The organism is Nocardiopsis sp. FR4, from assembly GCF_009830945.1.
GTDB lineage: Bacteria > Actinomycetota > Actinomycetes > Streptosporangiales > Streptosporangiaceae > Nocardiopsis.
In genome coordinates, this window is the sequence record NZ_VWVV01000005.1 from 115,344 (window position 1) to 228,666 (window position 113,323).

The following is a 113,323-nucleotide window of genomic DNA, read 5'->3' on the forward strand; positions in this document are numbered from 1 at the left end:
CCAAGCCGCTGGGGGTAATTCTGGCAATGCTATTCGTGGAATCGCTGACGACTCGCCCCGCAGGTCGACGTACATGAATGCGGCTAGGCGAGCCTGGGGTTTGCTCTAGTGAGATGCGTTCGAATTTTCTGCGAGTACGCTGTAGTGTGAGGCTGTGACGTGAAAGTTGACTTCACTCCGGGGGCTCTATTTAAATTCCCTGCCGGAGAAGGGAAGCAGGCATTTTCGCTGATGCTGGCGAAGTTCCCTTACGTTTCTTTCTATCGTGGAGACGCTCAACTCGAAGATTCCGGGACCCCTTCCGGTCAACCCCTGTTCACCGTTGCCGTTGAGAAGGCTGCCTACAGTTCTGGTGGGTGGGGTGAGCCGATTCGCCAATTGCCGGTGGAAATAATTCCTGATATTCCAAAATTCTTCTGGCAGAGTCCGGTGAGGAAGTCGGAATGTAATATAGTAGAACCTGGAAAGCGAAGGATCTCGGCGGGTCCAAGTGAGTGCGTTGGACTTGAAGCCGAAGCTGTTTGGGGGGCTGGCCATATAAAGTCAAGGTTTATTGATGCGCATGCCGGCCGGGCAAATATTTTCTCTGAATCTCTAAAGGTGAAGTTGTAAAAGATGTTTTCTCTGTAGGGTAATATGAAACTCTGACGGTCTTGCTGGCGTCGGTCTCTATGCGGTGGAGTGGTCTTATTTCGGTTCCGTTGACCTGAGGAGGATCCCCTCGGACGTCTGTGCTGATCAGGTCATCAAGTGATGCTCCGTATTTTAGAACATCGCGCGATAGGGTTGCCTTCGCGGCGAACGCGGCTCCACAGGGGGTTGTCGAGCCGCTTTTCCGGGTCCTCTCAGACCACGGTGGCCGGTTGTCTCGGCTCGAACCCTAAGGTTGTCAGCCAGTTGATGCGGGTGAGGTGAGCAGACGTGGGAAGCACGGTCGCACCGGGCTCCGGTCTGGCGCGATCGTCGGTGGGGGCTACAGGGCGATTGTGCCGAGGTGGTGGGCGAACGCGCCCGCCAGGGCGGCGAGCGTGTAGCTGGTCAGGGTCCAGCCGAGGCGGTGGCGTGGTTTGCGGTGGCGGCGCGGGCGCCGGGGGAGAGGGTGCCGCGGGGTGTCGTCGGGTGCCGGGCGCGGACGCGGGACCGGCGGCGTCTCCGTTTCCCTCTGGCGGGAGGACTCGGTGATGCGTGCTGCGTGGATGTACATCCAGGGCGGAAGTTCGCCGTGCTCCAGGCGGTAGGCGACGCGCGGGTTGTCGCGCATCTGGGCGAGGAGAATTTGTTCGCGGGTTCGGCTGGTGCCGGTGGGTGTGCCGGGGCGGACGAAGCGCTGGCTCCGGGGCGCGTTGAGGACCTCACGGATGCGGGTGGTCGACTCGGTGCTCATCGGGCCGCCCCGGTGGGGGAGGGGTGGGTGAACTCGGCCCAGACGACCGTGCCCAGACCCGCGCAGAACGGGAAGTCGACCACGGGTCGGGTACCCCATGCGGTGGCGAGGTGGTGCAGGAGCAGCAGACCGCGGCCGTTCTCGGCCTCCTGCCATTCCCGGCCGGTGCGCTGGGCCGGGATGCCCGGGGTGGGGGCGTGGTCGTCGGTCAGGCCGTCGTCGATGACGGACAGACGCAGGGTCGTTGCGCTGCCCGGAACAGAGGAGGCGGAGAGTGCCCGGATGACCCGGCCGCCCTCCTGGCCGGAGCGGGTGTGCTCCACGGCGTTGGCCAGCATCTCGGTACCGCAGAGTTCGATGTTGGACAGCAGGTCCGGGCTGAGGTCGGGCAGCACGGAGAGGTCGGTGCGCAGGTCGGCTCGGAAGCGTGCGGTGTGGGCCAGGTCGCCGTCGTAGAGGCGGGGGTTCCAGCGCCGTCCCGGGTGGGTGGGGGTGGCGGTCTGCGGCACAATGGCCATGTCGGTGTCTCTTTTCTGGGTTTGTGGAGATGTGCTGGCCGTGCCCTGGGGGCGTTGTTAGCGCCCGCCGGGGCGTTTCCATGTCCGGCCAGAAGACATGCGGGGAAGTGCGCGAGTGTTTTCCACCATCGGGATTTTTGGGTTGAAGTGGTGGAAAACTGGCGTTCTGTAATCGCGGCCTGAGTGGTGGAGTGGGGCGGGTGTGTTGCCATGCGCCGATTTCGCGGCTTTTGTCTCTCAGATCTCACGCGGGTTCGGAGGACTTCTTGTGCGCGGAGCGGCTCGGTAGCGGCGGCCGGGATCCCGCCCGGTCCTGGATGACGGCCTCGATGAGGAGTTCGAGTCGGTCGCGCCGCACGAACTTCCAGGTTCCGTGCTGGTCCTGGTAGCTCCAGGACCAGTTGTCCTTGAGGCCGATGGCGACGTCGCCCAGGTAGGAGGGACCGACCAGGGCGCGCTCGACGTCGGGACCCTGGGTCCAGGGGAAGCGGCGCCACTCGACGGTGAAAGTCAGGCCGCGCTGGTTCTGGAAGGCGGCGATGGCCGCCGAGAACATGTCCGAGTTCTGCTTCGTTCGGTTCTGCATGTTTCCAGGCTCATGCGATCCGGCGTTGCTGCGCTAGTAACAGTGCTGTCTCGGGAAAGTTATGGTGCTGCGCGTAACAGGCTGAGTAATTTTGGAACATGAGTGAAGCACGGTTTCCGGAACAACTACTCAAAGCGCGCGAGTTGGCGGGCCTGACTCAGCGGCAGCTTGCTGCGCGTGCGGGTACGTCCTCAGCTTCTGTTTGCCGCTGGGAAGGGGGTATTTCGACACCAAAGCGGGATAATGTCCAACTTCTGGACGAAGCAACCTCTGCGCGTGGCCGCTTGTTGCGGGCGTGGTCGGATGACCGTGAGAGTCAAGGCATCCCCGCGTACATGCGCGACCTGGGGCGACTCGAAGAGATGGCTCGTACGATCGAGCTGGTTTCTCCTCACCTGATCCCGGGACTTCTGCAATCGCCTGGCTACGCGCGGCTCGTGTTCGAAGACGGTCTCATGGGAGATCCGCCGAAAGAGCTGGATCGCCTGGTTGCGCTACGTTGCCGTCGGTACGAGCAGCTTCGAAAAATGAACGATCCGCGCATCGTCGCAGTGTTCCCTGAAACCGCACTGGCGTTCGCTCCCGAAGCTGTGCGCAAAGAGCAGGTTCGTCACCTTCTAGGCATGATTGATGCAGGGAAGGTACGACTTAACCTGGTTCCTCAGGGCTCGCTTTTGTGGGGCACAGTCTCCATGTTGCTGGTGTTTCATATGGAAAACGGTGAGGCTGTAGTCTCCTCGGATCATGTGGACGGTAACGTGATCTACGAAGATTCTGCTGGTTACACCCGGTTGCAGGGTCTGGTGAAGCAGGCGCTTGGCGCCGCTCTGCCCGCTGGTCAGTCGCGAATGGTATTGGAGAAGCTCCAATGAGTAAACAGGAGTTCCACAAGTCGTCTTACTCCTCCTCGGGGTCGAACTGCGTCGAGGTGAGCGAGGGCGCGAACACCCTGGTCCGTGACTCACAGAACCCCGGCACGGGCACGCTGGCCTTCTCCGCCCAAGAGTGGGCCCACCTCGTCCGGTCGGTGTCCGTCCCCCGGTAACCCCCGCCCCCGCAAAGCACAAGACCCCTGTTCCACGCCGTGGAACAGGGGTCTCCTCCCATCCGGTCAGGCCCGGTAGACCGCCGTGGACCCCCGCACGACCAGCTCCGGGGTGAACAGCACCCGCTCGTGGACGTGCTGCGGGTCGTTCAGCTCCGAGTCGAGCAGGCGCATGGCCTCCCGCCCCAGCTCGTACTTGGGCTGGGCCACGGTGGTCAGTCCCGGGTGCACCAGGTCGGCGAAGTCCAGGTTGTCGTAGCCCACCACCGACACGTCCTCGGGCACGCGCAGCCCCCGCTGGCCCAGGCCCTTCATCAGGCCCAGCGCCAGCTGGTCGTTGGCGCAGAACACCGCCTGCGGCCGCTGCCGCGGCCCCCCGGCCAGGACCGCGTCCACGGCCCGCTCGCCCTGCTCGGGGTTGAGCAGCGGCTGCTCGACCACCCGCACCGCCCCCTCCGGGTCCAGCCCGGCCTCCTCGAAGGCGGCGCGCAGGCCCTCGTGGCGCCGCCGCACCTGCTCGATGGCGAACGGCCCGGTCAGGAACGTGACCCGCTCGTGCCCCAGGCCGATCAGGTGCCGCCCGGCCGCCCGGCCGCCCTCGTGGTTGTCCACGCTGACGCTGCACCCCACGTCCTCGGCCACGTCCCCCCGGTCCAGGGCCACCCAGGAGGTGCCCTGGCGGCTCAGCCACAGCAGGTCGGACAGGTCGTCGTCCACCGGCATCACCACCGCACCCGCCGCGCGCTGCTCGGCGAGCAGGCGCACGTTGCGCCGCTGGCGCTGGCGGGCCTCGGCGGAGTTGAGCAGCACGACGGCCAGCCCCGAGGCGGCGGCCTCGTCCTCCACGCCGCGCGCGACCTCGGTGAAGAAGGGGTTGGTCACGTCCAGCACCAGCAGCCCCACGGACTCGCTGCGCCCCGAGCGCAGGCTGCTACCGGAGGAGTTGCGCACGTAGTCCAGCTCGGCGATGGCCGCCTCCACCCGCAGCCGGGTGGCCTCGGCCACGCGCTCGGGGCGGTTGAGCACGTTGGACACGGTGCCGGGGGAGACCCCGGCGTGCCGGGCGACCTCGGTGATGCCCACGGCGCGGCGGGCGGATCGGGACCTGGTGGACAAGGGGTTTCTCCCGTGCGTGTACGGAGGGGGACGCGAGGCATCGTACTGACCCGGACGCCTCCCCGGCGGCGTGTACACGGCCCCCACGGTGTGGGGTCACATGCTCACACTCGGATTGAAACGTGTCAATGACTGGCTGTCGGCGGCGGCCTCCACGGGGCGCTCAGGGGTCCTCGCGGAGGGCGTTCGGAGCGGATGGCGACGTCGTTACCAGGGCGATACCTGGTCGTTTCCGAGTGAGCCTCTTGACGGGGTGGTGTGCTGCACTTAACATCCCCATCATATTAAAACGTTTTTTGCCGGTTGGGTAGCCCGCTACCGGACCGGCACCGAAGAAGGAGGGCGCACGTGGACCCAGCAGAGGTCCCCCCACCCCTCGCACTGGTCGACGTCACCAAGTCCTTCGGAAGCGTCAGGGCCCTGCGGGGGCTGTCCCTGGCGCTGAACTCCGGAGAGATCCACGCACTGGTCGGCGAGAACGGGGCGGGCAAGTCCACCCTGGTCAAGACCATAGCGGGGGTGCACAGGCCCGACGGCGGGCAGGTGCTCGTGGACGGACGTCCCACCGAGTTCGCCGCACCCGTGGACGCCCAGAACGCGGGCATCGCGGTCATCTACCAGGAACCCACGCTCTTCCCGGACCTGTCGGTGGCCGAGAACATCTTCGTGGGCCGCCAGCCCCGCACCCGGCTGCGCACCATCGACCGGGCGCGGATGCGCCGCGAGACCGAGGAGGTCTTCACCCGTCTGGGCGTCGACATGGACCCCGACCGCCCCGCGCGCGGGCTGTCCATCGCCGACCAGCAGCTGGTGGAGATCGCCAAGGCCCTCACCCGCCAGGCGCGGGTCCTGGTCATGGACGAGCCCACCGCCGCCCTGTCCGGTGTGGAGGCCGAGCGCCTGTTCACCGTCGCGCGCACCCTGCGCGACGGGGGCGCGGCGCTGCTGTTCATCTCGCACCGCTTCGACGAGGTCTTCTCGCTGTGCGACCGCATCACGGTCGTGCGCGACGGCGCCTTCGTCTCCTGCGACCCCACCGCGGACCTGGACGTGGACACCGTGGTGCGCCGCATGGTCGGCCGCGAGGTCACCAGCCTCTACCCCAAGGAGGACGCCGAGCACGGCGAGACCGTCCTGGAGGTCGAGGGCCTGACCCGCCACGGCGTGTTCGCCGACGTGTCCTTCAGCGTGCGCGCCGGGGAGATCGTCGCCCTGGCCGGACTCGTGGGCGCCGGGCGCAGCGAGGTCATCCGCGCCGTGTTCGGCGTGGACCGCTACGACGCCGGATCGGTGCGCCTGGCGGGGAAGCGCCTGGCCCCGGGCAAGCCGAAGGCCTCCATGGCCGCCGGGATCGCCCTGGTCCCCGAGGACCGCCGCCAGCAGGGCCTGGTCATGGAGTCCTCCATCGAGCGCAACGCCACCGCCACCCGCCGCTGGCCGCTCAGCCGCCTCGGCCTGCTGCGCCCCGGCGCCGAACGAGCCTTCGCCCGGGAGTGGGGCGAGCGGCTCAACCTCAAGTTCGGCGACCTGGCGGACTCGGTGTCCACGCTCTCGGGCGGCAACCAGCAGAAGGTCGTCCTGGCCAAGTGGCTGTCCACCGAACCCCGCGTGCTCTTCGTCGACGAGCCCACCCGCGGCATCGACGTGGGCACCAAGGCCGAGGTGCACCGCCTGCTCTCCACCCTGGCGGGCAGGGGGCTGGCCATCGTCATGGTCTCCAGCGAACTGCCCGAGGTCCTGGGGATGGCCGACCGGGTCCTGGTCATGCACGAGGGCCGTATCACCGCCGAACTCGACCGCGCCGAGGCCGACGAGGAGTCGGTCATGTACGCGGCCACCGGACAGCGACCGAGCGAGGCCGCATGACGAACACCACCGACACCTCCACCGCCGGGGCGCCGCCCCGGGCCGACGGGCGCACCGCCCGCCGCCGACCCCAGTTCCGCGAACTCGGCGTGCTCCTGGCCGTGGTCCTGCTCATCGCGGCCACCTGGCTGCACAACCCCGGCTTCCTGTCCAGCCAGGGCGTACGCGACCTGTTCCTGGGCGCAACCGTCCTGGCGGTCCTGGCCGTGGGACAGGCCATGGTGCTCATCACCAAGAACGTCGACCTGTCGGTCGGCTCGGTCATGGGCCTGTCCGCCTTCGGCACGGGCCTGCTCTTCGTGACCCTCCCCGGCCTGCCCGTACCCGTGGCGATGCTCGCCGGGATCGGCATCGGCCTGGTCTGCGGGCTGGCCAACGGCCTGCTGGTCACCAGCGTGCAGGTCCCCTCCCTGGTGGTCACCCTGGGCACCCTGTACGCCTACCGCGGCCTCAACCACTGGTGGGCCGGGGGCGGCCAGGTCAACGCGCACGACATGCCCGCCGCATTCCTGGCGCTGGGCCGGATCAGCGTCCTGGGCGTGCCGCTGCCCGCCGCGATCGCCATCGCCGTGGTCGCCGTGGTCGGCTTCTACCTGGCCCGCTACCGCTCGGGCCGTGAGCTGTACGCCATCGGCTCCAACGCCGACGCCGCCCGCCTGTCGGGCATCCCCGCCGCGCGCCGCGTCATGGTGGCCTTCACCGTCAACGGCGCCCTGGCCGGGCTGGCCGGGGTCCTGTTCGCCGCCCGCTACGGCACCGTCGACTCCACCGTGGGCACCGGCATGGAACTCCAGGTCGTGGCCGCGGCCGTGGTCGGCGGCGTGGCCATCGCGGGCGGCGTGGGTACCGTCTACGGGGCCGCGCTGGGCGCGGTCCTGCTCACCACCATCACCGCCGCCCTGCCCATCTGGCAGATCAACCAGTTCTGGCAGCAGGCCGTGGTGGGCGCGCTCATCCTGGCCGCCATCGGCCTGGACCGGCTGCTGGCGCTGCGCACCGCGCGCAAGCTTCGAGGAGGAGGTGCCCGTGGCGCCTGAACGCACCGTCACCGCGCCCGCCCCGGACCGGGCCCCCGAACGGGAACCGGCGGGGGAGCGGCGCACGGGGCCCGCCCGCCTGCGGTCCCTGCTCTCGGGCCGGGAGACCCCGGTCGTGGCCGCGCTCGTGGTCACCCTGCTGGGCGCGAGCCTGTTCGTGGACATGTTCGCCACCGCGCGCAACATCGACTTCATGCTGCTGAGCGTGGCCGCCATCGCCCTGATGGCCCTGCCGATGACGCTCATCGTCATCACCGGCGAGATCGACCTGTCGGTGGCCAGTACCCTGGCCCTGACCAGCGCCACCCTGGGCGTACTGTGGGAGTCCGGGGTGCCCATCGAGACCGCCCTGTGGATCTGCCTGGGGGTGGGCGCGCTCCTGGGCGCGTTCAACGGCGTCCTGGTCACCGTGTGCGGCCTGCCCTCCCTGGCGGTCACCATCGGCACCATGGCCCTGTACCGGGGCCTGGCCTACGTGCTCCTGGGCGACCGGGCCGTGGCCAGCTACCCCAGCTCCTGGGTCAGCGGTGCCCGGGAGAACTTCCTGGGCCTGCCGGGAGTGCCGTGGATCGCCGTGGCCGTCCTGGTCCTGGCCGTGCTCTTCGGGGTGGTGCTGCACGCCACCGCCGCGGGCCGGTCCCTGTTCGACATCGGCAACAACGACGAGGCCGCCCGCTTCGCCGGGGTGTCGGTGCGCTGGACCAAGTTCTGGCTGTTCACGCTCAGCGGCGTGGTCGCCGCCGGCGCCGGGGTCTTCTGGACCCTGCAGTACGGCACCTCGCGCGCCGACACCGCCTTCGGCCTGGAACTGCAGGTCGTGGCCGCCGTCCTGCTGGGCGGGGTGTCCATCTTCGGCGGCGTCGGGTCGGTCCTCGGCGTGCTGAGCGGAGTGCTGCTGCTCGGCGCCATCCGCAACGCGCTCCAGCTCTTCGGCATCGGCAGCGAGGTGCTCCAGGTCGTCACCGGCCTCATCCTCATCGCCTCCGTCGTCGCGCCCAACCTCGCGGCCCGCCTGCGCGCCAGGCGCGCGCCCGCCCCGAACCCGCCCCCGGCGCACGCGTCAACAACGTCCGCGTCCGCCTCCACCAAGGGAGAGACCTCATGACCCAGCCCCGTCCACGCCACCTGTTCCTGGCCGCCTCGGCCTTCGCCGTGCTGATGACCGCCGCCTGCGGCGGCACCACCATCGACGACGCCCAGGAGGAGAACACCACCGAGCGCACCGGGACCGCCGACCCCAACGCGGAGATCCCCGAGGGCCTGAAGATCGACTTCCTGCCCAAGCAGCTCAACAACCCCTTCTTCGACATCGTCAACGAGGGCGGCACCGAGGCGGTCGAGGAAGTCGGCGGCACCGCCACCGAGCGCGGCGGCACCGAGGCCACGGCCGACTCCCAGGTGGAGTACATCAACGCCGCCAGCCAGGCGGGCAGCGACGTCATCGTCATCGCCGCCAACGACCCCGACGCGGTGTGCCCGGCGCTCAACGAGGCCCGCGACAACGGCGCGGCCATCGTGGGCTACGACTCCAACGCCAACTGCACCGACGTGTTCGTCAACCAGTCCACGACCGAGCTCGTCGGCCGCACCCTGGTGGAGATGATCTCCGAGCAGCTCGGCGGAGAGGGCACCTTCGCGGTCCTGTCGGCCACCCCCAACGCCACCAACCAGAACGCCTGGATCGCGGCCATGGAGGAGGTGCTCCAGGAGGAGGAGTACGCCGACCTGGAGCTGGTCGACACCGTCTACGGCAACGACGACGACCTGGAGTCCTTCCAGGAGATGCAGGGCCTCATGCAGTCCTACCCCGACCTAGACGGCGTGGTCTCGCCGACCACCGTGGGCATCGCCGCCGCGGCCCGCTACGTCAGCGACTCCGAGTACAAGGGCGAGGTCGCCGTCACCGGCCTGGGAACCCCCAACCAGATGCGCGAGTTCGTCAAGGACGGCACCGTCGAGCAGTTCGCCCTGTGGAACCCGCTCGACCTGGGCTACCTGGCCGGGTACACCGGCGCCGCGCTGAAGGCCGGGCAGATCACCGGCGCCGAGGGCGAGACCTTCACCGCCGGGCGCCTGGGCGAGTTCACCTTCGAGACCGAGGGTGAGATCGTGCTCGGCCCGCCGCAGATCTTCGACGCCGACAACGTGGACGACTTCGACTTCTGAGCCGCCCCCTCCGGGACCGACCGCCCCGGAACACCCTCCCGGGGCCCGGGCGCCCTCCGCGCCCGGGCCCCGGCCCGCCCCACCGACAGGAAGGACACCCGTGCAGCGCGTCTGCTTCATCCTCAAGGTCAGGCAGGACCGCCTCGACGAGTACCGGCGGCGCCACGCCGAGGTGTGGCCCGAGATGCGCGAGGCCCTCAGCGCCACCGGCTGGCACAACTACTCGCTGTTCTGCGCCGAGGACGGCACGATCGTCGGCTACCTGGAGACCGAGGACTTCGAGGCCGCCCGCGCCGCGATGGCCGAGACCGAGGTCAACGCCCGCTGGCAGGCCGAGATGGCGCCGTTCTTCGAGGGCCTGCCCGGCCGCCCGGACGAGGGCATGGTCCCGCTGACCGAGATCTTCCACCTGGCCTGAACCCCCGACAGAGAGGCGAACCGTGCCCCCCACCCCCCGCTCACGGCTCCGCGACCGCGTCACCACCGCCTCCGGCGCCCTGGTGCTCGCCCTGACCGCCGCCCTCACCTCCCCGGCCGCCGCCTCGGCCGCCGACGCGCCCTCGGCCGTGCCGCTGGGCAGTCAGACCCTGGACGAGAACGCCCTGTACTTCGTCTCCTACGACGGCCTGGTCAACAACGGCTCCTACCAGCAGTCGGGCATCCTCAGCTCCGGCGGCCACCAGTACGCCGCCTGGTACACCGAGGACCGCCACGCCGTCCTGGCCCGCCGCGCCCTCGACGGCGACGGGGCCTGGACCACCGTGCGCCTGCCGCACCGGCTGAGCACCGACGACTCGCACAACTCCATCTCGCTGGGCGTCTCGGCTGAGGACGGCCGCCTGCACGTGGCCATGGACACCCACAACAACCCCGTGTACTACACCCGCTCCGCCCCCGGCCTGGTCACGGGCGCGGCGGACTGGAGCGCCGCCTCCTTCGAGCCGGTCCAGCGCACCCTGGAGGGCCTGGACGCGGGGTCGATGACCTACCCCCGGTTCATCCCCACCCCCCGGGGCGGACTCCAGTTCGCCTACCGCACCGGCGGTTCGGGCGACGGCACCCTGGAGCTCGCCGAGTACGGCGGCGGCGCGTGGCGGCACCTGGGCGCCTGGTCCTCCCCGGAGGGCTCCTACGCGGCCAACGGGGCGGTGAGCGACAGCCGCAACATGTACCTGCACGGGATCGGGTACGGCGCCGACGGCCGCCTGCACGCCTCCTTCACCTGGCGCGAGACCGCCGCGGGCGGCGACATCCTGTGCCACCCCGGCGGGCTGTCCAACCACGACACCGGCTACGTCTACAGCGACGACGCCGGGCGCACCTGGCGCACCGACGGCGGCCGGCTCGCCGCCGTCACCGGAACCCGCCTGCGGGTCTCGGTGGACACCCCCGGCCACGTGGTCGACCCGCTGCCGCCCGACTACGCCCTGATGAACCAGGAGTCGCAGGCCGTGGACGCCGCGGGTAACCCGCACGTGGTGATCAGCTACCGTCCGGGCCGCTTCGGGCACTGCTCGACCGACTTCGTCAACGACCGGCGCACCGAGGGGCGCGTCTTCCACCTGCACCGCGACGACGCGGGGCGGTGGCACAAGGTGGAGCTGCCCGAGCCGCTGCGCGCCTTCGGCCGGTCGAGGCTGGTGATGGCCGCCGACGACACCGCCTACGTGGTCATGCCCTTCGGCCGCATCCTGGCCGCCCGGGCCGGCACCGGGTGGAGCGAGTGGACCATGGTGTACGACGGCTCCGGTATCGACGCCTTCGGCGAGGTGCTGGTGGACGAGTCGCGCGTGGCCTCCGAGGGGGTTTTGTCGGTCCTCTACCAGGAGGCGGGGGCGCGGCCCTCCACGCCGATCCGGGTCGCCGACTTCCGGCTCGGCTGACCGGCCGTGCCACCCAGCCCTTCTCCGGGCGGGGCCGGGCGCGGGGAGGCGTGCGGCGGTCACCGCACGCCTCCCCGCGCCTCCTCGGTCGCCGCCCGTGAGAAGAACGGGTCACCGATCGCATAGAGCCACCGGCCGTCGGGCTGGCGGCGGGCCAGTTCGGTGGTCACGGTCGTCACGGGCCGCTCGTCGGAGCCGGGCTGGGACACTGTGGCGGTGTGCGACATCAGGGCCAGCCCCGCGGACTCCTCGATCCGTCGGCGCACGAGGCCGATCCGCGTCCCCGCCGCGGCGTGGGCGCGTAGCGCGTCCCGGATCGCAGTGCGACCCCTCACGACCGCGCCCGGACGAGGAGCGAAGACCGCGTCCGGCTCGTACAGTTCCACCAGCCGCTCCACGTCGCCGTCGGCGAGGAGGCGCTCGAAGAGCGGGCCCAGCTGCTCCGGCCGAGTGGCGACGTGCTCGGCGCGGCTCCAGTACGCCGGACGGTCGCCCCAGCCCGCGGACGCGACGAGGTCGAACCAGGTGGGCACCGAGCCGTGCGGCGCGTGCAGACTCACCAGGTGTCCGGGGAAGCTCAGGGGACCGGCCTTGTCGGGACGGCCATCCGCCTGCTCGGCGATGGCCGCGGCGAGCGTGTACCCGAGGTCCTCGCGGGGGAAGACGGCGTGGACCCGGTCCGCGAACCCGGCGGGCAGCGCGTCGCGGCCACGTCCCAGGATGTCGGCGGCCACACCGAGCTGGGTCAGCGCGGCCTCGGGTCCCTTTCGGTGCGCGATGCCCTCGGAGGTGTGCAGCGCGATGGCGTCCCACACCGTCTCGACGCGTTCCTCCTCCATCCCGTGGTCCCGTAGGAACCGCGCGGCCGCGTCGGCGCCGTCGACCTCGAAGCGCTGTCCGCCGTGGCCGGCCGGGACCACGCCGACGTCGTGCAGGAGGCTGGCGACGAAGACGAGTTCGTCGTCGTAGTCCTTCAGTGGCCTCAGACCTTCGCGCGCCGCCAGTTCGCGGCCGAACAGATAGCTGCGGACGCAGTGGCCGTACAGCCATCCGGGGAGGTGGCCCACGGCGAACTCCCGGGTGCGGACGGCGAGTTCGCTCGCCGGAAGGTCGAATCCGTGTTCGCGTTCTGGCTGGTGCACGGTGTTCCCTCCCTGTGGGAAGCCGGAGTCGTAGGACGAACCCGGGCTCGTGTGGTGCCCTCCCACGATCCGGCCCCGGACGGTTCGGGCACCAGTGGCCAGAACGCCAATCCTTGCTAAGATCTGGCCATGAGGACCGTGGCCGTACTGGCGTTGGACGGAGTCGTCGGTTTCGAGCTGGCCATCCCCGGCCAGGTGTTCGGCACCGCCAACACCGTCGCGGAGACACCGGTCTACGACGTGCGCGTGTGCGCCCCGCGCGGCGGGGTCGAGACCGATCCGGTCTTCGGCCGTACAGAGCTGCGCACCGGGTGGGGGCTCGACGCGCTCGCCTCCGCCGACGTCATCGTCGTGCCGGGCAACACACGCTTCCTCGAGGAGCCGCCCCCGGAGGTGACCGAGGCACTGCGGCGGGCCGTGACGGCTGGCGCGGTGGTGGCCTCAGTCTGCGTCGGCGCGTTCGTTGTCGCTGCTACCGGTGCGCTGGACGGCCTACGTGCGACCACGCACTGGCAGTACGCCGACGAACTCGCGAGCCGCCACCCCCGGGTCGAGGTCGACCCCTCGGTCCTGTACGTGGACAACGGTCGGATCCTGACCTCCGCCGGGGTGGCGTCCGGCCTGGACCTGTGCCTGCACCTCGTCCGCAGGGAGCTGGGCGCGGAGATCGCGGCGGGCACGGCCAGGCGAACCGTCATGCCCCTGGAGCGAAGCGGGGGCCAGGCACAGTTCATCGAGCACCCCGTCCCCGCGGCCCCCACGCCCTCCCTGCGGCACACGCTGGAGTGGATGGCCTCCAACCTCCAGCACCCCCTCACCCTGGAGGACATCGCCGACCGGGCCGCCCTGAGCGTGCGCAGCCTCAACCGGCACTTCCGCTCCCAGGTCGGCACCACTCCGATGCGGTGGCTCCTGCGGGCCCGCGTCAACCGGGCGCGGCAGCTCCTGGAGTCCACGGACCAGCCGATCGACCGTGTCGCCGCCGAGGCGGGGTTCGGCTCGACCGCCACCTTCCGCCACCACTTCACACGGCTGACGGGCGTACCTCCCGGCGCCTACCGCGACACGTTCGCCCGAGGCGGGCAGGAGTGAGGCAGGGGATGCGCGCGTGGCCCACATCACGCACACTGGACCCATGAACGCGGTTCACGCCCACGGCGCCGCGGAGTGGGAGCAGGCGATCAGCACGGGATTCGTCCCGCTCCGGCTCGGGCGCGTCGCCGACGGCTTCCACGGCTCCCTCACCCAGACCGGCCTGCTGCCCGGGGTCACCGTGACGACCGTACGCACGCGCGGGGACTCCGAGGTGTTGCGCACGCCGCGGCTGGCCGGATCCGCGCCGCGTGACGACCTCCTCTTCTCCCTGCACCTGAGCGGCACGGGCACCGTCCGCCAGAGGGGCCGCGAGACCCGGTTGGAACCGGGAACGGGCGCGGTCTACGACGCCGCGGTCCCCTACTCGCTGCACTTTCCCGCGTCGAGCCGGGAGATCGTGCTCCAGTTGCCGCGGCGGATGCTGTCCGAGCGCTTCGACCGCGTCGACGAGGCGTGCGGGCGCCCCCTGAGTACTCGGCAGCCGGCGACCCGCGTGCTGGCGGCGTTCCTGCGAGGGCTCGTCGCCGCCATGCCGAGGCTCGACGCCGAGAGCCGCGCCGACCTGGCCTGGAGTTCGGCCGAGCTGCTGGTGACCGCCCTGCGCGCCGCCGCGGGTGAGCCGCGGCCCGTGCCCGAGGGGCGCCGCGCCCTGCTGGAGGCGATGCGCGTCCACGTCCGGGAGCGGTGCGCCGACCCCCGACTCACCCCGGAGGTGCTCGCGCGACGGCACTCGGTCTCGGTCCGCCACGTCACGGCCCTGTTCGCTGAGGCCGGAACCTCGCCCGCCGCCTTCATCCGCGAACAGCGCCTGAACCGCGCGCACCGGGCCCTGACGGACCCGCGCCAGGCCCATCGCACCATCGCGGCGATCGCCGCCGGGGCCGGGTTCGCCGACCGCACGACCTTCACCCGCGCGTTCGTCCGCCGCTACGGTGCCACACCGGCCGAACTGCGGGCGAGATAGCGGGACGGTCCGTCCGGTGCCGGGAACGCCGCACGGCCGTGCCGCCGACGCCGCGGAAGCGCCCTCCCGGGCTCCTACGGTGGTGACCTCCCACCGCCACATCCGAGGAGGAGCCCGAGATGTCCCGTACCCACCGAGTGGCCGCGGTGCAGGCCGAACCCGTCTGGCTCGACGTCGACGCGACCGTGGACAAGACCATCGCCCTGATCGGGCAGGCCGCCGCACACGGGGTATCCCTGGTCGCCTTCCCCGAGACCTGGATTCCGGGGTACCCCCTGTTCCTGTGGCTGGGCTCCGTCGCCGGCCAGATGCCGTTCATCGCCCGCTACCACGCCAACTCGATGACCGTGGACGGCGTCCACCTCACCGCGATCCGAGAGGCGGCCCGCCGCCACGGCGTCAGCGTCTCCCTCGGCTACAGCGAGAAGGACCACGGCACGCTGTACATGGCGCAGAGCGTGATCGGTCCGGACGGGGACGTACTGCTCCACCGCCGCAAGCTCAAGCCGACGCACGTCGAACGCGCCCTGTTCGGAGAGGGCGACGGCAGCGACCTGAGGGTCGTGGACGGCCCTCAGGGCCGCATCGGCGCCCTGAACTGCTGGGAGCACCTGCAACCGCTCAGTAAGTACGCGATGTACGCACAATACGAGGAACTGCACATCGCCGCATGGCCCGCCCTCGGCCTCTACAAGGGCCTCTCCCATGCCCTGGGCCCCGAAGCGAACATGGCGGTCACGCAGACCTACGCGCTGGAGGGCGGGTGCTTCGTGGTGGCCTCGACACAGCTGCTCACCGAGAGGGCCGTCGAGGTCTTCGCCGCCAACGACGAGCAGCGCGCCCTGCTCACGCCCGGCAGCGGCTGCTCCCGTGTCTACGGCCCCGACGGATCGATGCTGAGCGCCCCGCTGGACGAGCACGCCGAAGGTCTGGCGCTCGCCGACATCGACCCCGCCCTGATCGACCTGGCCAAGAACGCCGCGGACCCGGCCGGGCACTACGCCCGTCCGGACGCGACCCGGCTGCTCTGGGACCACCGGCCCCGTACCGCGGTGCTCACGCCCGACAGCCCGCGCGAGCCGCTCTTCCCCGAACTCCAGGAGCCCGTGGAGGGCTGAGGGCCCCGCACGCCCGCGGATTCAGTCCTCGGGCAGGTCCACGCGGATCTCCCCGCCCAGGGTCGCGCCGCCCTCCAGGCGCAGGCCGTCGCCGCTCCAGAAGCGCCCCGGGTCGTAGTACCCGGGGCGCCTCCCGGCGGGCAGCAGACCCATGGCCTCGTAGGTCAGGGCGATGACCTCGGCGCAGTAGGCGCTCTCCAGGGCGGCGCCCTCGGGGCGCGCCCCCCGGCGGTCGCCGAGGGGCGGAAGCCGCAGCGGCAGGCGCCCGCGCGCCCAGCGGCCCGCCAGCTGCACGGTGGAGGGAAAGGGGGTGCCGTCCAGCCGGGCCACGGTGCGCAGCGCGGCGTCCTCCATCGCCTGGCCGGCCTCGGGGTCGAGCTGGCGCAGCCAGGCGCGCTGGCCGTACTTGCGCCCCCACACCAGGACGGCGTCGCGCAGGTCGTGCAGTTGCACGCCGCGCTGGTGGGTGCCGGTCCACACGTCGGGGAGGGAACGGCCGAGTTCGGCGTGCCACATCAGCGGCGGAAGGTCGTCGACCACGAGGGACATGCCGACGTGGTTGACGGGGCTGTTGGTGGTGATCTGGATGGCGCGGTCGGGGACGCTCTTGCCCCGGAAGATCCAGACGTCACCGGTCCGGGTCAGCTCCAGCGCCTGGCTCAGGGAGATGCTCGTGTCTGCCACACCGCTAGCCTAGGGACATGCGTTGGTGGAAAGCCCTTGGAGTGGCAGCTTTCGTGGGCGTCGCGGCGACCGGCGCGGCGGTCGCGCGCGCCGAGCGCCAGCGCCGCGCCTACACGCCCGAGCAGGTCCGGGACCGGTTGCGCGAGCGCGTGGCCCTGGCCGAGGCGGTGCGGACCGAGCCGGAACTGGAGCTCGGGGAGATCCCCCGGGTGCCCGCGTGGCGGCGGCGCCTGCGCGACGCGGCCCTGGGGGTGCGCAACACCGCCGTGGCGGCCGCGGGCTGGGCGCGCGGCCGCCTCGGCTGACCTCGCCCGCACCCGCCCGCCGCCCGCGAGGCCTCCGCCGCGCCCCCGGCCTCCGGCCCCGCCGGCGACGCGGGCCGGAACGGAAAGGGCGTGCGCGTGGAGCGGGAGCGGGTCTGCGCGTGCCCGGTCGGGGTGACGGGGGACCTCATCGGGGGACGCAGAAGGCGCTGACCCGGCAGCTGCGCCGGTCGGAGGCCGACGGCCTGGTCACGCGCCGCAGCTACCCCGAGGCCCCGGCCCGGGCGGAGTACCGGCTCAGCGAGGCCGGGCGGAGCCCGCACGAGCTGCTCGACCGGTTCTGCGCCTGGGGCGACCGGTACGCCCGGGACAGGGGATACGCCATCGTCAAGCCGGGTGCGGAGGGTGGGGAACCTTGGTTACCCACTAGTACTACCGACTGGTAAGTTTGCCGTGTCGTGACGGCCCTCCCGGCCGCGCCGGACACGGACAGCGAGGAAGTCAGCAGTGCACGAGGGTGTCCTCATCCGCCCCCGACCCGTTCCAGGCGCCCGCTTCCGCCTCTTCCTGCTGCACCACGCGGGCGGCTCCTCGCTGGGCTACCGGCCCTGGGTGCGCCACTTCCCGCCCGACTGGGAGGTGTGCCTGCTGGAGGCCCCCGGACGCGGTCGAACGCGGGGGGAGGAGCCGCTGCGCGAAGCGGGCGCGCTGGCCCGCCGCCTGCGCGGGGAGATCGCGGCCGAACTCGACCGCCCCTTCGGCCTCCTCGGGCACAGCATGGGCGCCCTGGCGGCCTGGGAGCTGACCCGCCTGCTGTTCGCCGAGGGCCCCGCCCGGCCCGCCTGGCTCGGAGCCTCGGCCTGGAGCCCCGGTCCCGGGCCCGAGTGGGAACGGCCCCGCCACCGGCTGCCCGCCGACCTGCTGCGGGAGTCGATCGCCCGCATGGGCGGACCCGGCGCCCGCTCCCTGACCGATCCCGACCAGTGGCGGGAGGTGGAGCCCCTGGTCCGCGCCGACCTCGAACTCGTCGACACCTGGCGCCCCGACCCGCGGTCCGCGCCGCTGGACGTGCCCCTGTCGGTGTTCGGAGGCCGCGACGACGCGGGCGTGCCGCCGGAGCGCCTGGCCGCCTGGGACGCGTACGTGAGCGCGCCCGCGACCCGGCACGTCCTGCCCGGCGGTCACTTCTACTTCGTCGGCCGGATCGACGAGGTCGCCGACCGCGTCAGCAAGGACGTCCACGCGGTCCTGGGCGGGGACCTCTGACCCCGGCGCCCGGACCGGGAGCGGCTTCCGGTCCGGGCGCCCGCGGGGTCCCTGCGGGGCGGCTCCGGGGGCGGGCCGCCGCCCCGCCCCTCAGGACCCGAGCGCGATCACGTGCCGGGGCCGTCCGCGTCCAGCTCCAGGCACCCGCCGGTGCGCGCGTGAGCCCCGCCGCCCCGGGCGAGCACCCCCATGCCCGCCACGTCCAGGTCGGACCAGGCCGCGGACACCCTCTCGTGCGCGCCGTCGGTCAGGTGCACCAGCACCGCTCGGCCGGGCAGGGCGCGCAGGAACGTCATGTGGTGCGGCCCAGCGTCCAGCCAGCGCAGGCCGCCGGTCTGCAGTTCGGGCAGCTCCGCACGCAGGCCCAGCAGCCGGGTGTGGGCCTCCAGCGTCCGCCGGTCCCACGCCTCGGGCCGGTGCCAGGGCATCGGCCCGCGGGCGTTCTCCCCGTCGGTGCCCTCCATGCCCAGCTCGTCCCCGGCGAACACGAACGGCACCCCGGGCAGCGTCACCTGGGCCGCCACCCCGACCTCGTGGAGGCCGGCGCCGCCCACCACCGTGCGGAACCGGGCGGAGTCGTGCGTGCTCAGCGCGTTGCCGCTGTGCGTGAGCACCCGCCAGGGCAGCCCGGCGTTGGCCGCGCGCACGGCCCGCACCGCCTGCTCGGCCCCGGTCCGGGGCAGCGGCGAGTCCGTGCGCAGGTAGCGCACCCCCGCGGGGGCGGTGTTGAGCCAGGCCCACACCGGCCGGGTGAACCCCGCGTAGTTCATCACACCGTGCCAGCCGTCGCGGTGGGTGTCGGGGCCGGCGTCGTGGAAGTGCTCGGCCAGCAGCCAGGACCCGTCGCCGCCGCGCTCGGCGTCCACCTCGCGCATCCGCCGGCGATCTCCTCCGACACCTCCCGGTTGAGGTCCTGCGCGCCCCGGCGCCCGGTCATGTTCGCCACGTCGATGCGCCAGCCGTCCAGCGCGTCCGGGCCCCGCAGCCAGTTCACCAGGACCGAGTCGTCGGCGCCGTAGACCCGCCGCCGCAGCTCGGCCGAGGAGTAGTCCAGCTTGGGCAGCTCGGGTACGCCCATCCAGCCCACGTAGGAGTCGGGGTGCCCGGTGAAGAAGTAGAACCCGGCCTCGGCGGACTCCGGGTCGCGCTGGGCCGCCAGGAACCACTCGTGCGCGTGCCCGGTGTGGTTGGTGGTCAGGTCGCCCATCACGCGCATGCCGCGCTCGTGGGCGGCCCGCACCAGCGCGCGCAGGGCGCGGTCGCCGCCCAGCAGCGGGTCCACCCGGGAGAAGGTGGAGGCGTCGTAGCGGTGGGTGGAGCGCGCCGGGAAGACGGGCGTCAGGTAGATCACTCCCACCCCGAGGGCGGCCAGGTGGTCCAGGCGGCGGCGCACCCCGTCCAGGGTGCCGCCGAAGTACTCGCGGGTGGCCTCCGCGCCGAAGGGGGCGGGCTCGTCGTCCCAGGAGCGCGGCACCGCCCAGTCGGGGTGCTCGGCCGGGGGCCGACGGAGTCGTCGTCGCGCGCGAAGCGGTCCGGGAAGACCTGGTACACGCTCGTGCCCGGAACCCACTCCGGCGGCTGCGGTCCGTTGACCAGCCGGAAGTCGGCGGCGTCGGTCACCTCGTGGTCGTGGGCCCCCTCCTGGTTGAGCCAGGTGTACCGGGTGCCGCGCACGACGGCGAAGCGGTAGTTGGTCACCACCGGGCGCAGCGGCACGGCGGCTTCGAACCAGACCGCGTCCGCGCCGGTGCGCACCGGCTCCGCGGGCACCATGACGGCCTCGCCGTCCTCCACCACGCGGGCGTACACCGCGTCGGCGCCGCCGGGCACGCGTACGCGCAGGCGGGCCGTCCCGTCGCCGGTGTCGACGTGGCCGGGCGAACCGTCGTGGTGGGGGTCGCGGACGAACTTCGCGGGGGTGCCTCCTCGGACCGGCGGGAACACACGCGACCGGGCCCCGCCGCGTGCGGCGGGGCCCGGTCCGGGTTGGCCAGTATCGCAACGGGAGTCGGGCGCCGCGAGTCCTTTTCAACCCGGCTGGCCCCCGGCCGGAGGAGGACGGCCGGGGAGGAGGGGGAGCGGCCGCGGGACGCGGCCGGGGCGGGAACCGGTGTGCGGTGGGGACTCTCGGGCCGCTCCTTTGGCGATCGGACTTGGGAGCGCTCCCAAGTATGGCGCACAGCATAGTCGCGCGTGCACGCGGTGTAAAGGGGTGGTGGCGCACGGGGTTCGGTCCAGTTCGCCGGCGCGGAACGGGAGCGCGGGAAAACCGCCCCGGACGGCTCCGGTCCGTCGTCCCACCCCCCTGTCGCGCTCCGGTGTCCCGGGTTACCGTGGGGTGATGAGTCTTGAGTTGTCGACCGACCGACTCCTCATCCGGGGATGGCAGCTGGACGACGCCGAGGAGGCCCTGCGGATCTACGGGGCCGACGAGGTCGCCCACTGGCTGACGCCCGAGTGGCGCCCGGTGAACGACACCGACGCCATGCGTTCGGTGCTGCACGCCTGGATCGAGGCACAGCCCAACCTGGTCCCTCCGGCGGGCCGGTGGGCCATCGTCCGCAAGGAGGACGAACAGTTGGTGGGAGGGCTCTCGCTCAAGCTGCTCCCGCCCTACGAGGAGGACTTCGAGCTGACCTGGGCGCTGCGTCCGGACGTGTGGGGCCAGGGCTACGCGACCGAGGCGAGCCGGGCCATCATGGCCTGGGCGTTCAGGCAGGGGATCGAGGAGGTCTTCGCCGTCGCCCGCCCCGGCAACGAGCGGGCGATCGCCGTGGCGCGCAGGCTGGGTATGGAATGGGTCGGCGAGACCGAGAAGTACTACGACGAGCGCCTGCAGGTCTTCCGTATGCGTCCGAGCTGAACGGGGAGCGCGCGGCCCGCCGGAGTCGCTCCGGCGGGCCGCGCGTGCGTCCGGGCCGCCGCGCTCCGGCCCGGACGTCCGCGCGTGCGCCCGCTCAGCCGGCCGCGAACAGCGGCGGGTTGAGCCGGGCGAAGCCCTCCTGGCGGTGGTAGGGGAAGTGCGGGTAGGGCGCCTCCCGGAAGCTCACCGCGTCCAGCCGCCGCACCTGCTCGGCCGTCAGCTCCCAGCCCGCGGCGCCCAGGTTCTCGCGCAGCTGGGCCTCGTCGCGCGCGCCGACCACCACCGTGGCCACGGTGGGCCGCCGCAGCAGCCAGTTGATCGCCACCTGGGGAACCGTGCGGCCGGTCTCGGCGGCGATCTCGTCCAGCACGTCGACCACGTCGAAGAGCAGCGCCTCGTCCACGGGGGGACCCATCGCCGCCGTGCGGTGCAGCCTGCTGCGCTCGGGCAGCGGTCGCCCGCGCCGGATCCGGCCGGTCAGGCGCCCCCAGGCCAGCGGGCTCCACACCATCGCGCCCACGCCCTGGTCCAGGCCCAGGGGCATCAGATCCCACTCGTAGTCGCGGCCCGCGAGCGAGTAGTACACCTGGTGGGAGACGTGCCGGGGCAGGCCCAGGCGGTCGGCGGCGGCCAGGGACTTCATCAGCTGCCAGCCGGAGAAGTTGGAGGCGCCCACGTACCGGACCTTGCCCGCCCGGACGAGGTCGTCCAGCGCGGAGAGCGTCTCCTCGACCGGGGTGGTGGCGTCGAAGGCGTGCAGCTGGAGCAGGTCGACGTGGTCGGTGCCCAGGCGGCGCAGCGCGTCCTCGGCGGCGCGCAGCAGCCGGGACCGGGAGGTACCGGCCTCGTCGGGGCCCTCGCCGGTGGGCAGGCCGACCTTGGTGGCGAGCAGGACCCGGCCGCGCCGCCCCCGGACCGCCCGGCCCAGCACCTCCTCGGCGGCGCCGTCGGAGTACACGTCGGCGCTGTCGAAGAGGTGGGCCCCGGCGTCGAGGCACATGTCGACCATGCGCCGAGCCTGCTCGGCGGTGGCGGTGCCCCACGCGCCGAAGAGCGGTCCGCGTCCGCCGAAGGTCCCGGTGCCCAGGCTCAGCTCGGGCACGCGCAGTCCGCTGGCGCCCAGGGGTCGGTACAGCATGGCGGCCTCTTCCATTAAAGGGTCTGGAGTTCCGTTAGTATCCGGAAGAACGGTACCACCGTGAGAGCGTTAACGGAACAGGAGTTCCTTTTATGGGCACGAAAGCGGAGCCGGGCAGCGTCCGGCCCGGGGGGCGCACCGCGCGCGTGCGCGCCGCGGTCCTGGCGGCGGCGGCCGACGCGCTGGTAGAGCACGGCGTGCACGGCCTGGACCTGGCCGACGTCGCCCGCCGGGCCGAGGTCGGCAAGACCACGGTCTACCGGCGGTGGGGGAGCGTTCCGGCGCTGGTCGCGGACCTGTTGGAGGACATGGCCGAGCAGTCGCTGCCCCGGGTGGAGACCGGCGCGCTGCTGGGGGACCTGACCGCCAACGCCCGCCTGGTGCGCCGGACCCTGGCCGACCCGCGCCAGGGAGCGCTGTTCCGGGCCGTGATCGCCGCGGCCGCCTGCGACGAGCGCACCGCGCGCGCCCTGCACCGCTTCTACGCCGTGCGGATCGCCGAGTGGGCGCCGTGCGTGGAACAGGCGGTCGAACGCGGAGAGGTCCCCGAGGGCACCGACGCCGCCGAGGTGGTCCGGGCCGTCTCCGCGCCGCTGTACTACCGGATGCTGGTCAGCGGCGATCCCCTGGACGAGGCCGCCGCCGACCGCTGCGCCCGGGCGGCCGTGGCCGCCGCCCGCGCCGGGGCCTACGCGCCCGCCGGCCCCGGGCGGGGCTGAGGGCGCCCGCGGCGCCCGGCCGGGCCGGACACGCGGCGGAGCGGATCAGGTGCCGAGGTACTGGCTGATGCGCTCGGTCTCCTCCGGGCTCAGGCGCACCGCGGCGGCGGCCGTGTTCTCCTCCAGGTGCGCCACCCGGGACGTGCCGGGGATCGGCAGCATCACGGGGGAGCGGTGCAGCAGCCAGGCCAGGGCCAGCTGCACCGGGGTGACCTCGTGCTCGGCGGCCATCGCGGTCAGCGGCGAGTCCGGGCCCGCCAGCTCCCCGCGTCCCACCGGCGCCCACGGCAGGAACGCGATCCCGTCCTTCTCGCACTGCTCCAGGACGTCCTCGGACCGGCGGAAGGAGGGGGCGTACTGGTTCTGCACCGAGGCCACCGGGGTGATGGCCCGCGCGGCCGAGAGCTGGTCCACCGTCACCTCGCTCAGCCCGATGTGCCGGATCTTGCCCTCCTCGCGCAGCTCCGCCAGGGCGCCGAGCTGGTCGGCCAGCGGCACCTCGGGGTCGATGCGGTGCAGCTGGAGCAGGTCGATCCGCTCCAGGCCCAGGTTGCGCAGGCTCAGCTCCACCTGCTGCTTGAGGTAGGCGGGATGGCCCAGCGCGTGCCACTGGGAGGGACCGGTGCGCGCGAAGCCCGCCTTGGTGCCGATCACCAGGTCGTCGGGGTAGGGGTAGAGCGCCTCGCGGATCAGCTGCTCGCTGATCTGCGGCCCGTAGGAGTCGGCGGTGTCGATGAAGGTGATGCCCAGCTCGACCGCGCGCCGCAGCACCGCCAGCGCCTCGTCGCGGTCGCGGGGCGGGCCCCACACCCCCTCGCCGACGATGCGCATCGCCCCGAAGCCCAGGCGGTGGACCGGCAGGTCGCCGCCGAGGGTGAGGGTTCCCGACAGTCGGGCGATCTGTGGTGTGGCGTGTACGTCGGTCACGGTGTCCCTTCCGGCGGCGTCGGGCCGCGTGCTCGGAACCGGGGCGGGACCGCCGCGCGCGTCCGCGCTCCCGGCGGTGTCGCGGGCAGGATCTCAGGCGGCGCGGGCAGTCGCAAGGCGCCACGGGGACCCGGGGCGGCCGGTCAGCCCGGTTCGTCCCCCACCCGCGCCAGATCGTCCCTGACCAGGCCGAGGGGCCGGGCCAGCGTCACCCTGCGCTGGCCGCACGCGCAGCGCTGGTAGGCCACCACGCCCTCGCTGGTGGTGTGGTCCGACTCCGTGGCCCAGTGGTGTTCGTGCCGTGTACGCATGCGGCCAGTCTGGTGTAATGGCATTATGCATCTCAACCCTTACGGGCAGGGTCCGCTGGAACTGGCCGTGGACCTGCTCAACCGGCCCCCGGACGGACCGGCGGACCTGGAGCGCCGCTGCGTGCGGGCGGGGCTGGTGCTGGACAACCCCGTCACCGGGGACGACGCCGCGCGCGTGGCGGAGTTCCTGGCGCGCTGGACCGGGGTGGTGGAGGCCCGGGGTCCGGACGAGCGCGCCGGGCGGCTCAACCCGCTGCTGGAGGAGTTCTCCTCGGGGCCGCGCCTGACCGACCACGCGGGCACGGGGTGGCACCTGCACTACCGCCCCGACCACCTGCCCGCGCACCGGCAGATCGCCGCGCTGGTCGCGGTCGCCACCGCGCTGCACCTGACCGGCCGGGGGATGGACCGCCTGGGCCGCTGCGCCGCGCGCGGCTGCGCGCGGGTCTACGCCGATTTCTCGCGGGGCGGCCGCCAGCGGTACTGCTCGCCCGCCTGCGGCAACCGCGACGCGGTCCGGCGCCACCGGGCCCGGGCCGCGCGCGGCTGAGCGCCCCGGGGGCTACTGGCCGCTGTCGCGGCGGGCCACCGCGGCCAGGTCGGTCTCGATCCGCGCGGTGGTCTCCAGCAGCGCGGGCAGCAGGTCGCGGCGCACGTCCTCGATGGAGGCCCGGTTGGCGTGCGCGGAGACGTTGGCCGCCGCGATCACCCGGCCCGACCCGTCGCGGACGGGCGCGGCCAGCGAGCGCAGCCCCTCCTCCAGCTCCTGGTCGACGATGGCGTACCCCTGCTCGCGCACCCGCATCAGCTCGGCGCGCAGCTCGTCGGGGTCGGTGATGGTGAACCGGGTCAGCGGCCTGAGCTCCACCCGCTCCAGGTAGGCGTCCAGGAAGCGGTCGTCCTGCCCGGCCAGGAGCACGCGGCCCATCGAGGTGGCCGAGGCGGGGAAGCGCGTGCCCACGCTGATGGCCACCGCCATGATCCGGGAGGTGGCCACGCGCGCCACGTAGAGCACGTCGTCGCCCTCCAGCACCGAGACCGAGGCGGACTCGTGCACGCGGGCGGACAGGTCCTCCAGGTGGGGCTGGGCCACGTCCGGCAGCCCGGCCGAGGCCACGTAGGCGTAGCCCAGTTCCAGCACGCGCGGGGTGAGGGAGAAGAGCCTGCCGTCGGTGCGCACGTATCCCAGGTCGACCAGGGTGAGCAGGAACCTGCGGGCGGCGGCGCGGGTCAGGTCGGTCTCGCGGGCGACCTCGCTGAGCGTCATGGAGCGCCGCTCGGCCGAGAAGGCGCGGATGACCGTCAGACCGCGCTCCAGGGACTGCACGAAGTGGGCGCCGCGGGCCGTGTCGTCTTCGGTGGGCATGGGGCCTTCCTGGGTCGGGTGCGGGGGGCGGAGCCAGAACCCCCCGAAATGTTCTCATGACGCACACGTGTGGTCACGTCGTCGACCCTTGACCGGATCCGGGATCGGCGCTACGGTCGTACCCAAGATGTTCGCTGTGTGAACATTCATTCGCTATCCGAACGGGAGTGCCTCCATGATCGTGCCCCTGGACGAGGCGGTGCGCGAGCTCGTCCACGACGGCGACACCGTCGCCCTGGAGGGGTTCACCCATCTCATCCCCGTGGCGGCGGGGCACGAGATCATCCGCCAGGGCCTGCGCGACCTCACCCTGGTCCGGATGACCCCCGACATCGTCTACGACCAGCTCATTGGCGCCGGATGCGCCCGCAAGCTCGTCTTCTCCTGGGGCGGCAACCCCGGGGTGGGCTCGCTGCACCGCTTCCGCGACGCCGTCACCGCCTCCTGGCCCGTGCCCCTGGAGATCGAGGAGCACAGCCACGCCGGGATGGCCAACCGCTACGTGGCGGGCGCCTCCGGCCTGCCCTTCGCCATCCTGCGCGGCTACAGCGGTACCGACCTGGTGGAGAACAACCCCCACATCAAGACCGTGACCTGCCCCTTCAGCGGGCAGGAGCTGGCCGCCGTGCCCGCGCTCAACCCCGACGTGACGATCGTGCACGCCCAGCGCGCGGACCGCGACGGCAACGTGCAGCTGTGGGGCATCACCGGCATCCAGAAGGAGGCCGTGCTGGCCGCCGAGCGCGCCCTGGTCACCGTGGAGGAGGTCGTGGACGCCCTCGACCCCGTCCCCGGCCAGGTCGTCCTGCCCGGCCGCGTGGTCGACCGGGTCAGCGTCGTCCCCGGCGGGGCCGCGCCCTCCTACGCGCACGGCTACTACGAGCGCGACAACGACGCCTACCGCGCCTGGGACGCGGTCGGCCGCGACCGCGAGGCCTTCACCGCCTGGCTGGCCGAGCTGACCGGCGCCGGCGCCCCCGGCGCCCCCGAGCCCGCAGGGAGGGGTCTGTGACCACCGCGACCTGGACCTCCGACGAGATCATGACCGTCACCGCGGCGCGCTCGCTGCGCGACCGGATGTCGTGCTTCGTCGGCATCGGCCTGCCCAGCACCGCAGCCAACGTGGCCCGCCGCACCCACGCGCCGGGGCTGTGGATGATCTACGAGTCCGGCACCCTGGGCACCGTCCCGGACCACCTGCCGCTCTCCATCGGCGACGGGATCCTCGCCGAGACCGCCGACACCGTGGTCTCGGTCCCCGAGGTCTTCAACTACTGGCTGCAGGCGGGGCGGATCGACGTCGGCTTCCTCGGCGCCGCCCAGATCGACCGGTACGCCAACATCAACACCACCGTCATCGGCGACTACGCCCACCCGAAGGTGCGCCTGCCCGGGGCGGGCGGCGCCCCCGAGATCGCCGCCTCCTGCCGTGAGGTCATCGTGATCATGCGGCACAGCCGCCGCGCCTTCGTGGACCGGGTCGACTTCGTCACCTCGGTCGGCCACGGCTCGGGCCCCGGCGACCGCGAGCGCCTGGGCCTGCGCGGCGCCGGTCCGGTGCGGGTGATCACCGACCTGGGCGTGCTCGAACCCGATCCCGTCACCCGGGAGCTGGTCCTGACCGGCGTGCACCCGGGGGTGGAGGCGGAGGCGGTCCGCGAGGCCACCGGATGGGACCTGGCGGTGGCCGGGGAGCTGGCCGTGACCCCCGAGCCCACCGAGGAGGAGCTGTCGGTGGTGCGCTCCCTGACCGGGGCCTCGTGAGGGGTCGGCGCGAACGCCGCCCTACAGTTACCTAACAGTGTTAGGTTCCAGTCCGCCCGCGGCCGGGCCTCCCCGGCCGCACCACCCTCCAGGAGGCCCACGGTGACCGACGTCTACGTCCTCGACGCCGTCCGCACCCCCTTCGGCAAGTACGGCGGCGGCCTGTCCGGGGTACGCCCCGACGACCTCGCCGCCCACGTCGTCCGCTCCCTCGTCGAACGCGCGCCCGGGCTCGACCCCGCCGCCGTCGACGAGGTCGCCCTCGGCAACGCCAACGGCGCGGGCGAGGAGAACCGCAACGTCGCCCGCATGGCGGCCCTGCTGGCCGGGCTGCCCACCTCCGTGCCCGGGGTCACCGTCAACCGCCTGTGCGGCTCCGGCATGGAGGCCGCCATCCAGGCCAGCCGCGCCATCCAGGTCGGCGACGCCTCCCTGGCCGTGGCCGGGGGAGTGGAGTCCATGAGCCGCGCCCCCTGGGTCCTGCCCAAACCGGCCAAGGGCTTCCCCGCCACCGACGCCACCCTGCACTCCACCACCCTGGGCTGGCGCATGGTCAACCCGCGCATGCCCGGGCGCTGGACCCTCTCCCTGGGCGAGGCCACCGAGGGACTCGCCGAGCAGCACGGCGTCAGCCGCGCCGACCAGGACGCCTTCGCCCTGGCCAGCCACGCCAGGGCCGCCGAGGCCTGGGCCAGGGGCGTCTTCGACGACGAGATCGTCCAGGTGCCCGAGGCCCGCCTGGACCGCGACGAGTCCATCCGCGAGACCTCCGCCGACAAGCTCGCCGGGCTCAAGCCCGCCTTCCGCCCCGAGGGCACCATCACCGCGGGCAACGCCTCGCCGCTCAACGACGGCGCCGCCGCCCTGCTGCTGGGCGACCGCGCCGCCGCCGAGGCCGCCGGCCTGGAGCCCATGGCCCGGATCGCCGGGCGCGGCGCCGCCGGGGTCGACCCCGACGTGTTCGGCGTCGGACCGGTCCGCGCCGCCGAGATCGCCCTCGAACGCGCCGGGATCGGCTGGGGCGACCTGTCGGTGGTCGAGCTCAACGAGGCCTTCGCCGCCCAGTCCCTGGCCTGCGTTCGCAGCTGGAAGGATCTGGACCCCGAAATCGTCAACCCCAACGGGGGCGCCATCGCCATCGGACACCCCCTGGGCGCCTCCGGCGCCCGGATCCTCGGCTCCCTCGCCCACGAACTGCGCCGCCGCGGCGGGGGATGGGGGCTGGCCGCGCTGTGCATCGGCGTGGGCCAGGGCCTGGCCGTCGTCCTGCACGCCTAGGCGCGCACGCGCCCGTCCCGGGGCCCGGTCCCCGGGACGGGCGGCACCACCACAACCGGCCTGACTCCGCTCGGGCCAGCGGCACCGGTCCGCACGAACGAAGGAACACGTCATGCCCACCCCTCCCGACACGGAGCGCGCACCGTCCGGTCTGTACGTGCCCGGCTACGTCCGCGACCACGACACCCACCCGCCGCTGGACTACCCCGGCTACAAGAGCACGGCGCTGCGCCACCCCAAGCGCCCGCTGACCCTGCTCCCGCACATGCTCACCGAGATCACCGCGCCCGTGCTCGGCGAGGACCGCCTGGGCGAGCACGACCACGACCTGACCCGCCAGCACGACGAGGAGCCCCAGGGCCAGCGCGTCATCGTGCACGGGCAGGTCCGCGACAGCGACGGCAGCCCCGTGCCGCACACCCTGGTGGAGATCTGGCAGGCCAACGCCGCCGGGCGCTACCGCCACGCGGGCGACAGCTGGCCCGCCCCGCTCGACCCCAACTTCACCGGGGTCGGCCGGGCGCTCACCGACGACCGGGGGCACTACCGCTTCGTCACCATCCGCCCGGGCGCCTACCCCTGGCGCAACCACCAGAACGCCTGGCGGCCCGCACACATCCACTTCTCGCTGTTCGGGCGGGCCTTCACCCAGCGCCTCGTCACCCAGATGTACTTCCCCGACGACCCGCTGTTCTTCCAGGACCCGATGTGGAACTCGGTGCCCGACCCCAAGGCCCGCGAGCGTATGCTCGCCGCCTACGACCACGACACCACCTCGCCCGAGTGGGCGCTGGCCTACCGGTGGGACATCGTGTTGCGCGGACGGGAGCAGACCCCGTTCGAGTCCGAGCAGGAGATCCTGGAGGAGGACGAGTGAGCACCCACGCCACCACCCCGTCCCAGACGGTCGGCCCCTACCTGCACATCGGCCTGCCCTGGCCCGACGGCCCCTACGCCGTGGCCGAGGGCACCCCGGGCGCGGTGTGGATCCGCGGCACCGTCTACGACGGCGCCGGGCAGCTCGTCCCCGACGCCCTGATCGAGACCTGGCAGGCCGACCCCGAGGGCCGCTTCGACCACCCCGACGACCCGCGCGGGGCCAAGCGCCATCCGGGCTTCCGCGCCTTCGGCCGCTGCCCCACGGCCCCCGACGGCACCTACGGCATCCTCACCCTCAAGCCCGGCGCCGTTCCCGGGCCGCACGGCGACCAGGCCCCGCACATCGACGTGTCGGTGTTCGCGCGCGGCATGCTGCACCGCGTCGTCACCCGCCTGTACTTTCCCGAGGAGGAGGCCGCCAACGCCGCCGACCCGGTACTGAACAGCGTCGGCGACCCCGAGGCCCGCGCCACTTTGGTGGCGGACCGCGCCGCGGACGGCTACCGCTTCGACATCCGGCTCCGGGGCGAGGGCGAGACGGTCTTCTTCGACATCTAGCACCGAAAGGACTCCGCCGACCCGGCGTGATCTCGTACTTGCAGCGCGTCTCGCCGTCCAACCCCGCCGCGAGTACAAGATCACCGGGAGCGGGGCCCCTCCCGTCACACCGCTCACCTTTCCGGCCGACCGATCGGCAGTCCCCGGCCCGGGGCCAGCCCCGGACCGCCGAGCCCTGGAGGCGCGCACCATGACCGGCCTGTTCGACGGCGTCTTCGACCACGGACCCGCCGCCGCTCTCACCGACGACACCGCCTGGCTCCAGGCCCTGCTCGACGTGGAGGCCGCCCTGGCGCACGCCCTAGCCGACAGCGGGCTCCTGGCCCCGGAGCGGGCCGACGCCGTCGCCGCGGCCTGCACCGCCGCGCGCTACGACCCCGGCGAACTGGGCCGGGCCGCCGCGGGCGGCGGCAACCCCGTCATCCCCCTGGTCAGGGAGCTCACCGCCCGGGTGCGCGAGGCCGACCCCGAGGCGGCCCGCCACGTGCACCGGGGCGCCACCAGCCAGGACGTCATGGACACCGCCGCCATGCTTCTGGCCCGCCGCGCGGGCGGGACCGTCCTGTCGGACCTGCGCGCCCTGGCCGACCACCTGCGGGCCCTGGCCCGGGCCTACCGCGACACGCCCATGCCCGGCCGCACCCTGCTGCAGCAGGCCCTGCCCACCACCTTCGGCGCGGTCGCCGCCGGATGGGCCAACGGGCTCTCCGAGGCCGCCGACCAGCTCGAACACGTGCTGTACCACCGTCTGGCCGTCCAGTTCGGCGGCGCCGTGGGCACCCTGGCCTCCCTGGGGCGGGACGGCCCCGCCGTCGCCGCCGCCCTGGCCGCCCGCCTGGACCTGACCGAACCCGTCCTGCCCTGGCACACCGACCGCGGCCGGATCGCCGAGCTGGCCGCCGCCCTGGGCCGGGTCTGCGGCGCGGTCGGCACCGCCGCCCAGGACATCGTGCTGCTGGCCCAGACCGAGGTGGGCGAACTCGTGGAGGAGGGCGGCCCGGGCGTGGGCGGCTCCTCCACCATGCCGCACAAGCGCAACCCCGTGGCCGCCGTCAGCGCCCTGGCGTGCGCCCGCCAGGCCCCCGGGCTCGTGGCCACCCTGCTCGCCGCCCAGATCCAGGAGCACCAGCGCGCCGCCGGCGGCTGGCACGCCGAATGGCTGCCCCTGACCGACCTGCTGCGCCGCACCGGCGCCGCCGTGGCCTGGCTGCGCACCAGCGCGGCCCGCCTGCGCGCGGACACCGCGCGGATGCGCTCCAACCTGGACGCCACCGGCGGCCTGGCCCTGTCCGAGCGCGTCACCACCGACCTGGCCCCCGAACTGGGCCGCACGGAGGCGCACCGGCTGGTCACCGACGCCTGCCGGGAGGCCGTCGACTCCGGCCGCGACCTGGTCGACGTCCTCGCCGTGAACCTGGAAGGGGTCCGCTCCCGCGGGCGGATCGCCGCCCTGCTCGACCCGGCGGACTACCTGGGTTCGGCCGGGGCGTTCACCGACCGGGTCACCGGGGCCGCGGCGGGTAGGACGGGGCCCGTGGCACACACCGACAGCGAAGAAGGAGCACCGACACCAGATGAGCGTTGACCTCCACCACACCGAGAGCGGCCCCGCCGACGCGCCGCCCCTGCTGCTGGGCGGCTCCTTGGGCACCACCACGCACATGTGGGACCCGCAGGTCGAGGCGCTCTCGGCCGTCTTCCGGGTGATCCGCTTCGACCACCGCGGGCACGGGGACTCCCCTGTCCCGGAGGGCCCCTACACCATGGCCGACCTGGGCGGCGACGTCCTGGCGCTGATGGACCGCCTGGGCATCGAGCGCGCCCACTACGCGGGGCTGTCCATCGGCGGCATGGTCGGCCAGTGGCTGGCGGTGCACCACCCCGGGCGGATCGACCGCCTGGCCCTGCTGGCCACCTCACCCCACATGGGTCCGGCGAGCAACTGGCGGGACCGTGCCGCCCTGGTGCGCGCCGAGGGCACGGGGGCCGTGGCCGACTCGGTGGTGGAGCGCTGGTTCACCCCGGCCTTCGCCAAGGACGAGCCCGCCCAGGTCGCCCTGCTGCGCGAGCAGATCGCGGCCACCGCGCCCGAGGGGTACGCGGGTTGCTGCGGGGCCATCGAGACCTTCGACCTGCGCGGGGAGCTGCACCGGATCACGGCGCCCACGCTGGTGGTCGCCGGGGCCGACGACCCGGCCACCCCGCCCGGGGGCAACGCCGAGCTCATCGCCGAACAGGTGCCCGACGCGCGCCTGGTGGTGCTGGAGGAGGCCGCGCACCTGCTGTCCTGGCAGCAGAGCGCCAAGGTCAACACGCTGCTCACCGAGCACTTCGCCGCCGCCGACCGCTACGGGTCGGGAATGAGGGTGCGCCGCGCCGTGCTGGGCGACGCGCACGTGGACCGGGCCGAGGCGCGCAAGACCGGCTTCACCGAACCCTTCCAGGACCTCATCACCCGCTACGCCTGGGGGGAGGTCTGGACCCGCCCGGGCCTGGACCGGCGCACCCGCAGCTGCATGGTGCTCACCGCGCTGGTCGCGCACGGCCACTGGGCCGAACTCGCCATGCACGTGCGCGCGGCGCTGCGCAACGGCCTCACCCCCGACGAGATCGGCGAGGTGTTCCTGCAGGCCGCGGTCTACTGCGGGGTGCCCGCCGCCAACAAGGCCTTCGGGATCGCCCAGGAGGTCTTCGCCGAACGGGACTGAGTGCGCGGGCCCGGACCCGACCCCCTCCGGAACCCGCTCGCCTGTGCGTGCACCGGACACGGGGTGCGTCCGGTGCGCCCCGGGGTCAGGGCTTGAAGGCCACGCCCGCCATCTCCCACAGCTTGACGTTCGGGTCGGCGGGGCGCACCGCCGGGTCCCGGTCGGGGTGGCGCCAGGTCGCGCAGTCCACCAGGCGCGGGCCCTCGTCGCGCCCGTCGTTCCACGGGCTGACCAGGTCCAGGCCCTCGAAGATCACGGCGGCCTCCTCGGGGCTGCGCACCCGGCCCCACGGGGTGCCGTAGGACAGGACCCTGTCCGTGACCCACTCGCGGGTGGCCGGGTCGTCGGAGACCATGTGCGAGTAGATCAGGCACGAGCCCGAGGGAAGGCTGTCGATGATCGGCCGCACCAGGCCGAAGGGGTCGTCGGAGTCGGGCAGGCAGTGCAGGAGCGCGACCAGCATCAGCGCCGTGGGCATGTCGCGGTCGATCAGGCGCCGGGTCTCGGGCGCGGAGAAGATCTCCTCGGTGTCGCGCAGGTCGGCGAGCAGGAAGGCGGTCTCACCGCTGTTGGTGATCAGCGCCCGCCCGTGCGCGAGCACGATGGGGTCGTTGTCCACGTAGACCACCCGGGCGCGGGGGTTGGCCCGCTGCGCCGCGTGGTGGGTGTTGTTGGCGGTGGGCAGGCCGGCGCCCAGGTCCAGGAACTGCTCCAGCCCCTGGGCCGCGGCGTACTCCGCGGCGCGGGCCAGGTAGGCGCGGTTGTCGTTGGCCAGCGGGAGGATCTCGGGCACCCTCTCGAGGAGGACGTCGCACGCCTTGCGGTCGACCTCGAAGTTGTCTTTTCCGCCCAGCAGGTAGTCGTACATGCGCGCGGCACTGGGGACTTCCATGTTGATGTTGGGTGGGAAGTGATCGGCCATAGAGAGGGCACCCATCCGAAAGTGGCGAGGACGTTCTTTGGCCGAATGGTAACCGTGTTTGCGCGGGCTTAGCGGAGTTTTCTCCAACAAAGTCCGCTGTACGTATTCGGACTGCGTATCCTCACGTTCCGGTCCTTGATCCCTCCTGTCCGAAACCGGGCAGGTCGTCGGCCACGATCCCGGGCGCGGCGGCCCTGACGCGCTCACCCGCGCCCGGGGGCGGAACCGGCGCCGGGGGCAACGGCGGCGCCGACCAGAACCCGGCGGCCGAGTCGGCGCCGGTTTGCTCCGCTATTGCCTGTTCCTTTTTCCCGAATGTCGCCTCTTCGCCCGAACATCCTTTTACGGCGGTCGCGGAAAGAGCCCTGACCTGCGCGGTGAGCGCGCGCCGGTCCCGGCCCAGCCACCGGGTCAGCGTGAACGGGTCCCGGTCGGCCAGGGCGCCCAGTTCCGCCACCGCCGCCCCCAGGTGCGCGCACCGGCCCTCCCACCGGTCGCAGGAGCAGGTCGCCACCAGCGCCTCCCAGCCGCGCGGGACCAGGTCCCACCCCAGCAGGGCGAACACCCGGGCCGCCGCCACCGGCAGCTCACCGTCCAGCACGCGGGCGCGGAAGACCGGCTGGGAGGCCAGGGCCGCGCACAGGCGCTCCCACTCGGCCTCGGCGGGCACCGTGCGGATGAGGCTCACCTCGTGCGCGCCCGGACCGCGCACCCGCCCGGCGACCTCGCCCGGGCGCACCGTCAGCCGCTCCACCCGGGCCGACCCGGCGGGCGCCCCCAGGGACTCGGCGACCAGCGCCGACCACGTGCTCATCCGGCCACCGCCTCGGGGGACAGCCGCACGACCTCGCGCAGGTCCTCCACCGACAGCCCGGCCAGCCACGCCTCCCCGGTGGCCACGGCGCTGTCGGCCAGCGCGCTCTTGCGCTCGATCATCTCGTCCACCCGCTCCTCCACCGTGCCCACGCACACCAGCTTGCGCACCTGCACGTCGCGCCGCTGGCCGATCCGGAACGCCCGGTCCGTGGCCTGGTCCTCCACCGCCGGGTTCCACCAGCGGTCCACGTGCACCACGTGGTTGGCCGCGGTCAGGTTCAGCCCCGTTCCGGCGGCCTTGAGCGAGAGCAGGAACACCGCCGGGCCGTCCAGGGTCTGGAAGAGCTCGGTCATCCGCTCCCGCTCCGCCCGGGGGGTGCCCCCGTGCAGCCACAGCACCGGCACCCCCAGCCGCGAGCGCAGGTAGGGCTCCAGGCGCTCCCCGAACCGCGCGTACTGGGTGAAGCACAGGGCCTTGTCGCCCTCGGCCGCGGCCTCGCCCAGGATCGACTCCAGGCGCTCCAGCTTGCCCGAGCGCCCCGGCAGGGCCGAGCCGTCCCCCAGGAACTGTGCGGGGTGGTTGCAGATCTGCTTGAGCCGCGACATCGTCGCCAGCACCAGCCCCCTGCGCTCCTTCTCGGTGGCCTCGGCCATCCGCTCGCCCATGTCGTCCACCACCGCCTTGTACAGCGAGGCCTGCTCGGGGGTGAGCGTGCACCAGGTGCGCATCTCGGTCTTCTCCGGCAGGTCGGCGATGATCGACCGGTCGGTCTTCAGGCGCCGCAGCACGAACGGGCCCGTCATCCGGCGCACGAGGCCGGTGTCGGGGCCCTCCTCGCCCTCGACCGCCGCCTCGAAGGCCGCCGCCGTGCCCAGCAGGCCCGGGTTGGCGAACTCCATGACCGACCACAGCTCGCCCAGGTTGTTCTCCACCGGGGTGCCGGTGAGCGCGATCCGGGTGGCCGCGGGCAGCGCCCGCACCGCCCGCGCCTGTCGGGTCCCGGCGTTCTTGAGCGCCTGCGCCTCGTCGCACACCACCCGGTGCCAGGGCATGCCCGCCAGCTCCTCGCCGTCGCGGGAGACCACCCCGTAGGTGGTGACCACCAGGTCGCACGCCCCCACCAGGCGGGCGAGCGCGTTGCCGGTGGGGCGGTCGGGGCCGTGCTGGATGTGCACCCGCAGGGAGGGCGCGAACCGCTCGGCCTCGCGCCGCCAGTTGCCCACCAGGGACACCGGGCACACCAGCAGGGTCGGACCCGGCGCCGCGCCGTGGGCGCGCTCGTCGGTGAGCAGGGCCAGCAGCTGCACGGTCTTGCCCAGCCCCATGTCGTCGGCCAGCACCGCGCCCAGGCCCAGTTCGCCCAGGAAGCGCAGCCAGGAGGCACCCCGGTCCTGGTAGGGGCGCAGCGTGCCGCCGAACCCCGGCGGGGTGCCCATCGGGCGCGGCTCGGCCCGGGTGCCCCCGTCCAGCAGCGCGCCGAGCGGACCCGAGGCGACCGCGTCGGCCACCGGCAGGGGGGCGGAGCCCGGCGCCCCCAGGGCCGTGCGCAGCGCCTCGTCGGTGCGCATCCGCCGACCGCCGCGCCGCCTGACCAGGTCCAGGGCGGCGCCCAGACGCTCGGGGTCCACCTCCATCCACCGGCCGCGCACCCGCACCAGGGAGCGCTTGAGGCGGGCCAGTTCGGCGAGCTCGTCCAGTTCCTCCTCGGTGAGCGGTGTGCCGGGGCCCTCCCCGCCGCCGCGCAGCAGGGCCTCGAAGGAGACGTCGACCAGCTCCGAGGGGCCCACGCCGCCGCCCCGCCGCCGACGGGGCGGCTCCTCCACCCGCACCCGCAATCCCAGGCCGGAGCGCAGTTCGGGCAGGACCACGGCGAACCCGGCCGCGCTCAGCCGGGGCGCCGCGCCGGTGACGAACTCCTGGGCCTCCTCGGTACGCAACAGCAGCCGGGTCGGGGCCAGGTCCCCCAGCGCGCGGCGCAGCGGCGGGTGGTGGCGCGCGGCCCGGCGCAGGTCGGCCAGGGCGGTGGTGCCCACGTCGGCGGGCAGCCACGCGGCGCCCTCGCCCCGCCACACCTGCTCCAGGGGCAGGCGCAGGCCGGGGTCGGCCACCGAGCGCACCCAGAACTCGACCGCCCACGGGCCCTCGCGGTCGGGCTCGCGCAGCAGGAACAGCAGCGCCGCCCGTCCCGCGCCGCGCACCCGCGAACGCCACTCGCGCAGCGGGCCGCGCAGCCGGGCGGCGGTGTCGGCGTCCACGCGCGTGTCGCCTCCGGTCAGCGCCGCGGCGAGCCTGCGGCCGGGGCGCGGATCGGTCCGGCCGGCCCCGGCCGACCGGTCCTCGGCCAGGCGGCGGGCCACGGCGTCGGTGAGCAGTTCCAGGGGTGCGAGCACGCAGGCGCGGGCCACGGCGTCCGGCGCCCGCCCGGGCAGGTGGGCGCGGGCCGAGGGCGGCAGGGCGGCGGTGAGCGCGGCCAGGTGCTCCTCGGCCCAGTCCAGGGGAGCGGGCCGCCAGCGGGCCCGGAGCGGATCGCCCACCAGGTCGGGCAGCACGCACCCGGAGCGCACCAGCAGTTCGGCGAAGTCGCGGACCGCGCGCAGGTGGGCCAGGGAGGGGCCGGCGTCCGTCCGGTCGGCCCGGTTGAGGAACTCCTCGGCGCGGGCGGCCCCCAGCCGCAGCACGGGCACGCGCCAGGGGTGGACGGCGGCGGGGCCCGCCTCGGGGGCGCCTGTGGAGGCGGAGGGGGCGTCGACGCTTCCGGGCAGGGTGAGGTCCAGGTGCGCGGCCCGCACCTCCGCGTCGGGCCCGGCGTCCGCCGTGCCCGCCAGCGCGCGCAGGCCCCGGGCGTCCACCGCGAAGGGATGCGCCCGGGGCCGCCCGTCGCCGGAACCGGTCTCCCCGCCCGCGGCGGGGACGCCCTCGGCCCACACCGCCAGCGCGTCGCCGTCCCACACGCCGTGCACGATGCGCACCGCACCTCCCGTGTCCTCGCCCGTCGTGGTCGCGGGCCCCAGTATGGCCGGGACCGCCGACAGGCGGGGACGGGGACCTCAGAGGTTGCGCGGCACCTCGTTGCCGACGGCCAGGATGCCCTCGCGCATGCGGGTGCGCCACAGCAGCAGCCCGCCGAGCAGGAAGAAGGCCAGCAGGGACAGGATCGCCACCCGGTAGCCGCCGGTGACGGAGACCGCCACGGTCACCGCCAGCGACCCCAGGAAGGTCGACCCCTTGTCCGAGATCTGGAACAGGCTGAAGTACTCCGCCTCCCGGCCCTTGGGGATGAGCTGGGAGTACAGCGACCGCGCCAGGGACTGGGTGCCGCCCAGCACCAGGCCGATGCCCACGCCCATGGCGATGAACAGGGGCACGTTCCCCGCGGGCAGGAAGTAGGCCGCCGCCACCAGGCCGCCCCACACCACGAGCGTGGCCATCACGGTGTTCTTCGTCCCCAGCACCAGGGCCACCCGGCCGGTGAGGAAGGCGCCGCCGAAGGCCACGAACTGGATGATGAGGATGGTGGTGATCAGGGTGCCCTGTTCCAGCCCCAGGTCCTGGGTGGCGAAGGGCGCCGCGTAGCGGATGGTGGCCTGCACGCCGTCGTTGAAGAAGATGAAGGCCAGCAGGAACAGGATCGTGTTGGGGTAGCGGCGCATGTCCCTGAGCGTGTGCCCGAACTGGCGCAGCGACCGGCCCACCCGCGGCCGACCGCGCCCGCGCGCGGCCAGGGCCCCGTAGCGGTTGCGCAGCGGCCGGATCGCCAGGACGGTGAAGCCCGCCCACCACACGCCCACGGAGGCGAACGCGATCCGCGCGGCGTCGCCGGCGCCGATGCCCAGCGCGTCGGCGCTGAGCACCAGGCCCAGGTGCAGGGCCAGCAGCAGGGCGCCGCCCAGGTAGCCCACGCCCCAGCCGGTGACCGAGACCCGGTCGCGCTCGTCCGCCGTGGCGATCTCGGGCAGGAACGCGTTGTAGACCACGATGGACAGCCCGTACAGCACGTTGGCCAGCACGAACAGCACCGACGCCGCCAGGTAGCCGTCGGTGGCCAGGTACAGCCCCGCGGTGCACAGCGATCCGCTCAGGGCCAGCCAGAACAGCCACCGCTTCTTGTGCCGGGAGTGGTCGACCATCGCGCCCACCAGCGGCAGCAGCAGGATCTGCAGCAGGATCGCCAGGGTGGTCAGCGCCGGGTAGAGCGCGTTGGGGTGCAGGCTGAGGAAGCCCAGTCCTAGCGGGGTGAGCGACAGCGAGGGGTCCAGGCAGGCGGCGGAGTCCGCGGCCCCGGCCGAGGCGCACGCCAGGTTGCTCAGGTAGGGGCCGATGAGCACGGTCACCACCGAGGTGATGAACACGGAGTTGGCCCAGTCGTAGACGTACCACCCGCGCTGCTCGCGTCTGCGCTGGCGGGGGTCGGTGGAGGGGGTGCCCGCCTCCGGGGGTGCGACCATGGGGGAGTTATCCGTTCTGCGAGAGGCTGTCGTGGACGGTGTCTCGGGCGCCGGGGGAGGGGCCCGACCACTGGCCGCGCCGGACCAGGAGGTCGCGGAGCGCGACGGTGTTGTCGGTGACGATGCCGTCCACGCCCGCGTCGAGCAGGCGTTCCATCACCCGGGGCTCGTTGATGGTCCACACGTGCACCTGCAGCCCCATGCGGTGCGCGGTGCGGATCAGGTCCCGGCTGAGCAGGGGGAACCCGCCGTGCAGCATCGGGATCTGCGCGCACACCGGGACCCGGCCGGCCAGGGCGCGCAGCAGCGGGGACAGGGAGGCCGCCCGCAGCCTCACCACGTCCAGCGGCCCGCAGGAGGTGGCCACGGGGCGGCCCAGGAGAGCCCGGGCCCGGTCCAGGCGGCGCTGGTCGAAGGAGCCCACGCACACCCGGTCCCAGGCGTTGGTGCGGCGCAGCACCTCCCGCAGCGGCGCCACGGCCGCGTCGGCCTTCAGGTCGATGTTGAACCGCGCCTCGGGCCAGGACCCGAGCAGGTCCTCCAGCACCGGCACGGGCTCGCTCCCGCCCACGCGGGCCCGGGAGACCTCCCGGTAGGGCAGCTCGCCGATGGACCCGGAGCGGTCGGTGGCGCGGTCCAGGGTGGGGTCGTGGAAGGCCATCAGGACGCCGTCGGCGGTGGCGTGCACGTCCGTCTCCAGGTACGTGTAGCCGAGGTCGACGGCGTGCTGGAAGGCGGCGGCGGTGTTCTCCAGCTCGGTGCGGGGCGCCCCCCGTTCGCCGGTGAGCCAGCCGCCGCGGTGGGCCAGCGCCACGGGCGCGGGGGAGGAGAGGTAGGCGGAAGTCACCCTCGCAGTATGCCCCGTGTGGGTCGTGGAGCGCCCGCCGTCCCCTTGGTGGGAGAACGGCCGAAAAACCTGGAACGCCAGCTGGGCCGGCGGAGGATCGCGGCCTCTGTGCAGGGGTGAAGACGGACGTCGCCCCCCGGAAGGGTTCTGTTCATGTCCCACCCTCCTGCCCGTCAGCTCTGCCCCGGCCCCCGGTGCGCCCGCACCGCCGCCGTCCCCCACCGTCCGGTACGCACCCCCGCGCGCACCCCGCCGCCGCACCGCCCCCCGGACCGCCGGTGCGGTCCCGCCGCGCTGGCGGGCCACCGCACCCCCGGCGGGGTGCGCATGATGGCCCAGCGCGTGGCGGAGGTCCTGGTGGGCCGCCGCGCCCCCGAGGTGCTGCGCGACCACGTCACCGTCGCGGTCCGCGAGGAGCTGCGCCGCCTGCGCGGCACGTTCCCCTGCGAGCGCGCGCCCCGGCTGCCCCGGGTCTTCCACCAGCCCCTCGCCCCGGACGGGGTGGAGGCCAGCGCCCTGATCCCCTGTGAGCGGCGCTCGCGCGCCTTCGCCTTCCGGGCGCGCCACCGGGCGGGCCGCTGGGTCTGCACCAGCCTGGAGACCGACGGCCTGGTCCGCGGCCACCGCGCGATCCCGGTCGACCCGACCCGGGCCGCCCAGGTCCTCGGCGTCCGGGACGGCGCTCCCCGCCTCCGGTGAACCGCTCGGCTCCCCTCCGGTGCCCCCGCGTCACCGGAGGGGAGCACGGCCGGGGGAGAGGGGAGCGGCCCCCGTCCCCCGACCGCCTGGTTTTCGGCCGAGGAGGCTGGATAGGGTCCCTCTGGGGCGTCCGGACCGGAACGCCCCCGTTCGAACGGCGGCACCCGCAGCGGCCCCGCCGTGCCTGGCACGCGGTGGTCCCCGACACCGGTTCCACCGCCGAGGGAAAAGGAGGGGGCGGTCGCGGCGCTCCCCGCGCCGGGACGGCCATCCGTCTATGAAACCTGCTGACATCGTCCACCTGCACAGCCTCAGCGCGCCGACCCTGGCCCCCGACGGAGGTCGCGCGGTCTTCACCCTGACCCGGCCGGACCTGGAGGAGGACGCCTACCGCTCCTGCCTGTGGTCCGTCCCCACGGACGGTTCGGCACCTCCCGCCCAGCTCACCCGTGGCACCCGGGACACCAGCCCTGCCTTCTCCCCCGACGGGCGGTGGATCGCCTTCCTGCGCCCCGACGAGGACAAGCGCCCGCAGATCCACGTCCTGCCCGCGCGGGGCGGCGAACCCTGGAAGATCACCTCCCACCCGCTGGGCGCGGGCGCCCCGCGCTGGAGCCCCGACTCCACCCGGATCGCCTACACCGCGCGCCTGCCCGAGCCGGGCCGGTACGTGGACGTGGAGCCGGGCAAGGAGCCGCCCCGCCGCGTCACGCGGCTCAAGTACCGGCTCGACGACTTCGGCTTCACCAACGACCGGCTCGCGCACGTGTTCGTCTCCGCCCCGGTGGACCCCTCGGGCGAGGTGGGCGAGCCGATCCGGGTGACCGGCGGCGACTTCGAGCACGCCGCCGTGGCCTGGCGGCCCGACGGCTCGGAGCTGCTCTTCGCCTCCGCCCGGCACGCCACCCGCGACACCGACCTGGTGTGCGACCTGTGGGCGTGCGCGCCGGAGGAGGGCGCCGAGCCGCGCCGGGTCACCGACGGGACCCTGGAGGCCCAGAGCGGCGAGGTGTCCGGGGACGGGGCCACCGTCTACTTCCTGGCCGACGAGCTCGGCCCGGACCTGAACGACTTCGTGGGACGGACCACGGGTGCGTGGTCGGTCCCCGCGGACGCCCCGGCGGAGCCGGTGCGCCTGACGCCCGGGCACGGCCCCCGCATGGTCGGGCGGTTGCGGGTCACCGACACCGGGCTGCTGGGCCTGGCCGAGAGGCGGGGCGCGGTGGAACTGGTCCGCGTGCCCCTCGACGGCGGTGAGCCCGGGGCGGTCCTCGGCGGCAAGGTGCAGGTGCAGGACTTCGACGTCCGGGGCGGGACCACCGTCGCCGTGGTCGCCGACGGCCGCAGCAGCGGTGAGCTGGTCCTGGTCACCGACGGCGGCGCGCGGCCCCTGACCGCCTTCGCCGGTGCGCTGGACCCCCTCCCGATGACGGAGCTGACGGCGCACACCGAGGACGGCTACCCCGTGCACGGCTGGGTGACCGTTCCCCGGGGGGAGGGCCCGCACCCGGTGGTGCTGATGATCCACGGCGGCCCCTTCGCCCAGTACGGCCACCAGCTCCTCGACGAGACCCAGGTCTACGCGGCCGCCGGATACGCCGTGGTCATGTGCAACCCGCGCGGCTCCTCCGGCTACGGGCACGAGCACGGGCGCGCCGTCATCGGCTCGGTGGGCCGGACCACCGCCACCGACGTCCTGGCCTTCCTGGACGAGGCGCTGCGGGACGAGCGGCTCGACCCCTCCAGGGTGGGGGTCATGGGCGGCTCGCACGGCGGGTTCATGACCACCTGGATCAGCGCCCACCACGGCGAGCGCTTCCGGGCGGCGATCAGCGAGCGCGCGGTCAACGCGATCGACAGTTTCCACGGCTCCTCCGACATCGGCTCCCTCTTCCCGGGGCCGCTGTACGGGCCGCCGTCGAGCTGGGCCGCGGAGAGCCCGCTCACCTACGCCGACCGGATCGCCCTCCCCCTGCTGATCATCCACTCCGAGCAGGACTGGCGCTGCCCGCTGGAGCAGGCGCAGCGCCTGTTCACGTCGCTGAGGCTGCGCGGCCACGAGGCGGAGATGCTGCTCTTCCCCGGTGAGGGGCACGAGCTGACCCGCTCGGGGCTGCCCAGCCACCGGGTCGCGCGGTTCGAGGCGGTGCTGGAGTGGTGGCAGCGCCACCTGTGATCACGGGGACGGGGGAGACCCCCGCCCCTTTCGCAATTCGGAGTGATGCGCGTCACTTTTCTGGTGGGCTTTGCCTGGTTTTGGGAGAGGCCGAACGGGGGAAAATATTCGCCGCTTCGGCGCCATGGCCAGGTTTTCCGCTCCGGGGCCGGGGGCCGCGGGCCGGAGGGTTGCCCAAGTCAAGGTAACGAAAGGGTCGCGAACGGTCCCGGTGGTCGTTTAGTGTTCCCTCAGGCCGGAACGCCCCCGTTAGTCACCACAAGGGTGACGGCGTCCGGTTCCCGTCGCACTCTGCTCGTCCGCCGTCCTTTTCCCAGGAGCGGAGGCCGCCGCAACCGGCACATCCCCCGCGGTCCACGTACGGGCCGCCCGCCGATCCCCCTCCGCATCCCCGCGCGCCTTCCACCGGCGTGCCCTCGGGGTGCCCGCGTGCCGGTAGACGGGTGTGGGAGAAAGGCAGTCGGTTCCTTGACTCGCAACTCCGTACCCGGTTCTCGCCGCGTCGCGGCGGTCGGCTGCGCCACCCTGGGCGCGGTCGTCCTGTCCTCGGGCGCCGCCCTGGCCGAGCCCGGCCGGGAGGAGGCCCGGGAGCGCTACGAGCAGCTCCAGGAGGAGCTCTCGGAGCTCAACGAGGCCTACAACCAGGCCAAGGAGGACCACTCGGCCGCCGAGACCGAGCTGGAGGACATCGAGGAGCGGCTCGGTACGGCCCAGGAGGAACTGGACGCCATGTCCGGCAAGGTCGCCGGAATCGCCCAGACCGCCTACACCGGGTCCACCCACAGCCTCCTCACCGTCCTGTTCCGGGGCGACCCGGACTCCTCGTTGCAGAACATCGCCGACCTGGACTTCCTGTCCGAGGGCCAGGAGGCGGTCCTCGCCGACTACGTCACCGAGGTCGAGCGCGCCGAGGAACTGCGCGACCAGGCCGCCGCCGCCGAGGAGGAGGCCTCCGAGGCGCTGGCCGGGGCCGAACGGGCCCAGGAGGAGGGCGAGACCGCCCTGGAGGAGCAGGCCGGGGTGCTGGAGAGCCTGGGCGGTCAGGACCCGACCGCCGCGCGGGCGGCCTCGGACGACGGCGGGGCCGTCGCCGCCTCCGGCGACGTGCAGGCGGTGCTGGACTTCGCCCGCGCCCAGATCGGCAAGCCCTACGTCTGGGGCGGCACCGGGCCGGACAGCTACGACTGCTCGGGTCTGACCCAGGCGGCCTGGGCCCGGGCGGGGGTCAGCCTGCCCCGCACCACCTACGACCAGGTCAACGCCGGTACGCGGATCCCGCGCGACCAGGTGCAGCCCGGTGACCTGCTGTTCTTCTACAGCGAGTCCTCGCCCAGCCACGTGGGGATCTACTCCGGCAACGGCAACATGATCCACGGCTCCAACCCCTCCAAGCCCCTGGAGGAGGTCTCCCTGGCGGCCTACTGGGACGGCGTCTTCACCGTCGCGGTACGCGTGGGCTAGCGGCCGGGGCCCGTCGCGGAGGCCGCCTCCGGCGGGGAACCGTGACCCGGGGGAGCCGCGCGTTCGCGCGCGAACCGCGTATCCTTCGCCGAATGGGACGTCTTCTGCTCAAGGTCGCCGCGGGGCTCGCGGTGGTCGTCGCCTTCTTCTGGATCCTGTCCGCGCTGGTCGGGCTGCTGGTCTGGGCGCTCATGATCGCCCTGGTCGTCGGGATCGTCGTCCTCGGCGCCCGGATGCTCAGGGACGGCTCCAGCGGTCGGTGACCCGGCGGGCCCACCGCCCCGGGACGCGTCGCACCCCTGTGCGGCGCGTCCCGTCCTGTACCGGCAAGGCGGCCCGGGGCCGTTCCTCGCCCTCCTCCCCGCCTGGGGGCAGGAGAGCCCCACCGGTCCGGTGCCGCCGTGGCGGTGGCCCCCGCGGGCCCGGTTTCCCGTTTCCGCACGCCCCCGGGCGGGTCCGGCACGTGTGCGCCGTTCGCAGGGGCGCCACGATGGCAGAACCCCGGACAGGCGTACGGCGAATCCGGAGAACCGGTCCCGGGTTCCTTCCCGGCCCGAAGAACGGGGCATCCTCCGGGAGAAAAGGTGACACATGCGCGAAGCTCTCCGCGCCGCAGGCAAACGGGGGTATGGTGACTATGTGTCACCGAATAAGCACGTAGGGTCTCATGTTGACGGGGTGTCTCACCGTGGCCGGGTGGAGCGCGTCCTCACCCGCGTCTTCCGCAACGACTGGAGTGCGCTGACACCGCCCGACATCGGCCGCTGGGCCCCCGACCTGCGGGTGAGCGTCATCATCCCGGCGCGGGGCGGGCAACGGCGCCTGGACCTGGCCCTGGCCTCCCTGGCGGCGCAGACCTACCCCGAGCACCTCCTGGAGGTCGTGGTCGTGGACGACCACTCCTCCCCGCCCCTGCGCCCGCCCGCCGTGCGCCCCGCGCACTGCCGTGTGATCCGCGCACCCGACGGCGGCTGGGGCGCCGGGTACGCCCGCGCCTTCGGCGCCCACTCCAGCACCGGCGACATCCTGCTGTGGATGGACGCCGACATGGTCGTGTGCCCGGAGTTCGTCGAGGCCCAGGCCCGCTGGCACCACGTGCACGCCGAGGCGGTCACCCTCGGCCGGATCCGCTTCGCCGACACCGGCCCCGACAACCCCGTCGAGGTCCTGGCGCTGGCCCGCAACGGCACCCTCGACCAGACCCTGGACACCGGCCGCCACCACGCCTGGGTCGAGCGCCTGCTCACCGAGAGCGACCGGCTGCGCAACGCCGACCACCTGGGCTTCCACGCCTACGTCGGCGCCGCCGCGGCGGTGCGCCGCAGCCTGTACGAGGCCGCCGGGGGCGTCGACCCCGACCTGGACCTGGGGCAGGACACCGAGTTCGGCTACCGGCTCTGGCAGGCGGGCGCCGTCATGGTCCCCGAACCGGCCGCCACCGGCTGGCACGTGGGCCGCGCGGGCACCGCGCGCACCCGCCTGCCCTCCGAGCGCTTCCGCACCGAGGTCCTCGCCGAGTACATGCCCCACCCCCACCTGTACCGCGAACGGGTGCCCGCCCACCGCCGCCGCACCCCGCTGGTACACGCCGTCGTCGACGTCTCCGGCGCCCCCTACGACCTCGTCCGCGGCTGCGTGGACCGGCTGCTGGACAGCGCCGAGACCGACCTGGCGCTCACCCTGGTCGCCGACTGGGAGGGCGCCGGAACGGGCCGGGAGGGCGTCGGCGGGCCCCACCTGGACCTGCGCCTGATCCAGGCCAACTACCTGCGCGAACCCCGCATCTCCTTCGCCTCCTCCGCTCCCCGCACCGGCTTCCCCTCCCCCTTCCTGCTCCATGTCCCCGTCTCCTGGGGGCTGGGCCAGGTCGCCCTGTCCCGGCTGCTGGCCAGTGCCGAGCGCGCCCGCGCCGGGCTCATCGAACTCTTCCCCGCCGCCTCGCCCACCCGCGACGCGGGCGTGCGGCTGTGGCGCACCCGCGCCCTGGCCCGGGCCCTGCGGGTGCGCGACCCGCAGGAGGACCTGGGGGACGTGGTCGCCGCGCTGCACGGCCGCTACCGCATCCACGCCGGGGAGGAGACGCTGACCGACCTGTCGCTGTACCGGTCGGTGCCGCCGCCCCCGCGCCCCGAGTCCGACCCCGTCGAGGTGGCCGCCTCGGCCCCGCGCGCGGAGGCGGCCGAGGAGCCCGGAGCGGACGACGGCTCCGGCGGCTGGCTGCGCTCGGGGTGGGAGCGGGCCCGGCGGCGCCTGCGCCGGCCGCGCGGGTAGGCGCGGCCCCCGCGCGTGAGCGGGCCGGGAACACGGGAACGGGCACACCGCGTCGGCGGCGTGCCCGCGGTGTGCGGCCGGATCAGCTGACGGCGTCGATCGACTCCAGCAGCTGCGCGCGCAGGTCGTCGTTGACCGGCGCCGACCCGGTCTCCTCCGAGACCATCGCCTGGCCCTCGGGGCTGACCACGTACCGCAGGAAGGCCTTGACGTTGTCGGCGTCGCGGTCGTTCGGGTAGTCCAGGCACACCACCTCGTAGCTGACCAGGACCAGCGGGTAGCTGCCCGGCTCGGTGGTGCCGTAGTCCAGGGCCAGGGCCAGGTCGTACTCGCTGGCGCTGTCCTCGCGCTGCGGGGAGTCGGCGACCACCTGGGCCGCCGCCTCGGGCGAGATCTCCACGAACTCGCCGCCGACACCGAGGTCCACCACGGACATCCCGTGCATGTGCGACATCTCCACGTAGCCGATCGCGCCCTCGGCCCGTTTGACCGTGTCGGCGATACCGCTGTTGCCCTGCGCCGACTCGCGCGGGGTGATCGGCCAGGTCCCGTCCGCCTCGTGCGGCCAGGCCTGCGGCGCGGCCTGCTCCAGGTACCGGGTGAAGTTCTCGGTGGTGCCGGAGTCGTCGGAGCGGTTGACCGGGGTGATCGGCAGGTCCGGCAGGTCCGCGTCCGGGTTGTCCTCGGCGATCTCCGGGTCGTCCCAGTGGGTGATCTCCTGGTTGAAGATCTTCGCGATCGTCTCCGGGCGCAGGTTCAGCGAGTCCACGCCCTCCAGGTTGAACACCACGGCGATCGGTACCACGTAGGCGGGCAGGTTGACGGCGTCCGACCCCCCGCAGCGCTCCCGGGCGTCGGCGTTCTCCTCCGCGTCCAGGGCCGCGTCGGTCCCGGCGAAGACCACCGCCCCGTCGATGAACTGGCTGCGCCCGCCGCCCGAACCGATCGAGTTGTAGTAGACGCGCGCGTCCTCGCACAGCGACTGGTACCCCGCGATCCAGGTCGTCATCGCGTTCTCCTGGGCGCTGGAACCGGCCCCCGACAGGCTGCCGGAGAAGCACTCCAGGCCCTCGGGCGCCTCCGGCGCCGCGCCGTCGCGGACGGCGTCGTCGCTGCCGCAGGCGGCGGTGGCCAGGAGCAGACCGGTCAGCGCGGCCGAGGCCGCCCCCCGGTAGGCGCCGCCGGGACGCGTCGGGCCGGTCTTGGTGCGCGTGTTGGACGGGAGCACGACTGCTTCTATCCCCTTCGTCGGTGTGGGTGGCCTGACAATCACCGCCGCGCGCCCCGTCGGGGGCGCGTCTTCGCTGGTGATGGCGCACCGCCGAAGAATTTAACCATCGGTGGACCACCACCCCCAAGGCGGCCCCGTGCGGGACGCCGCTCGTGCGGACGGGCGTGCATGACACGCCGCGGGCGCGGGCACGGGTAACCGCGTGACGACCGCAAAGCCCGTGAACGCCGCTCCCACGTCAACCTACCGCCTGCAACTGCGCCCGGGGTTCACCCTGGACGACGCCGCGGGCCAGCTCGACTACCTGCGCCGACTCGGTGTCGGCGCGCTCTACCTGTCCCCGGTGCTCGCCGCCGCCCCCGGCTCCCAGCACGGCTACGACGTGGTCGACCCCACACGGGTCTCACCCGAACTGGGCGGGGACGCCGCGCGCGCCGCCCTGGCCGTCAAGGCGCACGAGCTGGGCCTGGGCGTGGTCGCCGACATCGTGCCCAACCACATGTCCGTGGTGCGGGCGGACGCCAACCCCTGGTGGTGGGACGTGCTCGCACGCGGGCGCGACTCGGCCCACGCCTCCTCCTTCGACATCGACTTCGACGCCGGACCCCTCCTGATCCCCGTGCTGGGCGACGACGGCGACGGCGGCGCGGCGGCCCTCGCCGAACTCACCATCGACGACGGCTGCCTGGTCTACCACGACAAGCGCTACCCGCTGGCCGAGGGGACGTTCGCCCCCGGCGACACGGTCGAGCGGGTCCACGAGCGCCAGCACTACCGGCTGGTGTCCTGGCGTCGCGGCGACGCCGAACTCACCTACCGCCGGTTCTTCGACGTCAGCGAGCTGGCCGCCGTGCGGGCCGAGGACCCCGGCGTCTTCGAGGCCACCCACGCCGAGATCCTGCGCTGGGCCGCGCTGGGCCAGCTCGACGGGCTGCGCGTGGACCACGTCGACGGGCTCACCGACCCCGGCGGCTACCTGCGCGCGCTCACCGACCGCTTCCGCGGCTGGGTGGTGGTGGAGAAGATCCTGGCCCCCGGGGAGGACCTGCCCCAGTCCTGGCCGGTCGCCGGGACCACCGGCTACGACGCGCTGCGCGAGCTGTGCGGGGTGTTCGTCAACCCCTCCGGCGAGGCCGACCTGACCACCCTGGCCCTGGACCACGGGGTGGAGGTGGACGTGACCGCCGCCGACCTGCGCGCCCGCCGCCACGCCGCCGCCGTCCTGCTGCGCGCCGAGGTGCGGCGGATCGCCGCCCTGCTGCCGCCCCGGCCGCCCCGCGACCGGGGCGAGCCCGACCCCGAGGCGCTGGGCCGGCGCGAGGAGGCCGTCGCCGAACTGCTGTGCGCCTTCGACGTCTACCGCTCCTACCTGCCCGAGGGGGAGCGGCACTGGGCCCGCGCCGTGGAGACCGCCGCCCGGCGCCGCCCCGCGCTGGCCCCGGACCTGGAGGCCATCGACCGGCGGGTGCGCCGGGACCCCCGGGGCGAGGCCGCCCGGCGCATCCAGCAGACCAGCGGCATGGTCGTGGCCATGGGCACCGAGAACACCGCGTTCTACCGCCTCACCCGGTTCACCGCCCTCAACGAGGTGGGCGGCGACCCCGCCGACTTCGCGGTCACCCCCGAGGAGTTCCACACCGCCGCCGCCCGCCGCGAGGCCGCCCGGCCGCACACCATGACCGCCCTGTCCACCCACGACACCAAGCGCTCCGAGGACGTGCGCGCCCGCCTCGCCGCCCTGGCCGAGGTGGCGGAGGGCTTCACCGAGGCCGTGCGCCGCTGGACCGAGCGCTGCGCCCTGCCCGAGCCCGCGCTCAACCTGCTGGGCTGGCAGACCCTGGTCGGCGCCTGGCCGATCGGGGAGGAGCGCCTGGCCGACTACCTGCTCAAGGCCGCCCGCGAGGCCCGCCTGGGCACCTCCTGGACCGACCCCGACCCCGACTTCGAGGACCGCGTCCGCGCCTGGCCGGGCCGGGTGCTGGGCGACGCCTCCCTGCGCGGCGAGGTCACCTCCGTCGTGGAGTCGGTGCGCGAGGCCGGATGGAGCAACTCCCTGGGACAGAAGGCCCTCCAGCTGCTCGGCCCGGGGGTCCCCGACCTCTACCAGGGCACCGAACTGTGGGACCTGTCCCTGGTCGACCCCGACAACCGCAGGCCCGTGGACTTCGCGGCCCGCGCCGACCTGCTGGCCCGCCTCGAACAGGGCTGGCGTCCGCCGGTGGACGCCACCGGGGCGGCCAAACTGCACCTGGTCCGCACCTGCCTGCACGCGCGCCGGGAACTGCGCCCGCGCGGGTACCTGCCGCTCGCCGCCTCAGGTCCGGCCCACCGCCACGCCCTGGCCTTCGCGCGCACCTCACCGGAGGCGAGCACCCCCGACCTGGTGGTGGTCGCCACCCGGCTGCCGCTGACCCTGGCCGACGCCGGGGGGTGGGACGACACCGTGCTGGCGCTGCCCTCGGGGCCCGGGGTGTGGACCGAACGCCTCACCGGGCGCGTCCTGTCCCCGCACGGCGCGGCGGTCCCGCCGCCCCTGGCCGAGCTGCTCGACACCTACCCCGTGGCCGTCCTGACAAGGCGTTGAGCGCGGACCGGCCGGTGCGGGCACAGGATAGGCTGGCGCGGTCATGGCGAGCGCGAACACCCCACACCACACCGGCCCCCGGCTGCGCATGCCCGCGGCCGCGGCGGCGGCCCTGGCCTGCCCGACCTGCGGGGCGGGGCTCTCCCCGGGGGAGCGGGGCCTGGCCTGCGCCGCCGGGCACAGCTTCAACGTGGCCCGCGAGGGGTACGCGAGCCTGCTCACCGGGGCCACCCCGCCCGGGACCGGTGACAGCAGGGAGATGGTGGCCGACCGCCTGCGGTTCCAGGAGGCCGGACACCACGACCCCGTCTCCGCCGCGCTCGCCGCCGCCCTGGCCCGCGAGCTCACCGCGGCCGAGCCGCTGGTCGTCGACGTCGGCGGCGGGACCGGCCACCACCTGGCCCGGGTGCTGGCGGCCCTGCCGCGCGCCGTCGGGCTCACCGTCGACGCCTCCAAGTTCGCCGCGCGCCGGGCCGCCCGGGTCCACGAGCGCGCCGGGGCGGTGACCGCCGACGCCTGGCGCGGGCTGCCGCTGCGCGACGGTTGCGCCGACGCCCTGCTCAACGTCTTCGCCCCGCGCAACGCCGCCGAGTTCCACCGGGTGCTCGGGGCGGGGGGCGTGCTCGTGGTGGCCGTCCCCGACCGCGACCACCTCGCCGAACTGCGCGGACCGCTGGGCCTGCTGGAGGTGGACCCGCGCAAGGACGAACGCCTGGCCGACTCCCTGCACGGGCACTTCGCCCCCACCGGGACCGAGGAGGTGCGTTTTCCCATGGAACTCGACCACGACGACGCCGCCACCGTCGTGGGCATGGGCCCCAGCGCCCGCCACATCCCCCCGCACGAGCTGCGCGCGCGCATCGCCGACCTGCCCGCGCCGGTGCCCGTGACCGGTGCGGTGCGCCTGCACACCTACCGCCCGCGCACCTGAACCGCGAGGCCGTGCCGCCCGGTGCCCGCCCTCTCCGTCCGCGCGTGACGCGGCGGCCGTACCGCTGGGCCCGCCCCCCACGGGGCGGGACCGGGCATAGGCGAACATCGCGGACGGCCACGGGTGACGCGCGGCGGAGCCGGGTAAGCCACCCTCCGTGAGCGAACCGGCAGACCCTTCCACCATCTCCGACGCCCCCGCCGCCCCGGCCGTGCCGGGCGTCGGCGTCCACGGCGACTTCGCCGTCTGGGCCCCCGAACGCGAGCGGGTGCGCCTGCGCCTGTACGGCCGGTCCGGGGAGCGGGACCTGCCCCTGCGCCGCGACCGCGGCGGCTGGTGGCGCACCCGCGTCGGGAACGCCGGACCCGGAACCGAGTACGCCTACCTCCTGGACGGGGACCCCCGGCCCCTGCCCGACCCGCGCTCGCTCCACCAGCCCCGCGGGGTGCACGGCCCCAGCCGCGTGTACGACCACGCGGCCTTCCCCTGGACCGACGCCTCCTGGACCGGCCGGCCCCTCGCTGGAGGAGTCGTCTACGAACTCCACGTGGGCACCTTCACCCCCGAGGGCACCCTTCCCGCCGCCGCCGACCGCCTCGACCACCTGGTCGACCTCGGCGTCACCCACGTCGAACTCATGCCGCTCAACGCCTTCGACGGCACCCACGGCTGGGGCTACGACGGCGTCCTGTGGGCGGCCGTGCACGAACCCTACGGCGGCCCCGACGCCCTCAAAGCCCTGGTCGACGCCTGCCACGCCCGCGGCCTGGCCGTCCTGCTCGACGTGGTCTACAACCACCTGGGCCCCTCCGGCGCCTACCTGCCCCGCTTCGGCCCCTACTTCCGCGGCGAGAACGCCTGGGGCCCCTCCCTCAACCTCGACGGGCCCCACTCCGACCCCGTCCGCCGCATGGTCCTGGACAACGCCCTGGACTGGCTGCGCCACTACCACCTGGACGGCCTGCGCCTGGACGCCGTGCACGCCCTGCGCGACGACCGCGCCACCCCGCTGCTGGCCGAGCTCACCGAGGAGGTCGACGCCCTGGCCGCCGCCCTGGGCCGCCCGCTCTCCCTCGTCGCCGAGTCCGACCGCAACGACCCCCGCACCGTGCTGCCCCGCGAGGCGGGCGGCCTGGGCATGACCGCCCAGTGGTCCGACGACCTGCACCACGCCCTGCACGTGGCCCTGACCGGAGAGACCCACGGCTACTACGCCGACTTCGCCGACCCCGGGGCGCTGCCCGCCACGCTCACCCGCGCCTTCTGGCACGCGGGCACCTACTCCAGCTTCCGGGGCCGCACCCACGGCGCGCCCGTGGACACCGCGCGCGTGCCCGGCAGCCGCTTCCTGGCCTACCTGAGCACCCACGACCAGATCGGCAACCGGGCCCGCGGCGACCGCATGGGCGACCACGTCCCGCCCGGCCTGCTCGCCTGCGGCGCCGCCCTGGTGCTGTGCTCGCCCTACACCCCGATGGTCTTCATGGGCGAGGAGTGGGCCGCCACCACACCCTGGCCGTTCTTCGCCTCCTTCCCCGACCCCGAGCTGGCCGAGGGCGTGCGCCGGGGCCGCCGCCGCGAGTTCGCCGCCCTGGGCTGGGCCGAGGAGCAGATCCCCGACCCCATGGACCCGGCCACCCGCGACGGCGCGGTCCTGGACTGGTCCCAGACCGGCAGCGAACCCCACAAACAGGTTCTGGACACCTACCGGGCGCTCATCGCGCTGCGCCGACGCGAACCGGAGCTGTCCGACCCGCGCCTGGACCGCTTCGCCGTCCGCGCCAGCGGCGGCGGACGGCAGCTGGTCCTGGTCCGCGGCGGCCTGCGGGTGGTGTGCAACCTGGACGCGGAGGAGGCCGAGGTGGAACTGGACGCCGAACCGCGCGAACTCCTGCTCTCCTCCGACGGTCCCGGGTTCACCGGCGGCGCCGTCACCCTGCCGGGCTTCTCCTTCGCGGTCCTGCGCCTCTGATCCGTCCCCGCCCGGCCCTACCCTGGTGCGGGCCCGGAACCGCGACGGAAGAGAGCAGCGATGAGCAACCCCGCCTGGACCCTGGACCAGACCTTCGAGGCCCCCAACGGAACCGTGCGCTGGGCCCGCCTCGGCGAGGGCGACCCGCTCGTGCTCCTGCACGGCACGCCCTTCTCCTCCTACGTCTGGCGGCACGTGGCCCGCGCCCTGAGCACCCGGTACACCGTCCACGTGTGGGACATGCCCGGGTACGGGGCCTCGGCCAAGTTCGAGGGCCAGGACGTGTCCCTGGCCGCGCAGCAGAGCGCGTTCACCGCCCTGCTGGACCACTGGGAACTCTCCCGCCCCGCGGTGGTGGCGCACGACTTCGGCGGCGCGGTCGCGCTGCGCGCCGCCGTCCTGGACAAGGTGGCCTACGCGCGCCTGGCCCTGGTCGACGCGGTCAGCGTGCGCCCCTGGGGCAGCGACTTCTTCCGCCTGGTCAACGCCAACGCCGACGTGTTCGCCGCGCTGCCCCCGCACCTGCACGAGGCCCTGGTGGGCGCCTACGTCTCCTCGGCCGCCCACACCCCGCTGCGCGCCGACACCCTGGCGGCGCTCGTCGAGCCCTGGCTCGGCACGGAGGGGCAGCCCGCGTTCTACCGGCAGATCGCCCAGGCCGACGAGCGGCACACCGCCGAGGTCGAGGACGGGTACGCCGACCTCGACCTGCCGGTGCTGGTGCTGTGGGGCGAGCAGGACACCTGGCTGCCCCTGGACCGGGGCCGCACGCTCGCCGCGGCCGTCCCCGGGGCGCGCCTGCGCACCCTGCCCGGGGCCGGGCACCTGGTCCAGGAGGACGTGCCGGCCGAACTCACCGCCGCCCTGGTCGACTTCCTCGGCTGACCTTCCGTGCCGGGGCCGGCCCGTTCAGCCGACCGGACCGGAGGAGGACACGTCCCCGCCACGGAGCACGATCCGCAGTACCTCGGTGCCCTCGGGGACCTCGCACCACAGGGGGAAGGTGTGCGAGCCCGCCTCCATCTCGTCGGGGAGGTCCTCCCCCCGGGCGGGCGTCTGCGCGCCCTCCGCCTGACACAGAGCCGCCACGTTGGCCATGCCGAAGACCCGTCCCAGCTCGGGCACCTCCACCTCCAGGGTGAAGTCCACCCGGCCCGGTGCGGTGGCGGTGACCCCGTCGACGGTGTAGACGACGTCGGCCTCCCCGTCGAACTCGTGCTCGTAGGCGCCCACCGGGTGCGGGACGCGATGGGAGCCGCCGAAGGGCACGTCCTCCGGGGAGGCGGCCCCGGGGGACGGGGAATCCGGCGCGGTCTCCTCGCCGGGGGACGGGGGCGGTCCGGTGTCGGCCCCCTCCGTCCCGCACGCCGGGGCGGCGAGGAGAAGGGGCGGGCACAGGGGGAGGAGGGCGCGCATGGGGCCACCATAGCCCCGCGCCGCGCACCCTCAGCCCCGTGCCCTCAGTCCTCCAGCGCCTCGAACACCTCCAGCCACCGCTGCGGGCTCACGTACCCCACCGGGGTGCGCGGCGGGACCCCGGCCCGGGCCAGGGCCCCATCCACGCGGCGTGCGGGGTGGGCGTGGCGCAGCGACGCGCCCACCGATCCGCCCGCACCGCCGAACCCCAGTTCCACCAGGCGCCGGTACGCGCCCATCCGGGACCGGGCCACCAGGGGGACCGGTCGCCTCCGCAGCACCAGCAGCCCCGAGTCCACCCGGGGCACCGGACGGAACCGCCGCCGGTCGATCCGCCCGGCCAGCGACCACGACCACTCGGGCCAGGTCAGCACCGTCAACCGGCTCCACCGCCCGAAGCCGCCGGTGCGCTTGCGCGCGTACTCCAGCTGGGTCATGAGTGTGGCCGAGGCCAGCGCGGGGGCGTCCAGGCACCACCGCACGATGTCGGCGGTGCGCGCGTAGGGGATGTCGCCCACCACGTGGAACTCCTCGCGCGGCGGGCGCACGCGCGTCAGGTCCGCCCGCACCACCCGCACCCCGAGTGCGGGGTCGCGGTAGCGCTCGCCCAGACGCGCGGCCAGGCGGGGGTCGATCTCGTAGGCGAGCACCCGGCGGGCGGTCGGGGCCAGGAAGCGGGTGAGGGCGCCCTCACCCGGACCCACCTCCACCACCAGGTCGTCGGGGCCCACCCCGGACGTCCGCACCACCCGGCGGGCCCAGGCGGGATCGGTCAGGAAGTTCTGCGAGAAGCGGCGCCGGTTGTCCCCGGCGCCCGTACGGGAGGAGGACGCGGTACGTGCCACAGCGATGTCCGTTCCAGCCGCCACGGGGCGGCGGACAGGGACGGGCGGCACGAACGGGCGCGCCACGGGGGCACGCGAAAGAAGGGTCCGGGCAGCCCGTCCGAAGGAGAGCAGGGACGCGGCTGGGCCTGGACCGGCGGTTTTCCATGACGGGGGCACACCCGTCGGCACCGGGGGTGCGGGGTGTGCGGGCGGGGCTGTGCGGCGGGGCCGCGCGGGCCGTTCCGTCCACGGGCCGTCGCACGCGCGCGGAGGGCGCGGGGGCGTACGGCCCGCCCGACTACCGGTCCAGGCGCGCGGACCGGGGACGGACGACGAGGTCGTGGGCACGCACCGACCAGGCGAACGCCCGGCCGGTGACACCGCGGAAGCAGCACATGGAACCCAACCTAGGGGCGCCCCCCGCACCGGGCAACGGGTTTTCCGGCCGCCTCCCCGCACCCGAAGCGCGCCCGCACCGAAAACGGTTGGCGACCGTGCCGCCGATCACGGCATACTCCCCGCCATGCCTGACTTCGCCGACTTCGACACCCGCCACTACCGCACGGTCGACGTGGCCACCGGCTACGACGACTGGTCGAGCACCTACGAGGACTCCGTCCTGGACGCCATGGACCTGGCCCTCCTCGACGGCCTCACCAGCCCCGACTGGTCCGCCTTCCACCGCGCCGCCGACCTGGGCTGCGGTACCGGCCGCACCGGCGCCTGGCTGCGCGGCCGCGGCATCGGGCACATCGACGGCGTCGACCTCAGCGCCGGGATGCTCGCCCTGGCCGACAAGCGCGGTGTCCACGACAGCCTGACCCGGGCGGACGTACGCCGGACCGGGCTGCCCGCGGGCTCCTACGACCTGGCCGTCGCCTCGCTCATCGACGAGCACCTGCCCGACCTGGCGCCCTTCTACGCGGAGGCGCGCCGCCTGGTCCGCGGCGGCGGCACCTGCGTGCTGGTCGCCTACCACCCGCAGTTCTCCATGGTCTCGGGGATGCCCACCCACTACACCGACGCCTCCGGGGAGAGCGTCGCCATCACCACCCACGTGCACCTGATCAGCGACCACGTGCGCGCCGCCACCGGAGCCGGGTGGGCCCTGGCCGAGATGGCCGAGGCCACCGTGGACGACACCTGGGTGGCGGCCAAGCCGAAGTGGGAGAGGTTCCGCGGCCACCCCATCTCGGCCGCCTTCGTCTGGACCGCGCGCGGCTGAGCGGGCCGTGCCCGGAGGAACGCGGCGGGCCGGTGGGCCTCTCCGGACACGGGGCCGCCGCCTCGGCGGTACCCGGCCGGCAGGCCCTGCCGGGCCCTCCCGCCCTCGGGCAGGAGGGGAAGCCCGCGCGCTAGGGTGCCAGGAGCGCCGCCAGCCACACCCGCCGGTGGCGCGCCACGTACTCCGCGGCGGGCCCCCAGTGGTCGGCGTGGCCCTGCGCGTGCAGCCGAGCCCACGGCTGGCGTCCGGTGCGCGCCCCCTCCACCAGCAGGTCGTACATCCCGCGCACCCGTCGCAGGACGGCGTCGGGCAGTTCGCGCCGCTGCGCCCGGTCGCACCCGTAGCCGTCGGCCAGGGCCCGCAGCCTCGGCGCGTCCCGCTCGGGGTCGCCGCCCGCGTGCAGCGGCACGAACCCGTGCGCCGCGTACCCCAGGTCGCCCATGCGGGTGCCCGGCCCCGCGCCGTCCCAGTCGATGAACGTCCACGTGTCGCCGTCGCGCACCAGGTTCCACGGCGCGAGGTCGTTGTGGCAGACCAGCTCCTCGCGCTCGTGCGGGACGGCCACCTCCCACACCGGTTCGCGGTCCGGGCGGTAGGCGGCGGTCAGGTCGTGCAGGCGGCGCACGGCCGCGCCCAGCCGGTGCAGCTCGCGGGGGGTCAGCGGGTCCATGCGGTCGGCCACCGTGCCGGGCGCGTACCCGAGCACCTGGCGGCCCCGCCCGTCCCGGCCGAAGGCGTCGGGCGCGTACGCGTAACCGTGGTCGCGCAGGTACCGGAGCAGAGCGGCCACCGAGCCGGAGGAGGGCCGCCAGGGCTTGCGCACGGTCCGGCCCGCGCGCACCACCTGGTCGGCGACGTTGCCGCCCTCCAGCACCTCTTCGTCGGGTGGGGTCATGGTGACCCATCCTCCACGGCGCCGGACGGGGGAGTCCACCGTTTTTCGCGCGGGCCCCGTTCCCGGCGCGCCTGTCCCCGTTCGACCGCCGCCAGGCGGGCGTCGCCCATCCGGACCAGTCCCGCGAGCAGGGCCAGGCACAGCAGCCCCGCGCCCGCGAACACCGCCCGCAGGCCGAGGAGCTCGGCGACGAGTCCGCCCGCGGCCGCGCCCAGCGGCATGGTGCCCCAGGCCAGCAGGCGGTACCCGCTGTTGACCCGGCCCAGCAGCGCGTCGGGGGTGATGCTCTGGCGCAGCGACACGGTGACGACGTTCCACACCGCCATGCCGAACCCGCCCGTGAAGAAGCCCGCCGCCACCAGGGCGGGTTCGGCGGTCACCGCCGGAAGGCCGACGATCATCGCGAAGCAGGGCACGCTGGCCCGCAGTGCCCAGGCCCGGCCCAGCAGCGCCACCACGCGCCCGGCCACCAGTGCGCCGCTCACACTGCCCGCGGCCACGGCGGTCAGCAGCAGGCCGTAGGCGGGCTCGGACAGGCCCATCGGCGAGCCGGGGCCCACGGCGAAGAGCACGAGGACGGTGAAGGCCGCGTTGGTGCAGAAGTTGCACACCCCCACCATGACCGCGAACGAGCGCAGGACGGGGTGGCGCCACAGGAAGCGCATCCCCTCGGCGATGTCGGCGCGCAGGGTGGCGGGCGCCCGTTCCGGTGTGCGGAACCGGCCGCGCACGAGCAGCAGCGCGCCCATCGCGACCAGCCACAGGGCCGCCGGTGCGGCGAACGACACCGCCGCCCCCAGGGCCACCAGCAGACCGCCCAGGGGAGGGCCGAGGAACTGCTGGGCGGTCAGTTCGGCGGCGTGCAGCCGCCCGTTGGCCCGGGCGAGCCGGTCGCGCCCGACCACCCGGGGCAGGATCGACTGGGCGGAGGTGTCGTAGAGCGTCTCGGCCACCCCGATGCCCAGCGCCACCGCGTACAGCAGCCAGATCGACCCCGCGTCCAGCGCCAGGGCCAGGCCCAGGGCGGCGAGCAGGAGCCCGCGGACGGTGTTGGCGCCGAGCATCACCCGGCGGCGGTCGAGCCGGTCGGCGAGGGCCCCCGCAGGGAGGGAGAAGAACAGCCAGGGCAGGGTCAGGGACAGCGTCACGCCCGCGATGAGCAGCGGGGAGTCGGTCAGGCGCAGCGCGGCCAGCGGCAGCGCCAGCTTGAGGACGCCGTCGGCGAGGTTGGACAGGGCCGAGGAGGTCCACAGGTTCCAGAAGGGGGCGCCCAGGGCACGGGGCGGAGTCGGGGGCGGACCGGGGCGCAGGGGGGTGTCGTCGGTCATGGGTCGAGAATGACAGATCGATTGAGGATTCTCAATCGATCGCGGAAAATCGATCGTTGTTACGCTGGCCAGTATGGGTGAACCGGAAGGCAGCGGGGCCGCCCCCCGCCCGCGCGTACGACGTCCGGCCACGGTCCGGGAGGCCAAGGCCCTGGCGCACCCCCTGCGGGTGCGCATCCTGCGGCTCTGCCTGACCCGGGAACTGACCAACAAGGAGCTCGCCGACCGCCTGGAGACCACCCCGGGCACGGTCCTGTACCACGTCCGCCAGTTGGTGGAGGCGGGGCTGCTGGTCCCCGCGCCGGTGCGCACCGGCGCCAGCGGCGCCCTGGAGAAGCCCTACCGCGCCACCGGGGAGAGCTGGTGGCTGGACAACTCCGACGCCGCGGCCGGCCCCGAGGCGGCCGCGGCACCCGTGGAGGCCTTCCTGCAGGAGCTGGGCGAGGCCGGACTGGAGTCGGTGCGCGCCTACACCCGCTTCGCCCTGCACCTGTCCGACGAGGACGTCGCCGAGCTGGACCGCCGCATCCTCGCGGTCCTGGACGAGTACGTGGTCACCGAGGATCAGCGCGCGGACCGGCCGCACTACTCCGGCGTGTTCCTGCTGCATCGGCTCGCCGAGTAGGACCCGCCTACCGGGAGCGGCCCTCGGAGTGGTGCAGGTGGAAGGCCGGGCGCTCGGACCGGATGCGCGGCAGCGACGCGAAGTTGTGCCGGGGCGGCGGACAGCTGGTCGCCCACTCCAGGGAGGCGCCGTACCCCCACGGGTCGTCGCCCTCCACCCGGTCCGCGTACTGGGCGGAGTGCCACACGTTGTAGAGGAAGATCAGGGTCGAGGCGCCCAGGACGAACGACCCGACGCTGGACAGGGCGTTCATCCAGGTGAACCCGTCGGTGGGCAGGTAGTCGGCGTAGCGTCGCGGCATCCCCTGCGCCCCCAGGTGGTGCTGGATGCCGAAGGTCAGGTGGAAGCTGAAGAACAGGGTCCAGAAGTGCCACTTGCCGAGCGTCTCGTTGAGGAAGCGCCCGGTGAACTTGGGCCACCAGAAGTAGAAGCCCGCGAACATCGCGAAGACCACGGTGCCGAACAGCACGTAGTGGAAGTGCCCCACCACGAAGTAGGTGTCGGTGACGTGGAAGTCCAGGGGCGGTGACGCCAGCAGCACCCCGGTGAGCCCGCCGAAGAGGAAGGTCACCAGGAAGCCGACGGCGAACAGCATCGGACTGGGGAAGACGAGCTGGCCCCGCCACATCGTCCCGATCCAGTTGAAGAACTTGATCCCGGTGGGCACCGCGATGAGGAAGCTCATGAAGGAGAAGAACGGCAGCAGCACCGCGCCGGTGGCGAACATGTGGTGGGCCCACACCATCATGGACAGGCCGGTGATGGCGATGGTCGCCGCCACCATGCCCTTGTAGCCGAACAGCGGCTTGCGGGAGAAGACCGGGATCACCTCGGTGACGATGCCGAAGAACGGCAGCGCCACGATGTAGACCTCGGGATGGCCGAAGAACCAGAACAGGTGCTGCCACAGGATCGCGCCGCCGTGCTCCGCGTCGAACACGTGGGTGCCCACCATCCGGTCGGCGCCCAGCGCGACCAGCGCACCGGTGAGCACGGGGAAGGCCAGCAGCACCAGCACCGAGGTGAGCAGGATGTTCCACGTGAAGATCGGCATCCGGAACATGCTCATCCCCGGAGCGCGCATGACGGTGATCGTGGTGATGAAGTTGACCGAGCCCAGGATCGTGCCCAACCCGGACACGATCAGTCCCATCAGCCACAGGTCGCCGCCCAGCCCCGGCGATCGCACCTCGTTCGACAGCGGGACGTAGGCGAACCAGCCGAAGCTCGCAGCGCCGTTGTGGGTGAGGAAACCGGCCATCACCGTGAGGCCGCCGAACAGGAAGAGCCAGTAGCCGAGCATGTTCATGCGGGGGAAGGCCACGTCCGGCGCACCGATCTGCAGCGGCACGACCACGTTGCCGAAGCCCACGAACAGGGGCGTGGCGAACAGCAGCATCATCACCGTGCCGTGCATGGTGAACAGCTGGTTGTAGGTCTCGTTCGACATGGCCTGCATCCCGGGCCAGAACAGCTCGGCGCGCATGAGCATCGCCATGACCCCGGCGGCCAGGAAGAAGCCGAAGGCGGTGATGATGTAGAGGTAGCCCACCACCTTGTGGTCGGTCGAGGACAGCCAGGAGGTGAGGACCCGCCCCTTCGGTCTGGGCGCGCCTGGCGTCGCGGGGACCTCGGGTGCGTCCTGTTCCCGTGGCCGGGTCATGGGGGGCCTCCGTTCGTCCGTGGCGGGCGCTGGTGTTCCCGGGCGTACGGACGGCCTCTGCGAGGGGGCGCCGCCGATACGTCCTCGACCGGACACCCTAGGTCACGGAACGTCTCTGGGGGAGCGCCCGCACCCGTGTCGCGGACACGGCGCGCGTCCGTCCGCGCCGCGGGACGCGGACGGAGCGTCGGCACCCGGGCCCCGCCCGGCCGGCGGGCACCGGGTTCGCGGGTCAAAAACGCAGCCAGGTGCCGGCGAGTCCCTGCTGGCCCACACCCGGCACCGACCAGTCGCACACGCCCTCCGAGAACACCTCGGCGGCCCGCTCGGCCTGCTCCTCGGTGAAGTCGGCCGGGTGCGCGTCGGCGTCGAAGGGGGTCAGGCGGCACTTGACGACGTCCGAGGCCAGCGGGGCCCCGGCCACGATCCGCGGCGAGGTGTGCACGGGGTAGGCGTCCGAGCACCGGTCGCCCCCGGTCAGCGGCCGCTGCTCGGTGACCACCCGCTGCGGGGCCGGGGAGCCCACCCAGCACGAGTCGGCCAGCCACTCCGGGCGCGCGGCGCGGACGTGGTCGATGGCGGCCCGTCCGGGATCGGCCCGCCGGGCCCGGCTGACGTCGGTGGCCCAGGCGTCGAGTTCGGCCAGGGCCCGTCCGGCCACCGGGGCGGCGGCGGAGAACCCGCCCCGGCCCCGCGCCTCCACGAGCATGACGTGGTTGTCGGCGGTGCCGTTGGCCGACCGCAGCCGCTCGCGCACCGAGAAGGAGTGGTACCGCATGTGGAGGTCGCCGCCCTCGGCGTCGTCCTCGTAGGCGCGGTAGTCCACCACCGGGATGTCGGCCAGGCCGCCGCCCCCGCTGAGCAGACGACCGCTGCGGTAGGCGGCCACGGTGGCCCGCAGGTCGGCCACCGTGCGCCGCTCCGTCACCCGGCCGTCCGCGTCCAGGCCGCCGATGTGCTCGTTCAGGTGCAGGAACTGGTCCGCGTCGATCCGCCCCTCCAGCAGGGCGCCCAGCCCGTACTGGACGCCGACGTTGTCCAGGGGGCGCCGGGGCAGCCCGGTGGCGGGGTCGGTGCCGTACACGTTGCGGGTGTGCGCGTAGATCTCGCAGCGGGCACCCCCGGGGTTGTCCTCGGGGTGGTAGCGCTCCTCCTCCGGCAGCCGGGACGGGCACGTGCCGGTCGGATCGACCCGGGCCGCCTGGTCGGCCAGGCGGTCGATGCTCTCCCGGAGCAGGAACCCCGACACCGCCCGCTGCTCCTCGCGGCTGAGCGCCCCGGGGTGCGCCCGGGTGTACTCGCGCAGCAGCAGGGCGTCGGTCACCGCGGGCACCACGGAGAAGGCCACGTCGGGGAAGGCCTGGGAGACCAGGACGCCGTCGAGCAGTCCGGGCTGGTTGTCGGCGATCTGGTGGGCCTGGTAGGCGCCGCCGGAGGAACCCCACCCCAGGGCCAGGTCGGGGGCGCCGTGGGTGAGGGAGAAGCGCTGCTTGACCGCGGCCGTGGTCTCGGCGGCCAGCAGGTCGTTGCAGTTGTTGCCGAACACGTTGAGGGAGGCCGAGGCCACGGCGTACCCCCGGGAGAGCATCCCGTGGTCCAGCACCCCGGCGGTCCTGCTGCCCTGGGTGTACCAGCCCCCGGGACAGCCGCCGCCGAACTTGTACACCAGGCGGCGGTTCCACCCCTCGGGCGGGCTCCACGGGTCGGGTTCGGGGAGGCCGGGGGTGTACAGCACGGCCGTCTCGTAGACCGACCGGTTCACCGTGCCGGTCTCCACCCGCACGGTGTAGGGCACCCGCGCGCCGGTGGAGGTGGTGGTCGTGGCGGCGTCCCGCGGAACCCGTCCGGGGTCGGGCACCGGTTCCCAGTCGCCCCCCTCGGTGCGGTACATGTGCCGTACGACCGTCTCGGCGGAGCAGTCCTCGTCCAGCGGCGGCCCCAGTGTCCCCCCGCCGTGCAGGGGGAAGCGGTCGGTGCCGCAGACGAAGGGCTCCTCGTGCGGACCGGAGAACACCGGTCCGGTCGGCGGGTGGCTGGTCACCGGGACCCGCACGGGCTCGGGCGCTGGAGCGTCGGCGGTCCGGCTCCTCCCCCCGCCGCCGCCCGGAGGTTCCCCGACGGAGGCGACCAGGTCGCTCCTGCCCTCGGGCAGGCCTGTGACCAGGCCCTCCAGGGCCGAGCCGCCCTCGTCCAGCCGCACGGGGCGCAGGGAACCGGTGACGTCCCTCCCGCCCGCCTCCAATCGGACGCGGTCGACGGGCAGGGACGCGGGCGGGGTCACCCGGACCAGGACGGTGCCGCCCATGACGGTGTCGGGCCGCGAGGACAGGACCTCCAGGGCGAGCGGGTCCCGGGCGTCCCGGGGGGCCTCGGGACCGGCGGCGGGCGGCAGGGCGGCGGCGACGGCGGGCAGGACGCCCAGCCCGGTCAGGGGAGCCCCCGAGAGGGTGCAGAGCACGGCGGTGACGGCGGCGCCGCCGTTGATCAGTACGCGGTTCCAGGATGGTGCGGTCACGGGCGTCCGGGGCGGGGAGACGGCGCGGGAGCGGGTGGGGCGGTCGTGGCTGTCGCTGGTCCGGGGCTGGCACACGGGACGATCGTGCCCGCGGGCGGTACGCGGGGGGCGTGTACACACCGGGGATGAGACGGCCTTTGCGTTCCCATGACGGGGTCGCTACCCCGCGAAGGCGCGAACCGAACATTCGGTGACAGAAGGTGTGGCGCGTGGGGCGGGCGGTCCGGTCCACGGTCCGGTTCGGACCGGACCGCCCGGCGGTCAGTTCCTGCTGATCCGGCGTCCGCTCAGCCTGCCCGGGGTGATCCGCAGGACCTGGTCGCGCGCGCCCTCGGCCCAGGGCTGGGGCAGGCGGCCCTGCGGGATGCGGGCCAGTTCGTCGTGGTCGTGGATCCACTCGCACCGGCCGCTGGCCAGCACGCTCCAGCCCTCGCGGCGCTCGTGGTCGAAGCTGTCCACCTGGAAGGAGGCGTAGCCGCGCGAGTGGCGCATGATGTCCCCGGCCAGGGTGGAGCGGAACACGATGTTCCCGTCGACCACCGAGTAGTTCACCGGCAGCACCGTCGGAGCCGCGTCGCCGGTGATGGTGAAGGCCACCCGGCCGATGTCGAGGGCGGCCAGCAGGTTGAGGCAGGTCTGGCGTTCCAGGACGGTGAGCCTGGCGTTGGGGTCGCCCTCGATGATGTCGGCCCCCTCCATGAGCTCCTGCTCCTCGGCGAGGCTCCTGGTGCCCGCGTACTCGTCGGCCGCCTCGCGCTGCTCGGGCGGTGCCGTCGGTTCCGTGACCGACACCGGCTGCCGTCCCGCCGGGTCGGTGCCCTCTGTTCCAGCCATGACAAGCCCCCAGAGAAGAATGCCCCCGTGTCCGTGGCCCACCGCCCCCTCCGGCGGCGGGTCCGAGGACGCGGCCCGGCCGCCGCTGCCGCGGGACGGCGGAGGTCTTCGTACCTCGCCTACCCGGCGGGAGGCCGCACCCAAACAGAGCGGCTGGTCACGCGTGCCGGAGAGTCGGTCCCGCGGCGCTCACCAGAGGAAGGGGCTTCCCCGGAAGCCCCGGCGGACCCGGCACCCCTCTCCGAGGAGTTCCGCACCGGTGACCCTCCTACCACTGGGGACCCCCACCGTGAGATCGCGTGCTCCGGCGAGGGGGCGCAGGTCGAAGGGGCCGGAGCCGAAGAGGCCGAGTTCCTCCAGATGCGGCAGCTCCCGGATCCACGAGGGTACGGAGGCGTCCCTGTCGGACCGGCTGAAAACCAGGCCGAGAGACCTCAGCCGGGGAATCCTGCTGATCCACCGGGCATTCGCCGAGGCGACGCGTAGGTCGAGGCGCAGCAGCGAGAGTCTCTCGAAGCCGCGCAGGATCGCCAGGTCCATGGTCGAGTGCTCGTCCAGGACGAGGTAGGTGAGGCGCGTGAGCGTCTCCCGGTGCCCCTCCAAGCCCGCCAGGCTCCGGAGGCCGTGACAGAAGACGATCCAGAGCCTTCGGAGGCTGTCGGGGACCTCGGCCAGGCTGGACAGGTCGGCCATCCGCACACTCCGGTACGTGAGGGCCTCCAAGGGGGGTGGGCACACCTCTTCCAACGGGAGCGGGGGAAGGGTTCCGGTGAACTCCAGGTCCGACAACCGGGCGAAGTCCCTGAGCAGGTGCAGGTCCCGGGTCTGGTCGGGGTGGCTCAAGGACACCTTCTGCACGTGAGTATCACCCAGGGGTGCGACCGACTCGGTGAAGGCGTTGCCGTAGATCTCGAATTCGGTGAGGTGAGGCAGTTCCCCGACCGGTCCCAGGTCGATTCCATGCCACGCGTGGTAGTCGCGGTTCCTCAACTGGAGTCGGGTGGTGTGGGGGAGCTTGGTGGCATCCTGAATCTCGTCGCCGTCTCGGCCCTCCAAACACACACGCGGATTGTCGGGCATGTACCGCAGGTGGAGGTCGACCCTGTCAGCCGGGACCGGCAGGTAGTGGTCGACGTACCGCTCCGCGGCCACCGGGAGGAACACCCGGGCGAGGTCCTCGCCCTGGTCCTTCCACCAAGCTCGCTGCGCAGCGGCGAAGACTCTGCGGGTGGGGAAGGCGAGCGCCCTCTCGATGGTCGGCACCGCCTGCGGCCCTCCCACCGCGGCGGCGACCTCGACGACCCTCTCCGCCTCCCGGGCGTTGGTCGGCGGGTGCTCGGCCAGCAGCGGCAGCGCGAACTCCCCCACCAGGGAGAGCGCGTGCACGTGCGCCTTGGTGCGCGGCGGCAGGATCTCCCGCACCCGCGTCCGGATCTCCTCGCGCAGCGCCCCGGACAGCTGCGGCGAGGTCTCCAGGCAGGCGAAGGCCACCAGCAGCAACCGGTCCCGGTGCCTCCTGACCTGACCGGACCGCTCCAGCAGCCCCCGGATCAGCTCCTCTCGCTGGGCCGGGGTGGCGTGGCCCGCGGCCATCACCACCACCTCGTGCCACTGGTCGTCGTGGGCGTTGGCCACGAGGAACGGGAAGCTGTCCTCCTCCACCAGGGCCTTGGCCGCCAGGTACTCCTCGAAGGTGCGGTGCAGGAAGCTCACCCGGTCCACCGCCGGGGTGTGCAGCAGCCCGCTGCGCACCACCAGGTGGGTGTAGACCTCCTCCTCCGGCTCCTCCACCCGGTGCATGGACGCCAGGATCCGGCCGACCCGGCGCCGGGCGGTGCCCGCCGGGGCGTCCGACTTGCCGTTGACCACCAGCCACCGGGCCAGCTCCTGCAACAGCAGCACCAGTTCCTTCCGGGACAGGTCCACGCCCCCGACGATCCCCCGCTGCTGGTCGCGGTCCTTGAGCAGCATGGCCAGCGCCGCCTCGTAGACCTCCATCCGGTCCCGGGGCAGGGCCGTGTGCTGGTCCCGGTACAGGGCGCACAGCAGCGCGCACAGCAGGGGCGTGGCGGCGATGGCGCGCAGGTGGCGCTGGGCCGTGACCTTGCGGGTGAGCTCCTCCTCGTACCGGGACAGCAGCTCGCGCTCGGCCTCGTCGGCGGTCTCGCTGCGCACCGCGCCGTGCCAGTGGCGGATGAAGGCGCGCACGTCCTCGTCCCGCAGCGGCTGGAGTTCGGCGGTGGCGAAACCGTCCGCGTCCAGCCACGTCTCACTCGCGGCCCCCGGCCGGGTGGTGACCACGTACCGGCAGTCGGGGAAGTCCGAGAGCAGGTCGCGCAGCCAGCGCCTGGCCGCCTCGCGCTGTCCCTGCGGGAGTTCGTCCACCCCGTCCACCAGCACCACCGCGCGCCCCTCGGCCAGCACCCGCGCCACCCACCCCCGGGGCGCCTGGTCGGCGAGGTGGCGGCCGGTGTGGCGGACGAACTCCTCCGGTTCGGGCAGCGCGCGGTCGACGTACTGGCGCAGCGGGACCAGGAAGGGGACCAGTCCGTTCCACGAGGCCATCTCCTCGGGGAAGTCGCCCCGGCTGGCGCGCACGCCGACCCAGCGCATCAGGGTGGTCTTGCCGCTCCCGGCCGGACCGCGCAGGAACGTGCGCGGGTGGGCGGCCAGTACCCGCTCCACCCGCTGCTCGCCGTTTTCGTACAGGAAGCCGGAGCGGAACCGCTCCTCCTGCTCGTCCTGGGACACCCGCAGGCTCAGGTAGGCCAGGGTGAGCGGGTAGCGCCGCGTGTGGGCGTCGGTGCCGAACAGCTCCAGCACGTCCCAGCGCTCGGCGGCCTTGCGCCGGTAGGCCGTGGCGAAGGCCGCCTCCGGATCCTCCGCCCCGCCCGCCACGGGCTCGGGGAGGCGGTCCAGGACCTCCTCCAGGTGCTCCAGCACCAGCGACTCGCGGCGCAGCAGTTCGGTGAGCGTCCCCGCCTGGAAGCGCGGCAGGGTGGTCAGGGTGGCGAGCACGTAGGCGCAGGCCTCGGGCAGCACCCGGTCGTAGAGGGAGGTGCCCTGGTCGCTCAGGTACCGGGTGGCGTGCGGGTGCTTGCGCCGCACGTACCGCTCCAGGTACAGCGGGTCCAGGTCCTGCTCGAAGAGGACCCGGTCGGTCAGTCCGGCCCGTTCGAAGGAGTCGGCCACCGCCAGTACGGCGGCCTCGCGCTCGTTGTCCGGCATGCCCCGGAACTCGTGGTCGAGGTAGCCGAGCACCCGCTCGGCGATGCTCTCCTCGATCTCGGCGAAGCGGCGCTCCAACCGTCGCTGGTCGCGCCTGCCGGTGACCTTCTCCTGGACGATGTCCACCACGGTGGTGGCGGCGTCCTCAGCCAACGGGTTCTGCAACCAGATGCCGCACGCGGCCTTGACCACGGCCACACCGAGCTTGAGGGCGACGTCGTACACGGGGCTCCTGGAGGGGTAGGGGGCGCCCTCCGAGCCTAGCGTCCGACGGTGTTCCCGGGACGGCTTCCGAGCGCGGGAAGCGCTGCCCCGTAGGGGTTCGTGCCACGAAACGGGTCATGGGCGTGCTATGTTCATGAAAATCATTTTCGCACCCTGGCGTCGCGCGTCACAGGAGGCCACACGTGTCTGCGGGTTGGCTCCGGTACCGGGCCCTCGCGGTCCCGGCCGGAACGAAGCGCCGGGCGGATCCCTGATGCCCCGGATGTCCCAGTACGACGACGACATCCTCGGGCTCCTCGGCCAGAGCACGCGTTTCCGCGGCTGCCAGGAGATCCACGTCCGCCTGGCCGAACGGCGCCCCCGGGGCCGCAGGCCACCGAGCCTGTCCACCGTCTACCGCACGCTGTACCGGCTGGCCCAGGACGGCGTCCTCGACACCCTCCAGTCACCCGGGGGAGAGCGCCTGTACCGGCTGTGCGGAACCTCCTCACGCCACCACCACCTGCTCTGCCGGGCCTGCGGACGGGTGGAGGACATCGCGCGGGTCGAGGAGCTGTCCGAGGTCGCCGAGCGCATCGGCCAGGACACGGGCTTCGGCGAGCTGGACTACTCCTTCGAGCTGTCGGGCCTCTGCCCCGGCTGCTCCTGACACCTCCCCGGCTCCCGCCCCGGCCGAGCGGCCGCGCCACCCGGCCGGGAGTCCGCTCCGTTCAGGCGTGGGCGTGCTCGTGGCTGTGCGCGTCCTGTCCGCGTACTCCGGGAACGGGTCGGGCAGGGCCTCCCCGTCGGCGGCCGCCTCCGCGCCGGTCAGCAGGCAGGCGCGCAGCGCCGCCTCCAGCTCCCCGCGCTCCAGGGCGGTGCCGATGAACACCAGCCCCTGGCGCGGCTCCATGGGCTCGTCGCCCGCCAGGTCCTCGGGGGAGTAGCCCACCGACGGCCCGTCGGCGGGATCCCACACCCCCGACGGCCCGAAGCGCGCCACCGGGCCCGCCTGGGACCACAGCCCCGTGATCCGGGGCCGGGTCGCCAGCCAGAAGAAGCCCTTGACCCGCAGCACGGTGCCGAAGCGCCCCGACTCCAGGCCTACGGTGACCAGGTCCCACAGGCGTCCGGGGGGAAGGGTCGGTCCGCCCGGAACACCAGGCTGGAGATCCCGTACTCCTCGGTCTCGGGCACGTGGTCACCGTTGAGCTCGGCCGCCCACCCCGGCGCCTGTCCGGCCCGCTCCATGTCGAACAGGCCCGCGCCGACCAGTTCGCGGGGGTCCACCCGGCCGTGCTCGATCCGCAGCACCCGCGCCAGCGGGTTGAGTCTGCGCACGGCGGCCTCGACCCGGTCGGCCTCCTCCTCCGTCACCAGGTCCACCTTGTTGACGAGCAGGACGTCGGCGAACTCCACCTGGTCGACGAGCAGGTCGCTGACGGTGCGCTCGTCGTCCTCGTAGGCGTCGAGGCCCCGCTGGACCAGGTCGTCCCCGCTGTTCAGCTCGGTCAGGAACGCGGCGGCGCCGACCACGGACACCATCGTGTCCAGGTGCGCCCCCTCCAGGAGCGGGCGGCCGTCCTCGCCGGGTACGGCGGAGGTGGCGGCCACCGGCATGGGCTCGGAGATGCCGCTGGACTCGATGAGCAGGTAGTCGAACCGCCCCTGGGCGGCCAGCCGGGCGACCCCCTCCAGCAGGTCGTCGCGCAGGGTGCAGCAGATGCAGCCGTTGGTCATCTCCACCAGGCGCTCGTCGGTCCGCGACAGGTGCCCCTCGCCCCGGACCAGGTCGGCGTCGATGTTGACCTCGCTCATGTCGTTCACGATGACCGCCCCCCGGACGCCGTCCAGGTTGCCCAGTACGTGGTTGAGCAGGGTGGTCTTGCCCGCGCCGAGGAAGCCCGACAGGACGGTCACCGGAAGCGTGCCGCTCATGCCCGCCCCTCCCGGACGACCCGGTACAGGCCCGCCTCGGCGGGGCCGCAGGCGAGGACGCCGAACCCGTGGGGCGCGGTCTCCGCGCGCAGGCCCTCCTCCGAGACCGTCCACCAGTCGTAGTCGACCTCGTCGCGGCTGAGGAGGCGGATCCCCCTCGTGGACCTCGTAGGTCATGCTCCAGGTGACGCTCCGGGGTCCGGCGGGCTCGGCCTCCGCCCAGCCGACGTAGGCGCGCTCGCCCACGCGGACCTCGCTCATCCGGGAGCGCTCCACGCGCGCTGGCTCCACCGGCGGGGCCAGGTTGACCAGGGCGGAGCCGCCCGGGACCAGGCGCCGGGCCAGGTCGGACCAGGGGCGGTCGCGTTCGGCGGGGCTGAAGTGGCCGATGAGGTTGGCCATCAGAACACCGCCCAGGCGTTCGGGGAGGCGGGCGGAGAGCAGGTCGTCGCCGTCCACCGTGACCCGCTCGCGCAGGTCCCCGTCGGCGGCCACGCGGGAGAGCGGGACCGTTCGCAGCAGGGGGGAGGGCTCGACGGCCAGGATCCGGGCCCCGGGCAGGGCGCGGGCCATCAGCAGGGTGCCCGAGCCGCCGCCCGCCCCCGCGTCCAGGAGGGGCCCTGGTCCGCGGGCATCCGGCGTACCGCCTCGGTGCCGGCCTCCCCGAAGTGCTCCCACCACCCGGCGATCATGATGTCGACGAACTGCCCGGAGCGGGCGTAGGGGTCGTCGTGGTCGGCCACCGCGGTCCTCCTCTCCTCGGACTCCAGGGCTCGGATAACATGGAAAAGATAATCGTTTTCGAATTCTAGCGGGTCTCACGTCCCGGAGCGAACGCGGGCGCGGGGCCGCCCCGCCGCTCACCACCGCTCTGCCGGGGACCCCGGGGAAGCGGACGGGGCCGTGAGCCGGGCGCGCACGACCACGTTGTCCGTGTAGTGCCCGGTGGCGGCGTCGAAGGCGCCGCCGCAGGTGATGAGTCGTAGCTCGGGCCGGCTGGTGGCCCCGTAGACCTCCTGGGTGGGGAAGTCGTCCTTGGCGTGCTGTTCGACCGCGTAGACGGTGAACCTGGCCACGGAGCCGTCGGCGCGCTCGACCGAGACCGCGTCCCCGTCGCGCAGTTCGCCCAGACGGTGGAAGACGGCGGGTCCGTCCGGGGAGTCCAGGTGCCCGGCCAGGACGGCGGGCCCCACCTGCCCGGGAGCCGCGCCCAGGGTGTACCACCCGACCGCCTCCCACTCCCGGGGGGCTTCGAGGCGGCGGTCGGGGGTCAGGCCGAGGCCGACGAGGTGCGCGGTGCGCAGACCGATCGCCGGGATGTTCAGGGCGGTCGGCGCCGAGCGCGGGAGCGGGGGAGTCCGTTCGGAGCCGGCGGGGGCGTCCGGAGGCGGCGTCCGGGGTGTGCTGACCGTGTCGGAGGGCGGGGGAGGGCCGTACCGTTCCGGCGTCCCCAGCGCCAGGAGCACGATGCCGATGACGGTGCACACGGCCGAGGCCGCCGCGGCGGTGGTGCTGCCGCGGCGGCGGGTCCGGGGGTCTCGGCCCGCTGGCTGGGGCCGGGAGTGCCGGCCCACTAGCTGTCGTGGCGGAGCTTCCGGGTGAGGACGAGCCCGCCCGCCGCGAGCGCGACGAGGGCGCCTCCGGCGCCGAGGAGCCAGCCGTTCGCGTCCCCGTCGGCCGTGCCGCCGCCACCGGTGTCGACACCGCCGACCGGCGCCTGGCCGTCCCCGTCCTCCGCGGTGCTTCCGTCACCGTTGTCCTCGTCCGGTGAGGGGTCGGGGTCCTCGTCGTCGGTGGGCTCGAAGTCCACCCACGCCTCGCAGCCGATGCCGTCGCCGTCAGCGTCGAAGCGGTGCGGGTCGCCCGGGCTGACCTCGAAGTCGCGTTCGGAGATCTCGCCGCAGTCCACGTCCGGCGGCGGGGACGGGACCGGGTCCTCGGCCAGGGCCGGGCCGGCCGCGCCCAGGGCGAGTGCGGTGCCGCAGGCCAGGGCCGCGGCGGTGGTGGTCGCGGTGCGGGTCAGGTTCATGTGCCCTCCCAGGTAGGTGATGGGGCCCCGCGCGGTCGTGCGCACGGGCGCGTTCGACCGCGGACTTCTGAAATGGGGCATTCACCAATAAATGGTGCGAATCGTCACATTCCCGGCTTTATGTGCGGCGAAACGCCACCGGTGAGAGCCGCCAGAGAGGTGATTGGAGGGGTGATGGGACCATTATTCGGCAGGGGGTACGGCTGCGGGGATTTCGTGCTTTACCCAGTGCCGGATTCCGGGGCGGAGGGTCGGAAAAGGCCCGGTCCGTCCGGTCCCAAGAGCGGTGGCGTGGGCGATCGGGACCGCGCCGGTCCGGTCGGCGCGTCCGCGGGGCCCGGAACGCCTCCCGGGAGGCGTTGTCCCGCGGGATCCCGGTCCGGATTCGACCGCGTGACCGAGTCTTTGTCCGACAGGGTGCCTTTCGGGGTGGATTCGTTGCCCCGCCGCCGTGTCGCGGGGTACTCCGTTTCTCGTTCGGTGCCGAGAGAATGACACGCGTGCGCCGCAAGGAAAGAAACATTGTTTCCGTGGTACGGAAATGCGGGGGCGGTGTTTCCGTCCTCCGCGCACGGCCTTCCCGGGTGTCCGTCGAACGGCCTTCCCCAGGCCAGCCGTGCGGCGGGTCCAGCCGGGAACTGGAGGCAGCGGACCCGTCCGGTGCCCCGGCACCGGACGGCCCGCGCGTCCACGGAGCCGGTCCGGTGGCCGGGGAGGTCCGCCAGCCCGCCGCCCGGCATGGAGGCGTTCCCGGGAGCCGGGTCCCTCCCCCGCACCGGTGGCTCTTCCGGCCGGTCACCCGCACCGGCGTCCGGTCCGGGGAGTCGTCGCGCGTCTCCCGGCTGACCAGCAGCGCCCCCAGGGTGATCGCACCGACCAGCACCAGGTAGCCGCCGACCCAGGCCAGGCCGAAGGTCCCGGCCAGCCAGGTCGCGATGTAGGGGGCGAAGGAGGCGCCCAGCAGGCCCGCGACCGGGGTGAACAGGCCGAAGAACACCACACCCACCAGCAGGGACACCAGGAACTGTGAGCGCTAGTAGCCCAGGCCGGTTTCGGCGTCCGTGCCGAAGCCCGGGGAGAACACCGGCATCAGGTAGAGCAGCACGTAGGTGGCGAGCATGATCAGCGTGCCCAGGAGCACGGCGGGCCGGTCGGTGCGGAACACCTCCACCATGGGCGCCTTGGCCCGCTCTCCCGAGGCGGCGACCTCGGCGGGGGTCTCGTGCGGGGTCAGGCGCCCCCACGGGCCCGCCGCGATCAGCAGGGTGGAGGGGAGGAACGGTACCCGCCAGCCCCGGGCCAGGAAGGTCGCGTCGCCCATGGTCCGGCTCAGGACCGGGAACACGCCGTTGGCCAGGAAGAGGCCGATCGGCGCGCCCAGCTGTGGGAAGGGGCCGCAGAAGCCGTGCCTTCCCCGGGGACTCCCGCGGTCGACCGGCACCTCCGTCCCACGAAGTGGGACACGTCACAGGCGGGCGTGTCACGCCCGGGGCCCGCCCCCTCGTCTGTGCCGTGAAGGTCCGCACCCCCTCGGGAGGAGCCCACCCATGGCACACGACATCGTCGTCCTCGGCGCCGGATACGCGGGACTCGCCGCCGCCCGGCGCGCCGCCCACCGCGTCCGCCGCGACCGGCTCGACGCCCGGGTCACCCTCGTCAACGCCGCACCCGACTTCGTAGAACGCGTCCGCCTGCACCAGGTCGCCGCCGGACAGAACGTGGGCGTGTACCCGCTGGCCGACTCCCTCGGCGAGGGCGTGCGCCTCCTCCTGGGCTGGGTGGAGGAACTGGACACCGGCGCCCGGACCGTCTCCCTCCGCGCGGACGGGGTGCCGCGCGTGGTCTCCTACGACACGCTCGTCCTGGCCACCGGCAGCGGGGCCGCCGACGGCGGGGTGCCGGGGGCGGATGAGCACGCCGCCTCCGTGGACGGGCTCGACCGGGCCCGCGCGCTCGCCCGGCGCCTGGCCGAGGAGCGCCCCGCCCGGGTGGCCGTGGTCGGCGGCGGGTTCACCGGCCTGGAGGTGGCCGCCGAACTCGCCGAGAGCCACCCCGGCACACGGGTCGAACTGCTCACCCGGGGCCGGGTGGCCGCCGCGGCCGACCCCCGGGGGCGGGCGCACGTGCGCCGCGCACTGCACCGCCTCGGTGTGGCGCTGCGCGAGGAGACCGCCGTGGCCGCGGTGGCGGCCGACGGGCTGACCCTGGAGGACGGCGCCCACGTACCCGCCGACCTGGTGGTGTGGAACGCCGGTTTCGCGCCCTCACCCCTGGCGGCCGCCTCCGGGCTCGCCGTGGACGGGAACGGACGGGCCCTGGTCGACGCCACCCAGCGCTCGGTCTCCCACCCCGACGTCTACGTGGTCGGCGACGCCGCCCACGCACGCGGGGCGGGCGGAGGGGAGCTGCGGATGTCGTGCGCGATGGGCATGCCCATGGGCTGGGCCGCCGCCGACGCGATCGCCGCCCGCCTGGCCGGGCGCGCACCCGAAACCGCCCCGTTCGGCTACCTGTTCCAGTGCGTCAGCCTGGGCCGCCGGGACGGCCTCATCCAGTTCGTCCGCGCCGACGACAGCCCTCGCCGCCTCGTCCTGACCGGGCGCGCGGCCGCTCTGTACAAGCAACGGATCGTGGCCTCCGCCTACGGGGGGCTGCGCGGTGGCGGCCACGGCCAAGCCGATCTGTACCTGTCCCTGGTGCGCGGTGCGGCCCGGCGCTTCGACCGCCGGCGGGAGGGGGTCCCCGCCGGAGTCTGAACCCCTCCGGAGGTGCGGCCCCTCAGCCCGGCGGCAGGTCCGCCGGGCGCACCACGCGCGTGCAGTTGTTCCGGGAGCGCTTGACCAGTTCACCGTTGGGGCGGTCGCTGCGCTCCACCCACGCGCGGGCGGCCTCCTCGTCCAACCCGCCCGCGCGCTGCCGCTCGCGCAGGCGGCGCTCGCGCACCTCGTCGTCGGCCTCCACGTACCACAGCTGCGTGAACAGCCCGCGCAGCCGGGCCCAGGGCTCCTCGTCACCGGCCAGGTAGTTGCCCTCGGTGACCACCAGGCGGGTGCGCGGGGTGACCACGTGCCGCGCGGCGACGGGTTCGTGCAGGCGGCGGTCGTAGTCGGGGACGTAGACGGGGTGGTCGGTCTCGGTCAGCAGGCGGCGCACCAGGGCCACGTACCCGTGGGCGTCGAAGGTGTCCGGGGCGCCCTTGCGGTCGCGCCGCCCCAGCCGGTCGAGCTGGGCGTTGGACAGGTGGAAGCCGTCCATGGGCAGGTATCCGGCGGTGTCCGGGCCCAGGGCGCGGTCGACCCCGGCCACCAGGTGGCGGGCCAGCGTGGACTTCCCCGCGCCGGGGGCTCCGGCCAGGCCGAGCACGGCGCGGCGGGTTCCGCCGGCCGCGGCCTCCCGGGCCAGCGCGACGGCGTCGGCGACAAGGTCGGGCATGGGGACGAGCCTACGTGCCGGGGGCCGCCGGTTCCACCGGGGAGGGGCCGGAGGAGGGGCCGCGGCCGGAGGGGAACCGCCCCCGGCCACGGCACCGGGGTGCCTCAGGGGGCCTGGCCCACGTGGGCCAGCGCCTGCCGGATCAGCACGTCCTGTCCTCCCGTCATCTCCTCGCGCATCTGCGGGCTCACCGCCTCCTCGGGGGTGAACCACACCAGGTCCAGCGCGTCCTGGCGCGGCTGGCAGTCCCCCGAGACCGGGACGATGTAGGCCATCGCCACGGCGTGCTGGCGCGAGTCGTGGAACGGGGTGACGCCCGGGGTGGGGAAGTACTCGGCGACCATGAAGGGCTGCGGTGCGGTGGGCACCCGCGGCAGGGCCACCGGGCCCAGGTCCTTCTCCAGGTGGCGCAGCAGGGCGTCGCGCACCCTCTCGTGGTAGAGCACCCGGCCCGAGACCACCGAGCGGTGGAAGCTGCCGTCGGGGGTGGCCCGCATGAGCAGGCCGACGTGGGTCACCTGGCCCACGTCGTCCACCCGCACGGGTACCGCCTGGACGTAGAGGACGGGCATACGGCCGCGGATGCTCTCCAGTTCCTCGGCGGAGAACCAGCCGGGCTGGGTGTCGGCGGTTTCGGTCATGGGGTGCGCGGCGGAGGGTGTCCCGGCCGTGGGGCGGGACGGGGCCGCCGCTCCCTCCCTTCTCTGGACGTCCTGGAGCTCGGACCGCCGGCCCGCGGAGGGCGGGCGCGCGGTGTCGCCTGTACCGCTTCTACCGCACCCGGGTCCGCCGGGCACGGTGAGGGGCGGCTTCGGGAGTGTCCGAGAGACGAGCACGGGGCCCGGTGCCGGCCGAGCGGTGCTCCGCCGCCCCTGAGGGCGGCGCGGTCCCGCCGTTCCGGTCGCATCGGGAAAACTCGTCGGTTTTTTTCACGAAAAGCCTCCCACGGCCTCTCTGTAGAGGCTACGATCTCGTACGCGGTTGCGTAGTGGAAAGATTACGACCGGTGAGAGGTGGCCCGAGTGGCGCAGGATGCCCGGTTCTCTGCTCAGGAGCGTTTCCCCTGTACGGGGGTGACGGTCGTACCCGTCCACGGAGAGGTCGACCTCGCCACCGCGGACCGGATGCGCGACCACCTCCTCCGCGCGGCGCACGCCTCGCGCTGCGACTGCCTGGTGGTGGACATGTCCGGTCTCGACTTCTTCGACGCCAGCGGGGTCCGCGCCCTGATCGAGGTCTACCGGGAGCTGACCCGCCAGGGCCGGCACGTGGTCCTGGCCGAGCCCTCGTCCATCGCCGCGCGCGTACTCGAAGCACTGGCCATGGGGCGGGTGTTCGAGGTCTACCCGCTGCTGGAGATGGCGCTCACCCACACCAGCGGCCTGCGGGTCAACGGCGAGCCCCTGCGCAACACGGTTCCCGAGCGGCCCTGACCGCCGCCGGTACCCGCTCCCGGGCGGGCACCGGCGGATCCGTCGAACCGGGGGCACAGGCCCGGTGTTCCCGGGCCCCGGGAGCCCGCCGCGGTCACGGCCCCGACGGCGGCTCACCGCCGCCCCGTCCCCCGTCCCCCCCGGACTCCGGCCCCCTCCTCCGCGTCGCTCCCCGGACGGACCAGGAAGGGCTCCAGCAGCCCCGGCACGGCCCGGTCCGCCCACTCCAGGCCCTGCTCCAGCCCCACGTCCGAGGCCGCGTACATCCCCTGGCCCGCGGCCGTCGTGGCCGCCACGTCCGCCAGGCCGAGCCTGCGCTGGAACGGGGAGCGGGTGATCCGCCAGCCGATCACCGCCGACCGCTCCAGGGTCACGGTGTCGCGCACGGCCATCCCCTTGCGCACCACCAGGTAGCTCGGGTGCAGTCCGTGGCCCAGACCCCGGTAGGAGCCCACCGCGTACCAGAACGCCGCGGCCGTGATTCCCACCGCGAGCGTCGCCCACCCCCAGCTCGGGGTGGCCTCCACCGCGGTCGAGGCCAGCGGCACGGGGATGATCTCCCGTTCCACCCGGTGCACGACCTCCCACCAGGCGGCGGTGGCCAGGGTGTGCAGCCAGGCCAGTGCCCCGGCCAGCACGGCGCCCAGCACGGAGACCACCACGGCGCGGGTGAAGCGGCGGCGCAGCGCCGCCCGGGGGTGCGCCGCCAGGGCCGCGTCCAGGGGGGAGTCCGGGGCCCGCATCAGGTCCGCGGCCAGTCTGCGGGCCCGCTCCCGCGGCATGGCGGGGGACAGGCGGCTCTTGGCCGTGGTCTTCTTGGCGTCCCCGGCGGCCAGCCCGGTGGCCACCGCGCGCACGTCCGCCCCGCCCACCGAGCGCAGCACGAACGGCTCGTGCAGGGTGACGCCGTTGAGGCGGCGCCCCTCGACCGACAGCGACACGCTGGTCAGCAGCCCCCGGCGCAGCCGCACGGTTCCGTCCGCCTCCCTGGTGAGCCGGTAGTTCCACCAGGTCTCCACCGCCACGGCGGTCAGCACGACCACACCTGAGATCAGCAGGCCCAACAGACCCAAGGGCACCACGAGCAGCAGGCGTGCCATGAGGAAGGCGGACACCTCTTCCGCGGTGGGCAGGGCGATCTGGTCGGAGATCCAGTCCCAGCCCACGCCGCCGGTCTGGGCGTTCATGCCCACCAGCGCGGCGATGGCGCCCAGGCCCACGCCCAGCGTGGCGGTGGTCGCGGGGGCGTAGGCGAACCAGCGGGGGTCGAGGGAGGCCAGCTCCGTCTCCCCGGGCTCCCGCGCCTCCTCCCCGTCCGCCGAGGAGGCCCCGGCGGTGCGGGCGGCGCCCCGGTAGAGCAGGTCGCGGCGCAGCCACTCGCCCTGTTCGGCGGTGACGTAGAGCAGCTGGAGCTGGTAGGAACCGGCGCCCACCTTCTCCCCGGTGCCGACGGTGACCGAGCACAGGCCGAAGACCCGCACGTAGACCGGTGCCGCCACGTCCACGCTGCGCACGCGCTCGCGGGGGATGGAGCGGTAGGCCTTGGCGATGATGCCCGACCTCATCTCCATCCGCTCGGCGGTGACCCGGTAGCGGACCGCGCGCAGGCGCAACAGGTCGAGGTAGGTCGTGAGGGCGAGGAAGGCCAGTGAGCCCGGGACCGGGGCCAGGGCCCACAGGGGCTGGCCCGCCACGACCAGCACCACGGTGCCCACGATGGCGCTGGGGACCACGAAGACCGCCACCACGACGGCGCTGGCCCACACACTGAGCGGGTGCAGCCGCTGCCAGTCGGCGGCGCCTCCCTCCCCGGGGGCGGCGGGGGCTTCCGCGGCGGGGGAGGCGCCGGTCCGGTCCCGGAGGCCGGGGGAGGCCTCAGCCGGTGCTCCGTCGGTACGGGGGTGCTCGTCCGGCGAGGTCATGTCGCGTCTCCCGGGGTCGCCTGGGTGGTGTCGGTGAGCTGGTCGGCCACCCGCGTGGCCAGTGCGCGGTCGAGCCCGGCGATCTCGATCGGGCCGGCCGCGGAGGCGGTGGTGACGGTGACGCTGGACAGCCCGAACGCCCGCTGCAGCGGTCCGCGCGCGGTGTCCACGGTCTGGATGCGCGACATCGGCGCCACGCGCCACTCCTGCCACAGCCACCCGCTGGAGGTGTAGACGGCGGTGTCGGTCACCTCCCAGCGGTGCACCCGGTAGCGCCACTGCGGCATGACCACCGTGACGAACAGCCCGACACCGCCGATGACGGCGGCGGCGAGCAGGAACCAGGTCCGCGGCGGCTCCCAGAAGACCGCGGGCACCAGGGGGGCGGCGGTGAGCAGGACGGCCACGGTCAGGGACCGGGTGGTCCACCACCACACGGCACGTCTGTCCACGCGGTGCCGGGGCGGGCGCAGGCGGGGGGTGTCGGCGCTCATCGCGTCCACGCCTCCTTCTCGGTCGGGCCCTTCACGGGCGGTCGGCTTAAAAAAGTGATATCACAATGCTATGCTCCAGTCATCACCACGAAGAGGACGGAACCCCAGATGACCGAGACCGGCCACATCCCCACCCCCGCGCCCCAGTACCGCGAACACCGTGCCGCCAGCGTCAACGGGATGCTCATGGCCGTGGTGAGCATCCTGCTGTTCCTCGTCGGTGCCGGGCTGGCCCTGTCGCCCCTGATCGGATGGCCCGTGTTCGGGATCCCGGTCGGGGTGGTCCTGGCCGCCGTCGGCCTCCTGCTCTTCATCGGCCTGGAGATGGTGGCGCCCAACGAGGCCAAGGTCGTCCAGCTGTTCGGCCGCTACGTCGGCAGCGTGCGCGACGACGGCCTGCGCTGGGTCAACCCCCTCACCGTGCGCAGGGGCGTCTCCACCCGCATCCGCAACCACGAGACCTCCGTCATGAAGGTCAACGACGCCTCCGGCAGCCCCATCGAGATCGCCGCCGTCATCGTCTGGCAGGTCGAGGACACCGCCCGCGCCTCCTTCGAGGTGGACGACTTCGTCGAGTTCGTCTCCATCCAGACCGAGGCCGCCGTGCGCCACATCGCGGGCAACTACCCCTACGACTCCTATGACGCCGACACCAGCCGCTCCCTGCGCGGCAGCGCCGACCTGATCACCGAGCAGCTGTCCAAGGAGGTCGGCGAGCGGGTCGAGGCCGCGGGCGTGCGGATCGTGGAGTCGCGCTTCACCCACCTGGCCTACGCCTCGGAGGTCGCCCAGGCCATGCTCCAGCGCCAGCAGGCCAGCGCGCTCATCGCCGCTCGGGCCGAGATCGTCGAGGGCGCCGTGGGTATGGTCGACCGCGCCCTGGCCCGCCTGTCGGAGGAGGAGGTGGTGGAACTGGACGAGGAGCGCAAGGCCGCCATGGTCAGTAACCTGCTCGTGGTGCTGTGCTCCGACCGTCCCGCCAATCCCGTCGTCAACGCGGGGACCCTGTACCAGTAACCCGTTGAGGTGGCCGTGCCCGAGCGCAAGAAGGTACTGCTGCGGCTCGACCCCGCCGTCCACGACGCGCTCGCGCGCTGGGCCGGGCAGGAGTTGCGCAGCACCAACGCACAGATCGAGTTCCTCCTGCGCCGCGCGCTGGACGAGGCGGGGCGCATGCCCAGGGAAGCCGGGGCCATGCCCCGCCGGGGCCGGCCGCGCGGGTCCGGCCGGAAGGAGGGCGAGGACGCCGCCTCCGAGTGAGCCCGCCGACACACGGAGCCGGGTGCCCCGGGGCACCCGGCTCCGCCGCGGCCTACCCCAGCGCGGCGGCCGCCGCCCGGCCCGCGGTGCGCCCGGAGAAGAGGCACCCGCCCAGGAAGGTGCCCTCCAGCGCCCGGTAGCCGTGCACCCCGCCGCCGCCGAACCCGGCCACCTCACCGGCGGCGTACACCCCCGGCAGCGGCGTGCCGTCCTCGCGCAGCACCCGCGCCTGAAGGTCGGTGTGCAGGCCGCCCAGCGTCTTGCGGGTGAGCACGCGCAGGCGCACCGCGATCAGCGGTCCCGCCTTGGGGTCCAGGATCTGGTGCGGGCCGGCCACCCGGGCCAGGCGGTCCCCCCGGTAGTTGCGTGCCCCGTGGATCGCCGTCACCTGCAGGTCCTTGGTGAAGGTGTTGACCATCTCCCGGTCGCGGGCCACCACCTCACGGGTGACGGTGTCGGCGTCCAGCACCCCGTCGCCCGCGATCCGGCGCATCCTGGCGATCAGTTCGGGCAGGCGGTCGGCGACCGCGAAGTCCACGCCCTTCTCCTTGAAGGCCTCCACCGGCCCCGGGGCCCCGGGCAGTACCCGCTTGAGCACGAGCCGGATGTCCTTGCCGGTCAGGTCGGGGTTCTGCTCCGAGCCCGACAGCGCGAACTCCTTCTCAATGATCTTCTGCGAGAGCACGAACCACGTGTAGTCGTGGCCGGTCCGCATGATGTGCTCCAGCGTGCCCAGGGTGTCGAATCCGGGGAAGTAGGGCGCGGGCAGGCGCCTGCCGGTCGCGTCCAGCCACAGCGACGAGGGCCCCGGCAGGATGCGGATGCCGTGCCGTGCCCAGACCGGGTCCCAGTTCTCGATGCCCTCGGTGTAGTGCCACATGCGGTCGGGGTTGATGACCTGCCCGCCCGCCTCCTCGGTGACGGCGAGCATGCGCCCGTCCACGTGCTCGGGCACGCCCGAGAGCATATGCCCCGGCGGCGTGCCCAGGCGCTCGGGCCAGTTGCGGCGCACCAGGTCGTGGTTGGCGCCGATACCGCCGGAGGTGACGATGACCGCCTGCGCGGAGAGTTCGAACTCGCCGACCGGCTCGCGGCTGCTCGCCCGCCCCCGCGGGACGTCGCTGGGGGCCAGCACGGAGCCGCGCACCCCGGTGACCGCGCCGTTGGCGGTCACCAGCCCGTCCACCCGGTGCCGGAAGCGCAGGGAGACCAGGCCGCGCTCGGCGGCGGCGCGCACCCGGCGCTCGAAGGGCGCGACCACGCCCGGCCCGGTGCCCCAGGTGATGTGGAAGCGGGGCACGCTGTTGCCGTGGCCGTCGGCCAGGTAGCCGCCGCGCTCGGCCCAGCCCACGATGGGGAAGAACCGCAGGCCCTGCGCGTGCAGCCAGGAGCGCTTCTCCCCGGCGGCGAAGTCCACGTAGGCCTCGGCCCATCTGCGGGGCCAGGCGTCCTCGGGGCGGTCGAAACCGGCGGTGCCCGTCCAGTCCTGCATGGCCAGCTCGACCGAGTCCCGCACGCCCATGCGGCGCTGCTCGGGGGAGTCCACCAGGAACAGTCCGCCGAAGGACCAGAACGCCTGCCCGCCCAGGGACTGCTCGGGCTCCTGGTCGAGCACGATGACCCGCTTGCCCGCGTCGGCGAGCTCGGCCGCCGCGGTCAGGCCCGCCAGGCCCGCACCGACGACGATCACGTCGGCGCGGTCGTCTCCGTCACCCATACCGTTCCCCTCAGGTCGGCCGTGCCCGGGCACGGCGTGCGCGATGGCGACGACTGTGCCGTGGCCCGGAGCGGAAGGGCAAGGGGGGTGTGTGTCCCACGCCACGCCCTTTGTCAGCGGGTGACAAAAACCGCGTGGTCCGACAGAATCGTGCGGCCCGCGCGGACGGGACCGCTCCGTCTCCGTCCGCGCTGGTCACCCCTCTCGCCGCCCGCCGAAGGACCCCTCGTGTACTTCCATCCCCCGACCTTCGACCCCGGCCCGGTCGCCGCGCTGATCGGCCTCGGCCTGCTCGCCTTCCACCTGCTTCTGCCCCTGGTCCAGTTCCCCCTCCTCCGGCGGCTCAGGCGCCAGGTCCTGGAGGGGGAACGCGCGGGGGTGGTCCGCATGGCCCAGGGCGCCCTGTGGCTGTCCCTGGCCGAACTGCTCGCGGTGGTGCTCTTCGTCGGCAGCGCGGCCTCCGTGACCGCCGCCGACATCGGCTTCGCCCCGCTGGCGGTGCACCGGCCCGAGAGCGACACGCTCACCGCGGCCGTTCTGGTCATGTGGTCGAGCTTCGGGGTCTTCGTCGCGCTCGGTGTGCGCAACGGCCTCAGGGCGGGCCGCGTGGCGGACACCGCCGACACGCGCCGCGTGGACCCCGCTCAACTCGCGCTCCTGCCCAGGCGGGGACGGGAGATGAGGTGGACCACGCTGTCCCTGGTCGTGTCGTTCCCGGTGCACACGGCCGTGGTCTACGCCGTGTTCGTTCCCCTCCTGATGACGCTTCTCGGCGATCCGATGCTGGTGCTGCTGGTCCTGGTGGCGGTCGAGGGATGGGGCTACCTGGGACGCGGAGCTCCGACGGTGGTCCTGATGGGATCCTTCGGGGCCATGGCGCTGTTCACCTACCTCTTCGTGCTCCCCGGCTCCCTGCTCGTGCCCCTGCTGTACTGGGCGCTGTTCGTCACGGCCGATCGGATGGGCGCGCGCGGGTGGTACGGCTACACGGGCGGGACCGAGAGCGCCCCCATGGAGGTCACCATGCTCGACGCCGAGGGCAACCCTGTTCCGTCGCGCGGACGCTGACCGCCGGGTCCGGGGGACGCCCCCGTGGCGACCCGGACCCGGCGGCCCCGGGAGCTCAGGAGCCGAAGCGCACGAGTGACCGTCCGCCCCTGCCCTGGGCCATCCGCTCGAAGGCCTCCGGCACGCCCTCCAGCGGGATCTCGTCGGTGACCATGGCCGACAGCCTCAGATCGCCCGCGCGCACCCGCTCGGCGATGAGCGGCACGTCGCGCGCCGGGTCGCTGGTGCCGTAGACGCACCCGCGCAGCGTCCGCGCCTGGTGGAACAGCTCCAGGGCGTTGAAGGAGACCTCGTCGTCGCGCCTGCCCACGCCCACCACGGTGATCGTGCCGCCCCGCCGGGACACGTCCCAGGCGGTGCGCACCACCCGGGCCGAGCCGACCACCTCGAAGGCGTGGTCGGCGCCCCGGCCGCCGGTCAGCGCGCGCACGGCCTTGACCAGTGAGCCGTCCGCGACGAGGAACTCGTGCGCGCCCAGCGAGCGGGCCAGTTCCTCCTTGTCGGGGGAGACGTCCACCGCGATCACCGGGTCCGCCCCGGCCAGGCGGGCCGCCTGCAGGACCGACAGGCCCACCCCGCCCAGGCCCAGGACCACGGCCGACTGGCCCGGGCGGACCCGGGCGGAGTTGTTGACCGCGCCCCAGCCGGTGAGCACGGCGCAGCCCAGCACCGCCGCCGCCGCCGGGTCGACCCCCGTCGGCAGCGGGACCACGGCGTGGTCGGGGACCACGGTGGCCTCGGCGAAGGCGCCGCAGCCCAGCCCCGGGTAGACGGGGGTGCCGTCGGACAGCTCCGCGTACGGCCGCGCGGTGCGGTCCAGCGCGTGCTCGCACAGGTACGGCTCGCCCTGGCGGCAGAACCAGCACTCGCGGCAGGCGGGCGCCCAGTTGAGGATCACCTGCTGGCCGGGCACCACGGAGGTGACGCCCTCGCCCACCGCGTCCACGGTTCCGGCGCCCTCGTGCCCCAGCACGGCGGGCCACTTCTGGGCCAGGGTGCCGTTGGACAGCGACAGGTCGGAGTGGCACACGCCCGCCGCGGCCAGGCGTACCCGCACCTGGCCGGGGCCGGGGTCGGGCAGGACCAGGTCCCGAATGCTCGGAGGGGCGCCCTGCTCGGAGAAGACGGCGGCCTTGACGGTCGTACTCATGGGAGGAACTCCAATCGGGGACTGCCGTGACAGTAGCAATACCGACTGGTCGGTTTAAAGTCGGGGTGGCTGTCCTCGGGGGCCCGCGACGGAGGAGTCCGCGTTGAGTCCGTTTCGTGTCCTTTGCCTTTTTCGACCGATATTTTGCCTGGTGAGGGCGATGATGGGAGGCGAAGGAGGGGGTCATGGTCAATCCGGTTTGGGTGGGGACCCTGATGTTCGGCAGGGTGGCGATCGGCGTGCGCCTGTACAGCGCGCGCGAGCGCAGGGGACCCGTACTGCACCAGTTCGAGCGCGGCACCGCCGACCGCATCCGCTACGTGCGGGTCAACGAGCGCACCGGTGAGGAGGTCGCCAGCGAGGACGTCGTGCGCGGGGCCAGGACGGGGGTCGAGGACGAGTACGTCGTCCTGGAACCGGAGGAGCTGGAGGAGCTCCTGCCGCACGGCTCGCGCACCATGGAGCTGAACGGTTTCCTGTCCCAGGGCTCGGTCGACGCCCTGTGGTACGCCGCCACCTACTACGTCGCGCCCCGGTCGGGGGCCGACGCCCGGGCCTACCAGCTGCTCTACACCGCGCTGGAGCAGACCCGCCGCACCGGCGTGGCCACCGTGGTCCTGCGCGACCGCGAGTACCCGGTGCTCGTCGAGCCGAACCGGGGCGTCCTGTCGGCCTCCACCCTGTGGTGGCCCGACGAGGTCCGCGAACCCGACGACGTCATGCCGCCCGTGGGCCACACCGCCCTGGCCAAGGAGGAACTGGAGCTGGCCCGCGAGCTGGTCCGGTCGCTGTCCGTCGAGTGGAACCCCGACGACTACTCCGACAGCTACGGCCAGCGCCTGACCGAGCTGGTCCGCGCCAAGGCGCGGGGCCGCACCTTCACCCACCGGCCCGAGCGGACCGCGCCCGCCCGGGAGGAGGGCGACGGGCTCGGCGAGGCCCTGCGCCAGAGCCTGCCGTCCCGCGCCGCCGGGCGCGGCCGGGCCCCCGGCCCGCGCGACCCCCGGCAGGGCGGCGCCCCGCGCAGGGGCGAGGGCGCCCGTACGGACGAACACAGGTCCCGGGGCCGCGTCACCAAGCGCGAACTGCTCCAGCGCGCCTCGGAGCTGGACGTGCCCGGCCGCTCGAAGATGAGCCGCGAGGAACTGGAGGAGGCGGTGGGCCTGGCCGGACAGCGCGGACGCGCCTGAGGCCGGGGCCCGCCTCCCCGCCGCATGTCCGACGGTCCCGTCCGGGCGGCCGGGCGGGACCGGCCCTGAAATCCCCTCGCCCGTGCCCGCCCCGACCGGTACGCTCGCCGGGTTGTCCTTCGGCGGGCCCACGCGGTTCGCGTGCGGCCTTCGCCGTCGTCCCCGGAGTGAGAGCGGGTTTCGTTCATGGCGTGTCGTATCAGTGAGCTCGTGCTCGGCTGCCGTGACCCCGAGGCGCTGGCGCGGTTCTGGTGCGAGGTCCTGGACTTCGTCGTGCTCGACCGCGAGGGAGACGACATGGTGGAGATCGGGCCCCGCGAGGGGTTCGGCGGCGCGCAGCCGACGATCATCCTCAGCCGCAGGGACGAGCCGGAGCCGGGGAAGGCCCGGCTGCACATCGACGTCAACGCCACCGACCGCGACCAGGACGCCGAACTCGAACGCCTGTTGGGGCTCGGTGCGCGCCCGGCCGACATCGGCCAGACGGGGCAGGAGCAGTGGCACGTCCTGGCCGACCCCGAGGGCAACGAGTTCTGTCTGCTCAAGGCCCGCCTCGACCCGCTCTGACGCCCGTCGGCCGCGCCTGCGTGCGGCCTGGCCCGGGGTCCGGTGTGACGGGCGTGTCGCCATCGCGGGGCCACCGAGGCCTCCGGTGGAGGGTTTCCCGACCAGGGGAACCCGCACACCGGGGGTCTCGGTGGCCGCTTCCCGCGCCCCGGACCGGTCGGCCCGGGGCGCGACGGGGGTTGACGAATCCCGTTTCGGCCCCGACAGTATCTGGGAGCGCTCCCAACACGTGCCGTGTTCGCGCGGCAGCCCCTCGTGTCCTGGACGGGCGCGGACACCGTGCCGAAACCCCCCAACCGCAGTCGGGAAGGCCCGAACGTGACCCACCCACGCACGAACCCCCTCATCCGGGCGGTCGGCGCACTCACCGCCGCCGTCCTGCCTTTGCTGGCAGCCCTCCTGTTCACCGCACCGCCGGCCTCGGCCGCCACCCTGACCGAGGTCACCGACTTCGGCCCCAACCCCAGCGGCCTGCGCATGTACCTCTACGTGCCGGACACCGTCACCGAGGACCCCGCGGTACTGGTCGCCCAGCACTGGTGCACCGGAAGCGGTCCCGTCTTCCACTCCAACACCGAGTACGCCTCCCTGGCCGACCGGTACGGCTTCATCGTCGTCTACCCGTCCGTCACCCGCAGCAGCCAGTGCTTCGACGTGGCCTCACCCGGGGCGCTGCGCCGCGGGGGCGGCAGCGACCCGGTGGGCATCCGCTCGATGGTCGCCCACGTCGTGGACGCCTACGACGCCGACACCGACCGGATCTTCGTCACCGGCGTCTCCTCCGGCGCCATGATGACCAACGTGATGCTGGCCAACTACCCCGACGTGTTCGCCGCCGGGGCGGCCTTCAGCGGCGTGCCCTTCGGCTGCTTCGCCACCACCGACGGCTCCGGCTGGAACAGCGCCTGTGCCAACGGGAACATCGACCGCACCCCCCAGCAGTGGGGTGACCTGGTCCGCGCCTCCTACCCCGGTTACGAGGGGCCCCGCCCGCGCATGCAGCTGTGGCACGGCACCGAGGACGACGTGCTGCGCTACGCCAACTTCGTCGAGGAGATCGAGCAGTGGACCAACGTCCACGGCCTCGGCCAGACCCCGGCCGGGACCGACCAGCCCCAGCCCGACTGGACCCGCACCCGCTACGGCGGCACCGGTGACCAGGCCCTCGTGGAGGCGATCAGCATGAGGGGCACCGGTCACGACCTGTTCCGGAGCGGTATGGCGGCCAGCGCCATCGCCTTCTTCGGGCTCGACCGGGACGGCGGCTCCGGCCCCGACCCCGGCCCCGACCCCGAGGGGGCCTGCAGCGTGACGGCCACCACCAACGCCTGGAACACCGGCCTGACCGCCTCCCTGACCATCACCAACACCGGCACCACCGCGATCGACGGGTGGAGGCTGGGCTTCACCCTGCCCGCCGGGCAGACGATCACCTCGGGCTGGAACGCCGTCTACGCCCCCGCCAGCGGGGCGGTCACCGCCGCCAACGCCCCCTACAACGCCGGCCTCGCCCCGGGCGCCAGCGTGGGCATCGGCTACCAGGCCACCCACACCGGCAACCCCGGAGCGCCCACCGGCTTCGCCCTCAACGGCGCGGTCTGCACCACGGGCTGACCCGGAACCCGGCCACCACCGCGGCGCGGCCCCGCTCGGGGCCGCGCCGCGGACAATGGCGATGCCATTTCCCGCGTTTATGGAAAAGTCTGTGGAGAGACCCCTGTTGATCCGTGCCGGAGGCGGGTATCTCCTCTTCGTCCGCGCGGAAACCCCGGTGTGGTAAACACATGTACCACCGGGGGCTGAACGGCGTTCCGTGCGGCCCGCGGGAGGTTTTCGTGGCTCGACCGGACGGCCTGGCGCCGCTTACCCGGCACTACCTGATGTGCCGCCCCACCTACTTCGCTGTGGAATACGCGATCAACCCCTGGATGGACCCCGCCGCGGGCGTGGACCGCGCGCGTGCGCTCGACCAGTGGGAGGCGCTGCGCGACCTCTACCTGCGACTGGGGCACCGGGTCAGCGAGATCACCCCCATCGAGGGCCTGCCCGACATGGTCTTCGCCGCCAACGGCGCCCTGGTCGTGGACGGCCGGGTCTACGGCGCGCGCTTCGCCAGCGCCGAACGCACCCCCGAGGGGCCGGCCTACCTGGAGTGGTTCCGCGAGGCGGGCTACACCGAGACCCGCGAGCCCAAGCACGTCAACGAGGGGGAGGGCGACTTCCTCACCCTGGGCGAGGTCATCCTGGCCGCCACCGGTTTTCGCACCGAGGCCGCCGCGCACCAGGAGGCCGAGCGCTTCCTGGGCCGCCCCGTCATCACCCTGCAGCTGACCGACCCCCGCTTCTACCACCTGGACACCGCGCTGTTCGCCCTCTCCGAGGACCGGGTCGTCTACTACCCCGGGGCCTTCTCCGCCGGAAGCCAGCGGGTGCTGCGCTCCCTGTACCCCGACGCCCTCCTGGCCACCGAGGAGGACGCCGCCGTGCTCGGCCTCAACGCCGTGTGCGACGGCCGCAACGTCGTCCTGGCCGCCGAGGCCACCGGTCTGGCCGACCGGCTGCGCGCCCTCGGCTACACCGTGCACCCCGTGGAGCTGGACGAACTGCGCAAGGCGGGCGGCGGTGCCAAGTGCTGCACGCTGGAACTGCGCGACGCACCGCTCTGACAAAATCCCGCCTCCGCCGGCGCACCTTCGTGCGCAATACGACCAGCAAACCGGAATGGATGTGGGAAATGCCACTCCGCGTTAGGGTCGACTCACTGATAGCCACAGGTCACGTACGCGCGCAAGATCATCCGTATCCGGGAAAGCGTATGCCCGGGACTACGGACCCTGGTCAAATAGCGCCATCGCAATAAAGTCTGGGAACGTGACAACGAAACAGCGCCGACTTCCGCGTCGGATCAGGGAACAGAAGATGATCGACGCCGCCGTCACCGTGTTCTCCCGCGGCGATTACCACACGGTCAGTGTGGAGGAGATCGCCACGGCGGCCGGGACGTCCAAACCCACCATTTACCAGTACCTGGGTTCCAAGGAGGGGGTCTTCACCGCCTGCGTGCGCCGGGAGACCGATCGGCTCGTGGAGGCCGTGCGCGCCGCCGTGCACGACCCGCGGGCCCCGGCCGGGGAGGACCCCCTGCACCGGGGGATGCGGGCCTTCTTCACCTTCGTCACCGCCCACCGCGACAGTTGGACCGTGCTCTACCGGCGAGCGGCCCTGACCAGTGAGCCCTTCGCCGCGGAGACCGCGCGCATGCGCGACCGGGTCACCACCGAGGTCGCCGCGCTCATCACCGGCTGCACCCGCGCCGACCTGCCGCTGGCAGCCGAGGACGCCGAACTCCTGGCCCGCATCGCGGTCAGTACCGCCGACGCCTTCGCCGACTGGCTCCTGGACCACCCGGAGGAGTGCCCGGAGGCCATGGCGCGCCAGGTCACCGACCTGACCTGGTCCCACATGCGGGCCCGCTCCGCCAGCGCGGTGTGACCCGGACCGGGACGCGAAGGCCTCCGGGCCGGGCACGCGTCCCGGTCAGCGCAGGGCGCTCATCACGTGCTTGACCCGCGTGTAGTCCTCCAGGCTGTAGGCCGACAGGTCCTTGCCGTACCCGGAGTGCCCGAACCCGCCGTGCGGCATCTCCGAGGTCAGCCCGCCGTGGCTGTTGACCCACACCGCGCCGAAGTCCAGTTCGGCGCTGACCCGCAGCGCGCGGGCGTGGTCGGCCGTCCACACCGAGGAGGCCAGCCCCTGCTCGACCCCGTTGGCCAGCGCCAGGGCCTCCTCCTCGGTGGTGAAGCGCTGCACGGTCACCACCGGGCCGAAGACCTCCTCGCGGACGATCTCGTCGTCGGCGCGCAGGCCCGACACCACGGTGGGCGCCAGGAAGAAGCCCTTCCCGCCCACCCGGTGGCCGCCGGTCTCCACCACCGCGTGCGCGGGCAGGCGCTCCAGCAGCCCCGTGACACGGGCGAACTGGTCGGCGTTGTTGAGCGGGCCGAAGTCCCCGGCCTCCTCGGGCGAACGCCCGGTGACCTGGGCCGCGGCCAGCCGGGACAGTTCGGCCACGAACGCGTCGTGGACGCGCTCGTGCACCAGCACCCGGGTGGCCGCGGTGCAGTCCTGGCCCGCGTTGAGGAAGGCCCCCGCCACGACGCCCCGGGCGGTCGCCTCCACGTCGGCGTCGTCGAAGACCAGCACGGGGGCGTTGCCGCCCAACTCCAGGTGCAGCCGCTTGAGGTCGGCCGAGGCGGCCCGGGCCACCTGCACGCCCGCCCGGGTGGACCCGGTCAGCGACACCAGCCGCACCGCCGGGTGCTCCACCACCAGCCGCCCGGTGTCGCGGTCGCCCACCACCACGTTGAACACCCCCGGGGGCAGCACGTCGGCGGCGGCCTCGGCCAGCATGACCGTGGTGGTCGGAGTGGTCTCGGCGGGCTTGAGCACCACCGTGTTGCCCGCCGCCAGCGCCGGACCGATCTTCCACACCGCCATCATCAGCGGGTAGTTCCACGGGGTGATGCCCGCGCACACCCCCACCGGCTCACGGCGCACCCAGGAGGTGTGCCCCTCCAGGTACTCGGCGGCCGCGCGGCCCTCCAGGTGGCGCGCGGCCCCGGCGAAGAAGCGCAGGGTGTCCACGCAGAAGGGGATCTCCTCCTCCAGCACCGAGGCGCGCGGCTTGCCGGTCTCGCGGCACTCGGCGTCGGCGAACTCCCCGGCGCGGGCGGCCAGGGCGTCGGCCAGCGCCAGCAGGGCGTCCTGGCGCCGGGCCGGGGTGCCCCGCCCGCGCCACCCGGCGAAGGCGCGGGCGGAGGAGGCCATGGCCGCCTCGACCTCGGCGGCCCCGCCGACCCCGGCGCGCCCGCTGACCTCTCCGGTGACCGGGTCGACCAGGTCCAGGGTCCGGGCGTCCCCGGCCGGGAGCGGGTGCCCGTCGACGAAGCTGGGCAGGGTGTCGAAGGCGTCGATGCGCATGTGTCCTCGTGTCGGTCGCGATGGATGGGGAAAGGTCAGGGGGCGGTCGGTTCGGGCGCGGACTCGCCCGCGTCCCGGGGAGCGGCGGCGGTCCGGAACGCCGGTTCGGGGACGGCGCCGCCCACCGGCTCCGGGGCGGCCGGGACCAGCCAGGGGCCCCGGGGCCCGAACACCGCGCGCGGCTCGGGGAAGGCCACCACGGCGGCCGGGTAGACGACCGCGGCCGTCACCAGGGCCGCGGGCAGGCTCAGGTCCACCCCGCCCGCCAGGTTCCCCAGCGGACCCACCAGCATCGGGGTGTTGGCGAAGGCCAGCCCGGCCAGCGCGGCCAGCGCCCAGGCCGCCAGGGCCCGCCAGTTCAGGCCGCCGCGGAACCAGTAGGCGCCGCCCCGGCGCCCCTCGTTGAACACCTGCAGGTCCTCCACCAGGTAGAACCCGCGCCGGAACGCGTAGCCGAGCATGAGGATGACCATCCACGGCGAGGTGAGCAGCACGATGAGGACGGCGAAGGCGTTGATGGTGTCGACGATGTCGAACAGGAAGGTGCCCACGAACACCAGCACCAGCGCCAGGCAGCCCACCACCACGGTTCCCTGGACCCGGTTGAGCCGGGGCACCAGCGAGGAGAAGTCCAGGCCGGTGCCGTACAGGGCGGTGGTGCCGGTGGACAGCCCGCCGATCAGGGCCACCAGCAGCAGCGGCAGGGCGTACCACAGCGGGGAGGCCGCGGCCAGGCCCGTGACGTAGTCCCCGGGGTCGGCGACCAGGGTCGCGGTGGCCAGCCCGAAGAGGAACGGCAGCAGGGTGGCCGCCTGGGCCAGGAACGGCGCGGCCAGCAGCGAGCGGGTGGAACGGGAGGCCGGGATGTAGCGCGCCCAGTCGCCCAGGAACCCGCCGAAGGAGACGGGGTTGGCCATGATGGTCAGCACCGCCAGCACCCAGGTCGGCCAGAACCCGCCCAGGACGTAGTCGCCGCTCCCGGCGTAGGAGGGGTCGAAGGCGCCGCCGTAGGCCACCGCGCCCAACAGCATGAGCGCGCTGCCCGCCACCACGGCGACCTTGTTGATCAGGAGCATGAACTGGTACCCGAACACGCACACGGCGAACACCGCCACGGCGATGACCCCGTAGGCGACCGCGCGCAGCCACTCACCGCCCTCGAAGCCGAACCGCGCGGCCGCGCCCACGATCGCGTCGCCGCTGACCCACACCGAGATGGAGAAGAAGGTCACAGCGGTCAGCAACGACAGCAGGGAGCCCAGGGAGCGGCCCACCACGCCGAAGTGCGCGCCGGAGGAGACCGCGTTGTTGGTGCGCGTGCGCGGCCCGAACAGCGCCATCGGCGACAGGATCAGCGCGCCCGCCACCACACCGACCACCGTCGCGCTCGCGGCGGCGGCGAAGCCCAGCCCGTAGGCGATGGGCAGGGTGCCCAGGATGATGGTGGCGAAGGTGTTGGCGCCCCCGAAGGTCAGGCGGAACAGGTCGAAGGGGCGCGAGGTCTGCGCGCGCACCGGGATCGGCGCGACACCGAAGCTCTCCACCTCGGTCACTCTCGGGGGCGCGGCGGGGACGGTCTCGTCCGGGCGGTGGGGTACGGGCACGGCGTTACTCCAGGCAGGAGGCTCCCGGGCTCGGCCCGGGAGGCTGTGAACAGGGAAGGGGGAGGGGCGCGCGGCGCCGTTGACGCGCGCCCCGGGGGCGGCCGGGTCCCGGAGCCGGGCGGGTTCCGGGACCCGGGGCCGTGCGCCTGGGCCGGTGCGGCGGGCGTACCCGTCGGCCGCGGGGGAGGCGGCTCAGGCCCGGTGGTTCAGCGCCAGCACGCTGACCAGGTCGTAGGCCACGTGGGAGGCGGCCGTGGCGGTGATCTGGGCGTGGTCGTAGGCGGGGGCGACCTCCACCACGTCGGCGCCCACGAGGTTGCACGAGGCCAGTCCGCGCAGGATCTCCAGCAGCTCGCGGCTGGTCAGGCCGCCCGCCTCGGGGGTGCCGGTGCCGGGGGCGTGCGCGGGGTCGAGCACGTCGATGTCCACCGACACGTACAGCGGCCGGTCGCCGATGCGCTGGCGCAGGGCGTCGGCGACCTCGTCCACGCCCTTACGCATGACGTCGGCGGAGGTGACGATGCCGAACCCGAACCGACGGTCCTCCTCCAGGTCCTTCTTGCCGTACAGCGGGCCGCGGGTGCCCACGTGGCACAGCGCCTCGGTGTCGAGGATGCCCTCCTCCACGGCTCTGCGGAACGGGGTGCCGTGGGTGTAGGGCTCGCCGAAGTAGGTGTCCCAGGTGTCCAGGTGGGCGTCGAAGTGGAGCAGGGCGATGGGCCCGTACCGGCGGTACAGCGAGCGCAGCAGCGGCAGGGCGATGGTGTGGTCGCCGCCCAGGGTGACCAGGCGGGTGCCCGCCCGCACGAACTGGGAGGAGGCCTCGTCCAGGGTCTCCACGGCGTCGCCGATGGAGAAGGGGTTGACCGCGATGTCACCACCGTCGACCACCTGCGCGGCGGCGAAGGGGGACACGTCCAGGCCCGGGTGGTAGGGGCGCAGTAGTCGGCTGGCCTCGCGGATGGCCGAGGGGCCGAAGCGAGCGCCGGGGCGGTAGGAGACCCCGGTGTCGAAGGGGACGCCGACCACGGCGATGTCGGCCCGCTCCACCTGGTCGATGCGGGGCAGCCGGGCGAAGGTCGCCGGTCCGGCGAAGCGCGGCACGAGGCTGGAGTCGGTGGGTCCGATCGGTGCGTTCATCGGGTGCGGGTGTCCCTCTCGTCGTCGGTGTGCTCGGCACGGCCGGTGCCGTTCGGTGCCGTCTCGTGGGCGGTTCCCGGGTCCGGTGTCCCGGCGGCGGCGGCGCGGGCCACGGCAACTGCGGACAGGTTAGGTAGGCCCGGGTGCGCACTCCAGCGGATGAACCGCCCAGTCATGGGTGTTTCTTGGGATGAGGTATCCATAACGTGCGGTGCGCGCGCTTCTGTGTGCGAAGCCCGGGGCCGCCGCGACGCACACACGACGGCCACGGAGGGGGCGCGATGCCGGACGAGGGCCACACGGTGCCGCTGAGCACGGTCCTGGCCCGCCGCGACCTGGACCTGACCGCCCTCGTGGCGGCGGGGGATCCCGGGATCGGCTGGGCGGTGGTCAGCGAGCTGGCCGACCCCGCGGCCTACCTGCGCGGCGGCGAACTGCTGCTCACCGCGGGCGTCAACCTGCCCGGCACCGGGCCGGGGCTGCGCGCCTACGTGGACTCCCTGGTCGGGGCCGGGGTCAGCGCGGTGGGCTTCGGGGTCACCCCCGTCCACGACACCGTGCCGGCCGGACTGGTCGACCAGTGCCGCCTGCGCGGCCTGCCGCTGGTGGAGGTGCCCCGCCCCACCCCCTTCGCCGCCGTCAGCCAGGCCGTGGGCGCCGAACTGGAGGAACTGCGCCTGCGCGACCTGCGCCGCCTGGGTGAGGCGCACCAGGCCCTGGCCCTGGCCGTCACCGACGACGCCCCGGTGGACCGCGTCCTGCGGGTGCTGGCCGAGGCCCTGGGCGGCTGGGCGGTCCTGGCCCGCCCCTCGGCCTCGGTGCCGCCGGGCGCCCACCGCACGCCCGGCGCCCCGCCGGAGGCGGAACCGGAACTGGACGAGCTCCTGGACCGGCTCACCCGCCCCCGCGGGCCGCGCAGCGCCAAGGCCCTCCTGGGCGGCGACGAGGTGTTCCTTCACACCGTGGGCTCCCCGCCCCGGGAGCACGGCGTGGCCGTGGTCGGCCGCCCCGACCCCCTGGGCGTCACCGACAGGGCCGTCCTGCGCACCGCCACCGCCCTGCTGGAGGTGCTCGCCCGCACCTTCCAGCGCAGCGCCCCCTCCGCCCAGGGACGCCTGCTCACCGGCCTGCTCCTGGAGGGCGGCCTGCCCGAGGGGGCCGGGCCGCTGCTGGCCGAGCTCACCGGCGCCCGCGAGGGCGGCTCCGGAGCCCACCGCGTCCTGCACGCCGCCCCGGTCGGCCGGGGGCCCAGCACCGCGCCCGCCGCGCTGCCCCTGGACACCCGGCTGCTGGAGGCCGGTTCCGAGCGGCTGCGGGCCGTCCTCGCCGACGGGGGCGAGACCGTGCACCGGAGCCTGCTGGACCGCCTGCGCGTCCACGGCTGGATCGGCGCCCTGAGCGGGCCGGTGCCGCCCGAGCGCCTGGCCGAGGCCGACCGGCGCGCCCGGGCCCTGCTCGCCCGGGCCCGGGCGGTCGGCGGACCGCTGCTGGAGGAGGGTGACCCCCTGGACGCCCTGCTGGGGCCCGCCGCCGAGGACCTGGCCCGCCGGGTCCTGGGTCCGCTGGCGGGAACCGACGAGACCGCCCGAGCGCTGCGCCGCACCCTGCGGGTCTGGCTCACCCGGCACGGCAACTGGGATCGGGCCGCCACCGACCTGGGCGCGCACCGCAACAGCGTGCGCTACCGGATCGGCCGGATCGAGCGCGACCTGGGCGTGGACCTGGCCGACGCCGAACAGCGCATGCGCCTGTGGTTCGCCCTCACCCGCCTGCCCGGGGAGTGAGGTCCGCGGGAGCGTCCGGTGTCCCGTGCGCTCCCACGTGCCGTCTCCTGCGCGGGAGGCGTCCCACGCCAGGTGATGAGTGGTGCGTGGCCGTCACCGGCGCGCCCCCGCCAGCGCGGCTCCCGGGGGCGCGGAGCGGTGCGCATCTGCTCTGTCGGCCGGGAATCGCGGAGAGCCGCTCGCCCGGCGAGGAGACATCGGGCATAATCCCGGTGGGAGAGCGGAAGGCGCCGGCGGCTTCCGGAACGCGGGTGCGGCCCCGTTCCCTCCACCTCGCCCGCACCCGCGGGGGACGCCGCCGTGAACGCCAGGGGGCGCCGACTGCCGGCGTGACGGATTCCTCGAACCCACACGAGCACACACGGGTGAGCGCCGTGGCGCTGACCGCCAGGATGGAGACACCCGGTGCCGAGGAGGCTCCCGGAGAAGCCCGTCGTGGGCGGTGGCCGGGAAACTTCGCGGATTCCCGCCACGCGCGTCCCCGGTCTTCGCTACCGTCGTCTCGAACACACCGACGCAGGTACACGGTCACAGGAGGTGGTCGGGGTGGCACGTACCGGTACGAGGCGGCTTCGGCAGCCGGGTGAGCCGTTCCTGGTCCCCGCCCCGAGCGGGGCGGCCGTGCGTGACCGGGCTCCGAAACGCGTTCACGGTGCGCGTCGCCGGGCGGGGAGAAGGAGAACGCGGAAGACCAGCGGGCCCGGCACCGTTCGGGGCGCGCGCGGTTCCGGGACGCGGGGTCAGGTGCCACTCCCGGATACTGTTTAGGAACGGTCCCATGTCGTTTCCGCTGCTGGACACGGCCCTACCCGCCGGAGCCGACGCCCGCGAGCACGCGCTCCTGTTGCGCAGGGTCCACGAGGCCTCGTTCAGCGGGCGCCCGGCGCCCGCGCCGCTGCGCCCGGTCATCGAGGACTCCTGGGGGCGCACGCGCCGTTTCGGCATCGAGCCCGACAGCGCGCCGCCGCCGCGAATGGCGCGCCCGGACGAGCTCCAGCGGCTGCGCGAGGCCTCGCCGATCGCCGAGGTCCTGCCGCTGATCCGCAGCTCCCTGGTCTCGGTGGCCGACGAGGCCGACCACATCATGCTGGTCACCGACGCCGCCGGCCAGATCCTGTGGCGCGACGGCTCCCGGCGCATCTGCGGGATCGGCGACCGGGTGGGCCTGGTGGAGGGGGCGTTCTGGAACGAGGGCAGCACCGGCACCAACGCCATCGGCACCGCCCTGGCCGTGGGGAGGCCCGTGCAGGTCTACTCCGCCGAGCACTTCGTGCGCCGCCTGCACACCCTCACCTGCGCCTGCGCGCCCATCCACGACCCCCGCGACGGCCGTCTGCTCGGCGCCATCGACGTCACCGGGCCGGTCTCCACCATCCACCCCTCCACGCTGGCCCTGGTCAACGCGGTGGCCCAGCTGGCCGAGGCGCACCTGCAGAGCATCCACCACACCCACCTGGAACGTCTGCGCTCGGTGGCCGCGCCCCTGCTGGCCGGGATGAGCGAGCGCGCGCTGGTGGTGGACGAGGCCGGGTGGACCGCGGCCGCCGTGCACATGGAACCGGTCCGGCGCGTGCTGCTGCCCAAGCGCCGCGAGACCGGCACGGCCTGGCTGCCCGCGCTGGGGGAGTGCGCCCTGGAGCCGCTGCCCGGCGGCTGGCTGGTGCGCCCGAGGCCGACGGAGCAGGCCGCCCCCTCCACCGTCACCCTGGACCTGACCCGGCCCGTGCCCGCCATGGCGGTCTCGGGGCCCAGCGGCGAGTGGGCGCACCGGCTCACCCCCCGCCACGCCGAGCTGCTGCTCCTGCTGGCCGTGCACCGCGAGGGGCGCACGGGCGCCCAGCTGTCCCACGACGTGTTCGGCGCGGGCGGACACGTGGTCACGGTGCGCGCCGAGCTCTCCCGCGTGCGCCGCCACCTGGGCGGCATCATCGAGAGCCGCCCCTACCGGTTCAGCGAGGAGGTGCTGGTCCGGGTGAGGGCGCCCGAGCACCCGGAGGACCTGCTGCCCGGATCGGTGGCCCCCGGTGTGCGCGCCCTGCGCGAGGCGATCGGTGACGGCGTCACCCCCTGGCGCTGAGGTTCTCGGGTCCCCGAACGGGAAAGGAGGACTCTGCGCGACCGCTTCGCAACGTAGTGCAACCGTTGCCGTCCCGAATGAGCTGCGATGGACTGTGCGTGCGCGGCTCGGAGTCGGCGGCGGTCGTCGGGCAAGAGAGGGCACGTCGGCCGGCCTCCGACGGACGCGTGGCGCGTCCACGGCCTTCGGACCTTGAGGGGGGTCCCGGGGAGAGACGGGAGAATCCGCGCCACCGGGCCGGCCGCCCAGGGGATTCGGGGGAAGCCCCCGGCGGCCTCGCGCTGATGGCCGCGCCCGTGGCGACAGCGTCGCCGGGCGTGTCCGCCGGGGACGGGTTGGGGGAACCCGTCCCCGTCTTCCCCTTCCCGCCCGTGGGCGGGAAGGGGAAGACCGCCTCCGCTTCGAACTCGCGGCGTGTCGTCCGCACCTGCGGGGCGGTTCCTCCGGTCTAATCGGACGAAAAGGATGAGTGCCACGAGTGTGGTGTCCGGCCCGCAGGGGAGGCCCCGCGCCCGCACCAGTCCCGTGGGCTAGACTCTGTGCATTTACCGGACCGCGCTCACCCGCGGCTCAGCCAACCCGACCGTCTCACCGACGCCGCCGCGGCCGGCCGCACGCGGCGCCGTGTGAACCGCGGGGGCGACGAGGGCGTCGAACCCGGGACAGGCCGAACGTCCCCGGACGGCACCCCGTCCGACCCCACAGACCGTCCTTCTTCGGAGGTGGACCGTGTCCGCTGACCACCGAGAGCAGCAGCCCGTCCAGCAGGGCTCGCGTATCGACCCGCACGTCGGCCGCTACGCACGCCGAGCACAGGGCATGGTCGCATCGGAGGTCCGGGCACTCTTCGCCGTCGCTTCGCGCCCCGAGGTGGTCTCCCTCGCCGGGGGCATGCCCAACGTCGCGGCACTGCCGCTCGACCAGATCAGCGAACTGGTCAAGGACGTCGTGGCCGAGGAGGGCGCCGCCGCCCTGCAGTACGGATCCGCCCAGGGCGACCCCGTCCTGCGCGAGCAGATCTGCGACTACATGACCCTGGAGGGCATCAGCGCCAGCCCCGACGACGTCATCGTCACCGTCGGCTCCCAGCAGGCCCTGGACCTCATCACCCGCGTCTTCGTCGACCCCGGCGACATCGTCCTGACCGAGGCCCCCACCTACGTCACCGCGATCAACACCTTCGCCGCCTTCCAGGCCGACATCCGCCACGTGGCCATGGACGAGCAGGGCGTCATCCCCGAGGACCTGGAGGAGGCGCTCGTCCGCGCCGAGCTGGACGGGCGACCGGTCAAGTTCTTCTACACCATCCCCAACTTCCAGAACCCGGCCGGGATCACCATGTCGGCCGAGCGCCGGGCCAGCGTGATCGAGGCCTGCGAGCGCCACGACGTGCTCGTCGTCGAGGACAACCCCTACGGCCTGCTGCGCTACGACGGCGACCCCGAGCCCACCCTGTACTCGCGCAGCGAGGGCAACGTCATCTACCTGGGCTCGCTGTCCAAGACCCTCTCCCCGGGCCTGCGCATCGGCTGGGCGCTGGCCCCGGCGGCGGTGCGCGCCAAGCTCGTCCTGGCCGCCGAGTCGGCGATGCTCAGCCACTCCACCTTCAACCAGCTGGTGGTGCGCCGCTACCTCAACACCTTCCCCTGGCGCGAGCAGATCAAGGCGTTCAACACCATGTACAGCGAGCGCCGCGACACCATGCTCAACGCGCTGACCGCGATGATGCCGCGGGGCTGCACCTGGACCCGGCCCGAGGGCGGGTTCTTCGTCTGGGCCACCCTGCCCGAGGGCATCGACGCCAAGGCCATGCTGCCCCGCGCCGTGGCCGAACGCGTCGCCTACGTCCCCGGCACGGGCTTCTACGCCGACGGGCGGGGCCGGGCCAACATGCGCCTGAGCTTCTGCTACCCCACACCCGAGCAGATCCGCGAGGGCGTACGGCGCCTCGTCGGAGCCATCGAGGGGGAGGTCGACCTGCGTGATACGTTCGGCACCACCCTGGCCCCGGGCTCCGAGGGAACCCGGGGCCCCGCACCCGACCTGCCCTGACACCCCCGCGAGGGCTCAAGCACCATGACAGCAGCACAGAAGGAGGTCCGCGCCGTGGCAGACCTTGACCGGGTTCTCGTTCTCGCCGGGGGCCTGTCCCCCGAACACGAGGTGAGCGTCCACTCCGGGCGCAGCGTCGCCGAGGCGCTGCGCCGCCTGGGCGTGGAGGTCCAGGTCGCCGACGTCGACTCCGGCCTGCTGGACCGCCTCTCCCAGGATCCGCCGCAGGTGGTCTTCCCGGTCCTGCACGGGTCCGCGGGCGAGGACGGCGCCATCCGCGAGGTCCTGGAACTGGCGGGGGTGCCCTACGTGGGCGCCCGCCCCGCCGCCTGCCGCCTGGCCTACTCCAAACCCGCCGCCAAGGCGCTGCTCGCCGAGCGGGGGGTTCGGGTGCCGCGCGGTGCCGTGCTGCCCAAGTCGGCCTTCCACGACCTGGGCGCCCCGGCGCTGCTGGAGCGGCTGGCCGACCGGCTGGACCTGCCGCTGTTCGTCAAGCCCGACCGCGGCGGCTCGGCCTTCGGCGCCACCCCGGTCACCTCGGTGCAGGAGCTCTCGGCCGCCCTGGTGTCCTGCTTCGCCTACAGCGACTCGGCCCTGGTCGAGGAGCAGGTACAGGGCACCGAGCTGGCCGTGGGCGTCCTGGACACCGGCGACGGGCCGGTGGCGCTGCCGCCGGTGGAGATCGTGCCCGACGGCGGGGTCTACGACTACGCCGCCCGCTACACCGCCGGGCGCACCGAGTTCTTCTGCCCGGCGCGCCTGGAGGCGGCGGCCCTCGCCGCCGCCACCGAGGTCGCCCTGACCGCGCACCGCGTCCTGGGCCTGCGCGACTTCTCGCGTACCGACCTCATCGTGCGCGAGGACGGTGCGGTGACCTTCCTGGAGACCAACGTGGCCCCCGGCCTGACCGAGACCTCCACGTTCCCGATGGCGGCGGCCGCCGCCGGGCTGGACTTCGGCCTGGTCTGCCGCGAACTGGCCCACCAGGCGCTGCTGCGCGGCTGAACCCGGGCGCGACGCGGGCCCCGCCGGATCCCTCCGGCGGGGCCCTGCGGGGTCAGCGCCCCGGGACCTCCAGGGCCCGCTCCAGGACGTCGCGCACGGTGGCGCGCATGAGGTCCACCTTGTACCCGGTCGCGGGCAGCGGGGAGCACAGGTCGGCCAGCGCCGCCAGCGACTCCTCCACCTCCGGCCCCCAGTGGCGGCCCGGGCGCGCGCCGGTCAGGGCGGCCTCCACACCGGGCAGCCGCAGCGGGGTGCGCGCCACCCCGCCCACCGCCACCGCCGCGTGGGACACCCGACCCTCGTGGAGGACGACCCGCGTCACCGCCTCCACCAGCGGCCACTCCGCGCGGGAACGCCCGGTGGCCCGCCGGTAGGCGGCCCGCTCACCCTCCCGCGGGACGGGCAGGCGCACCGACACCAGCACCTGCCCCGGCTCCAGCACGTGGTCGCGGGCGGGGGCGGCGGCGTCGTACAGGTCCGCCACCGCCCTCTCCTGCTCGTCCGCGCCCGCCACCAGCACCGAGGCGTCGTAGGCCAGCAGCGCCACGGCCAGCGAGGACGGGTGCGGCGCCACGCACGGCCCTTGGTCCACGACCACCCCGTACAGGTGGTCGCCCCCGCGCGCCGGGCAGGAGTCGCCACCGGTGTGGAAGCAGTCGAAGGCGGGGTTGCGCAGGTACCAGCACCGGTTGCGCTGGAGCAGGTTGCCGCCCAGCGTCGCGGCGTTGCGCACCTGCGGCGTGGCCAGCTCGCGGGCGGTCGCGGCCAGCGCGGGGTAGGCGCCGGCCAGCCGGGGGTCAGCGGCCAGTTCGTCCACGGTGGTCAGCGCGCCCAGGCGGGCCGCGCCGTCGGGCAGCCACTCCACCCCGTGCAGCTCGCGCACTCCGGCCAGGTCGACCACGGGGGCGGGCTCCAGCACCCCCGCGGCCAGGCACGCGGTCAGGTCGGTGCCCCCGGCGCGCGGGCGCGCCCCCGTACCGTCCAGCTGGGCCAGGGCCCGGCCCAGGTCCTCGGGTCGTGTGGTGGTCAACGCAGTCCCCCGATCAGTCGGTCCGGTCGCAGCGGCAGCTCGTGCGGGCGCCATCCGGTGGCGTCGTGCACCGCGTTGGCCACGGCCGCGGCCACGCCCACCACGGAGACCTCGCCCAGCCCGACCCCCGCGCCCGCCGCGTGCTCGAACCCCTCCTGGTGGAAGTACACCTCGGTCTCGGGCACGTCCCCCATGCCTGGGATCCGGTAGTCCTCCATGTTGTCGGTGAGCATCACCCCGGTGGCCGGGTCGTGGCGGCGCTCCTCGAAGAGCGCGTAGCCCACGCCCTGCACCACGGCGCCCTCGCACTGGTTGCGGGCCAGCCGCTCGGAGTACACCCGTCCCACGGCCACCCCGGCCCAGCAGCGGGTGGGGCGCACCCGGCCCAGCAGGGTGTCCACCTCCACCTCCATCACGTGCACCGCTCCGGTCAGGCCCCGCCCCACGGCCAGGTCGCCCATGGCGGGGGTCACCGCGCCCCAGCGGTCGCGTCCGCGCCCGCCGACCACCCGCAGGCCCTCGGCGGCGGACAGCGCGTCCTTGAGGACGTCCTGGGGAACGGGCCCGGAGGCGGGAACGGCGGGCTCGTGTTCGCGCAGCGCCGCGCGCAGCCGCTCGGCCGCGTCGGCGGCGGCCGGGCCCATGGAGGTGGTGGTACGGCTGCCGAAGGAACCCGTGCCGGGCTCCGCGTCGCCGTCACCGATCTCCACGCGCACGTCGCCGGAGGGGATCCCCAACCGGTCGGCGACCACCTCGCCCAGCACGGTGCGGATCCCGGTGCCGATGTCCTGCACGCCCGAGCGCACCACGACCGCGCCGTCCTCGACCGACAGCTCCACCCGTGCCGTGGGGTCCATCAGGTAGAGCCAGTTGGAGGCGGCCAGGCCCACCCCGCGCCGGAACCGGCCGGTGCGCGGCCCGCGCGGGCGCCCCCGCCACAGCTCCAGGTCGGCCACGCGCTCGTACAGCGCCTGCCGCTTGGGATTGCCGTCCCAGCGGCGGCGCAGGGTCAGGGGGTCCTCGCCCAGGCGTGCGGCCATCGTGTCCACGGCCTGCTCCAGCGCCCAGGCCAGCGGGGGGCCGCCGGGTGCGCGCATGGGCATCCCCGGCGGGCGGTGGGTGACCACGTCGAAGTCGCGGACCCGGCGCGGGGAGCGCCCGTACATCAGCAGCGCGAGGGTGGCCGTGGTGGAGCCCACCGCGGTGCCGCCGTCGCCGTGGGAGTCCACGCTCATCGCGGACAGGTTGCCGTCGGAGTCGGCCAGCAGCGCCACCCGGGTGTTGGTGGCGGCGCGGTGCCCGGCGTCGGTCAGCTCCTCTGCGCGGTCGAAGGACACGCGCACCGGGGCGTGGGCGAGCCGGGACAGTTCCGTGGCGGCGACCATGTCCACCGACAGGCCGTTCTTGGCGCCGAAGCCGCCGCCGACGTACTCGCCGACCACGTGCACGCGCTCGGGGGCCAGCCCCCAGCGCTCGGCGGCCTTGCGGGCGACCTTGCCCACCGTCTGGGTGGACACGTGCAGGGTCAGCTCCCCGTCCCCGTCCCAGGAGGCCACGCACACGTGGGGTTCCAGCGGGCTGTGCGCCTGGGCGGCGGTGGAGTACTCCTGCGCCACCAGCCTCGGGTCACCGCGCTCGGCGGCCGCGCGCAGGCGCCGCGCGGCGGTGGGGCCGCGCCAGCTCAGGGTGGCGGGCCCGTGTACGTTGCCCCGCCAGGGGGCCGGGGGAGTGGGGGCCTCGCCGTAGGAGGGGGCCGCGCGGCGCTCGGCGCGGGTGGGGTAGACCAGCGGCGCGTCCTCGGCCCGGGCGAGCTCGGTGTCGACCACGGCGGGCAGCACCTCGTAGTCCACCCGCACCGACGCCGCGGCGGTGCGGGCCAGGGCGGCGGTGGGCGCGGCCACGGCGGCGATGGGCTGGCCCGCGTAGCGCACCAGCCGCTCCGGCCCCAGCAGGTCCACGAACACCGCGTTCGCGGACCCGTCGGACCCGGCCTGTCCACGCGCTCCGCCGGGGTCGACGGAGCGCACCCGCGCGTGGGCGTGGACCGAGCGCACGAGCACGCCCTCCCAGCAGCCCTCCGGGGCCCGGTCGGCGCTGAAGCGGGCCCGCCCGGTGACCTTGTCCAGGGCGTCGGAGCGCGGCGGGTCCCGGTCGGGTTCGGTGTCGAACTCCCCGGCGCAGGCCGCGGCCACGGCGGTGAAGATCCCCTCGTAGGCCCCGCAGCGGCACAGGTGCCCGGCCATGGCCTCGGCCACCTGCGCTCGGTCGGGTCGGACGTCGCCGTGCTCGGCGCGCCAGCCGTCGACGAAGGCGCTGGCCTCGACCACGAACCCCGGGGTGCAGTAGCCGCACTGAAGGGCGTCGTGCGCGGCGAAGGCGCGCTGGACGGGGTGGTCGCCGCCCAGGCCCTCCACGGTGGTGACCTCGCGGCCCTCCAGGCGGTCGGCGGGGAGCAGGCAGGAAGCGGTGGGCGCGCCGTCCACCAGGACGGTGCAGGCACCGCAGACGCCGGTGCCGCAGGCGATCTTGGTGCCGGTCAGGCCGAGCTGGTCGCGCAGGTGCTCGGCGGCGGTGGTCTGGGGGGAGTCGGGGGCGGGGGAGGAGGAGCCGTTGACTCGGACGTTCATGGGCTGCTTTCCTCGAAGCGAAGTTGACATTGACAACTTAGGTGTGCTCCGGAGCCCTGTCAACGGGAAGAAAGCCGTTCCCGCCCCGGCCGGGGCGGGAACGGCGGTGCCGCTGCTACCAGAGGGTGTCGGGCTCCTGGCCGCCGGGCTCGCGAGCCTCCTCGTCCACACGGCCGGCGCCGGGGTCCTCCCCGCCCGGGTCGGGCTCCTCGCCCCCGCCCTGGGGGGCGCCGGTCCCGGTGTCCCCGCCGCCGGTGTCGCCGCCACCGGTTCCCCCGCCGTCACGGGTCCCGTCGTCCCCGCCCCCGGTTCCGTCGCCGTCGGTGTGCCCGTCCCCGGTGCCGTCGCCCTCCCCGTCCGTGGGCTCGGCGCAGGACTCGTGCGTGCACTCCGGCGGCTCGGTCCGCGCGCAGCCCCAGGCGTGGGGGTCGGTGTCGCAGTCGGTCCACGGCCGCTGCGTCTCCTGCTCCTCCTCCCGGGAGGGCTGCTCCGCGATGCTCTCGCGGACCTCGGGGCCCGCCGAGGCCTCGCCGGTCACGGGGGCGCCGTCGCCCACGGGAGAGGTGTCGGGGGACTCGACCGAAGGCGTGGAGCCGGTGGGTTCCGCCCGCGGCGGCTCCTGCTGGGTGGCCCAGAACAGCAGACCGCCGAGCACGGCGAGCACCGTCGCGGCGCCCGTGGCCGCCCATCCGGCCGTGCGCCGCCGCCGCAGGGCGGCGGCCGACCGCCTGCCCCCGCGGGGCCGGACCGGGGGCGGCACGTCGGTGCCGGGAAGCGTCCCCTCCCCGCCCCCGAACCCGGCTCCGCCGTCCCCCGGGGTGCCCTGCGGGAGGGTGGGGCTCTCGGCGATGAAGCCCTTCTCCGGGCCCGGGGCGGAGCTCCCCCCTCCGGAGTACCCGGCCCCGCCGTCCCCCGGACCGCCCTGGGGGAGGGCGGGGGTCTGGCCCTCGACCCGGAAGCCCTTGTCCAGGACCGGGCCGGTGTACCCGGCCCCGCCGTCGCCGGGGCTGCCCTGCGGGAGGGTGGGGCTCTCGGCGATGAAGCCCTTCTCCGGGCCCGCGGCCTCCTGGCGGACGGCCCCCTCCCCGCCCCGCGGTCCTGCCTCGGGCACCGCCCACCCCCGCACCGGAAGCCGGATGCGCGCCGTGCCCTCGTCCACGGCCGTGGAGACCTCGGCCAGGATCTGGGTGGCCTCCGTCGGCTCGGCCACCGGCATCTCGCGGCCGATCAGCCACCCCAGCACCGCCACCGCGCCCGGACGGTCCGCGGGCTCCTTGGCCAGGCACGCCCGCAGCACCGACCTCAGCGGCTCGGGGACGTCGTCCAGCTCCGGCTCGGCCCGCAGCACCCGGTCGATCACCGCCATGGTGTCGTCCCCGGGGAAGGCGTGGTGCCCGGTGGCCGCGTAGGCCATCACCGCGGCCCAGGAGAACATGTCGCTGGACGGACCCACCGGGGCGCCCCGGACCTGTTCCGGCGACATGTACGCCGGGGTGCCCGCCACCGTGGTGGTCTGCTGGGTGGCGTCCAGCAGGCGCGCGATGCCGAAGTCGATGACCCGCGGGCCGTCCGGGCCCAGGATGACGTTGCCCGGCTTGAGGTCGCGGTGCACCACGCCCGCCTGGTGCACGGCGGCCAGCGCGGTCACGGTGGCGATCGCCAGCCGCTCCAGCGCGGCCCCGGTGCGCGGCCCCTCCCGGCGCACCGCCTCGCGCAGCGTGGGCCCCGGCACGTACTCGCTGGCGATGAAGGGCACCTCGGCGCGCATGTCCGCGTCCAGCACCGCCGCCGTGCAGAACGGGGCCACCCGGCGCGCCGCCGCCAACTCCTTGGCGAAGCGCTCACGCTGCCGGGTGTCCCCGCCCCAGGAGCCGGTCAGGACCTTGACCGCCACGGGCGTGCCGTCCTCGGCCCGCGCCAGGTAGACGGTGCCCTGGCCGCCGCTGCCGATACGCGCCGACACGGCGTAGCGGCCGATGCGGGTCGGGTCGGAGGGCAGGAGGGGTGTGGTCATGGCGTGCCTCGTCGTCGGGGGAAGCCGCTGGTCGCGGCCTGCTTCGTCCACTGTGACGTGCGAAACGGCCCGCGCGTTCTGCCGGAGAGGACACAGTGTGCTTACCGACCGGCGTACGAGGAGGCCGGGCCGCACCAGGCGACCCGGCCTCCCCACGCCGCTCGGGCCGGGCGCTCAGAGCCCGAGGGCGTGCATGGAGAAGTGGAACGCGAACACGGCCGTGAGCACCCACATCAGCCAGCCCACCTCACGCAGGCGTCCCTGCGCGGTCCTGACCACCGTGTAGGAGATGATGCCGATGCCGATACCACTGGCGATGTCGAAGGTGAACGGCATCATCGCGATGGTCAGGAAAGCCGGGATCGCGACGGAGATGTCCGTCCACTCGATCTCCCTGATGTGCATCATCATCATGGCGCCCACCAGCACCATCGCGACGGAGGCGGCCTGCGCCGGGACGATGCCGAACACCGGGGCGAGGAAGATCGCCGCGAGGAAGAACAGGCCCGTCACCACACTCGCCAGACCGGTCCTGGCCCCCTCGCTCACCCCCGCCGTGGACTCGACGAACACCAGCGTGGCGGAGGAGCTGGTCAGCCCGCCGGTCACGGCACCGGCGCCGTCCGTCACCAGGATCTGGTTGACGCGCGGCATCTGTCCGTCGGCGTCGGCGATGTTGGCCTTGGTGCCGATGGCCAGGATGGTGCCCAGGGCGTCGAAGAACCCGGCCAGCACCAGGGTGAACAGGATGACCCCCGCCGTGGTCGCACCGGCCGAGGTCCAGGCGCCGAACATGTCGACCTGGAACAGCAGGCCGAAGTCGGGCACCGCGAACGGGTTGCCGGGCAGCCGGGGGCTGCCGCCGCCCCAGGCCTCGTCGCCCAGCCCGGCCGCGTAGTGGACGATGATCGCGAGCACGGTGGCGCCGACGATGCCGTAGAAGATCGCACCGGGCACCCCGCGCACCAGCAGGACGCCGGCCAGGACCAGGCCGGACACGAAGACCAGGATCGGCCAGCCGTCGAGGTGGCCCCCGCCCCCGGCGGCACCGAGCTGGAGCAGGCCGCCGCCCTCGCCCGCGCTGACGAACCCGGCGTTGGACAGGCCGATGAGGGCCACGAACAGGCCGATGCCCACACCGATGGCCATCTTGAGGTTGTGCGGCAACGCGTTCATCACGGCGGTCCGTACGCCGGTGGCCACCATGAGGATGATGGCGACGCCCTGCCACACGACCAGGCCCATCACCTCCGGCCAGGACATCACGGGGGCCGCCTGGTAGGCCACGACCGCCATCACGCCGAGTGCGGCGGCGCAGGCGATCGGGGCGCGCCCGACCACACCCATCATGACCGTGACCAGCCCCGCCGCCAGCGCGGTCATGGTGGTCAGCTGGCCGGGGGAGAGGAAGTCGCCGTTGGCGTCGGGGACGCTGCTGAGGATGATCGGGTTCAGGACGATGATGTAGGCCATCGCCATGAAGGTCGTGAGCCCGCCCCGGAGCTCGCGTCCGAGGGTGGAGCCGCGCTCACTGATGAAGAAGAAGCGGTCGAGCCAGGATCGAGCCGTGGGCGACCGGTCCTGCGGACGAGGACCGGTGTCCTTGAGTTGGATCATGTCCCCTCCTGGAGGGAGATGAGCATGGCGACGGATGCCATGAGTAAGGGGGTGTGTGCAATGCGTAGTCAGTCGGGGTGGCGCGGGACGACGCTGTCCCTCGGGGCACCCGCCCCGGCGCCGAGGACGCCGACGGACCCGGGGCGGGCGGTTCGTGGCGGGGCGGACCTCGTCCGCCCCGCGGCTACAGCTCGATGCCCACGATGTCCTCCGGGCGCACCGGGGCGTGCGTCAGCGGCCTGCCCGTGGCGGCGCGCACCGCGGCCACGATCGCCGGGGTCGACGACAGCGTCGGCGGCTCACCCGCGCCCCGCAGCCCGTAGGGCGAGTGCGGGTCCGGGTGCTCCAGCACCTCGATCCGCATCGGCGGCGTGTCCAGGATCGTGGGGATGAGGTAGTCGGTGAAGGACGGGTTGCGGATCTCGCCGTCCCGCACCTGCACCTCCTCCATCAGCGCCAGGCCCAGCCCCTGTGTGGAACCGCCCTGGATCTGCCCCTCCAGCTGCTGGGGGTGCATCACCTTGCCCACGTCCTGCACCGCGTCCAGCGCCACGACCTTCACCAGGCCCAGCTCCACGTCCACGTCCACCACCGCGCGGTGGACGCACATCCCGAACTGGGTGTGCGAGGAGCCCTGGCCCAGCTTCGGGTCGAGCATCTCGGTGGGTCGGTGGTGGTACTCGCGCGTGTGCTCCACCACCGTGCCCCCCCGGGCGGAGTCGCCCAGCAGGTCGGCCAGGGAGACCAGCGCCCCGGCGGTGGCCGACACCAGCTTGCCGCCGACCAGCGACAGGTCCGTGTCGTCCAGGCCCTCGGGCACCACCCCGCGCTCGCGGGCCAGCGCGAACACCTCCGCACGCACCGACGCGCACGCCGTGCGGACCGCGCCGCCGGTCATGTACGACTGGCGCGAGGCCGAGGAGGAGCCCGCCGAGCCCACCTGGGTGTCGGAGGGGGCGATGACCACCTTCTCCACGCCCAGCTCGGTCCGGGCGATCTGGCCCTTGACGGTCACCAGGCCCTGGCCGACCTCGGCCGCGGCGGTGTGCACCAGCACCACCGGCTCGCCGCCGACCACCTCCAGGCGCACCCGCGCGGTGGAGTAGTCGTCGAAGCCCTCCGAGAAGCACAGGTTCTTCAGGCCCAGGCCGTAGCCCACACCGCGCACCACGCCCTCGCCGTGCGTGGTGCCCGCCACCCCGCCCGGCAGGGTGCGCGGGTCGGCCGGGTCGGCCAGCTCCTCGCGCGCGGGCGGCATCGGCAGGTCGCGGCACCGGCGCAGCATCTCCGCCATCGGCAGCGGCATGTCGATCTCCTGGCCCGTGATGATCCGCGAGCCCTGCGACATGGCGTTCCTGATCCGCAGGTCCACCGGGTGCATGCCCAGCTCCTCGGCGAGCCGGTCCATCTGCGACTCGTAGGCGAAGCAGGCCTGCACCGCGCCGAACCCGCGCATCGCGCCGCACGGCGGGTTGTTGGTGTACACGCCGTAGGCGTCCACCAGCACGTTCGGTACCTCGTAGGGGCCGATGCCCAGGGAGGAGGCCACGCCCACCACCGCCGGGGTCGCCGACGCGTACGCGCCGCCGTCCACGATGATCTCCGCGGTGGCGTACAGCAGCGTGCCGTCCGAGCGCGCCCCGTGCTCGTAGCGCATCTTGGCCGGGTGCCGGTGCACGTGACCGTAGAAGGACTCCTCGCGGTTGTACACGAACTTGACCGGTTTGCCGGTGCGCAGCGCCAGCAGGCACGCGTGGATCTGCATCGACAGGTCCTCGCGGGCCCCGAAGGCCCCGCCCACGCCCGCCAGGGTCAGCCGCACCTTCTCCTGCGGCAGCCCCAGCGCCGGGGCGATCTGCCGCTGGTCCACGTGCAGCCACTGCGTGGCCACGTACAGGTCCACGCCGCCGTCCCCGGCCGGGACGGCCATGCCCGACTCCGGGCCCAGGAAGGCCTGGTCCTGCATGCCGACCTCGTACTCGGAGGCCACGACCACGTCGGCCTCGGCGCGCAGGCGCTCCAGCACCTCCCTCTCCCGCTCGGCCGACCCCGCCACCCCGGAGAACGCGCCGGTGCGCACCGGCTGGTAGCGCAGCCGGTTGCCGCGCTGGTTGTACTCGGGGTGCTCCTCCAGCACTCCGGGCTCGTGCACCAGCGGGCAGTCGGGGTCCAGCGCGGCCCGGCGGGAGTCGCTGACCGGCTCCAGCACCCGGTAGTCCACCCGGATGCGCTCCATCGCCCGGCGGGCCGTCTCGGGGTGGTCGGCGGCCACCACGGCCACCGCCTCGCCCTTGTAGCGCACCTTGTCGATGGCCAGCACCGGCTGGTCCTGGTGCTCCAGCCCGTAGCGCTTGGCGCCGGGCACGTCCTCGTGGGTGAGCACCGCGTGCACCCCGGGCACCTTCAGCGCCTCGGTGATGTCGATGCCCAGGATCTCCGCGTGCGGGTGGGGGCTGCGCAGGGTCGCCCCCCACAGCATGTCCTCCATCCACATGTCCGAGGAGTAGGCGAACTCGCCGGTCACCTTCAGCGTGCCGTCGGGGCGGCGCGGGCTGGCGCCCACCCCGTCCTTGGTGGTGCTGGTCAGGTCCGTCACGGTACGGGTCGTCGCCGCCATCAGCGGCTCACCTCCTGCGTCAGGGTGCGGTGCGCCGCACGGCCGCGCGCGGCGGCGCTCTCGGCGGACAGGGTGCGCAGCTCCCCGCGGTCGACGACCGTGCGGCCGCCGACCCAGAGCCGCTCCAGGGGCGGGGTGGGGCCGAAGACCGCCGCCACCACCGGGTCGGCGATGACGTCGTAGCCGAACCCGTCCATCCGCCACAGGGCGATGTCGGCCAGCTTGCCGACCGCCAGGGAACCCAGCTCGGCCTCGCGGCCCAGCACCCGGGCGCCGCCCAGGGTGGCCATCTCCAGCGCCTGGCGGGCGGTCAGACCCTGGGGTCCCTTGCGGGCGCGCGCCATGAGCAGCGCCTGGTGCATCTCACCGGACAGCGGGGTCAGCTCACTGGAGGCCGGACCGTCCACGCCCAGCCCCACGGGCACGCCCGCCTCCAGCAGTTCGGTGACCCGGCAGATGCCCGCGCCCAGACGGGCGTTGGAGGTGGGGCAGTGCGCCACCCCGGTGCCGGTGGCCGCGATCCGGCCGATCGCCGCGTCCGACAGGTGCACCGCGTGCGCGAACCACACGTCCTGGCCCAGCCAGCCGAGCTTCTCGGCGTACTCCACCGGGGTGCACCCGAACTCGGCCCGGCACTGCTCCTCCTCGTCGAGGGTCTCGGCCAGGTGGGTGTGCATCCGCACTCCCCGGTCGCGGGCCAGTGCCGCGGCCTCCACCATCAGCTCGCGCGAGACCGAGAACGGCGAGCACGGGGCCACCGCCACCCGGGTCATCGCGTCGGAGGAGGTGTCGTGGTGGGCGTCGATCGCCTCGGCGGTACCCGCCAGGGCCCGCTCCAGCGTCTCCACCACCGCGTCCGGCGGCAGCCCGCCCTGGCTGCGGCCCCGGTCCATCGACCCGCGGGCCAGGTCCAGTCGCACGCCCACCTCGCGGGCGGCCTCCACCTCCGCGGCCACGATGTCGCCGCGCCCGGAGGGGTAGACGTAGTGGTGGTCGGAGGCGGTGGTGCACCCCGACAGGGCCAGGTGGGCCAGACCGGCCGCGGTGGTGCCCGACACCACGTCGGCGTCCAGGCGGCCCCAGATCTCGTAGGAGCCCACCAACCACTCGAAGAGCGTGCCGTCGGCGAACAATCCCTGCGTCGCCCACTGGTAGAGGTGGTTGTGCGTGTTGACCAGGCCCGGCGTGACCAGGCAGCCGCGCCCGTCCACCCGCTCGACCCCGGCGGGGGCCGGGGCGGGGCCCGGGCCCACGGCCGCGATCCGCCCGCCCCGGACCACCACGTGCCCGTCGGCGTACTCGGCGCCGTCCACGGTCACCACGTGTGCGCCCTCGACGGCGAAACCCCGCGCCGTGGAAGCGCTGTCGGTCCCGCTCATGCGCTGCTCCCCGCACGCCGCTCGGCGGCCAGGCGCACCGCGTCCAGGATCTTCTCGTACCCGGTGCAGCGGCACAGGTTGCCCGCCAGCGCCTCGCGGATCTCGGCGTCGTCCGGCACGGGGCCGCCCGCGCCCACCGTGCGCTCCAGCAGGTCGTCGGTCTGCACCAGCAGGCCCGGGGTGCAGAAACCGCACTGCACGGCGCCCGCCTCCACGAAGGCCTCCTGCACCGTGCCCAGCTCGCGTTCGGTGCCCTTGCCCGACCCCTCGGCCAGGCCCTCCACGGTGCGCACCGTGCGCCCCTGCGCCTGCCCGGCGGCGATCATGCACGAACACGCCGTCACACCGTCGAAGTAGACCGTGCACGACCCGCACTCGCCCTGTTCACAGGCGTTCTTGCTGCCCGGCAGGCCCAGCCGCTCGCGCAGCACGTACAGCAGGCTCTCGCCCGGCCACACGTCGTCGGCGGTCACGTCCTCGCCGTTGACGTTGAAACTCACGCGCATCGCGTGACTCCCTTCCGGTAGTCGGTGACCGACCAGCTCAGCGCGCGGCGCGCCATCACCGCCAGGGCGTGCCTGCGGTACTCGGCGCTGCCCCGCTGGTCGTCGATGGGGCGGGCCGCGGCGGCCACCAGTTCGCCGAACCGGCGGACCACGGCCTCCGAGGGCGGGGTCGCGTTCTCCCAGTCGAACTCCCCGGCCAGGAACTCCTCCGCCGCCTCCGCGCGCAGCGGTGTGGGACCGGCCGAACCGATCCCGGTGCCCACGGCCCGGCGCTCGGCGTCCAGGGCCAGGGCGAAGGAGGTCACCGCGATGACCATCGCGTTGCGCGTGCCGATCTTGGCGAACTGCTGGGGGCCCGCGGGCTCGGGCAGCAGCACCGCCGTGATCAGTTCGTCCTCGCGCCTGGCCGTGGTGCGCAGGGACAGGTAGAACTCGCGGGCGGGCACCCGGCGCCTGCCCCGCACCGACGCCAGCTCCACCACCGCGTCGGTGGCCAGCAGCGGCGGGTGGGACTCACCGGCGGGGGAGGCCCCGCCCAGGTTGCCGCCCACGGTGCCCCGGTTGCGGATCTGCGGGGAGGCCACCGACCGGGAGGCCCGGGCCAGGGCCGGGGCCGCCCCCGACAGGTGCTGGATCACCGTCGTGTAGGACACCCCGGCGCCCAGGCGGGTGTGGCCGTCCTCCGGCCCGAACTCGGCCAGCTCCGGGATCCGGGTCAGGTCGATCAGGGCTGGCGGTCGCCGCTTGTCGAAGTTGAGCTCCACCATCACGTCGGTGCCGCCCATGATCGGCACCGCGTCCGGTTGGGCGCTTTTGGCCTCGAGTGCCTCCTCCAGGGTGGAGGGGCTCAGGAACTCCATGCTGGTCCTCTTGTCGCCGCGTTCTCGCCGCCGCCCACTCGCGGTCGGCCCTTCAAGGTCGCGTCATCCCT

99 protein-coding genes and 2 pseudogenes are annotated in these 113,323 nt (G+C 73.9%); 52 read left to right on the forward strand and 49 right to left on the reverse strand.

What is annotated here, in order from left to right; all coding sequences use genetic code 11:
• The first annotated feature begins 159 nt into the window (after positions 1 to 159).
• Positions 160 to 612, forward strand: coding sequence for a hypothetical protein (locus tag FYW95_RS08530; RefSeq protein WP_160050243.1), 453 nt, complete (start codon positions 160 to 162; stop codon positions 610 to 612).
• A 361-nt stretch (positions 613 to 973) separates the two neighbouring features.
• Here the strand turns inward: FYW95_RS08530 and FYW95_RS08535 are convergent, their stop codons facing one another.
• The 3 genes from FYW95_RS08535 to FYW95_RS08545 all read right to left on the reverse strand — a co-directional run bounded on the left by FYW95_RS08535 (position 974) and on the right by FYW95_RS08545 (position 2,488).
• Positions 974 to 1,384: a hypothetical protein gene (locus FYW95_RS08535; RefSeq protein WP_160050244.1), complete on the reverse strand. Its 411-nt coding sequence runs from the start codon at positions 1,382 to 1,384 to the stop codon at positions 974 to 976.
• Positions 1,381 to 1,902 (reverse strand): ATP-binding protein, encoded by a 522-nt coding sequence (locus FYW95_RS08540; RefSeq protein WP_160050245.1) that lies wholly within the window; start codon positions 1,900 to 1,902, stop codon positions 1,381 to 1,383. Before FYW95_RS08540 ends, FYW95_RS08535 begins: the two co-directional genes overlap by 4 nt.
• 244 nt (positions 1,903 to 2,146) lie before the next feature.
• Positions 2,147 to 2,488: a hypothetical protein gene (locus FYW95_RS08545; protein ID WP_159942834.1), complete on the reverse strand. Its 342-nt coding sequence runs from the start codon at positions 2,486 to 2,488 to the stop codon at positions 2,147 to 2,149.
• 98 nt (positions 2,489 to 2,586) lie between these two features.
• Here FYW95_RS08545 and FYW95_RS08550 point away from each other — a divergent pair, with 98 nt between their 5' ends.
• Positions 2,587 to 3,360, forward strand: a complete 774-nt coding sequence (locus FYW95_RS08550) for a helix-turn-helix domain-containing protein (RefSeq protein ID WP_159942833.1) — start codon at positions 2,587 to 2,589, stop codon at positions 3,358 to 3,360.
• A complete protein-coding gene (locus tag FYW95_RS08555; RefSeq protein ID WP_159942832.1) occupies positions 3,357 to 3,533 on the forward strand; it encodes a DUF397 domain-containing protein in 177 nt (58 codons plus the stop codon). The genes FYW95_RS08550 and FYW95_RS08555 overlap by 4 nt, the downstream gene beginning before the upstream one ends.
• Before the next feature lie 66 nt (positions 3,534 to 3,599).
• Here FYW95_RS08555 and FYW95_RS08560 read toward each other — a convergent pair whose 3' ends face one another.
• On the reverse strand, positions 3,600 to 4,649 hold the full coding sequence (locus tag FYW95_RS08560) for a LacI family DNA-binding transcriptional regulator (RefSeq protein ID WP_159942831.1): 1,050 nt from the start codon (positions 4,647 to 4,649) through the stop codon (positions 3,600 to 3,602).
• A 348-nt stretch (positions 4,650 to 4,997) separates the two neighbouring features.
• Between FYW95_RS08560 and FYW95_RS08565 the strand changes: the two genes are divergently transcribed.
• From FYW95_RS08565 to FYW95_RS08590, 6 genes are all read left to right on the forward strand, one after another.
• The gene (locus FYW95_RS08565) at positions 4,998 to 6,515 is read left to right on the forward strand and encodes a sugar ABC transporter ATP-binding protein (RefSeq protein WP_160050246.1); all 1,518 of its coding nucleotides are present in this window, start codon (positions 4,998 to 5,000) and stop codon (positions 6,513 to 6,515) included.
• Positions 6,512 to 7,552 (forward strand): ABC transporter permease, encoded by a 1,041-nt coding sequence (locus FYW95_RS08570; RefSeq protein ID WP_159942829.1) that lies wholly within the window; start codon positions 6,512 to 6,514, stop codon positions 7,550 to 7,552. Before FYW95_RS08565 ends, FYW95_RS08570 begins: the two co-directional genes overlap by 4 nt.
• Complete coding sequence (locus tag FYW95_RS08575; protein WP_159942828.1) at positions 7,536 to 8,657, forward strand: ABC transporter permease; 1,122 nt, start codon at positions 7,536 to 7,538, stop codon at positions 8,655 to 8,657. Before FYW95_RS08570 ends, FYW95_RS08575 begins: the two co-directional genes overlap by 17 nt.
• Positions 8,654 to 9,718: a rhamnose ABC transporter substrate-binding protein gene (gene rhaS / locus FYW95_RS08580; RefSeq protein ID WP_159942827.1), complete on the forward strand. Its 1,065-nt coding sequence runs from the start codon at positions 8,654 to 8,656 to the stop codon at positions 9,716 to 9,718. Before FYW95_RS08575 ends, rhaS begins: the two co-directional genes overlap by 4 nt.
• Positions 9,719 to 9,818: 100 nt before the next feature.
• Positions 9,819 to 10,136, forward strand: a complete 318-nt coding sequence (locus FYW95_RS08585) for an L-rhamnose mutarotase (protein WP_159942826.1) — start codon at positions 9,819 to 9,821, stop codon at positions 10,134 to 10,136.
• Between the two features lie 22 nt (positions 10,137 to 10,158).
• Complete coding sequence (locus tag FYW95_RS08590) at positions 10,159 to 11,601, forward strand: BNR repeat-containing protein (RefSeq protein ID WP_159942825.1); 1,443 nt, start codon at positions 10,159 to 10,161, stop codon at positions 11,599 to 11,601.
• A 59-nt stretch (positions 11,602 to 11,660) separates the two neighbouring features.
• On the opposite strand, the gene FYW95_RS08595 is transcribed toward FYW95_RS08590, so the two are convergent.
• Positions 11,661 to 12,743: an SgcJ/EcaC family oxidoreductase gene (locus FYW95_RS08595; RefSeq protein ID WP_201294769.1), complete on the reverse strand. Its 1,083-nt coding sequence runs from the start codon at positions 12,741 to 12,743 to the stop codon at positions 11,661 to 11,663.
• A gap of 129 nt (positions 12,744 to 12,872) precedes the next feature.
• On the opposite strand from FYW95_RS08595, the gene FYW95_RS08600 reads away from it, so the two are divergent.
• The 3 genes from FYW95_RS08600 (at position 12,873) to FYW95_RS08610 (ending at position 15,920) form a co-directional block, all read left to right on the forward strand.
• A complete protein-coding gene (locus FYW95_RS08600; protein WP_159942824.1) occupies positions 12,873 to 13,835 on the forward strand; it encodes a GlxA family transcriptional regulator in 963 nt (320 codons plus the stop codon).
• A gap of 43 nt (positions 13,836 to 13,878) precedes the next feature.
• Positions 13,879 to 14,802, forward strand: coding sequence for an AraC-like ligand-binding domain-containing protein (locus tag FYW95_RS08605; protein ID WP_159942823.1), 924 nt, complete (start codon positions 13,879 to 13,881; stop codon positions 14,800 to 14,802).
• A gap of 119 nt (positions 14,803 to 14,921) precedes the next feature.
• A complete protein-coding gene (locus FYW95_RS08610) occupies positions 14,922 to 15,920 on the forward strand; it encodes a carbon-nitrogen hydrolase family protein (RefSeq protein ID WP_159942822.1) in 999 nt (332 codons plus the stop codon).
• A 21-nt stretch (positions 15,921 to 15,941) separates the two neighbouring features.
• Here FYW95_RS08610 and FYW95_RS08615 read toward each other — a convergent pair whose 3' ends face one another.
• Positions 15,942 to 16,604, reverse strand: coding sequence for a hypothetical protein (locus FYW95_RS08615; RefSeq protein ID WP_236567806.1), 663 nt, complete (start codon positions 16,602 to 16,604; stop codon positions 15,942 to 15,944).
• 41 nt (positions 16,605 to 16,645) lie between these two features.
• Between FYW95_RS08615 and FYW95_RS08620 the strand changes: the two genes are divergently transcribed.
• The 3 genes from FYW95_RS08620 to FYW95_RS08630 all read left to right on the forward strand — a co-directional run bounded on the left by FYW95_RS08620 (position 16,646) and on the right by FYW95_RS08630 (position 18,133).
• A complete protein-coding gene (locus tag FYW95_RS08620) occupies positions 16,646 to 16,909 on the forward strand; it encodes a hypothetical protein (protein ID WP_160050247.1) in 264 nt (87 codons plus the stop codon).
• A gap of 119 nt (positions 16,910 to 17,028) precedes the next feature.
• Complete coding sequence (locus tag FYW95_RS08625) at positions 17,029 to 17,313, forward strand: winged helix-turn-helix transcriptional regulator (protein WP_159943283.1); 285 nt, start codon at positions 17,029 to 17,031, stop codon at positions 17,311 to 17,313.
• A gap of 61 nt (positions 17,314 to 17,374) precedes the next feature.
• Positions 17,375 to 18,133 carry a thioesterase II family protein gene (locus tag FYW95_RS08630; protein WP_159943282.1) on the forward strand — a complete coding sequence of 253 codons (759 nt, stop codon included), beginning with the start codon at positions 17,375 to 17,377 and terminating at the stop codon, positions 18,131 to 18,133.
• Between the two features lie 107 nt (positions 18,134 to 18,240).
• Here FYW95_RS08630 and FYW95_RS08635 read toward each other — a convergent pair.
• Positions 18,241 to 20,077 (reverse strand): annotated as a pseudogene (locus FYW95_RS08635) (glycoside hydrolase family 13 protein).
• Between the two features lie 397 nt (positions 20,078 to 20,474).
• Between FYW95_RS08635 and FYW95_RS08640 the strand changes: the two are divergent.
• Positions 20,475 to 20,996 carry a GNAT family N-acetyltransferase gene (locus tag FYW95_RS08640; RefSeq protein ID WP_159943281.1) on the forward strand — a complete coding sequence of 174 codons (522 nt, stop codon included), beginning with the start codon at positions 20,475 to 20,477 and terminating at the stop codon, positions 20,994 to 20,996.
• Positions 20,997 to 21,090: 94 nt separating this feature from the next.
• On the opposite strand, the gene FYW95_RS08645 is transcribed toward FYW95_RS08640, so the two are convergent.
• Positions 21,091 to 22,134, reverse strand: a complete 1,044-nt coding sequence (locus FYW95_RS08645) for an aldo/keto reductase (protein WP_159943280.1) — start codon at positions 22,132 to 22,134, stop codon at positions 21,091 to 21,093.
• 92 nt (positions 22,135 to 22,226) lie between these two features.
• Between FYW95_RS08645 and FYW95_RS08650 the strand changes: the two genes are divergently transcribed.
• Positions 22,227 to 22,853, forward strand: coding sequence for a TetR/AcrR family transcriptional regulator (locus FYW95_RS08650; RefSeq protein ID WP_159943279.1), 627 nt, complete (start codon positions 22,227 to 22,229; stop codon positions 22,851 to 22,853).
• A 45-nt stretch (positions 22,854 to 22,898) separates the two neighbouring features.
• On the opposite strand, the gene FYW95_RS08655 is transcribed toward FYW95_RS08650, so the two are convergent.
• Together FYW95_RS08655 and FYW95_RS27635 are read right to left on the reverse strand one after the other, a co-directional pair.
• A complete protein-coding gene (locus FYW95_RS08655) occupies positions 22,899 to 23,780 on the reverse strand; it encodes an aldo/keto reductase (RefSeq protein WP_159943278.1) in 882 nt (293 codons plus the stop codon).
• 143 nt (positions 23,781 to 23,923) lie between these two features.
• Positions 23,924 to 24,091, reverse strand: a complete 168-nt coding sequence (locus FYW95_RS27635) for a hypothetical protein (RefSeq protein ID WP_201294770.1) — start codon at positions 24,089 to 24,091, stop codon at positions 23,924 to 23,926.
• Between the two features lie 25 nt (positions 24,092 to 24,116).
• Here FYW95_RS27635 and FYW95_RS08660 point away from each other — a divergent pair, with 25 nt between their 5' ends.
• A complete protein-coding gene (locus FYW95_RS08660; protein WP_159943277.1) occupies positions 24,117 to 24,641 on the forward strand; it encodes a CGNR zinc finger domain-containing protein in 525 nt (174 codons plus the stop codon).
• A gap of 12 nt (positions 24,642 to 24,653) precedes the next feature.
• Here FYW95_RS08660 and FYW95_RS08665 read toward each other — a convergent pair whose 3' ends face one another.
• Positions 24,654 to 25,457 (reverse strand): IclR family transcriptional regulator, encoded by an 804-nt coding sequence (locus tag FYW95_RS08665; RefSeq protein WP_159943276.1) that lies wholly within the window; start codon positions 25,455 to 25,457, stop codon positions 24,654 to 24,656.
• 175 nt (positions 25,458 to 25,632) lie between these two features.
• Here FYW95_RS08665 and FYW95_RS08670 point away from each other — a divergent pair, with 175 nt between their 5' ends.
• The 7 genes from FYW95_RS08670 to pcaD all read left to right on the forward strand — a co-directional run bounded on the left by FYW95_RS08670 (position 25,633) and on the right by pcaD (position 32,644).
• Complete coding sequence (locus tag FYW95_RS08670; protein ID WP_159943275.1) at positions 25,633 to 26,469, forward strand: CoA transferase subunit A; 837 nt, start codon at positions 25,633 to 25,635, stop codon at positions 26,467 to 26,469.
• Positions 26,466 to 27,221 (forward strand): CoA-transferase subunit beta, encoded by a 756-nt coding sequence (locus FYW95_RS08675; protein ID WP_159943274.1) that lies wholly within the window; start codon positions 26,466 to 26,468, stop codon positions 27,219 to 27,221. Before FYW95_RS08670 ends, FYW95_RS08675 begins: the two co-directional genes overlap by 4 nt.
• A gap of 102 nt (positions 27,222 to 27,323) precedes the next feature.
• Positions 27,324 to 28,499, forward strand: a complete 1,176-nt coding sequence (locus FYW95_RS08680) for a thiolase family protein (protein WP_160050248.1) — start codon at positions 27,324 to 27,326, stop codon at positions 28,497 to 28,499.
• Between the two features lie 112 nt (positions 28,500 to 28,611).
• Positions 28,612 to 29,376 (forward strand): protocatechuate 3,4-dioxygenase subunit beta, encoded by a 765-nt coding sequence (gene pcaH / locus FYW95_RS08685; protein ID WP_159943272.1) that lies wholly within the window; start codon positions 28,612 to 28,614, stop codon positions 29,374 to 29,376.
• Complete coding sequence (pcaG, locus tag FYW95_RS08690; RefSeq protein WP_160050249.1) at positions 29,373 to 29,936, forward strand: protocatechuate 3,4-dioxygenase subunit alpha; 564 nt, start codon at positions 29,373 to 29,375, stop codon at positions 29,934 to 29,936. The genes pcaH and pcaG overlap by 4 nt, the downstream gene beginning before the upstream one ends.
• A gap of 190 nt (positions 29,937 to 30,126) precedes the next feature.
• A complete protein-coding gene (gene pcaB, locus FYW95_RS08695; protein ID WP_159943270.1) occupies positions 30,127 to 31,521 on the forward strand; it encodes a 3-carboxy-cis,cis-muconate cycloisomerase in 1,395 nt (464 codons plus the stop codon).
• Positions 31,511 to 32,644, forward strand: a complete 1,134-nt coding sequence (gene pcaD, locus FYW95_RS08700; protein ID WP_159943269.1) for a bifunctional 3-oxoadipate enol-lactonase/4-carboxymuconolactone decarboxylase PcaDC — start codon at positions 31,511 to 31,513, stop codon at positions 32,642 to 32,644. Before pcaB ends, pcaD begins: the two co-directional genes overlap by 11 nt.
• A gap of 85 nt (positions 32,645 to 32,729) precedes the next feature.
• Here pcaD and FYW95_RS08705 read toward each other — a convergent pair whose 3' ends face one another.
• The 5 genes from FYW95_RS08705 to FYW95_RS08725 all read right to left on the reverse strand — a co-directional run bounded on the left by FYW95_RS08705 (position 32,730) and on the right by FYW95_RS08725 (position 39,675).
• On the reverse strand, positions 32,730 to 33,566 hold the full coding sequence (locus FYW95_RS08705) for an SAM-dependent methyltransferase (RefSeq protein WP_159943268.1): 837 nt from the start codon (positions 33,564 to 33,566) through the stop codon (positions 32,730 to 32,732).
• A 121-nt stretch (positions 33,567 to 33,687) separates the two neighbouring features.
• Positions 33,688 to 34,380: an SWIM zinc finger family protein gene (locus tag FYW95_RS08710; RefSeq protein ID WP_159943267.1), complete on the reverse strand. Its 693-nt coding sequence runs from the start codon at positions 34,378 to 34,380 to the stop codon at positions 33,688 to 33,690.
• A complete protein-coding gene (locus tag FYW95_RS08715; RefSeq protein WP_160050250.1) occupies positions 34,377 to 37,352 on the reverse strand; it encodes a DEAD/DEAH box helicase in 2,976 nt (991 codons plus the stop codon). Before FYW95_RS08715 ends, FYW95_RS08710 begins: the two co-directional genes overlap by 4 nt.
• A gap of 78 nt (positions 37,353 to 37,430) precedes the next feature.
• Entirely contained in the window at positions 37,431 to 38,828 is a 1,398-nt protein-coding gene (locus tag FYW95_RS08720; RefSeq protein WP_159943265.1) for an MFS transporter, read from the reverse strand.
• Positions 38,829 to 38,835: 7 nt separating this feature from the next.
• Positions 38,836 to 39,675, reverse strand: coding sequence for a glycerophosphodiester phosphodiesterase family protein (locus tag FYW95_RS08725; RefSeq protein WP_159943264.1), 840 nt, complete (start codon positions 39,673 to 39,675; stop codon positions 38,836 to 38,838).
• A gap of 153 nt (positions 39,676 to 39,828) precedes the next feature.
• Here FYW95_RS08725 and FYW95_RS08730 point away from each other — a divergent pair, with 153 nt between their 5' ends.
• The 5 genes from FYW95_RS08730 (at position 39,829) to FYW95_RS08745 (ending at position 46,282) form a co-directional block, all read left to right on the forward strand.
• The gene (locus FYW95_RS08730; RefSeq protein ID WP_159943263.1) at positions 39,829 to 40,374 is read left to right on the forward strand and encodes an Rv3235 family protein; all 546 of its coding nucleotides are present in this window, start codon (positions 39,829 to 39,831) and stop codon (positions 40,372 to 40,374) included.
• Between the two features lie 277 nt (positions 40,375 to 40,651).
• The gene (locus tag FYW95_RS08735) at positions 40,652 to 42,550 is read left to right on the forward strand and encodes a S9 family peptidase (protein ID WP_159943262.1); all 1,899 of its coding nucleotides are present in this window, start codon (positions 40,652 to 40,654) and stop codon (positions 42,548 to 42,550) included.
• 468 nt (positions 42,551 to 43,018) lie between these two features.
• Positions 43,019 to 44,011, forward strand: coding sequence for a C40 family peptidase (locus FYW95_RS08740; protein ID WP_159943261.1), 993 nt, complete (start codon positions 43,019 to 43,021; stop codon positions 44,009 to 44,011).
• 92 nt (positions 44,012 to 44,103) lie between these two features.
• The gene (locus tag FYW95_RS27640) at positions 44,104 to 44,274 is read left to right on the forward strand and encodes a hypothetical protein (protein ID WP_201294771.1); all 171 of its coding nucleotides are present in this window, start codon (positions 44,104 to 44,106) and stop codon (positions 44,272 to 44,274) included.
• A gap of 433 nt (positions 44,275 to 44,707) precedes the next feature.
• Positions 44,708 to 46,282: a glycosyltransferase family 2 protein gene (locus FYW95_RS08745; RefSeq protein ID WP_159943291.1), complete on the forward strand. Its 1,575-nt coding sequence runs from the start codon at positions 44,708 to 44,710 to the stop codon at positions 46,280 to 46,282.
• Positions 46,283 to 46,364: 82 nt separating this feature from the next.
• Here the strand turns inward: FYW95_RS08745 and pstS are convergent, their stop codons facing one another.
• Entirely contained in the window at positions 46,365 to 47,510 is a 1,146-nt protein-coding gene (gene pstS / locus FYW95_RS08750) for a phosphate ABC transporter substrate-binding protein PstS (protein ID WP_159943260.1), read from the reverse strand.
• 205 nt (positions 47,511 to 47,715) lie between these two features.
• On the opposite strand from pstS, the gene treY reads away from it, so the two are divergent.
• The 4 genes from treY (at position 47,716) to FYW95_RS08770 (ending at position 53,885) form a co-directional block, all read left to right on the forward strand.
• Positions 47,716 to 50,097, forward strand: a complete 2,382-nt coding sequence (gene treY, locus FYW95_RS08755) for a malto-oligosyltrehalose synthase (protein ID WP_236572151.1) — start codon at positions 47,716 to 47,718, stop codon at positions 50,095 to 50,097.
• A gap of 43 nt (positions 50,098 to 50,140) precedes the next feature.
• Complete coding sequence (locus FYW95_RS08760) at positions 50,141 to 51,028, forward strand: putative RNA methyltransferase (protein ID WP_159943259.1); 888 nt, start codon at positions 50,141 to 50,143, stop codon at positions 51,026 to 51,028.
• A 157-nt stretch (positions 51,029 to 51,185) separates the two neighbouring features.
• On the forward strand, positions 51,186 to 53,000 hold the full coding sequence (gene treZ / locus FYW95_RS08765) for a malto-oligosyltrehalose trehalohydrolase (RefSeq protein WP_160050251.1): 1,815 nt from the start codon (positions 51,186 to 51,188) through the stop codon (positions 52,998 to 53,000).
• 60 nt (positions 53,001 to 53,060) lie between these two features.
• A complete protein-coding gene (locus tag FYW95_RS08770; protein WP_159943257.1) occupies positions 53,061 to 53,885 on the forward strand; it encodes an alpha/beta fold hydrolase in 825 nt (274 codons plus the stop codon).
• Between the two features lie 24 nt (positions 53,886 to 53,909).
• On the opposite strand, the gene FYW95_RS08775 is transcribed toward FYW95_RS08770, so the two are convergent.
• Together FYW95_RS08775 and erm are read right to left on the reverse strand one after the other, a co-directional pair.
• The gene (locus tag FYW95_RS08775) at positions 53,910 to 54,416 is read right to left on the reverse strand and encodes a hypothetical protein (protein WP_160050252.1); all 507 of its coding nucleotides are present in this window, start codon (positions 54,414 to 54,416) and stop codon (positions 53,910 to 53,912) included.
• Positions 54,417 to 54,460: 44 nt separating this feature from the next.
• The gene (erm, locus tag FYW95_RS08780) at positions 54,461 to 55,261 is read right to left on the reverse strand and encodes an ErmE/ErmH/ErmO/ErmR family 23S rRNA (adenine(2058)-N(6))-methyltransferase (RefSeq protein WP_159943255.1); all 801 of its coding nucleotides are present in this window, start codon (positions 55,259 to 55,261) and stop codon (positions 54,461 to 54,463) included.
• Between the two features lie 505 nt (positions 55,262 to 55,766).
• Between erm and FYW95_RS08785 the strand changes: the two genes are divergently transcribed.
• A complete protein-coding gene (locus FYW95_RS08785; protein WP_159943254.1) occupies positions 55,767 to 56,468 on the forward strand; it encodes a class I SAM-dependent DNA methyltransferase in 702 nt (233 codons plus the stop codon).
• A 130-nt stretch (positions 56,469 to 56,598) separates the two neighbouring features.
• Here the strand turns inward: FYW95_RS08785 and FYW95_RS08790 are convergent, their stop codons facing one another.
• Positions 56,599 to 57,363: a phosphotransferase gene (locus FYW95_RS08790; protein ID WP_159943253.1), complete on the reverse strand. Its 765-nt coding sequence runs from the start codon at positions 57,361 to 57,363 to the stop codon at positions 56,599 to 56,601.
• Positions 57,360 to 58,691 (reverse strand): MFS transporter, encoded by a 1,332-nt coding sequence (locus FYW95_RS08795; RefSeq protein WP_201294772.1) that lies wholly within the window; start codon positions 58,689 to 58,691, stop codon positions 57,360 to 57,362. The genes FYW95_RS08790 and FYW95_RS08795 overlap by 4 nt, the downstream gene beginning before the upstream one ends.
• A gap of 73 nt (positions 58,692 to 58,764) precedes the next feature.
• Between FYW95_RS08795 and FYW95_RS08800 the strand changes: the two genes are divergently transcribed.
• A complete protein-coding gene (locus tag FYW95_RS08800; RefSeq protein WP_159943252.1) occupies positions 58,765 to 59,316 on the forward strand; it encodes an ArsR/SmtB family transcription factor in 552 nt (183 codons plus the stop codon).
• A gap of 7 nt (positions 59,317 to 59,323) precedes the next feature.
• On the opposite strand, the gene ctaD is transcribed toward FYW95_RS08800, so the two are convergent.
• From ctaD to FYW95_RS08820, 4 genes are all read right to left on the reverse strand, one after another.
• Positions 59,324 to 60,979, reverse strand: a complete 1,656-nt coding sequence (ctaD, locus tag FYW95_RS08805) for an aa3-type cytochrome oxidase subunit I (protein WP_159943251.1) — start codon at positions 60,977 to 60,979, stop codon at positions 59,324 to 59,326.
• Positions 60,980 to 61,211: 232 nt separating this feature from the next.
• Positions 61,212 to 63,569, reverse strand: a complete 2,358-nt coding sequence (locus FYW95_RS08810; RefSeq protein WP_236567849.1) for a DUF6351 family protein — start codon at positions 63,567 to 63,569, stop codon at positions 61,212 to 61,214.
• Between the two features lie 186 nt (positions 63,570 to 63,755).
• Positions 63,756 to 64,328 carry a pyridoxamine 5'-phosphate oxidase family protein gene (locus FYW95_RS08815; protein ID WP_160050253.1) on the reverse strand — a complete coding sequence of 191 codons (573 nt, stop codon included), beginning with the start codon at positions 64,326 to 64,328 and terminating at the stop codon, positions 63,756 to 63,758.
• A 189-nt stretch (positions 64,329 to 64,517) separates the two neighbouring features.
• Positions 64,518 to 67,781, reverse strand: a complete 3,264-nt coding sequence (locus tag FYW95_RS08820; RefSeq protein ID WP_160050254.1) for an NACHT domain-containing protein — start codon at positions 67,779 to 67,781, stop codon at positions 64,518 to 64,520.
• Positions 67,782 to 68,043: 262 nt separating this feature from the next.
• Here FYW95_RS08820 and FYW95_RS08825 point away from each other — a divergent pair, with 262 nt between their 5' ends.
• Positions 68,044 to 68,430, forward strand: coding sequence for a Fur family transcriptional regulator (locus FYW95_RS08825; protein WP_236567848.1), 387 nt, complete (start codon positions 68,044 to 68,046; stop codon positions 68,428 to 68,430).
• Positions 68,431 to 68,503: 73 nt separating this feature from the next.
• The gene (locus tag FYW95_RS28095) at positions 68,504 to 68,707 is read left to right on the forward strand and encodes a hypothetical protein (protein ID WP_236572159.1); all 204 of its coding nucleotides are present in this window, start codon (positions 68,504 to 68,506) and stop codon (positions 68,705 to 68,707) included.
• Here FYW95_RS28095 and FYW95_RS28100 read toward each other — a convergent pair.
• From FYW95_RS28100 to FYW95_RS28865, 6 genes and pseudogenes are all read right to left on the reverse strand, one after another.
• Positions 68,653 to 68,838 (reverse strand): annotated as a pseudogene (locus FYW95_RS28100) (GTP-binding protein); the annotation flags it as partial. The gene FYW95_RS28095 and the pseudogene FYW95_RS28100 sit on opposite strands and share 55 nt — an antisense overlap.
• A gap of 26 nt (positions 68,839 to 68,864) precedes the next feature.
• Positions 68,865 to 70,271 (reverse strand): GTP-binding protein, encoded by a 1,407-nt coding sequence (locus FYW95_RS28105; protein ID WP_236567847.1) that lies wholly within the window; start codon positions 70,269 to 70,271, stop codon positions 68,865 to 68,867.
• On the reverse strand, positions 70,271 to 70,441 hold the full coding sequence (locus FYW95_RS28110) for a hypothetical protein (RefSeq protein ID WP_236567846.1): 171 nt from the start codon (positions 70,439 to 70,441) through the stop codon (positions 70,271 to 70,273). Before FYW95_RS28110 ends, FYW95_RS28105 begins: the two co-directional genes overlap by 1 nt.
• Before the next feature lie 117 nt (positions 70,442 to 70,558).
• The gene (locus FYW95_RS08840) at positions 70,559 to 71,185 is read right to left on the reverse strand and encodes a class F sortase (RefSeq protein WP_159943247.1); all 627 of its coding nucleotides are present in this window, start codon (positions 71,183 to 71,185) and stop codon (positions 70,559 to 70,561) included.
• Between the two features lie 86 nt (positions 71,186 to 71,271).
• The gene (locus tag FYW95_RS08845) at positions 71,272 to 71,772 is read right to left on the reverse strand and encodes a hypothetical protein (protein WP_159943246.1); all 501 of its coding nucleotides are present in this window, start codon (positions 71,770 to 71,772) and stop codon (positions 71,272 to 71,274) included.
• 988 nt (positions 71,773 to 72,760) lie between these two features.
• Positions 72,761 to 73,168, reverse strand: a complete 408-nt coding sequence (locus FYW95_RS28865; protein WP_370462979.1) for an MFS transporter — start codon at positions 73,166 to 73,168, stop codon at positions 72,761 to 72,763.
• Between the two features lie 106 nt (positions 73,169 to 73,274).
• Here FYW95_RS28865 and FYW95_RS08855 point away from each other — a divergent pair, with 106 nt between their 5' ends.
• A complete protein-coding gene (locus FYW95_RS08855) occupies positions 73,275 to 74,483 on the forward strand; it encodes an NAD(P)/FAD-dependent oxidoreductase (protein ID WP_159943245.1) in 1,209 nt (402 codons plus the stop codon).
• Between the two features lie 22 nt (positions 74,484 to 74,505).
• Here the strand turns inward: FYW95_RS08855 and FYW95_RS08860 are convergent, their stop codons facing one another.
• Together FYW95_RS08860 and FYW95_RS08865 are read right to left on the reverse strand one after the other, a co-directional pair.
• A complete protein-coding gene (locus FYW95_RS08860; protein ID WP_159943244.1) occupies positions 74,506 to 75,159 on the reverse strand; it encodes a nucleoside/nucleotide kinase family protein in 654 nt (217 codons plus the stop codon).
• A gap of 104 nt (positions 75,160 to 75,263) precedes the next feature.
• Entirely contained in the window at positions 75,264 to 75,800 is a 537-nt protein-coding gene (locus FYW95_RS08865) for an NUDIX hydrolase family protein (RefSeq protein ID WP_160050255.1), read from the reverse strand.
• Positions 75,801 to 76,232: 432 nt separating this feature from the next.
• Between FYW95_RS08865 and FYW95_RS08870 the strand changes: the two genes are divergently transcribed.
• The gene (locus tag FYW95_RS08870) at positions 76,233 to 76,592 is read left to right on the forward strand and encodes an STAS domain-containing protein (protein ID WP_159943242.1); all 360 of its coding nucleotides are present in this window, start codon (positions 76,233 to 76,235) and stop codon (positions 76,590 to 76,592) included.
• 113 nt (positions 76,593 to 76,705) lie between these two features.
• Here the strand turns inward: FYW95_RS08870 and FYW95_RS08875 are convergent, their stop codons facing one another.
• Both FYW95_RS08875 and FYW95_RS08880 read right to left on the reverse strand, forming a co-directional pair.
• Positions 76,706 to 78,514 carry a PH domain-containing protein gene (locus FYW95_RS08875; protein WP_160050256.1) on the reverse strand — a complete coding sequence of 603 codons (1,809 nt, stop codon included), beginning with the start codon at positions 78,512 to 78,514 and terminating at the stop codon, positions 76,706 to 76,708.
• Positions 78,511 to 79,008, reverse strand: coding sequence for a PH domain-containing protein (locus FYW95_RS08880; protein WP_159943240.1), 498 nt, complete (start codon positions 79,006 to 79,008; stop codon positions 78,511 to 78,513). Before FYW95_RS08880 ends, FYW95_RS08875 begins: the two co-directional genes overlap by 4 nt.
• A gap of 108 nt (positions 79,009 to 79,116) precedes the next feature.
• Between FYW95_RS08880 and FYW95_RS08885 the strand changes: the two genes are divergently transcribed.
• Together FYW95_RS08885 and FYW95_RS08890 are read left to right on the forward strand one after the other, a co-directional pair.
• The gene (locus FYW95_RS08885; RefSeq protein ID WP_159943239.1) at positions 79,117 to 80,025 is read left to right on the forward strand and encodes an SPFH domain-containing protein; all 909 of its coding nucleotides are present in this window, start codon (positions 79,117 to 79,119) and stop codon (positions 80,023 to 80,025) included.
• Positions 80,026 to 80,040: 15 nt separating this feature from the next.
• Complete coding sequence (locus tag FYW95_RS08890) at positions 80,041 to 80,268, forward strand: type II toxin-antitoxin system antitoxin (protein ID WP_159943287.1); 228 nt, start codon at positions 80,041 to 80,043, stop codon at positions 80,266 to 80,268.
• A gap of 52 nt (positions 80,269 to 80,320) precedes the next feature.
• On the opposite strand, the gene FYW95_RS08895 is transcribed toward FYW95_RS08890, so the two are convergent.
• Positions 80,321 to 81,985: an FAD-binding dehydrogenase gene (locus FYW95_RS08895; protein WP_159943238.1), complete on the reverse strand. Its 1,665-nt coding sequence runs from the start codon at positions 81,983 to 81,985 to the stop codon at positions 80,321 to 80,323.
• 228 nt (positions 81,986 to 82,213) lie between these two features.
• Between FYW95_RS08895 and FYW95_RS08900 the strand changes: the two genes are divergently transcribed.
• Positions 82,214 to 83,053, forward strand: a complete 840-nt coding sequence (locus FYW95_RS08900) for a hypothetical protein (RefSeq protein ID WP_159943237.1) — start codon at positions 82,214 to 82,216, stop codon at positions 83,051 to 83,053.
• Between the two features lie 55 nt (positions 83,054 to 83,108).
• Here the strand turns inward: FYW95_RS08900 and FYW95_RS08905 are convergent, their stop codons facing one another.
• Positions 83,109 to 84,203 (reverse strand): zinc-binding dehydrogenase, encoded by a 1,095-nt coding sequence (locus tag FYW95_RS08905; RefSeq protein WP_159943236.1) that lies wholly within the window; start codon positions 84,201 to 84,203, stop codon positions 83,109 to 83,111.
• A 185-nt stretch (positions 84,204 to 84,388) separates the two neighbouring features.
• On the opposite strand from FYW95_RS08905, the gene FYW95_RS08910 reads away from it, so the two are divergent.
• The 5 genes from FYW95_RS08910 to FYW95_RS08930 all read left to right on the forward strand — a co-directional run bounded on the left by FYW95_RS08910 (position 84,389) and on the right by FYW95_RS08930 (position 89,452).
• A complete protein-coding gene (locus FYW95_RS08910) occupies positions 84,389 to 85,393 on the forward strand; it encodes a non-homologous end joining protein Ku (RefSeq protein ID WP_160050257.1) in 1,005 nt (334 codons plus the stop codon).
• A 186-nt stretch (positions 85,394 to 85,579) separates the two neighbouring features.
• The gene (locus FYW95_RS08915) at positions 85,580 to 85,960 is read left to right on the forward strand and encodes a VOC family protein (RefSeq protein ID WP_159943234.1); all 381 of its coding nucleotides are present in this window, start codon (positions 85,580 to 85,582) and stop codon (positions 85,958 to 85,960) included.
• A 318-nt stretch (positions 85,961 to 86,278) separates the two neighbouring features.
• A complete protein-coding gene (locus FYW95_RS08920; RefSeq protein ID WP_159943233.1) occupies positions 86,279 to 87,574 on the forward strand; it encodes an extracellular catalytic domain type 1 short-chain-length polyhydroxyalkanoate depolymerase in 1,296 nt (431 codons plus the stop codon).
• A gap of 221 nt (positions 87,575 to 87,795) precedes the next feature.
• Complete coding sequence (gene ddaH, locus FYW95_RS08925) at positions 87,796 to 88,626, forward strand: dimethylargininase (RefSeq protein WP_370462395.1); 831 nt, start codon at positions 87,796 to 87,798, stop codon at positions 88,624 to 88,626.
• Positions 88,627 to 88,831: 205 nt separating this feature from the next.
• Positions 88,832 to 89,452, forward strand: a complete 621-nt coding sequence (locus FYW95_RS08930) for a TetR/AcrR family transcriptional regulator (protein WP_201294773.1) — start codon at positions 88,832 to 88,834, stop codon at positions 89,450 to 89,452.
• 45 nt (positions 89,453 to 89,497) lie between these two features.
• On the opposite strand, the gene FYW95_RS08935 is transcribed toward FYW95_RS08930, so the two are convergent.
• The 4 genes from FYW95_RS08935 to FYW95_RS08950 form a co-directional block, all read right to left on the reverse strand.
• Positions 89,498 to 90,940, reverse strand: a complete 1,443-nt coding sequence (locus FYW95_RS08935) for an aminobutyraldehyde dehydrogenase (RefSeq protein WP_159943231.1) — start codon at positions 90,938 to 90,940, stop codon at positions 89,498 to 89,500.
• A 35-nt stretch (positions 90,941 to 90,975) separates the two neighbouring features.
• Entirely contained in the window at positions 90,976 to 92,544 is a 1,569-nt protein-coding gene (locus tag FYW95_RS08940; RefSeq protein WP_236567845.1) for a purine-cytosine permease family protein, read from the reverse strand.
• 192 nt (positions 92,545 to 92,736) lie between these two features.
• Positions 92,737 to 93,684, reverse strand: coding sequence for an agmatinase (speB, locus tag FYW95_RS08945; RefSeq protein WP_159943230.1), 948 nt, complete (start codon positions 93,682 to 93,684; stop codon positions 92,737 to 92,739).
• Positions 93,681 to 93,860 carry a hypothetical protein gene (locus tag FYW95_RS08950; RefSeq protein ID WP_159943229.1) on the reverse strand — a complete coding sequence of 60 codons (180 nt, stop codon included), beginning with the start codon at positions 93,858 to 93,860 and terminating at the stop codon, positions 93,681 to 93,683. Before FYW95_RS08950 ends, speB begins: the two co-directional genes overlap by 4 nt.
• Positions 93,861 to 93,965: 105 nt before the next feature.
• On the opposite strand from FYW95_RS08950, the gene FYW95_RS08955 reads away from it, so the two are divergent.
• From FYW95_RS08955 to FYW95_RS08970, 4 genes are all read left to right on the forward strand, one after another.
• Positions 93,966 to 95,468, forward strand: coding sequence for a PucR family transcriptional regulator (locus FYW95_RS08955; protein WP_159943228.1), 1,503 nt, complete (start codon positions 93,966 to 93,968; stop codon positions 95,466 to 95,468).
• Between the two features lie 778 nt (positions 95,469 to 96,246).
• A complete protein-coding gene (locus FYW95_RS08960; protein ID WP_159943227.1) occupies positions 96,247 to 97,545 on the forward strand; it encodes a GAF domain-containing protein in 1,299 nt (432 codons plus the stop codon).
• Positions 97,546 to 98,364: 819 nt separating this feature from the next.
• The gene (locus FYW95_RS08965; protein WP_159943284.1) at positions 98,365 to 99,597 is read left to right on the forward strand and encodes an aminotransferase-like domain-containing protein; all 1,233 of its coding nucleotides are present in this window, start codon (positions 98,365 to 98,367) and stop codon (positions 99,595 to 99,597) included.
• Positions 99,598 to 99,651: 54 nt separating this feature from the next.
• Positions 99,652 to 100,602 (forward strand): D-alanine--D-alanine ligase family protein, encoded by a 951-nt coding sequence (locus FYW95_RS08970; RefSeq protein WP_159943226.1) that lies wholly within the window; start codon positions 99,652 to 99,654, stop codon positions 100,600 to 100,602.
• A gap of 52 nt (positions 100,603 to 100,654) precedes the next feature.
• On the opposite strand, the gene FYW95_RS08975 is transcribed toward FYW95_RS08970, so the two are convergent.
• The 8 genes from FYW95_RS08975 to FYW95_RS09010 form a co-directional block, all read right to left on the reverse strand.
• Positions 100,655 to 101,686: an FAD binding domain-containing protein gene (locus tag FYW95_RS08975; RefSeq protein WP_159943225.1), complete on the reverse strand. Its 1,032-nt coding sequence runs from the start codon at positions 101,684 to 101,686 to the stop codon at positions 100,655 to 100,657.
• On the reverse strand, positions 101,629 to 104,259 hold the full coding sequence (locus tag FYW95_RS08980) for a molybdopterin-dependent oxidoreductase (RefSeq protein ID WP_159943224.1): 2,631 nt from the start codon (positions 104,257 to 104,259) through the stop codon (positions 101,629 to 101,631). Before FYW95_RS08980 ends, FYW95_RS08975 begins: the two co-directional genes overlap by 58 nt.
• A 115-nt stretch (positions 104,260 to 104,374) precedes the next feature.
• Positions 104,375 to 106,273, reverse strand: a complete 1,899-nt coding sequence (locus FYW95_RS28115) for a serine/threonine-protein kinase (protein ID WP_236572155.1) — start codon at positions 106,271 to 106,273, stop codon at positions 104,375 to 104,377.
• 174 nt (positions 106,274 to 106,447) lie between these two features.
• A complete protein-coding gene (locus FYW95_RS08990; protein ID WP_159943223.1) occupies positions 106,448 to 107,890 on the reverse strand; it encodes an NCS2 family permease in 1,443 nt (480 codons plus the stop codon).
• 184 nt (positions 107,891 to 108,074) lie between these two features.
• Entirely contained in the window at positions 108,075 to 110,507 is a 2,433-nt protein-coding gene (gene pucD, locus FYW95_RS08995) for a xanthine dehydrogenase subunit D (protein ID WP_159943222.1), read from the reverse strand.
• Complete coding sequence (locus FYW95_RS09000) at positions 110,507 to 111,886, reverse strand: 8-oxoguanine deaminase (protein ID WP_159943221.1); 1,380 nt, start codon at positions 111,884 to 111,886, stop codon at positions 110,507 to 110,509. The genes pucD and FYW95_RS09000 overlap by 1 nt, the downstream gene beginning before the upstream one ends.
• A complete protein-coding gene (locus FYW95_RS09005; protein ID WP_159943220.1) occupies positions 111,883 to 112,392 on the reverse strand; it encodes a (2Fe-2S)-binding protein in 510 nt (169 codons plus the stop codon). The genes FYW95_RS09000 and FYW95_RS09005 overlap by 4 nt, the downstream gene beginning before the upstream one ends.
• Positions 112,383 to 113,252, reverse strand: coding sequence for an FAD binding domain-containing protein (locus tag FYW95_RS09010; RefSeq protein ID WP_159943219.1), 870 nt, complete (start codon positions 113,250 to 113,252; stop codon positions 112,383 to 112,385). Before FYW95_RS09010 ends, FYW95_RS09005 begins: the two co-directional genes overlap by 10 nt.
• Positions 113,253 to 113,323: the final 71 nt, after the last annotated feature.

What these genes read in the sequence shown, in the direction of transcription:
- FYW95_RS08535 (WP_160050244.1), bottom strand. Translation starts at nt 1,384, where the DNA reads ATGAGCACCGAGTCGACCACCCGCATCCGTGAGGTCCTCAACGCGCCC.
- FYW95_RS08540 (WP_160050245.1), bottom strand. Translation starts at nt 1,902, where the DNA reads ATGGCCATTGTGCCGCAGACCGCCACCCCCACCCACCCGGGACGGCGC.
- FYW95_RS08545 (WP_159942834.1), bottom strand. Translation starts at nt 2,488, where the DNA reads ATGCAGAACCGAACGAAGCAGAACTCGGACATGTTCTCGGCGGCCATC.
- FYW95_RS08550 (WP_159942833.1), top strand. Translation starts at nt 2,587, where the DNA reads ATGAGTGAAGCACGGTTTCCGGAACAACTACTCAAAGCGCGCGAGTTG.
- FYW95_RS08555 (WP_159942832.1), top strand. Translation starts at nt 3,357, where the DNA reads ATGAGTAAACAGGAGTTCCACAAGTCGTCTTACTCCTCCTCGGGGTCG.
- FYW95_RS08570 (WP_159942829.1), top strand. Translation starts at nt 6,512, where the DNA reads ATGACGAACACCACCGACACCTCCACCGCCGGGGCGCCGCCCCGGGCC.
- rhaS (WP_159942827.1), top strand. Translation starts at nt 8,654, where the DNA reads ATGACCCAGCCCCGTCCACGCCACCTGTTCCTGGCCGCCTCGGCCTTC.
- FYW95_RS08600 (WP_159942824.1), top strand. Translation starts at nt 12,873, where the DNA reads ATGAGGACCGTGGCCGTACTGGCGTTGGACGGAGTCGTCGGTTTCGAG.
- FYW95_RS08605 (WP_159942823.1), top strand. Translation starts at nt 13,879, where the DNA reads ATGAACGCGGTTCACGCCCACGGCGCCGCGGAGTGGGAGCAGGCGATC.
- FYW95_RS08610 (WP_159942822.1), top strand. Translation starts at nt 14,922, where the DNA reads ATGTCCCGTACCCACCGAGTGGCCGCGGTGCAGGCCGAACCCGTCTGG.
- FYW95_RS08640 (WP_159943281.1), top strand. Translation starts at nt 20,475, where the DNA reads ATGAGTCTTGAGTTGTCGACCGACCGACTCCTCATCCGGGGATGGCAG.
- FYW95_RS08645 (WP_159943280.1), bottom strand. Translation starts at nt 22,134, where the DNA reads ATGCTGTACCGACCCCTGGGCGCCAGCGGACTGCGCGTGCCCGAGCTG.
- FYW95_RS08650 (WP_159943279.1), top strand. Translation starts at nt 22,227, where the DNA reads ATGGGCACGAAAGCGGAGCCGGGCAGCGTCCGGCCCGGGGGGCGCACC.
- FYW95_RS27635 (WP_201294770.1), bottom strand. Translation starts at nt 24,091, where the DNA reads ATGCGTACACGGCACGAACACCACTGGGCCACGGAGTCGGACCACACC.
- FYW95_RS08660 (WP_159943277.1), top strand. Translation starts at nt 24,117, where the DNA reads ATGCATCTCAACCCTTACGGGCAGGGTCCGCTGGAACTGGCCGTGGAC.
- FYW95_RS08665 (WP_159943276.1), bottom strand. Translation starts at nt 25,457, where the DNA reads ATGCCCACCGAAGACGACACGGCCCGCGGCGCCCACTTCGTGCAGTCC.
- FYW95_RS08670 (WP_159943275.1), top strand. Translation starts at nt 25,633, where the DNA reads ATGATCGTGCCCCTGGACGAGGCGGTGCGCGAGCTCGTCCACGACGGC.
- pcaH (WP_159943272.1), top strand. Translation starts at nt 28,612, where the DNA reads ATGCCCACCCCTCCCGACACGGAGCGCGCACCGTCCGGTCTGTACGTG.
- pcaB (WP_159943270.1), top strand. Translation starts at nt 30,127, where the DNA reads ATGACCGGCCTGTTCGACGGCGTCTTCGACCACGGACCCGCCGCCGCT.
- pcaD (WP_159943269.1), top strand. Translation starts at nt 31,511, where the DNA reads ATGAGCGTTGACCTCCACCACACCGAGAGCGGCCCCGCCGACGCGCCG.
- FYW95_RS08705 (WP_159943268.1), bottom strand. Translation starts at nt 33,566, where the DNA reads ATGGCCGATCACTTCCCACCCAACATCAACATGGAAGTCCCCAGTGCC.
- FYW95_RS08710 (WP_159943267.1), bottom strand. Translation starts at nt 34,380, where the DNA reads ATGAGCACGTGGTCGGCGCTGGTCGCCGAGTCCCTGGGGGCGCCCGCC.
- FYW95_RS08720 (WP_159943265.1), bottom strand. Translation starts at nt 38,828, where the DNA reads ATGGTCGCACCCCCGGAGGCGGGCACCCCCTCCACCGACCCCCGCCAG.
- FYW95_RS08730 (WP_159943263.1), top strand. Translation starts at nt 39,829, where the DNA reads ATGTCCCACCCTCCTGCCCGTCAGCTCTGCCCCGGCCCCCGGTGCGCC.
- FYW95_RS08735 (WP_159943262.1), top strand. Translation starts at nt 40,652, where the DNA reads ATGAAACCTGCTGACATCGTCCACCTGCACAGCCTCAGCGCGCCGACC.
- FYW95_RS27640 (WP_201294771.1), top strand. Translation starts at nt 44,104, where the DNA reads ATGGGACGTCTTCTGCTCAAGGTCGCCGCGGGGCTCGCGGTGGTCGTC.
- FYW95_RS08760 (WP_159943259.1), top strand. Translation starts at nt 50,141, where the DNA reads ATGGCGAGCGCGAACACCCCACACCACACCGGCCCCCGGCTGCGCATG.
- FYW95_RS08770 (WP_159943257.1), top strand. Translation starts at nt 53,061, where the DNA reads ATGAGCAACCCCGCCTGGACCCTGGACCAGACCTTCGAGGCCCCCAAC.
- FYW95_RS08775 (WP_160050252.1), bottom strand. Translation starts at nt 54,416, where the DNA reads ATGCGCGCCCTCCTCCCCCTGTGCCCGCCCCTTCTCCTCGCCGCCCCG.
- FYW95_RS08785 (WP_159943254.1), top strand. Translation starts at nt 55,767, where the DNA reads ATGCCTGACTTCGCCGACTTCGACACCCGCCACTACCGCACGGTCGAC.
- FYW95_RS08790 (WP_159943253.1), bottom strand. Translation starts at nt 57,363, where the DNA reads ATGACCCCACCCGACGAAGAGGTGCTGGAGGGCGGCAACGTCGCCGAC.
- FYW95_RS08795 (WP_201294772.1), bottom strand. Translation starts at nt 58,691, where the DNA reads ATGACCGACGACACCCCCCTGCGCCCCGGTCCGCCCCCGACTCCGCCC.
- FYW95_RS08800 (WP_159943252.1), top strand. Translation starts at nt 58,765, where the DNA reads ATGGGTGAACCGGAAGGCAGCGGGGCCGCCCCCCGCCCGCGCGTACGA.
- ctaD (WP_159943251.1), bottom strand. Translation starts at nt 60,979, where the DNA reads ATGACCCGGCCACGGGAACAGGACGCACCCGAGGTCCCCGCGACGCCA.
- FYW95_RS08815 (WP_160050253.1), bottom strand. Translation starts at nt 64,328, where the DNA reads ATGGCTGGAACAGAGGGCACCGACCCGGCGGGACGGCAGCCGGTGTCG.
- FYW95_RS08825 (WP_236567848.1), top strand. Translation starts at nt 68,044, where the DNA reads ATGTCCCAGTACGACGACGACATCCTCGGGCTCCTCGGCCAGAGCACG.
- FYW95_RS28105 (WP_236567847.1), bottom strand. Translation starts at nt 70,271, where the DNA reads ATGGCCCGCGCCCTGCCCGGGGCCCGGATCCTGGCCGTCGAGCCCTCC.
- FYW95_RS08855 (WP_159943245.1), top strand. Translation starts at nt 73,275, where the DNA reads ATGGCACACGACATCGTCGTCCTCGGCGCCGGATACGCGGGACTCGCC.
- FYW95_RS08860 (WP_159943244.1), bottom strand. Translation starts at nt 75,159, where the DNA reads ATGCCCGACCTTGTCGCCGACGCCGTCGCGCTGGCCCGGGAGGCCGCG.
- FYW95_RS08865 (WP_160050255.1), bottom strand. Translation starts at nt 75,800, where the DNA reads ATGACCGAAACCGCCGACACCCAGCCCGGCTGGTTCTCCGCCGAGGAA.
- FYW95_RS08875 (WP_160050256.1), bottom strand. Translation starts at nt 78,514, where the DNA reads ATGACCTCGCCGGACGAGCACCCCCGTACCGACGGAGCACCGGCTGAG.
- FYW95_RS08880 (WP_159943240.1), bottom strand. Translation starts at nt 79,008, where the DNA reads ATGAGCGCCGACACCCCCCGCCTGCGCCCGCCCCGGCACCGCGTGGAC.
- FYW95_RS08885 (WP_159943239.1), top strand. Translation starts at nt 79,117, where the DNA reads ATGACCGAGACCGGCCACATCCCCACCCCCGCGCCCCAGTACCGCGAA.
- FYW95_RS08895 (WP_159943238.1), bottom strand. Translation starts at nt 81,985, where the DNA reads ATGGGTGACGGAGACGACCGCGCCGACGTGATCGTCGTCGGTGCGGGC.
- FYW95_RS08905 (WP_159943236.1), bottom strand. Translation starts at nt 84,203, where the DNA reads ATGAGTACGACCGTCAAGGCCGCCGTCTTCTCCGAGCAGGGCGCCCCT.
- FYW95_RS08910 (WP_160050257.1), top strand. Translation starts at nt 84,389, where the DNA reads ATGGTCAATCCGGTTTGGGTGGGGACCCTGATGTTCGGCAGGGTGGCG.
- FYW95_RS08915 (WP_159943234.1), top strand. Translation starts at nt 85,580, where the DNA reads ATGGCGTGTCGTATCAGTGAGCTCGTGCTCGGCTGCCGTGACCCCGAG.
- FYW95_RS08935 (WP_159943231.1), bottom strand. Translation starts at nt 90,940, where the DNA reads ATGCGCATCGACGCCTTCGACACCCTGCCCAGCTTCGTCGACGGGCAC.
- speB (WP_159943230.1), bottom strand. Translation starts at nt 93,684, where the DNA reads ATGAACGCACCGATCGGACCCACCGACTCCAGCCTCGTGCCGCGCTTC.
- FYW95_RS08950 (WP_159943229.1), bottom strand. Translation starts at nt 93,860, where the DNA reads ATGACTGGGCGGTTCATCCGCTGGAGTGCGCACCCGGGCCTACCTAAC.
- FYW95_RS08955 (WP_159943228.1), top strand. Translation starts at nt 93,966, where the DNA reads ATGCCGGACGAGGGCCACACGGTGCCGCTGAGCACGGTCCTGGCCCGC.
- FYW95_RS08960 (WP_159943227.1), top strand. Translation starts at nt 96,247, where the DNA reads ATGTCGTTTCCGCTGCTGGACACGGCCCTACCCGCCGGAGCCGACGCC.
- FYW95_RS08965 (WP_159943284.1), top strand. Translation starts at nt 98,365, where the DNA reads ATGGTCGCATCGGAGGTCCGGGCACTCTTCGCCGTCGCTTCGCGCCCC.
- FYW95_RS08975 (WP_159943225.1), bottom strand. Translation starts at nt 101,686, where the DNA reads ATGGCGCCCGCACGAGCTGCCGCTGCGACCGGACCGACTGATCGGGGG.
- FYW95_RS08980 (WP_159943224.1), bottom strand. Translation starts at nt 104,259, where the DNA reads ATGAACGTCCGAGTCAACGGCTCCTCCTCCCCCGCCCCCGACTCCCCC.
- FYW95_RS28115 (WP_236572155.1), bottom strand. Translation starts at nt 106,273, where the DNA reads ATGACCACACCCCTCCTGCCCTCCGACCCGACCCGCATCGGCCGCTAC.
- FYW95_RS08990 (WP_159943223.1), bottom strand. Translation starts at nt 107,890, where the DNA reads ATGATCCAACTCAAGGACACCGGTCCTCGTCCGCAGGACCGGTCGCCC.
- pucD (WP_159943222.1), bottom strand. Translation starts at nt 110,507, where the DNA reads ATGGCGGCGACGACCCGTACCGTGACGGACCTGACCAGCACCACCAAG.
- FYW95_RS09000 (WP_159943221.1), bottom strand. Translation starts at nt 111,886, where the DNA reads ATGAGCGGGACCGACAGCGCTTCCACGGCGCGGGGTTTCGCCGTCGAG.
- FYW95_RS09005 (WP_159943220.1), bottom strand. Translation starts at nt 112,392, where the DNA reads ATGCGCGTGAGTTTCAACGTCAACGGCGAGGACGTGACCGCCGACGAC.
- FYW95_RS09010 (WP_159943219.1), bottom strand. Translation starts at nt 113,252, where the DNA reads ATGGAGTTCCTGAGCCCCTCCACCCTGGAGGAGGCACTCGAGGCCAAA.